General features: G+C 71.6%; 109 protein-coding genes, 3 tRNA genes and 1 pseudogene (1 of these 113 only partly in view). 65 read left to right on the forward strand and 48 right to left on the reverse strand.

The window, feature by feature from the left end; genetic code table 11:
* A protein-coding gene (locus ACIOHP_RS25125) for an ATP/GTP-binding protein (RefSeq protein ID WP_046257443.1) crosses the window boundary here: on the forward strand, positions 1-366 show its 3' portion. The gene continues 234 nt to the left of window position 1, outside the view; the window shows 366 of its 600 coding nt (coding positions 235-600); its start codon lies beyond the left edge, outside the window; it ends in the stop codon at positions 364-366.
* Positions 367-426: 60 nt separating this feature from the next.
* Positions 427-1,005, forward strand: a complete 579-nt coding sequence (locus tag ACIOHP_RS25130) for a GAF domain-containing protein (protein ID WP_307023539.1) — start codon at positions 427-429, stop codon at positions 1,003-1,005.
* A gap of 21 nt (positions 1,006-1,026) precedes the next feature.
* Here ACIOHP_RS25130 and ACIOHP_RS25135 read toward each other — a convergent pair whose 3' ends face one another.
* The gene (locus tag ACIOHP_RS25135) at positions 1,027-1,632 is read right to left on the reverse strand and encodes a GPP34 family phosphoprotein (RefSeq protein WP_401891027.1); all 606 of its coding nucleotides are present in this window, start codon (positions 1,630-1,632) and stop codon (positions 1,027-1,029) included.
* A 242-nt stretch (positions 1,633-1,874) separates the two neighbouring features.
* On the opposite strand from ACIOHP_RS25135, the gene tdh reads away from it, so the two are divergent.
* The 10 genes from tdh to ACIOHP_RS25185 all read left to right on the forward strand — a co-directional run bounded on the left by tdh (position 1,875) and on the right by ACIOHP_RS25185 (position 12,280).
* Positions 1,875-2,903: an L-threonine 3-dehydrogenase gene (gene tdh / locus ACIOHP_RS25140; RefSeq protein ID WP_401891029.1), complete on the forward strand. Its 1,029-nt coding sequence runs from the start codon at positions 1,875-1,877 to the stop codon at positions 2,901-2,903.
* Between the two features lie 149 nt (positions 2,904-3,052).
* Complete coding sequence (locus ACIOHP_RS25145) at positions 3,053-4,246, forward strand: glycine C-acetyltransferase (protein ID WP_361543149.1); 1,194 nt, start codon at positions 3,053-3,055, stop codon at positions 4,244-4,246.
* Positions 4,247-4,282: 36 nt separating this feature from the next.
* Complete coding sequence (locus tag ACIOHP_RS25150; RefSeq protein ID WP_361543146.1) at positions 4,283-5,185, forward strand: LysR family transcriptional regulator; 903 nt, start codon at positions 4,283-4,285, stop codon at positions 5,183-5,185.
* 36 nt (positions 5,186-5,221) lie between these two features.
* Positions 5,222-6,595 carry a B12-binding domain-containing radical SAM protein gene (locus ACIOHP_RS25155; protein ID WP_401891033.1) on the forward strand — a complete coding sequence of 458 codons (1,374 nt, stop codon included), beginning with the start codon at positions 5,222-5,224 and terminating at the stop codon, positions 6,593-6,595.
* A gap of 59 nt (positions 6,596-6,654) precedes the next feature.
* On the forward strand, positions 6,655-7,242 hold the full coding sequence (locus tag ACIOHP_RS25160; protein ID WP_361543140.1) for an XRE family transcriptional regulator: 588 nt from the start codon (positions 6,655-6,657) through the stop codon (positions 7,240-7,242).
* Positions 7,239-7,772 (forward strand): GNAT family N-acetyltransferase, encoded by a 534-nt coding sequence (locus ACIOHP_RS25165; protein WP_361543134.1) that lies wholly within the window; start codon positions 7,239-7,241, stop codon positions 7,770-7,772. The genes ACIOHP_RS25160 and ACIOHP_RS25165 overlap by 4 nt, the downstream gene beginning before the upstream one ends.
* Positions 7,773-7,802: 30 nt before the next feature.
* The gene (locus tag ACIOHP_RS25170; RefSeq protein ID WP_361543131.1) at positions 7,803-8,162 is read left to right on the forward strand and encodes an MmcQ/YjbR family DNA-binding protein; all 360 of its coding nucleotides are present in this window, start codon (positions 7,803-7,805) and stop codon (positions 8,160-8,162) included.
* Between the two features lie 82 nt (positions 8,163-8,244).
* Positions 8,245-9,537 (forward strand): MFS transporter, encoded by a 1,293-nt coding sequence (locus ACIOHP_RS25175; protein WP_401891036.1) that lies wholly within the window; start codon positions 8,245-8,247, stop codon positions 9,535-9,537.
* A gap of 81 nt (positions 9,538-9,618) precedes the next feature.
* Positions 9,619-9,692 (forward strand) — tRNA-Pro (locus ACIOHP_RS25180).
* A gap of 95 nt (positions 9,693-9,787) precedes the next feature.
* Positions 9,788-12,280 carry a DUF4132 domain-containing protein gene (locus ACIOHP_RS25185; protein WP_401891038.1) on the forward strand — a complete coding sequence of 831 codons (2,493 nt, stop codon included), beginning with the start codon at positions 9,788-9,790 and terminating at the stop codon, positions 12,278-12,280.
* Between the two features lie 6 nt (positions 12,281-12,286).
* On the opposite strand, the gene ACIOHP_RS25190 is transcribed toward ACIOHP_RS25185, so the two are convergent.
* The 7 genes from ACIOHP_RS25190 to ACIOHP_RS25220 all read right to left on the reverse strand — a co-directional run bounded on the left by ACIOHP_RS25190 (position 12,287) and on the right by ACIOHP_RS25220 (position 19,123).
* Positions 12,287-13,558 (reverse strand): LPXTG cell wall anchor domain-containing protein, encoded by a 1,272-nt coding sequence (locus ACIOHP_RS25190; RefSeq protein WP_401891040.1) that lies wholly within the window; start codon positions 13,556-13,558, stop codon positions 12,287-12,289.
* A 372-nt stretch (positions 13,559-13,930) separates the two neighbouring features.
* Complete coding sequence (locus ACIOHP_RS25195; RefSeq protein ID WP_361543119.1) at positions 13,931-14,467, reverse strand: NUDIX hydrolase family protein; 537 nt, start codon at positions 14,465-14,467, stop codon at positions 13,931-13,933.
* A 15-nt stretch (positions 14,468-14,482) separates the two neighbouring features.
* Positions 14,483-15,583, reverse strand: coding sequence for an amidohydrolase family protein (locus ACIOHP_RS25200; RefSeq protein WP_401891043.1), 1,101 nt, complete (start codon positions 15,581-15,583; stop codon positions 14,483-14,485).
* 1 nt (position 15,584) lies between these two features.
* A complete protein-coding gene (locus ACIOHP_RS25205; protein ID WP_401891045.1) occupies positions 15,585-16,997 on the reverse strand; it encodes a glutamine synthetase in 1,413 nt (470 codons plus the stop codon).
* A gap of 30 nt (positions 16,998-17,027) precedes the next feature.
* A complete protein-coding gene (locus ACIOHP_RS25210) occupies positions 17,028-17,885 on the reverse strand; it encodes an SAM-dependent methyltransferase (protein WP_401891048.1) in 858 nt (285 codons plus the stop codon).
* A gap of 66 nt (positions 17,886-17,951) precedes the next feature.
* The gene (locus tag ACIOHP_RS25215) at positions 17,952-18,731 is read right to left on the reverse strand and encodes a hypothetical protein (protein WP_401891050.1); all 780 of its coding nucleotides are present in this window, start codon (positions 18,729-18,731) and stop codon (positions 17,952-17,954) included.
* Between the two features lie 65 nt (positions 18,732-18,796).
* Positions 18,797-19,123, reverse strand: coding sequence for a hypothetical protein (locus ACIOHP_RS25220; RefSeq protein WP_401891053.1), 327 nt, complete (start codon positions 19,121-19,123; stop codon positions 18,797-18,799).
* Between the two features lie 141 nt (positions 19,124-19,264).
* Here ACIOHP_RS25220 and ACIOHP_RS25225 point away from each other — a divergent pair, with 141 nt between their 5' ends.
* Together ACIOHP_RS25225 and ACIOHP_RS25230 are read left to right on the forward strand one after the other, a co-directional pair.
* Positions 19,265-19,711, forward strand: a complete 447-nt coding sequence (locus tag ACIOHP_RS25225; protein WP_401891056.1) for a potassium channel family protein — start codon at positions 19,265-19,267, stop codon at positions 19,709-19,711.
* 100 nt (positions 19,712-19,811) lie between these two features.
* Positions 19,812-21,221: a cytochrome P450 gene (locus ACIOHP_RS25230; protein ID WP_401891058.1), complete on the forward strand. Its 1,410-nt coding sequence runs from the start codon at positions 19,812-19,814 to the stop codon at positions 21,219-21,221.
* On the opposite strand, the gene ACIOHP_RS25235 is transcribed toward ACIOHP_RS25230, so the two are convergent.
* The 4 genes from ACIOHP_RS25235 to ACIOHP_RS25250 all read right to left on the reverse strand — a co-directional run bounded on the left by ACIOHP_RS25235 (position 21,218) and on the right by ACIOHP_RS25250 (position 25,106).
* Positions 21,218-21,922: a response regulator gene (locus ACIOHP_RS25235; protein WP_401891061.1), complete on the reverse strand. Its 705-nt coding sequence runs from the start codon at positions 21,920-21,922 to the stop codon at positions 21,218-21,220. The genes ACIOHP_RS25230 and ACIOHP_RS25235 overlap by 4 nt on opposite strands.
* Positions 21,923-22,002: 80 nt before the next feature.
* The gene (locus tag ACIOHP_RS25240; protein WP_401891063.1) at positions 22,003-24,015 is read right to left on the reverse strand and encodes an FtsX-like permease family protein; all 2,013 of its coding nucleotides are present in this window, start codon (positions 24,013-24,015) and stop codon (positions 22,003-22,005) included.
* A gap of 16 nt (positions 24,016-24,031) precedes the next feature.
* On the reverse strand, positions 24,032-24,715 hold the full coding sequence (locus ACIOHP_RS25245) for an ABC transporter ATP-binding protein (RefSeq protein ID WP_401891066.1): 684 nt from the start codon (positions 24,713-24,715) through the stop codon (positions 24,032-24,034).
* Positions 24,716-24,734: 19 nt separating this feature from the next.
* Positions 24,735-25,106 carry a DUF4333 domain-containing protein gene (locus ACIOHP_RS25250; protein WP_401891069.1) on the reverse strand — a complete coding sequence of 124 codons (372 nt, stop codon included), beginning with the start codon at positions 25,104-25,106 and terminating at the stop codon, positions 24,735-24,737.
* A gap of 657 nt (positions 25,107-25,763) precedes the next feature.
* Between ACIOHP_RS25250 and ACIOHP_RS25255 the strand changes: the two genes are divergently transcribed.
* Genes ACIOHP_RS25255 through ACIOHP_RS25285 form a run of 7 tightly spaced genes read left to right on the forward strand, consistent with a single transcriptional unit; the run spans position 25,764 to position 32,648 of the window.
* Positions 25,764-26,396 carry an XRE family transcriptional regulator gene (locus ACIOHP_RS25255; RefSeq protein ID WP_361543083.1) on the forward strand — a complete coding sequence of 211 codons (633 nt, stop codon included), beginning with the start codon at positions 25,764-25,766 and terminating at the stop codon, positions 26,394-26,396.
* Between the two features lie 52 nt (positions 26,397-26,448).
* Complete coding sequence (locus ACIOHP_RS25260) at positions 26,449-27,783, forward strand: M24 family metallopeptidase (protein WP_401891072.1); 1,335 nt, start codon at positions 26,449-26,451, stop codon at positions 27,781-27,783.
* A complete protein-coding gene (locus tag ACIOHP_RS25265; protein WP_401891489.1) occupies positions 27,776-28,753 on the forward strand; it encodes a thiamine pyrophosphate-dependent dehydrogenase E1 component subunit alpha in 978 nt (325 codons plus the stop codon). The genes ACIOHP_RS25260 and ACIOHP_RS25265 overlap by 8 nt, the downstream gene beginning before the upstream one ends.
* Positions 28,741-29,721 (forward strand): alpha-ketoacid dehydrogenase subunit beta, encoded by a 981-nt coding sequence (locus tag ACIOHP_RS25270; RefSeq protein WP_401891075.1) that lies wholly within the window; start codon positions 28,741-28,743, stop codon positions 29,719-29,721. The genes ACIOHP_RS25265 and ACIOHP_RS25270 overlap by 13 nt, the downstream gene beginning before the upstream one ends.
* 22 nt (positions 29,722-29,743) lie before the next feature.
* Positions 29,744-31,087, forward strand: coding sequence for an amidohydrolase family protein (locus tag ACIOHP_RS25275; RefSeq protein ID WP_401891078.1), 1,344 nt, complete (start codon positions 29,744-29,746; stop codon positions 31,085-31,087).
* Entirely contained in the window at positions 31,084-31,959 is an 876-nt protein-coding gene (locus tag ACIOHP_RS25280) for a cupin domain-containing protein (RefSeq protein WP_401891081.1), read from the forward strand. Before ACIOHP_RS25275 ends, ACIOHP_RS25280 begins: the two co-directional genes overlap by 4 nt.
* A complete protein-coding gene (locus ACIOHP_RS25285) occupies positions 31,956-32,648 on the forward strand; it encodes an SDR family oxidoreductase (RefSeq protein WP_361543068.1) in 693 nt (230 codons plus the stop codon). Before ACIOHP_RS25280 ends, ACIOHP_RS25285 begins: the two co-directional genes overlap by 4 nt.
* Here the strand turns inward: ACIOHP_RS25285 and ACIOHP_RS25290 are convergent.
* The 4 genes from ACIOHP_RS25290 to ACIOHP_RS25305 form a co-directional block, all read right to left on the reverse strand.
* The gene (locus tag ACIOHP_RS25290; RefSeq protein WP_361543065.1) at positions 32,645-33,463 is read right to left on the reverse strand and encodes an SAM-dependent methyltransferase; all 819 of its coding nucleotides are present in this window, start codon (positions 33,461-33,463) and stop codon (positions 32,645-32,647) included. The two genes, ACIOHP_RS25285 and ACIOHP_RS25290, sit on opposite strands and share 4 nt — an antisense overlap.
* 121 nt (positions 33,464-33,584) lie before the next feature.
* The gene (locus ACIOHP_RS25295; RefSeq protein WP_401891085.1) at positions 33,585-33,917 is read right to left on the reverse strand and encodes a DUF3140 domain-containing protein; all 333 of its coding nucleotides are present in this window, start codon (positions 33,915-33,917) and stop codon (positions 33,585-33,587) included.
* Between the two features lie 31 nt (positions 33,918-33,948).
* Positions 33,949-34,428 carry a DNA starvation/stationary phase protection protein gene (locus ACIOHP_RS25300; RefSeq protein WP_361543792.1) on the reverse strand — a complete coding sequence of 160 codons (480 nt, stop codon included), beginning with the start codon at positions 34,426-34,428 and terminating at the stop codon, positions 33,949-33,951.
* Positions 34,429-34,562: 134 nt separating this feature from the next.
* Entirely contained in the window at positions 34,563-35,360 is a 798-nt protein-coding gene (locus ACIOHP_RS25305; protein ID WP_401891088.1) for a lysophospholipase, read from the reverse strand.
* 111 nt (positions 35,361-35,471) lie between these two features.
* On the opposite strand from ACIOHP_RS25305, the gene ACIOHP_RS25310 reads away from it, so the two are divergent.
* Positions 35,472-36,659 (forward strand): thiolase family protein, encoded by a 1,188-nt coding sequence (locus tag ACIOHP_RS25310; protein WP_401891091.1) that lies wholly within the window; start codon positions 35,472-35,474, stop codon positions 36,657-36,659.
* 70 nt (positions 36,660-36,729) lie between these two features.
* Positions 36,730-37,503 (forward strand): sulfite exporter TauE/SafE family protein, encoded by a 774-nt coding sequence (locus tag ACIOHP_RS25315; RefSeq protein ID WP_361543053.1) that lies wholly within the window; start codon positions 36,730-36,732, stop codon positions 37,501-37,503.
* Here ACIOHP_RS25315 and ACIOHP_RS25320 read toward each other — a convergent pair.
* Positions 37,489-38,520 carry an HAD-IIA family hydrolase gene (locus ACIOHP_RS25320; RefSeq protein WP_401891094.1) on the reverse strand — a complete coding sequence of 344 codons (1,032 nt, stop codon included), beginning with the start codon at positions 38,518-38,520 and terminating at the stop codon, positions 37,489-37,491. The genes ACIOHP_RS25315 and ACIOHP_RS25320 overlap by 15 nt on opposite strands.
* Here ACIOHP_RS25320 and ACIOHP_RS25325 point away from each other — a divergent pair.
* Complete coding sequence (locus tag ACIOHP_RS25325; RefSeq protein WP_361543047.1) at positions 38,441-39,187, forward strand: cobalt-precorrin-6A reductase; 747 nt, start codon at positions 38,441-38,443, stop codon at positions 39,185-39,187. The genes ACIOHP_RS25320 and ACIOHP_RS25325 overlap by 80 nt on opposite strands.
* Here the strand turns inward: ACIOHP_RS25325 and ACIOHP_RS25330 are convergent.
* The 4 genes from ACIOHP_RS25330 to ACIOHP_RS25345 form a co-directional block, all read right to left on the reverse strand.
* Positions 39,174-39,590, reverse strand: coding sequence for a hypothetical protein (locus ACIOHP_RS25330; RefSeq protein WP_361543044.1), 417 nt, complete (start codon positions 39,588-39,590; stop codon positions 39,174-39,176). The two genes, ACIOHP_RS25325 and ACIOHP_RS25330, sit on opposite strands and share 14 nt — an antisense overlap.
* Positions 39,591-39,634: 44 nt before the next feature.
* On the reverse strand, positions 39,635-41,707 hold the full coding sequence (locus tag ACIOHP_RS25335) for an MDR family MFS transporter (protein ID WP_401891098.1): 2,073 nt from the start codon (positions 41,705-41,707) through the stop codon (positions 39,635-39,637).
* A gap of 59 nt (positions 41,708-41,766) precedes the next feature.
* Positions 41,767-42,540 (reverse strand): precorrin-6A synthase (deacetylating), encoded by a 774-nt coding sequence (gene cobF / locus ACIOHP_RS25340; protein ID WP_401891101.1) that lies wholly within the window; start codon positions 42,538-42,540, stop codon positions 41,767-41,769.
* Between the two features lie 280 nt (positions 42,541-42,820).
* Positions 42,821-43,336, reverse strand: a complete 516-nt coding sequence (locus ACIOHP_RS25345; RefSeq protein ID WP_401891103.1) for a DUF309 domain-containing protein — start codon at positions 43,334-43,336, stop codon at positions 42,821-42,823.
* 102 nt (positions 43,337-43,438) lie between these two features.
* Here ACIOHP_RS25345 and ACIOHP_RS25350 point away from each other — a divergent pair.
* Positions 43,439-43,512 (forward strand) — tRNA-Pro (locus tag ACIOHP_RS25350).
* 47 nt (positions 43,513-43,559) lie between these two features.
* Here ACIOHP_RS25350 and ACIOHP_RS25355 read toward each other — a convergent pair.
* Complete coding sequence (locus tag ACIOHP_RS25355) at positions 43,560-44,237, reverse strand: TetR family transcriptional regulator (RefSeq protein ID WP_401891106.1); 678 nt, start codon at positions 44,235-44,237, stop codon at positions 43,560-43,562.
* Between the two features lie 58 nt (positions 44,238-44,295).
* Here ACIOHP_RS25355 and ACIOHP_RS25360 point away from each other — a divergent pair, with 58 nt between their 5' ends.
* The 5 genes from ACIOHP_RS25360 (at position 44,296) to ACIOHP_RS25380 (ending at position 48,645) form a co-directional block, all read left to right on the forward strand.
* Positions 44,296-44,979, forward strand: a complete 684-nt coding sequence (locus ACIOHP_RS25360; RefSeq protein WP_401891109.1) for a class II aldolase/adducin family protein — start codon at positions 44,296-44,298, stop codon at positions 44,977-44,979.
* A complete protein-coding gene (locus tag ACIOHP_RS25365; protein WP_401891112.1) occupies positions 44,979-45,908 on the forward strand; it encodes a carbohydrate kinase family protein in 930 nt (309 codons plus the stop codon). Before ACIOHP_RS25360 ends, ACIOHP_RS25365 begins: the two co-directional genes overlap by 1 nt.
* A gap of 150 nt (positions 45,909-46,058) precedes the next feature.
* Positions 46,059-46,727, forward strand: coding sequence for an NUDIX domain-containing protein (locus ACIOHP_RS25370; protein ID WP_361491342.1), 669 nt, complete (start codon positions 46,059-46,061; stop codon positions 46,725-46,727).
* Between the two features lie 85 nt (positions 46,728-46,812).
* Positions 46,813-47,796 carry an aldo/keto reductase gene (locus ACIOHP_RS25375; protein ID WP_401891116.1) on the forward strand — a complete coding sequence of 328 codons (984 nt, stop codon included), beginning with the start codon at positions 46,813-46,815 and terminating at the stop codon, positions 47,794-47,796.
* A gap of 45 nt (positions 47,797-47,841) precedes the next feature.
* Positions 47,842-48,645 (forward strand): DUF427 domain-containing protein, encoded by an 804-nt coding sequence (locus ACIOHP_RS25380; protein ID WP_401891119.1) that lies wholly within the window; start codon positions 47,842-47,844, stop codon positions 48,643-48,645.
* On the opposite strand, the gene ACIOHP_RS25385 is transcribed toward ACIOHP_RS25380, so the two are convergent.
* From ACIOHP_RS25385 to iolC, 6 genes are read right to left on the reverse strand one after another with little or no spacing between them, the layout of a single operon-like run.
* Positions 48,635-49,420 (reverse strand): GntR family transcriptional regulator, encoded by a 786-nt coding sequence (locus tag ACIOHP_RS25385; RefSeq protein ID WP_361491336.1) that lies wholly within the window; start codon positions 49,418-49,420, stop codon positions 48,635-48,637. The genes ACIOHP_RS25380 and ACIOHP_RS25385 overlap by 11 nt on opposite strands.
* A gap of 27 nt (positions 49,421-49,447) precedes the next feature.
* Positions 49,448-50,941: a CoA-acylating methylmalonate-semialdehyde dehydrogenase gene (locus tag ACIOHP_RS25390; protein ID WP_401891123.1), complete on the reverse strand. Its 1,494-nt coding sequence runs from the start codon at positions 50,939-50,941 to the stop codon at positions 49,448-49,450.
* Between the two features lie 27 nt (positions 50,942-50,968).
* Positions 50,969-52,846 carry a 3D-(3,5/4)-trihydroxycyclohexane-1,2-dione acylhydrolase (decyclizing) gene (gene iolD, locus ACIOHP_RS25395; protein WP_401891125.1) on the reverse strand — a complete coding sequence of 626 codons (1,878 nt, stop codon included), beginning with the start codon at positions 52,844-52,846 and terminating at the stop codon, positions 50,969-50,971.
* The gene (gene iolB / locus ACIOHP_RS25400) at positions 52,846-53,751 is read right to left on the reverse strand and encodes a 5-deoxy-glucuronate isomerase (RefSeq protein ID WP_401891128.1); all 906 of its coding nucleotides are present in this window, start codon (positions 53,749-53,751) and stop codon (positions 52,846-52,848) included. Before iolB ends, iolD begins: the two co-directional genes overlap by 1 nt.
* 31 nt (positions 53,752-53,782) lie before the next feature.
* Positions 53,783-54,658: a deoxyribose-phosphate aldolase gene (locus ACIOHP_RS25405; protein WP_361543008.1), complete on the reverse strand. Its 876-nt coding sequence runs from the start codon at positions 54,656-54,658 to the stop codon at positions 53,783-53,785.
* Positions 54,655-55,617, reverse strand: a complete 963-nt coding sequence (gene iolC, locus ACIOHP_RS25410; protein WP_401891131.1) for a 5-dehydro-2-deoxygluconokinase — start codon at positions 55,615-55,617, stop codon at positions 54,655-54,657. Before iolC ends, ACIOHP_RS25405 begins: the two co-directional genes overlap by 4 nt.
* Before the next feature lie 273 nt (positions 55,618-55,890).
* Here iolC and ACIOHP_RS25415 point away from each other — a divergent pair, with 273 nt between their 5' ends.
* The 5 genes from ACIOHP_RS25415 to ACIOHP_RS25435 are packed head-to-tail and all read left to right on the forward strand — an operon-like array spanning position 55,891 to position 60,841.
* Positions 55,891-56,907 (forward strand): sugar ABC transporter substrate-binding protein, encoded by a 1,017-nt coding sequence (locus tag ACIOHP_RS25415; protein WP_401891134.1) that lies wholly within the window; start codon positions 55,891-55,893, stop codon positions 56,905-56,907.
* Positions 56,907-57,983: an ABC transporter permease gene (locus tag ACIOHP_RS25420; RefSeq protein WP_401891137.1), complete on the forward strand. Its 1,077-nt coding sequence runs from the start codon at positions 56,907-56,909 to the stop codon at positions 57,981-57,983. Before ACIOHP_RS25415 ends, ACIOHP_RS25420 begins: the two co-directional genes overlap by 1 nt.
* Positions 57,984-57,988: 5 nt before the next feature.
* The gene (locus ACIOHP_RS25425) at positions 57,989-58,903 is read left to right on the forward strand and encodes an ATP-binding cassette domain-containing protein (RefSeq protein WP_401891140.1); all 915 of its coding nucleotides are present in this window, start codon (positions 57,989-57,991) and stop codon (positions 58,901-58,903) included.
* Complete coding sequence (locus tag ACIOHP_RS25430) at positions 58,900-59,799, forward strand: sugar phosphate isomerase/epimerase family protein (protein WP_401891146.1); 900 nt, start codon at positions 58,900-58,902, stop codon at positions 59,797-59,799. The genes ACIOHP_RS25425 and ACIOHP_RS25430 overlap by 4 nt, the downstream gene beginning before the upstream one ends.
* Before the next feature lie 25 nt (positions 59,800-59,824).
* Complete coding sequence (locus ACIOHP_RS25435; protein ID WP_401891149.1) at positions 59,825-60,841, forward strand: Gfo/Idh/MocA family protein; 1,017 nt, start codon at positions 59,825-59,827, stop codon at positions 60,839-60,841.
* Positions 60,842-60,866: 25 nt separating this feature from the next.
* On the opposite strand, the gene ACIOHP_RS25440 is transcribed toward ACIOHP_RS25435, so the two are convergent.
* Positions 60,867-61,319, reverse strand: a complete 453-nt coding sequence (locus tag ACIOHP_RS25440) for a GNAT family N-acetyltransferase (RefSeq protein ID WP_401891152.1) — start codon at positions 61,317-61,319, stop codon at positions 60,867-60,869.
* 74 nt (positions 61,320-61,393) lie between these two features.
* Here ACIOHP_RS25440 and ACIOHP_RS25445 point away from each other — a divergent pair, with 74 nt between their 5' ends.
* Positions 61,394-63,061 carry a hypothetical protein gene (locus ACIOHP_RS25445; protein WP_401891154.1) on the forward strand — a complete coding sequence of 556 codons (1,668 nt, stop codon included), beginning with the start codon at positions 61,394-61,396 and terminating at the stop codon, positions 63,059-63,061.
* Here ACIOHP_RS25445 and ACIOHP_RS25450 read toward each other — a convergent pair.
* The 4 genes from ACIOHP_RS25450 to ACIOHP_RS25465 are packed head-to-tail and all read right to left on the reverse strand — an operon-like array spanning position 63,010 to position 67,044.
* A complete protein-coding gene (locus ACIOHP_RS25450) occupies positions 63,010-64,032 on the reverse strand; it encodes a Gfo/Idh/MocA family protein (RefSeq protein ID WP_401891157.1) in 1,023 nt (340 codons plus the stop codon). The two genes, ACIOHP_RS25445 and ACIOHP_RS25450, sit on opposite strands and share 52 nt — an antisense overlap.
* Positions 64,029-65,033, reverse strand: a complete 1,005-nt coding sequence (locus tag ACIOHP_RS25455; RefSeq protein ID WP_401891159.1) for a Gfo/Idh/MocA family oxidoreductase — start codon at positions 65,031-65,033, stop codon at positions 64,029-64,031. Before ACIOHP_RS25455 ends, ACIOHP_RS25450 begins: the two co-directional genes overlap by 4 nt.
* A gap of 53 nt (positions 65,034-65,086) precedes the next feature.
* On the reverse strand, positions 65,087-65,863 hold the full coding sequence (locus ACIOHP_RS25460; protein WP_361491309.1) for an SDR family oxidoreductase: 777 nt from the start codon (positions 65,861-65,863) through the stop codon (positions 65,087-65,089).
* Between the two features lie 14 nt (positions 65,864-65,877).
* Complete coding sequence (locus ACIOHP_RS25465) at positions 65,878-67,044, reverse strand: phytanoyl-CoA dioxygenase family protein (protein WP_401891162.1); 1,167 nt, start codon at positions 67,042-67,044, stop codon at positions 65,878-65,880.
* 107 nt (positions 67,045-67,151) lie between these two features.
* Between ACIOHP_RS25465 and ACIOHP_RS25470 the strand changes: the two genes are divergently transcribed.
* Positions 67,152-68,183 carry a LacI family DNA-binding transcriptional regulator gene (locus ACIOHP_RS25470; RefSeq protein ID WP_361542976.1) on the forward strand — a complete coding sequence of 344 codons (1,032 nt, stop codon included), beginning with the start codon at positions 67,152-67,154 and terminating at the stop codon, positions 68,181-68,183.
* Here the strand turns inward: ACIOHP_RS25470 and ACIOHP_RS25475 are convergent.
* The gene (locus ACIOHP_RS25475) at positions 68,173-69,324 is read right to left on the reverse strand and encodes a Gfo/Idh/MocA family protein (protein ID WP_401891166.1); all 1,152 of its coding nucleotides are present in this window, start codon (positions 69,322-69,324) and stop codon (positions 68,173-68,175) included. The genes ACIOHP_RS25470 and ACIOHP_RS25475 overlap by 11 nt on opposite strands.
* Positions 69,325-69,434: 110 nt before the next feature.
* Here ACIOHP_RS25475 and ACIOHP_RS25480 point away from each other — a divergent pair, with 110 nt between their 5' ends.
* Positions 69,435-70,433, forward strand: coding sequence for a LacI family DNA-binding transcriptional regulator (locus tag ACIOHP_RS25480; RefSeq protein WP_401891169.1), 999 nt, complete (start codon positions 69,435-69,437; stop codon positions 70,431-70,433).
* On the opposite strand, the gene ACIOHP_RS25485 is transcribed toward ACIOHP_RS25480, so the two are convergent.
* A complete protein-coding gene (locus ACIOHP_RS25485) occupies positions 70,423-70,767 on the reverse strand; it encodes a cupin domain-containing protein (RefSeq protein WP_401891172.1) in 345 nt (114 codons plus the stop codon). The genes ACIOHP_RS25480 and ACIOHP_RS25485 overlap by 11 nt on opposite strands.
* A gap of 131 nt (positions 70,768-70,898) precedes the next feature.
* Between ACIOHP_RS25485 and ACIOHP_RS25490 the strand changes: the two genes are divergently transcribed.
* Genes ACIOHP_RS25490 through ACIOHP_RS25500 form a run of 3 tightly spaced genes read left to right on the forward strand, consistent with a single transcriptional unit; the run spans position 70,899 to position 73,365 of the window.
* On the forward strand, positions 70,899-71,414 hold the full coding sequence (locus ACIOHP_RS25490) for a hypothetical protein (RefSeq protein ID WP_401891175.1): 516 nt from the start codon (positions 70,899-70,901) through the stop codon (positions 71,412-71,414).
* A 47-nt stretch (positions 71,415-71,461) separates the two neighbouring features.
* Positions 71,462-72,310, forward strand: coding sequence for an intradiol ring-cleavage dioxygenase (locus ACIOHP_RS25495; protein ID WP_401891178.1), 849 nt, complete (start codon positions 71,462-71,464; stop codon positions 72,308-72,310).
* Positions 72,307-73,365 (forward strand): maleylacetate reductase, encoded by a 1,059-nt coding sequence (locus ACIOHP_RS25500; protein ID WP_401891180.1) that lies wholly within the window; start codon positions 72,307-72,309, stop codon positions 73,363-73,365. Before ACIOHP_RS25495 ends, ACIOHP_RS25500 begins: the two co-directional genes overlap by 4 nt.
* A 73-nt stretch (positions 73,366-73,438) precedes the next feature.
* On the opposite strand, the gene ACIOHP_RS25505 is transcribed toward ACIOHP_RS25500, so the two are convergent.
* Together ACIOHP_RS25505 and ACIOHP_RS25510 are read right to left on the reverse strand one after the other, a co-directional pair.
* A complete protein-coding gene (locus tag ACIOHP_RS25505) occupies positions 73,439-74,920 on the reverse strand; it encodes an MFS transporter (RefSeq protein ID WP_361542955.1) in 1,482 nt (493 codons plus the stop codon).
* A gap of 188 nt (positions 74,921-75,108) precedes the next feature.
* Complete coding sequence (locus tag ACIOHP_RS25510; RefSeq protein ID WP_401891183.1) at positions 75,109-76,149, reverse strand: zinc-binding dehydrogenase; 1,041 nt, start codon at positions 76,147-76,149, stop codon at positions 75,109-75,111.
* A 330-nt stretch (positions 76,150-76,479) separates the two neighbouring features.
* Here ACIOHP_RS25510 and ACIOHP_RS25515 point away from each other — a divergent pair, with 330 nt between their 5' ends.
* Entirely contained in the window at positions 76,480-76,971 is a 492-nt protein-coding gene (locus ACIOHP_RS25515; protein ID WP_401891186.1) for a MarR family winged helix-turn-helix transcriptional regulator, read from the forward strand.
* Between the two features lie 36 nt (positions 76,972-77,007).
* The gene (locus ACIOHP_RS25520; protein WP_401891189.1) at positions 77,008-77,715 is read left to right on the forward strand and encodes a response regulator transcription factor; all 708 of its coding nucleotides are present in this window, start codon (positions 77,008-77,010) and stop codon (positions 77,713-77,715) included.
* 611 nt (positions 77,716-78,326) lie between these two features.
* Here ACIOHP_RS25520 and ACIOHP_RS25525 read toward each other — a convergent pair.
* Positions 78,327-79,208: pseudogene (locus ACIOHP_RS25525) on the reverse strand (EamA family transporter); the annotation flags it as partial.
* Between the two features lie 69 nt (positions 79,209-79,277).
* Between ACIOHP_RS25525 and ACIOHP_RS25530 the strand changes: the two are divergent.
* From ACIOHP_RS25530 to ACIOHP_RS25560, 7 genes are all read left to right on the forward strand, one after another.
* The gene (locus ACIOHP_RS25530) at positions 79,278-80,132 is read left to right on the forward strand and encodes a LysR family transcriptional regulator (RefSeq protein ID WP_401891192.1); all 855 of its coding nucleotides are present in this window, start codon (positions 79,278-79,280) and stop codon (positions 80,130-80,132) included.
* A 107-nt stretch (positions 80,133-80,239) separates the two neighbouring features.
* Positions 80,240-80,890, forward strand: a complete 651-nt coding sequence (locus ACIOHP_RS25535; RefSeq protein WP_401891195.1) for a GntR family transcriptional regulator — start codon at positions 80,240-80,242, stop codon at positions 80,888-80,890.
* A 49-nt stretch (positions 80,891-80,939) separates the two neighbouring features.
* A complete protein-coding gene (locus ACIOHP_RS25540; protein ID WP_401891198.1) occupies positions 80,940-81,689 on the forward strand; it encodes a PIG-L deacetylase family protein in 750 nt (249 codons plus the stop codon).
* Positions 81,686-82,390: a 4-carboxy-4-hydroxy-2-oxoadipate aldolase/oxaloacetate decarboxylase gene (locus ACIOHP_RS25545; RefSeq protein WP_361542936.1), complete on the forward strand. Its 705-nt coding sequence runs from the start codon at positions 81,686-81,688 to the stop codon at positions 82,388-82,390. Before ACIOHP_RS25540 ends, ACIOHP_RS25545 begins: the two co-directional genes overlap by 4 nt.
* Positions 82,391-82,422: 32 nt before the next feature.
* Complete coding sequence (locus tag ACIOHP_RS25550; RefSeq protein ID WP_401891490.1) at positions 82,423-83,481, forward strand: 4-oxalomesaconate tautomerase; 1,059 nt, start codon at positions 82,423-82,425, stop codon at positions 83,479-83,481.
* On the forward strand, positions 83,478-84,428 hold the full coding sequence (locus tag ACIOHP_RS25555; protein ID WP_401891202.1) for a VOC family protein: 951 nt from the start codon (positions 83,478-83,480) through the stop codon (positions 84,426-84,428). The genes ACIOHP_RS25550 and ACIOHP_RS25555 overlap by 4 nt, the downstream gene beginning before the upstream one ends.
* Positions 84,429-84,543: 115 nt before the next feature.
* Positions 84,544-85,878, forward strand: a complete 1,335-nt coding sequence (locus tag ACIOHP_RS25560) for an MFS transporter (protein WP_401891205.1) — start codon at positions 84,544-84,546, stop codon at positions 85,876-85,878.
* A 64-nt stretch (positions 85,879-85,942) separates the two neighbouring features.
* Here the strand turns inward: ACIOHP_RS25560 and ACIOHP_RS25565 are convergent, their stop codons facing one another.
* From ACIOHP_RS25565 to ACIOHP_RS25575, 3 genes are read right to left on the reverse strand one after another with little or no spacing between them, the layout of a single operon-like run.
* Positions 85,943-86,686, reverse strand: coding sequence for an MBL fold metallo-hydrolase (locus ACIOHP_RS25565; protein ID WP_401891208.1), 744 nt, complete (start codon positions 86,684-86,686; stop codon positions 85,943-85,945).
* A 28-nt stretch (positions 86,687-86,714) separates the two neighbouring features.
* Positions 86,715-87,632 (reverse strand): alpha/beta hydrolase fold domain-containing protein, encoded by a 918-nt coding sequence (locus tag ACIOHP_RS25570; RefSeq protein WP_401891211.1) that lies wholly within the window; start codon positions 87,630-87,632, stop codon positions 86,715-86,717.
* A 34-nt stretch (positions 87,633-87,666) separates the two neighbouring features.
* Positions 87,667-88,245, reverse strand: coding sequence for a TetR/AcrR family transcriptional regulator (locus ACIOHP_RS25575; RefSeq protein WP_401891213.1), 579 nt, complete (start codon positions 88,243-88,245; stop codon positions 87,667-87,669).
* A 174-nt stretch (positions 88,246-88,419) separates the two neighbouring features.
* Here ACIOHP_RS25575 and ACIOHP_RS25580 point away from each other — a divergent pair, with 174 nt between their 5' ends.
* Positions 88,420-89,862, forward strand: coding sequence for an MFS transporter (locus tag ACIOHP_RS25580; protein WP_401891216.1), 1,443 nt, complete (start codon positions 88,420-88,422; stop codon positions 89,860-89,862).
* A 71-nt stretch (positions 89,863-89,933) separates the two neighbouring features.
* A tRNA-Pro gene (locus ACIOHP_RS25585) sits at positions 89,934-90,007 on the forward strand.
* A 53-nt stretch (positions 90,008-90,060) separates the two neighbouring features.
* Here ACIOHP_RS25585 and ACIOHP_RS25590 read toward each other — a convergent pair.
* The 4 genes from ACIOHP_RS25590 to ACIOHP_RS25605 all read right to left on the reverse strand — a co-directional run bounded on the left by ACIOHP_RS25590 (position 90,061) and on the right by ACIOHP_RS25605 (position 96,075).
* The gene (locus ACIOHP_RS25590) at positions 90,061-92,022 is read right to left on the reverse strand and encodes a right-handed parallel beta-helix repeat-containing protein (protein WP_401891218.1); all 1,962 of its coding nucleotides are present in this window, start codon (positions 92,020-92,022) and stop codon (positions 90,061-90,063) included.
* 134 nt (positions 92,023-92,156) lie between these two features.
* A complete protein-coding gene (locus ACIOHP_RS25595; protein ID WP_401891221.1) occupies positions 92,157-92,936 on the reverse strand; it encodes an NPP1 family protein in 780 nt (259 codons plus the stop codon).
* Between the two features lie 15 nt (positions 92,937-92,951).
* Complete coding sequence (locus tag ACIOHP_RS25600; RefSeq protein ID WP_361542910.1) at positions 92,952-94,076, reverse strand: glycoside hydrolase family 19 protein; 1,125 nt, start codon at positions 94,074-94,076, stop codon at positions 92,952-92,954.
* Between the two features lie 160 nt (positions 94,077-94,236).
* Complete coding sequence (locus tag ACIOHP_RS25605) at positions 94,237-96,075, reverse strand: glycoside hydrolase family 5 protein (protein ID WP_401891492.1); 1,839 nt, start codon at positions 96,073-96,075, stop codon at positions 94,237-94,239.
* Between the two features lie 266 nt (positions 96,076-96,341).
* Here ACIOHP_RS25605 and ACIOHP_RS25610 point away from each other — a divergent pair, with 266 nt between their 5' ends.
* Positions 96,342-97,205, forward strand: a complete 864-nt coding sequence (locus tag ACIOHP_RS25610) for an LLM class flavin-dependent oxidoreductase (protein WP_401891224.1) — start codon at positions 96,342-96,344, stop codon at positions 97,203-97,205.
* Between the two features lies 1 nt (position 97,206).
* On the opposite strand, the gene ACIOHP_RS25615 is transcribed toward ACIOHP_RS25610, so the two are convergent.
* Positions 97,207-97,494, reverse strand: a complete 288-nt coding sequence (locus ACIOHP_RS25615) for a DUF1905 domain-containing protein (RefSeq protein WP_361542901.1) — start codon at positions 97,492-97,494, stop codon at positions 97,207-97,209.
* Positions 97,495-97,498: 4 nt separating this feature from the next.
* Positions 97,499-98,302, reverse strand: coding sequence for a hypothetical protein (locus ACIOHP_RS25620; protein WP_401891227.1), 804 nt, complete (start codon positions 98,300-98,302; stop codon positions 97,499-97,501).
* A 181-nt stretch (positions 98,303-98,483) separates the two neighbouring features.
* Here ACIOHP_RS25620 and ACIOHP_RS25625 point away from each other — a divergent pair, with 181 nt between their 5' ends.
* The 12 genes from ACIOHP_RS25625 (at position 98,484) to ACIOHP_RS25680 (ending at position 109,156) form a co-directional block, all read left to right on the forward strand.
* On the forward strand, positions 98,484-98,606 hold the full coding sequence (locus ACIOHP_RS25625) for a putative leader peptide (RefSeq protein WP_323185116.1): 123 nt from the start codon (positions 98,484-98,486) through the stop codon (positions 98,604-98,606).
* A 116-nt stretch (positions 98,607-98,722) separates the two neighbouring features.
* Positions 98,723-99,589, forward strand: a complete 867-nt coding sequence (locus ACIOHP_RS25630; protein WP_401891231.1) for a glutathione S-transferase C-terminal domain-containing protein — start codon at positions 98,723-98,725, stop codon at positions 99,587-99,589.
* A 437-nt stretch (positions 99,590-100,026) separates the two neighbouring features.
* Entirely contained in the window at positions 100,027-101,010 is a 984-nt protein-coding gene (locus ACIOHP_RS25635; RefSeq protein WP_401891234.1) for an amino acid ABC transporter permease, read from the forward strand.
* Positions 101,007-101,792: an amino acid ABC transporter ATP-binding protein gene (locus ACIOHP_RS25640; protein ID WP_361542890.1), complete on the forward strand. Its 786-nt coding sequence runs from the start codon at positions 101,007-101,009 to the stop codon at positions 101,790-101,792. Before ACIOHP_RS25635 ends, ACIOHP_RS25640 begins: the two co-directional genes overlap by 4 nt.
* A 124-nt stretch (positions 101,793-101,916) precedes the next feature.
* Positions 101,917-102,939, forward strand: a complete 1,023-nt coding sequence (locus ACIOHP_RS25645; protein WP_401891236.1) for an ABC transporter substrate-binding protein — start codon at positions 101,917-101,919, stop codon at positions 102,937-102,939.
* A gap of 19 nt (positions 102,940-102,958) precedes the next feature.
* Positions 102,959-103,693: a GNAT family N-acetyltransferase gene (locus ACIOHP_RS25650; RefSeq protein WP_401891240.1), complete on the forward strand. Its 735-nt coding sequence runs from the start codon at positions 102,959-102,961 to the stop codon at positions 103,691-103,693.
* 41 nt (positions 103,694-103,734) lie between these two features.
* Positions 103,735-103,818 (forward strand): putative leader peptide, encoded by an 84-nt coding sequence (locus ACIOHP_RS25655; RefSeq protein ID WP_327722680.1) that lies wholly within the window; start codon positions 103,735-103,737, stop codon positions 103,816-103,818.
* Between the two features lie 33 nt (positions 103,819-103,851).
* Complete coding sequence (locus tag ACIOHP_RS25660) at positions 103,852-105,099, forward strand: LLM class flavin-dependent oxidoreductase (RefSeq protein WP_361542878.1); 1,248 nt, start codon at positions 103,852-103,854, stop codon at positions 105,097-105,099.
* 22 nt (positions 105,100-105,121) lie between these two features.
* Positions 105,122-106,498, forward strand: a complete 1,377-nt coding sequence (locus tag ACIOHP_RS25665; RefSeq protein ID WP_401891242.1) for an NtaA/DmoA family FMN-dependent monooxygenase — start codon at positions 105,122-105,124, stop codon at positions 106,496-106,498.
* Positions 106,495-107,568, forward strand: coding sequence for an LLM class flavin-dependent oxidoreductase (locus ACIOHP_RS25670; RefSeq protein WP_401891244.1), 1,074 nt, complete (start codon positions 106,495-106,497; stop codon positions 107,566-107,568). The genes ACIOHP_RS25665 and ACIOHP_RS25670 overlap by 4 nt, the downstream gene beginning before the upstream one ends.
* On the forward strand, positions 107,561-108,691 hold the full coding sequence (locus ACIOHP_RS25675) for an LLM class flavin-dependent oxidoreductase (RefSeq protein ID WP_401891247.1): 1,131 nt from the start codon (positions 107,561-107,563) through the stop codon (positions 108,689-108,691). The genes ACIOHP_RS25670 and ACIOHP_RS25675 overlap by 8 nt, the downstream gene beginning before the upstream one ends.
* A 9-nt stretch (positions 108,692-108,700) precedes the next feature.
* On the forward strand, positions 108,701-109,156 hold the full coding sequence (locus tag ACIOHP_RS25680) for a WYL domain-containing protein (protein WP_401891250.1): 456 nt from the start codon (positions 108,701-108,703) through the stop codon (positions 109,154-109,156).
* On the opposite strand, the gene ACIOHP_RS25685 is transcribed toward ACIOHP_RS25680, so the two are convergent.
* Complete coding sequence (locus ACIOHP_RS25685; RefSeq protein ID WP_401891252.1) at positions 109,150-109,398, reverse strand: hypothetical protein; 249 nt, start codon at positions 109,396-109,398, stop codon at positions 109,150-109,152. The two genes, ACIOHP_RS25680 and ACIOHP_RS25685, sit on opposite strands and share 7 nt — an antisense overlap.
* Positions 109,399-109,403 lie beyond the last annotated feature (5 nt).

Consider the following 109,403-nt stretch of genomic DNA (forward strand, 5'->3'; position numbering starts at 1 on the left):
CACGTCCTGTACCTGTTCGGCACGCCCGGGCAGGAGCGGTTCTGGTTCATGTGGGACGAACTCTCCGAGGGTGCGCTCGGCGCGGTCATCCTCGCCGACACCCGCAGGCTGGAGGACTGCTTCGCCGCCGTCGACTTCTTCGAACAACGCGGTCTCGGCTTCATCGTCGCGATCAACGAGTTCGACGGCTCCTACCGCTACGACCCCGAGGAGGTCCGCGCCGCCATCGACCTCGCCCCGGAGATCCCCATCGTCCGCTGCGACGCCCGGATCTCCAGCTCCGGCGTCCAGACCCTGCTGACCCTCGTACGGCACCTCATCGCCCACGCTCCGGCACCCGCGCCGAGCCACGGCGCCCACATGTGATCCCGCACCCGACGCCAGGGAGCCGCATATGACCCACAGCCACAGCGACGGAACCCGCCGATGAGCTACGACCCGGTGCGTCCCGCCGGTCGTCTGCTGCTCACCCCCGAGGACAAGGAGGCGCCCGCACGGGCCGCCCGACTGCACGGGCTGGGTCTGGGCGAGCGCCCGGAGCCGGCCCTGGACGCCTTCGCGGACCGGCTCGCCGAGCTGACCGGGGCGCCGTACGCGATGGTCAACTTCATCGACGAGAAACGGCAGTTCTTCGCCGGCCTGCACACCCCGGACGCCCGGCCGGTGGTGGTGCGGGCCGAGGAGACCAAACCGGAGCTCGGCCGTCATCTGGAGCGCGACCACGGCTTCTGTCCGCATGTGGTCGTCCGTCGCAAGGCCCTGGTCCTCGAGGACGTCTGCGACTACCCGCGGTTCGCCGGCAATCCGGTCGTCGACGAGTTCGGCATCCGCTCCTATCTGGGCGCACCCCTCATCGACAGAACCGGGATGGTCCTCGGCACGGTGTGTGTCGTCGACGTGGAGCCGCGGCCCTGGGGGAGGCCCGGCCTGGAGACCATCAAGTCGTCGGCGGCGCAACTCGTCACGAGACTGGAGCGGATGGAGGCGGACGGCCTCCCGCTCTGAAGCCCTTGCCGCGCCGCGGGCTCAGACCCCGCCCCGCCAGATGTTGTCGAACGCGGAGTTCTCTATCGCCCGCCGCTGCCGCACCGCCTCCAGCTCCATCACCGCGTCCCCGACGGCGGCCAGCACGCTCGTGACCACCTCGTCGGTGATCTCGAGGGTCTCGGCCGGCTCCTCCCGGATCCCGGCGGCGGCCACCAGGGCCGTGAAGGCCGGCTCGCCGGACGCGAGGCGGGTCTCGGCGCGGGTCCGCTCGGGAGAGTCGACCAGCGTCGTCCGTCCGCTCCGCGGCGGAATCACCCGTCCCCCCGGCCGGGCCGCCAGCCCTTCCCGCTCCATGGCGGAGAGGTACGTGGTGGACAGCCCGTCGCCCCGGCGCCAGATCCAGTCCTCGACCGACTCGTACGGCTCGTCCCGTATGAGCGTGGCGGCGGCCTCGTCCAGCAGCGGGTCGCCCGTGGCCTGGGGCGCACCGGGCACGATCCGGTCGTCGTCCACCTGGAGCGCACCGGCCTCGACGAGGTCCAGCAGCTCGGAGCCCGCGAGCGCGAGCGACACATCGCCCTGCTCCAGCGAAGCCTCGGGCGCCGCGTTCAGAGCGAGCAGAGCGAGATCACGTGCGGTGTTCATGTGCGGCTCCCGGTCGGTCCAGTGCGTCCTCGGGGATTCCAACGGGCATCCCCGGCCCGGTGTTCCCCACGGAAGGGTTCACCGGCGGCGGGCGTGAAGCGGAGCTGCGGCGCGGGTTAAGAAAACCTCGATGGACCTGGAGCGCTGCCGTACGGCAGATTGCTGGGCGATCCCACCCCTCTCCCCGGACGCGGGCTTCTTCGGTATGTCCGCGCACGGGGATCGCACCCACAGGAGCCGCGTTGAAGGCGCTGGTCAAGGAGAAGGCGGAGCCCGGGCTGTGGCTCGCGGACGTCCCGGAGCCCGCCGTCGGACCCGGCGACGTACTGATCAAGGTGCTGCGCACCGGCATCTGCGGCACCGATCTGCACATCCGGTCCTGGGACGGCTGGGCGCGCCAGGCGATCCGTACCCCGCTGGTGCTCGGGCACGAGTTCGTGGGCGAGGTCGTCGAGACCGGGCGCGACGTCGCCGACATCACGGTCGGCGACCGGGTCAGCGGTGAGGGCCACCTGGTGTGCGGGAAGTGCCGCAACTGTCTCGCCGGGCGCCGTCATCTGTGCCGGGCCACGGTCGGGCTCGGCGTCGGACGGGACGGCGCGTTCGCGGAGTACGTCGCCCTGCCCGCCGCCAACGTCTGGGTGCACCGCGTCCCCGTCGACCTCGACGTCGCCGCGATCTTCGACCCGTTCGGCAACGCCGTGCACACCGCGCTGTCCTTCCCGCTGGTCGGCGAGGACGTCATCATCACGGGCGCCGGTCCGATCGGGCTGATGGCCGCCGCGGTCGCCCGGCACGCGGGTGCCCGCCACGTCGTCGTCACCGACGTCAGCGAGGAGCGGCTGGAGCTGGCCCGCAAGATCGGCGTGAGCCTGGCGCTCAATGTGGCCCAGGGGCAGATCGCCGACGGGCAGCGGGAGTTGGGGCTGCGCGAGGGCTTCGACATCGGCCTGGAGATGTCCGGCCGGCCCGAGGCGTTGCGTGACATGATCGCCAACATGACGCACGGCGGCCGGATCGCCATGCTCGGCCTGCCGGCGCAGGAGTTCCCGGTCGACTGGGCACGGATCGTCACCTCGATGATCACCATCAAGGGCATCTACGGCCGTGAGATGTTCGAGACCTGGTACGCGATGTCGGTGCTCCTGGAGGGCGGTCTCGACCTCGCCCCCGTGATCACCGGCCGGTACGGCTACCGCGACTTCGAGGCGGCGTTCGCCGACGCGGCGAGCGGCCGCGGCGGCAAGGTCATCCTCGACTGGACCGCTTGATCCTTTGGCCCGGTTCGCCTCCGGGGCGCCTTCTGCCGATGTCGAGAACCCGACCGTGCTCAGCCCTTCGGGTGGCCGCGCGCTCGCCCTCTCGACATCGGCGCGCCCTTTCGGCTCACTCGCCCTTACGTCCCTCTTTGGAGCCCGAGATGTTCGACACCGTCCGTAACGACCTGCGCGCCACCCTCGACGAGATCCGCGCCGCCGGTCTGCACAAGCCCGAGCGCGTCATCGGCACCCCGCAGTCCAGGGCCGTCGCCGTCACCGCGGGCGGCCGCCCCGGCGAGGTCCTCAACTTCTGCGCCAACAACTACCTCGGTCTCGCCGACCACCCCGAGGTGGTCGCCGCCGCCCACGAGGCACTCGACCGCTGGGGCTACGGCATGGCGTCCGTGCGCTTCATCTGCGGGACGCAGGAGGTGCACAAGGAGCTGGAGGCCCGTCTCTCGGCGTTCCTCGGCCAGGAGGACACGATCCTCTACTCGTCCTGCTTCGACGCCAACGGCGGTGTCTTCGAGACGCTCCTGGGCCCCGAGGACGCGGTGATCTCCGACGCCCTCAACCACGCCTCGATCATCGACGGCATCCGCCTGTCCAAGGCCCGCCGCTTCCGCTACGCCAACCGCGACATGGCCGACCTGGAAGCCCAGTTGAAGGACGCGTCCGACGCGCGCCGCCGTCTGATCGTCACCGACGGCGTGTTCTCGATGGACGGCTACGTGGCGCCGCTGCGCGAGATCTGCGACCTCGCCGACCGCTACGACGCCATGGTCATGGTCGACGACTCCCACGCCGTCGGCTTCGTCGGCCCCGGCGGCCGCGGCACCCCCGAGCTGCACGGGGTGATGGACCGCGTGGACATCATCACCGGCACGCTGGGCAAGGCGCTCGGCGGGGCGTCCGGCGGCTATGTGGCGGCCCGTGCGGAGATCGTCGCCCTGCTGCGCCAGCGCTCCCGCCCGTACCTCTTCTCGAACACCCTCGCGCCGGTGATCGCCGCGGCCTCGCTGAAGGTGCTCGACCTCCTGGAGTCGGCGGACGACCTGCGGGTCCGGCTCGCCGAGAACACCGCGCTGTTCCGCCGCCGTATGACCGAGGAAGGCTTCGACATCCTGCCCGGCGACCACGCCATCGCACCCGTGATGATCGGGGACGCGGGCACGGCGGGACGCCTGGCGGAGCTGCTGCTGGAGCGCGGTGTGTACGTGATCGGCTTCTCGTACCCGGTCGTCCCCCAGGGCCAGGCGCGTATCCGCGTCCAGCTGTCGGCCGCCCACTCCACGGACGACGTCGACCGGGCCGTCGACGCCTTCGTCGCGGCGCGGGCGGAGCTGGAGGGCTGAGCCGGAGCGCACGGGGCATTTGAGACAATCGATCTCATGATCGAAGCGCGGCGGCTCCACATCCTGCGTGCGGTGGCCGACCACCGCACGGTGACGGCGGCTGCCGCCGCGCTGTACCTCACCCCCTCGGCGGTCTCCCAGCAGCTCACGGCGCTGGAGCAGGAGACCGGGCACCGCCTGGTCGAGCGCGGCGCGAAGGGCGTACGGCTCACCCCGGCCGGCGAGATCCTGCTCAGCCACGCCAACGCCGTCCTCGCCCAGCTGGAGCGGGCCGAGGCCGAGCTGGCGGCGTACGACACGGGGCAGGCCGGCACGGTCACCGTCGCGTCCTTCGCGACCGGCATCGCCCTGGTCGTCGCCCCCGCGGTGGCCCGTCTCGCCGACACCGCGCCCGGCATCCGCATCCGCGTCCAGGACGCCGAGGGTGACGCCAGTCTGCCGATGGTGCTGGACCGCCAGGTCGACGTCGCCGTGGCGGTGGAGTACCGAGGGGCGCCGCCCGCGGACGACCCCCGCCTGTCCCATGTCCCGCTGTACGCCGAGCCCTTCGACGCGGTCGTCCCCGTACGCCATCGGCTGGCCGACGTGCGCGAGGTGCCGCTGGCGGAGCTGGCCAAGGACCCGTGGATCGGCCCCTACCCGGGCAACCCCTGTCATGACGTGGTGGTCCTCGCCTGTGAGAACGCCGGGTTCCAGCCCCGCCTGGAGCACTCCTCGGACGACTTCCGGGCCGTCGTCGCCCTGGCCTCGGCCGACGCGGGCGTGGCGCTCGTCCCGCGGTCCGCGCTGATCGGCATGGATCTGACCGGCGTGGTCGTCCGGCCCGTCGACGGCGTCGCGCCCACCCGCCGGGTCTTCGCGGCCGTACGGCGCGGAGCGGAGGGGCACCCGCTGATCCGTCCGGTGCTCGAAGCGCTCGGCGAAGCCTCCCAGCCGTAGGGAACCGGCCACCGGCCGAAAGCAGTCTGGGCTGTCATGCGTGTGACGATGATCCTCCCGGCTCTGACCGAGGCGACCAGCCCGCTGTTCCGGCCCATCAAGTACTCGCTGTTCCCGCCCCTGGGCCTGGCGACCCTGGCCGGTTATCTGGACCCCGACGACGAGATCACCCTCCACGACGAGCACGTGGAGCGGATCGATCTCGAGGCCCTCGACACCCCCGACCTCCTGGTCGTCCAGCCGTACATCACCTCGGCGAGACGCAGCTACGAGATAGCCGACCACTTCCGTGCCCGGGGCGTCCATGTCGCCATGGGCGGTCTGCACGTCACCTCGCTTCCCGACGAGGCGGCGGCCCATGCCGACACGATCTTCACCGGCCCCGGTGAGGACACCTGGCCCCTGTTCCTGAAGGACTTCCGCGACGGAGTGCCCGCCCGCCGCTACGACTCGACCCAGCGCAGCCTGGCCGGACTGCCGCCCATCCGACGCGACCTGATTAAGCGTCACCTCTACCTGGTGCCCAACTCCCTCGTGGTGTCGCGGGGTTGCCCTCACCACTGCGACTTCTGCTACAAGGACGCCTTCTTCGAGGGCGGCAAGTCCTTCTACACCCAGACCGTCGACGACGCCCTCGCGGAGATCGACCGGCTGCCCGGCCGTCATCTCTACTTCCTCGACGACCATCTGCTGGGCAACCGGCGCTTCGCGGAGGCCCTGTTCGACGGCATGAAGGGCATGGGGCGGCTGTGGCAGGCGGCGGGCACGGTCAACTCCGTACTGAAGCCGGGCCTGTTGGAGAAGGCGGTGGAGGCGGGGCTGCGCAGCCTCTTCGTCGGCTTCGAGACCGTCAATGACGCCAACCTCGCCGAGCGCCGCAAGGACCAGAACATCGGCGCCGACTACGCGGCCGCGGTGCGGCGCCTGCACGACGCCGGGGTGATGGTCAACGCCAGTTTCGTGTTCGGGCTCGACCAGGACGGTCCGGACGTCTTCGACCGCACGGTCGCGTGGGCGGTCGAGCAGGGCATCGAGACGGCGACCTTCCACATCATGACGCCCTATCCGTCGACCGGACTGTGGAAGCAGATGGAGTCCGAGGACCGGATCGTGCACCGCGACTGGGACCTGTACGACACCCGGCATGTCGTCTACCGGCCCAAGGGGATGACGCCACGTCAGCTGGAGGACGGCTACTGGCGCGCGTACCGCGACTTCTACCGCTGGTCCAACATCTGGCGCGGCTCGGCGGCCCAGCCGGGCCGTCCCGAGCGGCTGCGGCACCTCGCCTACTCGGGCGGCTGGAAGAAGTTCGAGCCCGCGTGGGACCTGCTGATCCGCTCGCAGCGGGTGGTGCGGGCGATGCCGGCGCTGGAGCGGACACTGGCGGCGTTCGGCGGACGGGAGTGAGACGGGAGTGAGAGGAGTCACCAGGACTCGCGTCCCGTATCCGGGATAGCATCCCGGATATGAAACAGGATGTCGTCGTCGAGACGGGACCCGACCCCGTAGACGTCCGGCTCGGCGCCCGCCTCGCCGAGCTGCGGGCCGAACGCGGCTGGTCGCTCGGGGAGTTGGCGGAGCGCAGCGGAGTGAGCAGGTCGACCCTGTCGCGGGCCGAGCGGGCGGAGACCAGCCCCACCGCCGCGCTGCTGAACCGGCTGTGCGGGGTGTACGGGCGGACCATGTCCCAGCTGCTCAGCGAGGTCGAGGCCGAGCCCGCCCCCCTCATGCGGGCCGCCGAGCAGCCGGTGTGGGAGGACCGGGCCTCCGGCTTCCTGCGGCGGTCCGTGTCACCGCCGCACACCGGGCTGCGCGGCGAACTCGTCGAGGGGCGGCTCGCCGCGGGCGCCGACATCGCCTACGACCGGCCGCCCGTACCCGGCCTCGAGCAGCACATCTGGGTCCTGGAGGGAGCGCTCGAGGTGACCGCCCAGGACGTCGAGCACCACCTCGGCACCGGCGACTGCCTGCGACTGCGGGTGTGGGGGCCGACGCGGTTCCGGTGCGCGGGGCCCGAGCCGGTGCGCTACGCCCTGGCGGTGGTGCTGCCGTGAACGTGACACGCCTGGACGCGAGCGAGGTCCTGGACCGGCTGGACGCGCTGGCCGGCCTGATGGTCGACACCGTGGACGGGGGCGCCTCGATCGGCTTCCTCGGGCCCCTCGACCACGCCGAGGCCACCGCCTGGTGGAAGGGGCGGGCCGCCGGTGTCGCCGCCGGGTCGCTCGCGATCTGGGCGGCCCACGACGGCGAGCGGGTGGTCGGCACCGTCAGCCTGGTCTTCCCCGACAAGCCGAACAGCCGCCACCGCGCCGAGCTGGTGAAGCTGATGGTGCACCGGGACGCCCGGGGCCACGGCCTCGGCCGCAGACTCCTGACGACCGCCGAGGAGGCCGCCGCCGCGGCCGACGTGACCCTCCTCCACCTGGACACCGAGACCGACAGCCCGGCGGAGCACCTCTACACGACGGCCGGCTGGACCCGGGCCGGCGTGATCCCGGACTACGCGGCCGACCCGGCCGGGGTGCTGCGGCCCACCACCCTCTACTTCAAGCAACTGGGAGCAGCCACTCCCACCAGGTGATTGTCAGTGGGAGCGGCTACGGTGCCTGCCATGCCGGATGCCGAAGACGTACGCCGTATCGCCCTGTCCCTGCCGGACACCTCGGAGAAGATCGCCTGGAGCATGCCCACGTTCCGGGTCGCGGGCAAGATGTTCGCCACGCTGCCCGAGGAGGAGACCTCCCTCGCGGTGCGCTGTCCCAAGGAGGAGCGGAACGAACTGGTGCTGGCCGAGCCGGAGAAGTTCTGGATCGCCGAGCACGAGGCGCAGTTCGCCTGGGTGCGGGCCCGGCTCGCCGCGCTGGAGGACGAGGACGAACTGCGGGACATCCTGGCCGACTCCTGGCGCCAGGCCGCCCCGCCCCGACTCCTCGACGACCACCCCGAGTTGGGCAGACCGGCCGCGGACTGAAATTCCCTCGGACGCCGTCGGCCCCCGTGGCATGATCCGGAGCCGTGAGAGCCGGGGCGGACCTGCCGGGAGGGCGTGAGAGGTGACCGGGACGTCGTCGCACGCCGAGCGCGTCGCCAGTGACCAGGGGGGAAAGCCGGCGAGCCCCACCGTCTGGTCGCGGGACTTCGCCCTGTTCTTCGGCGCGCGGGCCGTCGCCGGACTCGGCGACACCATGCTGCCCGTCGCCCTCGCCGCAGGCCTGCTCCAGCACGGGTACGGGGCGGGCGCGGTCGGCCTCGCCATGGCCGCCACGGCGGCCGCCTTCGCCGGGTTCGTCGTCTTCGGCGGGGTCATCGCGGACCGCTTCGACACCCGCAGGCTGATGATCGGCGCCGACCTGGTGCGCGTGGGCACCCAGGCCCTGGCCGCCGCGCTCTTCTTCTCCGGGCACGTGGTGCTCTGGCAGATCTGCGCCATCGGATTCACCAACGGCGTGGCCGGTGCCCTGTTCCAGCCCGGCGTCGCGAGCACGGTGCGCCGCCTCGCCACCGACGTCCAGGGCGCGAACGGCGCGATACGCGTCGCCGAGGCCTGCGCCCAGCTCGCCGGCCCCGCCTTCGCCGGTGTGCTCGTCGGCTTCGCCTCGCCCGGCGGCGTCTTCGCGACCCACGCCACCACCTACGCCGTGAGCGCCCTGTGCCTCCTCCTGCTCCGCCTGCCCCCGCGCGCCCCCGACGACGGCCGGCCCCCGCACACGACCAGCACCTTCGGGGCCGATCTGGTCGAGGGCTGGCGGGAGTTCAGATCCCGCACCTGGCTCTGGGGCGTGATCGCCATCTGGGGCCTCTACATGATCGCCGTCTCGGGCCCGACCGTCCCGCTGGTCGCCACGGAGGTGGTCCAGGAGCACGGCCCCCGCGCCTACGGCCTGGTGAACTCCGCCCTCGGCGCGGGCACGGTGATCGGCGGACTGCTCGCGCTGCGACTGCGCCCCCGCCGGATGCTCCGCGCCGGGGCGATCGCCCTGGTCGGCTTCGGGGCCTTCCCGGCGAGCGTCGGCGCCGGCCTCGGGATACCGGCCATGGCGGCCGGTGCCGCGGTCGCCGGAGTGGGCATGGCGTTCTGGAGCGTGATGTGGTCGACCAGCGTCCAGACCCAGGTCCCGGCCGACGCCCTCAACCGCATCCACGCCTACGACGTGGCGGGCTCCCTCGCCCTGATGCCCGTCGGCCAGGCCCTCGCCGGCCCCTCCGCCGCGGTCCTCGGCGCCGACCACGTGCTCCTCGTCGCCGGTGCGACCAGCCTCGTCGTCTGCGCCGCCCTGCTCTCGGTCCCCGCGATACGTGACCTCGTGCGCGCCGACGCCCGCCCCAGGACCGGCGGCCCCGAATAAACGGGTGCGCGACCACCGACCCGAGTGCGGTATTGTTTCCCTGCACGTTCGGCCGGGGGAAAGCCCAGGTCAGACGGACACCGGGACGTGGCGCAGCTTGGTAGCGCACTTGACTGGGGGTCAAGGGGTCGCAGGTTCAAATCCTGTCGTCCCGACGGTGTGAAGGGTCTTCGCAGGCAAGTGCCTGTGAGGGCCCTTTCTCGTTGCATCGCTTGATCGCGTTGTCAGTGCTCCCTGCCATCATCCCGCCATGCTCTACGACACCTTGGTGGCCGAGGCCCGCAGGAACGACCCGTTCGACGACGTGCGGGCGGGCGCGCTCGCCCGTGCGCGGTGGCTCGTCGATCTTCTGGAACGGCAGCGAGCCGAGTTCGGAGCGGGTCTGCACGGTCCGTACACGCCCGATCAGCCCGGTACGCGGTACGCGGGGATACAAGCCGAGATCGACGCGGGCCTCGCCGCCTGCGGGGACGAGGAGGGCCGGGCCGCGGTCCTGAGCCTGCTGCTGGCCGCGACCTTCGGCGACACCCTGTGGGAGTACGACTCCGAGATCGGTTCCCTGGTCGGGCGGGTGCGCGGGTGGACGCCCGCCGAGGTCGCGGTGATGCTGCTGCGCTCCGCCGAGTACGACATGGGCTTCTGGTTCGCCAACGCGCTCGGGTCCGCCCTGACCGCCGCAGAGGGGCTGGACGACGAGGGCCTCCGTACGATCGCGCCGTGGCTGCGGTGGGCGCACACGGAGCTCCTGGACACGGAGATCGGATCGGGAGCCTCCTCCCTCGCCCGCCGGCTCCGCGCCCTGCTGGCGCTCGTGGACGGTGCGGAGATCCCCGACGGACTCCTCCCCGAGCAGGCGCCGTGGGCCGCTCCGCTCCGCGCTCGGGCGGTCGCCGCCCCCAGCGCCGAACTGGCCGGACTCATACGTCACTTGACCGACTTGACGGCGCCGCGTCCCACACAGCGCTGGCGCCGGACGTGTCTGGCGGCCGTCGAAGCGGCCTCGGCGCGGGACCTCGTCGCCGAGACATTGAGGGCACTGGCGAAGGGCGAGCCGCTGTGCAGCAGGGAGCACGGACGGCAGACCGCCTGGGAGTACGGCGACCACCACTACCACTACGTCGTCCACCAGAACGACGGCGACCTCGCGCGCGGCACGGTCTGGGCCGCCGCCCTGACAGACGGCCCGGCCGCGGTGCCGTACCTCGACGCCCTGGCGCTGCGCACCGGCGCCGCCCGGCCGACCGGCGTGGCCGAGGACCTCAAGCTCGCGGGCGCCGCGATCAACGCGCTGGCCGAGATCGACGATCCGGCTGCCCTGGAGTCCCTGTGGCGGCTCCGGTCCCGGATCAGGCACCGGGGTCTGCGCAAGCAGCTCGACACCGCACTCACGGCGGCGGCCGGGCGGCAGGGCATCACCCCGGAACAGCTCGTCGAGCGCAGCGTGCCCGACCACGGTCTGGCGGCGGACGGCTCGCTGGAACGCGAGGTGGGCGGCCACCGGGTCCGGGTGGAGATCGAGGACGCGACGACCGTACGGATCGGCTTCACCGCCCCCGACGGGCGGACGTCCCGCACGGCGCCCGCCGCACTGAAGAACGGGTTCCCGGAGGAGCTCAAGGAGCTGAAGGACCTGGTCAGGGAGGTGCGCGGCACGCTGGCGGGGGAGCGGGGCCGGATCGAGGCGCTGATGTCGGCGGCGCGGGAATGGCCGTACGCCGAATGGTGTCGCCAGTACCGCGACCACCCGGTCACCGGTGTGCTCGTGCGGGGCCTGATCTGGGAGTTCCAGGGCGCTGACGGGGAGTGGCGCGCCATGGCACCGGCCGCTCGGCCGGACGGGCGGCCTGAGCGGGTGCGGCTGTGGCACCCCATCCGGGCTTCGGTGGACGAGACCGGGGCGTGGCGGGAGTGGATCGTCGGCGAGCGGCTGCGGCAGCCGTTCAAGCAGGCCTTCCGGGAGCTCTATCTGCTCACTCCGGCCGAGGAGGAGACCGGCGTCTACTCCAACCGGTTCGCCGCCCATATCGTCCACTACCGGCAGCTTTACGCGCTGTTCAAGGAGCGCGGCTGGCAGAGCAACTTCCTGGGCCACTACGACGGCGGCCGGTACGGGGAGGCCCGGGCCGAGTTCGCCGACGGCCGGTGGCGGGTCTGCTTCCACCACGAACCCGCGGACGACGGGGGTCACGACATCGAGCGCGCCGCCACCGACCAGGTGCGCTTCGAACGAAGAGACGGCCGGCGCTGGCGCGAGACTCCGCTCGCCGACGTGGAGCCGCTGGTGTTCAGCGAGGCGATGCGCGACGTCGATCTGTTCGTGGGCGTCACCTCGATCGCGGCGGACCCCGAGTGGAGCGACCGGGGCGAGAGCCGTCACGCCGCCTACTGGCGGAGAGCCGGCTTCGGCGACCTGACGGCGAGCGCCGAGGTCCGCCGCGAGGCACTGGAACGGATCCTGCCGCGCCTGAAGATCGCCGACCGGTGCTCGATCGCCGGCCGTTGGCTGAGCGTGCGCGGCGATCTGCGGACGTACCGGATCCACCTAGGCTCGGCGAACATCCTGATGGAGCCGGACGACTCCTATCTGTGCATCGTCCCGGCGCGCCGCGGGACCGAGGGCAAGGTGTTCCTGCCGTTCGAGGACGACCGGCTGTCGCTGATCCTGAGCAAGGCGCAGCTTCTCGCCGCCGACACGAAGATCAGCGACGAGACGATCCTGCGGCAGATCAAGAGGGACGGCTGAGGACCGCTACGCGCGGGCCTTCCGACGCCGTACCACCAGCACGGCACCGGTTCCGACAGCGACGGCCGCGGCCGCCGCGCCCGCGAGGGGCAGCGTCGAGGAGGAGCCGGTGCTCGCCAGGTCGCCGTCGGGGGTGGAGGAGCCGCCCGTGGTGGAACCGCCGGTGGACGACGTGGAGCCGCCACCGTCGGTGGGGTCAGCGCTCGGGGTGGCCGTGGAGCCCCCGCCGCCCGTGGACCCGCCGCCGTTCGCGGTGCCGCCTCCGCCCGTCGAACCGCCGCCGCTGCCGGCGACGTCGAGGAGGATGGCGGCGGTGTCGTTCGCCGTGTTCTCGTCGAACGGCCTGGGCTCACCGGCCAGCTTCACCGAGCCCTCGGCTCCGGCCACCGCCTTGTCGATCCGCAGCTTGAAGGTGTAGGTCTCGCCGTCGCCCGAGTCGACCCAGGCCTGGCTGGTGCCGCACTCGTAGGTACGAGCCGCGATCTTGTCGCAGAATCCGTGGGCCTTGGTCACGGTCGTCCCGGCGGGCATCTTGACGACGACCTTGGTCGCCCCGGTACCCGACTCCCGACGCACCCACGCGGGTCCGGCGTTGGTGAACTTCACCTCGAAGGCCAGGGTTTCGCCGACCTTGCCCTTCAACTTCGCACCGGACACCTGGAAGTCGGCCGTGTTGACGGCGCTCACCGGCACATCGGCGGCGTCCCAGCCCTCGTGCTCTCCCGAGCCCGGGGCGGCCGGGGTGGCGTCGGGCCGCTCGACGAGTTTCACGGCGGGCCCGGTCCCGGGCACCGGCCCCTCGTCGACGCCCTCCGTGGGCGCGGGGTCGTCCACGGAGACGACGGCGCGCAGTTCATCGGTGTAGGCCTTGCCGAGGGCCTTGAACTGCATCGACTTCTCGGGCGCGTAGACGACCCCGGGCTCCACGGCCTGGTCGAACTCGCAGACCGCGTACGAGTAGCTGGGCGCCTCGTCGAAGGAACCGACCTCGTAGCGCGCGCAGTTGGCGGGCAGCTCGGTGTGGCTCAGCCCCTGGGTGAGGGAGTACGACAGCCATACCTTGTCGAGCGCCTCGGTGCCCGTGTTCGTGAAGGAGACCGGTACGTCGAAGGCACTGCCCGGCTTCAGCCCCGTCACGGGAGCGATCTCGCCCAGTACCAGTTCGGGCGTCGATTCGTCGGCGAGGGCGGGCGTGGCACCCAGCGCCAGCAGCGCGACGGCGCCGAGCGCACCGGTGGTCTGTCGGAGCGTACGAGAGCCGGGAACGGCCTGGAACATGCGGGTCCCTTTGCGTGAATCGACGGTGTCGGTCGGTCGAACTGCGGGGAACGCGAGTTCCCGGGAGTGAGACGTCAGCGCTCGCCGAATGGTTGTACTCCCCAGGGATCCGTGAGGTATCGGTTCGCCCGGGTGACACGATCGGTCACGCGTGGCGCGCGTCCGGCACTGTCGACCCGTCGGCATCCGCCACCGCTGGAGTACGCCATGCCCCGAGCGGAGGCCCGAGTCGCCACCGACCGCCCCCACCGCTACGCCGAACAGCTCGCCTCCCACCTGGGCCGCCGCAGCGAGACGAGCTGGTCGTCGAATGGCGGCGGGACACGGGCGAGCCGGGCACGACCCAGCGCAACGCCGAACAGGGCCGGCCGGTCAGACCGCGCAGCCCAGGTGTGCCAGCGCCTGCTTCAGCAGCACCCCGTGCCCGCCGGGCATCTCGCTCTGCACCGCCTCCGACACGGCGTCCTGGGGGCTGAACCAGACCAGGTCGAGAGCGTCCTGCCGGGGGCGGCAGTCGCCGGTCACCGGGACGACGTAGGCCAGCGACACCGCGTGCTGACGGGGGTCGTGGTACGGCGTGATGCCCTGTGTCGGGAAGTACTCGGCCACCGTGAAGGGCTGCGGGGCCGCCGGGATGCGGGGCAGCGCCACCGGACCGAGGTCCTTCTCCAGGTTCCGCATGAGGGCGTCGCGGACGCGCTCGTGGTGCAGAACACGGCCGGAGACCAGCGTCCGGCTGACCGTCCCGCCGGAGCCGATCCGCAGCAGCAGGCCGACGCTGGTGACTTCGCCGCAGTCGTCGACGCGCACGGGCACCGCCTCGACGTACAGGATCGGCATACGGGCGCGCGCCTGCTCGAGGTCGTCCGTAGTCAGCCAGCCGGGCGTGGTTTCGGTCATGTCAGACATTGCTTGATCATACTTTCAGGAGGAGCCGGAAAGGCGGTAGACCTGATGGGCATTGTGTGCTCCCGCCCACTCTGCGAGCCGCAGCGCGTCGGACAGGCTCAGCTCGTCGTCGTCCACCCGGTCCTGGAGCAGCTCGCCCAGGCCCTTGCGGAAGGACAGCGCGCCGAGCGCGTAGAACTCGGACAGACCGTACGCGTCGGAGCTGTACAGCAGTTTGCGGAACGGTGTGATCTCCAGCGCCTCCTCCAGTACCGCCCGTGCCCGTGCCGGGCCGACGTGGTGCAAGGTCAGGCCCACGTCGAGGTACACCTGCTCGAAGACCGCCGCCAGATAGCCGGCCTGCCGCTGATACGGCCAGCAGTGCAGCAGCAGTACCGGGATCGTACCGGCGGTCAGATGCAGCCAGTCCGTGAGGTGCGTGGGGTCGACCCGGTGCAGCCGGATGTCGTTGTCGCCGAACCCCGTGTGCAGCTGGAGCGGGAGGCCCAGGTCGACCGCCGTCCAGAGCAGGTTCCGGACGAGGACCGGGTCCTCCAGCCGGCCGCCCGCCGCGAGCCGGTACCGCGCCGCCCGCTCGACCTCCGCCGCCGACGGACGCGCCGGATCCAGGTCGAAGCCCGTCCGGTAGGCCGCCACGGACTTCACCGCCACCACGCCCGGCCGCCCCACCGCCTTCCGCGCGGCTGACAGGAAGGTCCGCGCGTATGCGTCGGGCTCCACGCCCCCGGCCGCCATCGCCTCCTCGACGCTCTCCAGCCGGACGACCTCGTGCACGTCGTCCGCGGCGAGCTCGGTCGGACCGAAACCGGTGTCCACGCAGTACGTGCCGGTGCCCGCGGCGGCCAGGAAGCGGCGGTTCACCTCCCGCCAGCCCAGCTCCGTCCGCCGCGCCAGGTACTCCCGCGGCGGGGCGTGCCGGTCCAGGTCCAGCAGTGGCGCGCAGTGGCGGCGTACGGCCACGCCCACCGGGGTGTCGAAGGGCGAACTGCCCGGCCAGCGGTCGCCCTCGGTCAGCAGCGACTCGAAGCCGGGCCGGTCCAGGTCGGCGGTCACGACACCGTGGCAGTGGTGGTCGACCAGGCTCACGGCGGCGAGCGCCTCGTGGACCGCGCCCATGTCAGTACTTCCAGCGGTACGCCGCCGCGACCTGCTCGTCGTCCAGCCCGGCCACGGCCGCGATCTCGCCTTCCCGTACGGCGATCACGGCGTCGGCGAGAACCGTGCCCAGGGCGCCGCGCAGCGTCTTGTCCCCGCGGAACTCCACCACCGCCTCCGCCAGCGACGCGGGCAGCCGGCGTACGCCGCGGGCCGTTGCGGCGCCGGCTTCGAGGCGGGCCGGGTCGCCGGTGATCTCCTCGGGGAGGGCCGCAGACGAGGTGATGCCGTCCAGGCCCGCTGCGATCACACTCCCCAGCGCCAGATACGGGTTGGCGGCCAGGTCGACCGGCTTGACCTCCAGATTGGCCGCCTGGTCGCGCAGGCCGAGGGTGCCCGTGACGACGCGCAGCGCCGCCTCGCGGGTCTCACGGCCCCAGGCAGTGAACACCCCTGCCCACTGGGAGGGTTTGAGACGCAGATAGCTGGCCGGGCTGGGAGCGGTGACGGCCGTGAGGGCGGGGAGGTGGGCCAGTACCCCGGCCGCGAAGGACTCCGCCTGTGCCGTCATGCCGTAGCGGCCGTCGCCGCCCGCGTGGAGGTTCGTGCCGTCGCGCCAGGCGGAGAGATGGAGATGGCCGCCGTTGCCGACGCCCTCAGCGTGGACCGCCGGGGCGAACGAGACCACGAACCCGTGGCGCGCGGCCACCGCCCGGATCGTCTGCCGCACCAGCACGCTCCGGTCGGCCGCCGCCACCGGGTCCAGGGCGCCCACCGAGACCTCGAACTGCCCGGCCGCGTACTCGGGATGGAGCTGTTCGACGTCGACGCCCTGTGCCGCGAACGCGGCCAGCAGGTCGGCGGTGCAGTCGCTGACCTCGACCTGGCGGATCGCGCCGTAGGCCGGTCCCGACAGGGCCGGGACGAAGTCCCCCTCGGCCGACGGGCCTTGGCCGATCGCCCACTCGACCTCGACGGCCGCCTTGAAGGTGATCCCGTGCCGCTGCTCCGCGTCCGCGACGAGCCGGCGCAGGAAGGTGCGGGTGCAGCCCGGGTGCCGCTCGCCCTCCTGGGTGACGCGATCGACCGGCGCCCAGGCCCAGCCGGGCTGCCCGGCCAGGACCACGAGCCGGTCCAGGTCGGGGTAGAGGCGCAGGTCGCCGTCCGGGGAGCCGAGGACGTCGGTGCTGACGATGGAGTCGTTCGCCAGGAAGGTGTCGAAGACCGGCGACATACCGACGCCCCAGGCGGCGGCCGAGGCCAGCTTGGCCGCCGGGACCGTCTTCACCCGGCCGACGCCCGCGGTGTCGACGTAGGACAGCACGACGCCGTGCACGCCCCTCTCGGCCAGTTCGTCGCTCAGGGCGGTGGCACGGTCGACGTCACCGGGACGTCCGCCGGGGACCGGGTCGGCGGGGTCGGAAAGGGGTGTCATACGTCCTCCACGACGGGCTGGGCCTGCGTGTCAGGGTTTCACGGCCACCGCGCCGAACTGCGGTACCACGCCCGGGGAGTCGGACTCGGCGCGCCACTGCGAGCACGACACCAGACCCGGCTCCAGGAAGTCCAGTCCGTCGAAGAACGCGGCGATGTCGGTGCCGCTGCGGGCGGTGATCGGCGGGGTGGCGTTCTCGTTCCAGAACTTCATGGCCGGGATCTGGCCCGCGCCGCCGAGGGCGTCGTCGAAGGTGGGGTGGGTGAGCACCAGGCAGCTGCCGGAGGGGACTTCGGCCAGCACCCTGCGGACGATGTCCCGCGCCTTGTCGTAGTCGAGCACGAAGTTGAGGATGCCCAGCATCATCACCGCGACGGGCTCGGTGAAGTCCAGGGTGTGCGCGGCGCGTTCGAGGATCGCCTCCGGCTCGTGGACGTCGGCGTCGATGTAGGCGGTGACGCCCTCGCCGGTGCTGGTGAGCAGGGTGCGGGCGTGCGCGAGGACGATGGGGTCGTTGTCGACGTAGACGATCCGCGCGTCGGGGGCGATGCGCTGGGCGATCTCGTGGGTGTTGTCCACCGTCGGCAGGCCGGTGCCGATGTCCAGGAACTGGCGTACCCCGCGCTCGGCGGCCAGGTGGCGCACGGCCCGGCCGAGGAAGTCGCGGTCGGCGCGGGCGATGGCCCGGATGATCGGGAACATCCCGGCGACATGCTCGCCGACCCGCTGGTCGACCTCGTAGTTGTCCTTGCCGCCGATCCAGTAGTTCCACACGCGCGCGTTGTGCGCGACACCGGTGTTCAGCCTCGACGGCAGGTCCGGGGTGTCACTCACGTCTCGTCCTCTCCTCGCTCCGACGACCGCGGCGCCGCAGACCGTCGCCGCCATTGTGCCGCCGGATGATCAAGCTGTCCCGGAATCGGCTCAAGTGGGCGGCGGGGAGGAGGGGTTGTCCTAGCTCAGGACGTCGTCGAGGCGCTTGGTGCCGGCGCTCACCGCGTCCTTGACGGTGTCGTCCTCGACGCCGTCCAGGCCACCGGCCGTCACCGTGATCGCGTCCGTGCCGACGCGTACGGCGGCGACGTCCAGGGTGAGGGTGGCCGGGTTGCCGCCGGACGTGCCCCGGACCGTCACCCGCAGACCCTCTCGTGCGTCGCCCTCCTCGGGCAGTGAGGTCTCGATGACCTGGACCGTGCGCTTGTCGCCCGCGGAGTCGACCGCGGTGAACTGGTCGCACTTGACCGGCAGGGACTTCAGCCAGGCCAGGGAGGCGTCGAGGCCCGGCTGCCGGTAGGCGCCCACCTGGTAGAGCAGCCGGGAGTCCTCCTCCTCGGAGCCGGTGAGCGCGGAGGCGCCGGACGGCTCGCCGAGCAACTCCTCGCTGTAGAGGCCGTCGAGGAGCTTCTGGCAGTCGGCGGCGTCCGCCTTGGCGGTGAGGAAGTCGGCCACGTCGACCTTGCCGACGAGCAGGCTGTCGCGCCAGGTCGCGGCGTCATCGACGCGCGTCCAGTCGTCCTCGAGGTCGGTCTCGGTGATGAGGGCCCGGCGGGCCCCGGCCTCGGTGAGATGAGCCGTGGCGGAGGCGCTCGGGGAGTCGGCGGCCAGCGGGGAGGCGCCGATGGCCGAGGCGCCGGCGTCCTTGTCGTCGTCCGAGCAGGCCGCACAGGTCAGCAGCACGGTCGCTGCCAGGGCCGGGGCGAGGACGCGGACGGGCCGGGACGGACGACGGGTCATCGCGGATGCCTCCTGGGGGCGTGGGAGTGCCCCCAGCACATCACCGGCCCGCGCGGCTCACCAGCTCAGTCGGACTGTTCGGGTGAACGGTGGGGGAGATGAAGGCGGTGCTTGTGGCGGGTACGGGGTTCGTGTTTTGCGCGCCGGGCGCGTTCGGCCTGCCCGGTCTCCAGGACGCGCACCCTGCGGCTGCCGCACGTGGGGCAGACCGCGTCGGCGAGGGGCGACCTGATGGCCTTGCCCGCCTCGTCGACGTACTCCTGGGTGGTCAGGCCCGAGGCGTCCAGCGGGTCGGTGAAGAACATGACCTGGAAGGTGGCCTCCCAGGTGTGGCCGCAGTCTCCGCAGGCGAACGCGAAGGTCTCCGGCACCGATCGGGGTTCCGGCGGCATGGGTCCTCCGTTGCGTGGGGTGCGTCGGCCCCAGCAGATGACGGCGGGCGGCACACGGCAACTCGAACGAGCCGCCCGGCATGCCCGCCCGCGCACCGCCGCCGACACTGACTCCAAGCGCCCGCACCCGAAGGAGTCGCCATGCTGCCCGGATTCCTGACCAGGGCCGTCGAGTTGCTGCTGGCCCGGGACGGGCGCTCGCTGCATCTGAAGGCGGCGGGCGGTGCCACGGCCGTTCTCGCGGTGGTGATGCTGCTCGGTTCGTGGGCGGTGGTGGCCGCCGAGGACGGGGCGCGGGGCGCCAATCTGACGTCGTACCCGAAGGCGCTGTGGTGGTCGATCGAGACGGCCACGACCGTCGGTTACGGCGACTTCTACCCGGTGACGCCGTGGGGCCGGGTCGTCGGCTCGGTGGTGATGGTCGTCGGCATCACCACGTACGGCATGGTCACCGCGGCCCTGGCCACCTGGTTCGTCGGCCGGGAGCAGAAGCGCCGCCACCGGCTGGGCCACGAGACGGTCCAGGCCCTGCACGAACGGTTCGACCGGCTGGAGCAGTTGGTGACCGGGAAGGGCGAACGACACTGATCGCTACCGGTCAGTACCCCGGCACTTGACGCCCGTCACCCCTCGGGTAGGGTCCCGTGCGGTCTGTCATGGCCGGGCGCCGAAGGGGGGCGACAGCACGATGGAGTTCCATGTGGTCGACGAGGAGGAGTCCACGTCGGACGGGGCACGGCTGGAGGACCTGGCTCCCGAACCCCTGCTGACCCGGGACTACGAGACGCGCCCCGCGCTCGTCTACGAGCGGCTGCGTGAGCGCCACGGTCCCGTCGCGCCGGTCGACCTGCTGGGCGTGCCCGCCTGGCTCGTGCTCGGCTACCGCGAGTCGCTCCAGGTGCTCCAGGACGACGCCGGCTGGCCGAAGGGCCTGGAGAACTGGCGGGCCCGCACCGAGGGCCGGGTGCCCGCCGACTGGCCGCTCGGCCCCTCCCTCGAGGTCAACCACGTGCTGATCCAGGGCGGTCCCGGCTACCCCCGGCTCCGCGGCGCCTGGGACACCGCCCTGCGGCCCTTCCAGGACCCGCGCCATCCGCAGGCCAAGCGGCTCAAGGCCGCCGTCACGGGCTACGCCGACGAGCTGATCGGTCTGCTCGCGCAGGGCGGCCGTACGGGGCACGCCGACCTGTCGGCGCAGTTCTCCCGCCCGCTGCCGCTGATGGCGGCGAGCCACCTCCTCGGTTTCCCCGGCTCGCAGGGCGACGACGCCCTGATGGACATGTGGCGGGTGCTGGACGCCGGCCCGGACGCCGAACCCGCCCTGGCGCGACTGCTGGTGACGCTCTCGGAGCTGGCCGCCGCGAAGCGGGAGAAGCCCGGCGACGACTTCCCCTCGCATCTGCTCGCCGCCCACCCGGACCTCACGGTCGACGAACTGGCCCGCGAACTGTTCATGCTGCTCGGCATGACTTCCGACCACGTCGGCATCCTCATCTCCAACACCGTCGTCGAGGTGATCTCCGGTGAGGGCGACGGCGGGGTGCGCCAGACGCTGTCCGCCGGCATGGTCCGGGAGACCATGAACCGGGTGGTCATGCGCAAGCCGCCGCTGGTCAACTTCGTGCCGAGGTTCGCGGCCGCGGACACCCCGCTTGGCGACTACACCATCCGCGCCGGCGACCCCGTGTGGGTCTCCTCCGCCGCCGCGCACGCCGACCCGCTGTTCGCCGGGCAGATGACACCGGGCTCCTCCAGCATCAGCAGCCGGGCGCATCTGGCGTGGGGCGCCGGGCCCCGTCAGTGCCCGGCCCGGGAGCTTGCGTCGACGATCGCGGCGGCCGGGGTGGGCCGCATCGTGGAACGGTTCGGTCATCTGGAGCTCGCCCTGCCGGTGGACCAACTGCCGTGGCGTTCCTCGCCGTTCATGCGGGGGCTGCGGTCCCTGCCGGTGCGCTACGAGCTGTCCGGCACCTTCGTGCCGGAGCCCGTCCCGGCCGAGGCGCCCGCCGACGGCGTAGCGGAGGCACAGGACCCGGCCGTCAAGCGGCGGTCGTCGCTGTGGCGGTATCTGACGGGGCTCATCCGGTCGGGAGACTAGGTACCGGGCGTGACCTGCCCGTGCTGCCAGGCCCACGCGGCGATCTCCACGCGGTTCCGTGCCCGCAGTTTCAGCTGCACGCTGGACAGGTGCGTCTTGACCGTGGACAGGGAGACGTACAGCTCGGCGGCGATCTCGGCGTTGGTGCGGCCGAGGGCGACCAGCCGGACCACGTCGAGTTCGCGGTCCGTGAGCGGCTCGGTCACGGGTGCGCGGCGGGTGGGGGCGGCCGACTGCGGGGCGTCCGTCACATGCTTCAGCAGGCGGACGGTGACCGAGGGGGAGACCAGCGAGTCGCCGGCCGCGGCGGCCCGGACCGCCTCCGCGAGGAGCGCGGGACCGGAGTCCTTGAGGAGGAAGCCGCAGGCGCCGCCGCGCAGCGCGCCGTACACGTACTCGTCGAGGTCGAAGGTGGTGACCACGACCACCCGCAGCGGATCGGCGACGTCCGGTCCGGCCAGCAGCCGGGTGGCCGCCAGACCGTCCAGCCTCGGCATCCGGATGTCCAGCAGACACACGTCCGGACGCAGTTCACGGGCCAGTGCCACGGCCTCCTCGCCGTCGGCGGCCTCGGCGACGACGGTCATGTCGGGCTGTGCGTTGAGGAAGAAGCGGAAGCCGCTGCGGACCATGTCCTGGTCGTCGGCGATGAGCACCCGGATGGGGCTGCCGGGGGCGCCGGCCGGGCTGGGGGCGGTCATGGCTCGATCATGCCTCACGGATGCGGGTGGCCGGTCGGCCCGCCGCTGTCGTGGCGGCGGGCCGTGCGCGGAGGGTCGGTTCAGTCCGCGGTCTGCGCCGGATCGGCCGTCACCCTCCGCAGCAGCGGACGGCTGGCACTGATCGCGGCGAACATCGCCAGCGCGCCCAGCACCGCGCAGGCGGCCAGTCGCAGGAGGCCGGTGGTGTCGATCGTGGTGCCGAACGCCTGGTTGAGCTTGCCGGCGCCGTACATGCCCATCGCGGTGGTGCCGCCCGCCAGGACCACCAGCGGGACGACCGTCTCGCGGACCCGGGCCCGGTCCAGCACCTCGAGCGGGGTGCCGGCCAGCCGGAGCAGGCCGTACACGCGCCGCCGGTCGAGGACGTTCGCGGCGGCGGTCAGACCCGCCGAGGAGCTCGCCACGACGAAGCTCAGGGCCAAGGTCGCGATGCTGACCTGGGCGATCCGTCCGGTGGCGACGCTGTCGCCCGCGCCGGCGTAGTCGCCGGAGTACGGCGGTGTGCCCGGGGCGAGCGGGGCGAGCGCGGTGACGGCGGTGTCGACACGTTCCGTGCCGCCGGAGACATGGGCGATGACACCCGGCGCACCGCCCAGCAGGGTGTCGAAGTCGTCCTCCCGCCCGACGGTGACGGTCGCGGTGACACCGGCCCGGCGCAGGAGAGTACGGGCCTCGGCGGCGGCATGCCGGGCGGTGCCGGCGTCGGTGGTGACCACGGCGACCTGGTCCCGGTACTGCCCGGTGTCGCCGCCCAGCACGCTGATGGAGAAGAACCCGGCCGCGAACCCCGCCAGCACCAGGCCGCTGACGGTTCGCCAGGCGCCCCGCGGGTCGTCGCTGAGCCGGCGCGCGGCCAGCAGGGTCGCCGGACGGCGGGCGAAGCGGCCCAGCACCCGGCCGAGCCGGTCCACGACCCACGGGCCGAACAGCCAGAACGCACCGTAGAACAGCAGCAGAAGGGTCAGGAGCTGCCGCTTGTTCAGCTGGCCGCCACCGCCGGAGGTCGCCCAGATGTAGCCGAGGGCGCCCACGAACAGCACGAGACGGATCATCCGGGTGCGCCTCGGATCCGCCTGCTGGGCCACGCCGAGCGGCGAGGCCGCCACCTGGCGCAGCATCGACACCGCGCTGACGGTGAGGAGGGCGGTGACGCCCAGCACGACGGTCGTGAACCAGCCGGTCCCGACCCAGAGTTGACTCGTGTACCAGCCGCCGATGCCGTACGGGATCCTCGCGAGGGCGGGCAGCAGGGCCGCGTAGGCGAGCGCGCCGGTGAGGGCGCCGGCCAGGCCGACGGCCGCCGCCTCCAGGGCGGTCATCGCGATGATCTGGCGTGGCGTCGCCCCGGCCAACCGCAGGGCGGCGAGCCGCTGTTCGCGGCGGGCCGCGCCGAGCCGCCCGGCCGCGGAGGCCAGCACGACCACGGGCATCCCCAGGAGCACGACGCCGAGCATGGCCGCCGCCTGGTCGGATTCGGTGAACAGGCTCCGCCGGGTGCCGGAGAACCCGGAGATCTCGGCGCGCGCGGCCTGTCCGATGTCGTACCAGGTGGCGCCGCCCTCGGCGGCCGAGGACACCGCGGCGGCGCCGGGCGCCCGTCCCACCACGGCGACCAGCTCGTCCGGCGAGGCGAGACCGGCGGAGCCGATCGTGCCGTAGGCCGCCGGCTTCGGCAAACGGTCGGCGAGCTGGTCCGCCGGCAGCCGGTGCAGCAGGCCGGCCAGGGCGGGGGAGACGTACACCTCGCCCTGCTTCGGGAAGCCGGGCAGACCGGGCGGTGCGGGGGTCCGGGCACGGTCGGGCAGCTGGGCCAGCGACACGACCGTGACGGGCTGGTGGCGGACGTACGTCGTGGCCAGCGCCTGGACGGCCGTGCCGTGTCCGACGGCGTCGGGCGTGCGCCAGGCCGTGCGGTCGGCGCGGACGGCGGAACCGGTCGTGGCGGCGATCATCACCAGCATCACGAACACTCCGACGGCGGCGGCACCGGCCGCGAGCAGTCGGCTCTGCAGGCCGCGGCGGCCGGAGGACCGGGCCAGATGCCAGGTCAGGGGCAGGACGGGGGAGCGCATCACATCTCCGAGAGGCTCAGGCGACCGTGAACTGGCTGTGGTTGCTGATCCGGCCGTCGCGGACCTGGAGCACGCGGTCGCAGTGGGCGGCGACGTCGGCGTCGTGGGTGACCATGACGAGGGCGGCGCCCTGCTCGCGGGTGACGGAGGTGAGCAGACGGATCACCTCGGTGCTGGTGGTCCGGTCGAGGGCGCCCGTCGGCTCGTCGGCGAAGACCACGTCCGGTTCGACGACCAGGGCGCGGGCGATGGCGACGCGCTGGGCCTGTCCGCCGGACAGCCGGCCGGGCCTGCGGTGCTCCAGGCCGTCGAGGCCGAGCGGGGCGAACCAGCGGCGGGCGCGTTCCACGGACTGCCTGCGGGGGGTGCCCTCCAGCATCAGCGGCAGGGCGACGTTCTCGTCGGCGGGCAGTTCCGGCAGCAGCTGGCCGGACTGGAAGACGAACCCGAACCGCTTGCGGCGCAGGGCGCTGAGCCGGTTCTCGCTCAGCGTGTCGATGCGGTCGCCGCGCAGCAGGACCTGCCCGCCGTCGGGGCGGACGATCCCGGCGAGCGTGTGCAGCAGGGTGGACTTGCCGGAGCCCGACGGGCCCATGACGGCGAGGGAGTCCCGCTCGCCGACCTCCACGTCGATGCCCGCGAGGGCGGTGGTGGAGCCGTACTTCTTCACGAGGCCGCGACCGGCCAGAACAGTGCTCATGAGGTGAGGTGGCCTTCTGTCAGCGCTCGAACTTCCAGGTGACGGACGAATGCGTGGCCTTGACCACGGAGACCGGGATCCTGACGGCCTTGCCGCCCGTGGTCCTGCCGGTGCAGGTGACGGCGGCCCCCGCCACGGCCTTCAGACCGGTCGGGCAGGTGACGCCGGTGACCTTCTCGCCGACCCAGGGCAGCGGGTGGTACTTGCTCTCGGTGCGGCCCGCGACGACCGTGCCCGACAGGGCCCTGTGGCCGTCGACGGTCACCGTGCTGATGTCGTCGAGCCCGGTGGTCGACTCCGTCCCGGAGAGCAGGTACGTGCCGATGCCGCCGACGGCGACGACCGCGGTCGCGCCTCCGACGGCGCCGACGAAGAACTTGCTGCGCTGCATCGTGAACTCCTGCGAGTGGAGGGGAGGAGGGGGCGTTTCGGAGGGCGTCGGAGTGGCGGCTCCGGGTGAGGCCGAAGTGGCTCCAGCCTCGCCCGCGGGCCCGGGGGCGCGCCTCGGCCATACGGCCACGACCGCGGTGGGCGGGGTCGGCCGTTCGGCCGATCCGACCGCCCGCGCCCACGCGACCGGCATGTCATCCGTTTCCGGCCCGGGGCGCTGAGGTCGACGGCCCCCGGGGTGTTGGCGTCGGTGTCCCGGGCCGAGGAGAGGGTGTCGTCGCTCGGGGGGCCGCGTAGGTGTCCTGGGCCGTGGGCCCGTGAACTGACCGCAGGGCCGAGACGCGGGTCGGGTGGGAGGTGCGGGCGGGGATTCCGGGGGAGTGAGCGGGTGGGGGCAGGGACCCGGGGCGGGTGCCTCTGCGGCGGAGAGTCCGGCGTGCCGGGGCCACGCCGGTCCTCGCCCGCTCTCGCGGTACCCGACAGGGCGAGGACCGCTCCGCTCGCACCGGGCACCGCGGCGCCGAGAAGTGCTCGTCGTCCGGCTCGCCCACCCGTTCGGTGCGAGGTGCCGTGCCGCGTCTGCCTGCGATGCTGGCCGCGCGAGGGCCCCCGGCTGTTCAATGGTGCTGCACATTCCCGCGAGGGAGAGGAGCCGCTCGTGTCCCCTGTCGCCGTGCCGCCCGTCGGTGCGCGCATTCGGCGGGCGCGCCTGGAGAGCGGGCTCAGCCTGCGGGCCCTCGCGCGCGAGGTCGGGGTCTCCCCGAGCCTGGTGTCGCAGATCGAGACCGGCAAGAGCCAGCCGTCGGTGAGCACGCTGTACGCGATCACGACGGCACTCGGCATCTCCGTCGAGTCGCTCTTCGAGGCGCGGGAGCCCGCCTCGGCGACGGCCGGAGCCGCCGCGCTGCACGCCATGGCCGCCTTCGCCGCCGACCCCGGCCGACGCATAGGCCCCCTGGTCACCCCGGGTGAGCGGGAGGTTCTGGAGCTGGACTCGGGCGTCGTGTGGGAGCGGCTGGGACACGTCCCCGGCACGGACGCCGACTTCCTGCTGGTGACCTACCGACCCGGCGGCTCCTCCGCCTCCTCGGGCGGCCTGATGCGGCACGCGGGTACCGAGTACGGCTATCTCACCTCCGGTGAACTCCTCCTCACCCTCGGTTTCGAGGAACGCGTCCTGCGCCCCGGCGACGCCGTGTGCTTCGAGTCGACGACCCCGCACCGCTACCGCAACGACGGCACCGAACCGGCCGTGGGGGTCTGGTTCGTCGCCGGCCGGGGTGTTCAGTAGCACTTGACACTTCCGGGACACGGTCGTTGACTCGAAGGTGGGGGTGGTCGCCATGGCGATCCGCACTTTCGGACCCAACGCCGTCGACTGGGAACAGCGCGTCGACCTGGACCGGCTCCGCAGACAACGGCTGGCCCGGCTGCACGAGACCCTGAACCGCTCCTCCCTCGGCGCGGTGCTCAGCTTCGACTTCGCCAACATCCGGTACATGACCGCCACGCACATCGGCACCTGGGCGATGGACAAGCTGATCCGCTTCGCCCTGCTGACGCGCGGTGGCGAACCGGTCGTCTGGGACTTCGGCTCGGCGGCCCGCCACCACCAGCTGTACAACCCCTGGCTGGACTACAGCGACGGCAAGGGCGGCCCGCCCACCGGCGCCCGCGCCGGTATCTCAACCCTCCGGGGCGCCTTCCACCCGGACGCCGGGATCGCCGAGGACGTCGCCGCGAAGATCGCCGCCGAGCTGCGCGAACACGGCCTGGCGGACGAGCCGTTGGGCATCGACGTCGCCGAGATGCCGGTCCTCGCCGCGCTGCGCGCCGAGGGCATCGACGTCGTCGACGGCCAGCAGGTCTTCCTGGAGGCCCGCCGCATCAAGACCGGCGACGAGATCTCCCTGCTCGCCCAGGCGTGCGCGATGGTGGACGCCGCGTACGAGGAGCTGTACGGCTATCTGCGGCCCGGCGTACGCGAGAACGAGTGCGTGGGGCTGGTCAGCAAGGTCCTGTACGACCTGGGCAGCGAGTACGTCGAGGGCGTCAACGCCATCTCCGGGGAACGCTGTTCACCCCACCCGCACGTCTACAGCGACCGTCTGATCCGTCCCGGCGACCCCGCCTTCTTCGACATCCTGCACAGCCACCTGGGCTACCGCACCTGCTACTACCGCACCTTCGCCGTGGGCAGCGCGTCCGGCGCGCAGCGTGACGCGTACGTGCGCTGCCGGGAGTACATGGACGAGGCGATCGCGCTGGTCCGCCCCGGCGCCACCACCGCCGACATCGTCCGGGTCTGGCCGCGCGCCGAGGAGTTCGGCTTCGCCGACGAGACCGCAGCCTTCGCGCTCCAGTACGGCCACGGGGTCGGGCTGTCCATCTGGGAGAAGCCCATCTTCAGCCGTCTGGTCTCCCTCGACCATCCCGAAGTCCTCGAAGAGGGCATGGTGTTCGCGCTGGAGACCTACTGGCCGGCCGCCGACGGCTGGTCCGCCGCCCGTATCGAGGAGGAGCTCGTCGTCACCGCCGACGGCTGCGAGGTCATCACCAAGTTCCCGGCCGAGGAACTGCTGGTGGCGGGCCGCAAGTACTGGACGGTCGGCGGCGAACTCAACACCCGGCGGGAGTCGCAGTCCCATCTCAACAGGGGTGGCTCCCATGGTGGATAGCGCCGAACTCCTCGCCCTGTACGAGCAGATGGTCCTCATCCGCCGTACCGAGAAGGCCGCCCACGACCTGTTCCTCCAGGGCCTCGTCAAGGGCACCACCCACCTCGCCGCCGGACACGAGGCGATCGCCGTCGGCGCGAGCGCCGCCCTGCGCGCCGACGACTACGTCTTCGCCACCTACCGCGGCCACCATCACGCCCTGGCACGGGGCGCCACCCCCGAGGAGTGCCTCGCCGAACTCATGAGCCGGGCCACGGGGTTGTGCGGAGCCAAGGGCGGCTCCATGCACCTGACCAAGGCGGCCACGGGCATGCTCGGCTCCTACGCCATCGTCGGCGCCCACCTCCCGATGGCGGCCGGCGCGGCCTGGTCGGCGCGGCTGCGGGGCACCGACCAGGTCGCGGTGGCCTTCTTCGGCGACGGCGCGACCAACATCGGAGCCTTCCACGAGGCGCTGAATCTGGCCGCCGTGTGGAAACTGCCCGTGCTGTTCGTCTGCGAGAACAACCTGTACATGGAGTACACGCCGATCGCCTCCGTCACCGCGGTCGCCCGGCCCGCCGCCGACCGGGCGCCCGCCTACGGCATCCCGGGCGAGACGGTCGACGGCAACGACGTCGTCGCCGTCCGGGACGCCGTCGCCGCCCTGGCGGGCCGGGCCCGGGCAGGAGACGGGCCCGCCCTGCTGGAGGCCGCGACCTACCGGCACTTCGGGCACAGCCGGTCCGACCCGGCGACCTACCGGCCGGCCGAGGAGGTCGAACGCTGGCTCAAGCACGACCCGTTGGACATCGCGCGGGGACGGCTGACCGAGCTGGGCGTGCCCGAGGAGACGCTCACCGCGGCCGACGAGCGCGCCCTGGACGTCGTACGGAAGGCGGTCGAGGCGGCGAAGAACGCGCCCGCGCCCGATCCGGAGCAGGCGCTGACCGACGTATGGGCCGACGGGGGTGCCGCATGGCGGACGTGATCACCTACCGGGAGGCGGTCGCCGAGGGCATCGCGCGGGAGATGCGCCGGGACGCGGCGGTCGTATGCCTCGGAGAGGACATCGGGGAGGCCGGCGGGGTGTTCAAGACGACCGCCGGGCTGTTCAAGGAGTTCGGGCCGGAGCGGGTGTGGGACACGCCCATCTCCGAACAGGCCATCGTGGGCGCGGCGATGGGCGCGGCCATGACCGGGATGCGGCCCGTCGCGGAGATCATGTTCTCGGACTTTTTGGCCTGTTGTTGGGACTACCTCGCCAACGAGATACCCAAGGTGCGTTACATGACGGGCGGTCAGGTCACCGTGCCCCTCGTCGTTCGCACCGCCAACGGCGGCGGGCTCGGTTTCGGCGCCCAGCACTCGCAGGCCACCGAGAACTGGGCGCTCACCGTCCCCGGCCTGAAGATCGCGGCACCGGCGACGCCCGCCGACGTGATCGGCATGATGGCGGCGGCGATCCGCAGCGACGACCCCGTGGTCTTCTTCGAGCACAAGGGGCTGCTGGCGTCGAAGGGCTCGCCCCCGCCGCCGGACCACGTGGTCGAGCTGGGGCGCGCCGCCGTCGTGCGCGAGGGTGCCGACGTGACCCTCGTCGCCCTCGCCGCGATGGTGCCGGTGGCACTGCGGGCGGCCGCCCGGCTCGCCGAGGAGGGTGTCGAGGCCGAGGTCGTCGATCTGCGCTGTCTGGTGCCGCTGGACATGAGCACGGTGCTCGCTTCGCTCGCCCGGACCTCGCGGCTCGTCACCGTCGAGGAGAACCCGTACCAGGGCGGCTGGGGCGCCACCGTCGTCTCGGTCGTCGCCGACGAGGGCTTCAGCCTGCTGGACGCGCCCGTGCGGAGGGTGGCGGGCGAGTGCGTCCCGTTGCCGTTCGCCGACGCGCTGGAGGAGCGGGTCATCCCCACCGTCGACAAGGTCGTGGCGACCGTCCGCGACCTCACCGCGTACTGAACACCCCGAAGGAGGAAGGGCGATGACCGTTCGGACACTCCTGCGCGCAGGTCACGTGATCTCGATGGACCCCGACATCGGGGACCTTCCCCGAGGGGACGTCCTCATCGAGGACGGGAGGATCGCGGCCGTACGCCCCGAGATCAGCGCCGACGCCGAAGTCCTCGACATGACGGGCCGGATCGTGATCCCCGGCTTCGTCGACACCCACCGCCACACCTGGGAGGCCTCGATCCGCGGGGTGGCGCCGGACGCCACGCTCGACGACTACTTCGTCGACATCCTCGACACCTTCGCGCCGCTCTACACCCCGGAGGACGTGTACGCGGCCAATCTGGCGGGCGCCCTGGAGTGCCTCAACGCCGGCATCACCACGCTCGTCGACTGGTCGCACATCAACAACACCCCCGAACACCCCGACGCCGCGATCCGGGCCCTCGCCGAGACCGGCATCCGCGCCCAGTACGCCTACGGCAGCGCCAACACCTCCCTCGCCGACTACTGGTTCGAGAGCAAGATCGCGATCCCGGGCGACGACGTACGACGGATCCGCGCCGAGTACTTCGCCTCCGACGACTCCCTGCTCACCATGGGCCTCGCCACCCGTGGCCCCGGCTTCTGTGTGAACGACGTCGTCACCGCGGAATGGGGTCTGGCCCGGGAACTGGGCATCCCGCTCACCGTCCATGTCGGCATGGGGCGGATGGCCGGCCGCTTCGGCATGGTCAAGCAACTCCACGACCTGGGGCTCCTCGGTCCGGACACCACCTACATCCACTGCTGCTACTTCAGCGAGGAGGAGTGGCGGATGGTCGCCGACAGCGGCGGTACGGTGTCCGTCGCGCCGCAGGTCGAGACGCAGATGGGGCACGGCTGGCCGCCGGTGATGAAGGCGATCGAGCACGGACTGCGGCCCTCCTTGAGCATCGACGTCGTCACCACCGTCCCCGGCGACATGTTCACCCAGATCCGCGCGGCCTTCGGCGCCGAACGCGCCCGCGTCAACGCGGAGTGCTGGCAGGCCGATGTCCCGGTGCCCGAAACGATGCTGACGGCCCGTCGGATGCTGGAGATCGCCACCCTCAACGGCGCGCATGTCGCCGGACTGGAGGCCCGCACCGGTTCTCTGACCCCCGGCAAGCGGGCCGACGTCGTCGCGATCGACGCCACCGCGCTGAACGTGGCGCCGGTGCACGACGCGGTGGCCGCGGTGACGCTGTCCGCCGATGTCTCCAACGTGGACACCGTGCTCGTCGACGGCGTGATCCGCAAGCGGGACGGGAAGCTGACCGCCGACGTGGCCCGTGCCCGGCGCCTCGTCGAGGAGTCCCGTGACCGGCTCCTGGCCGCGAAGGCCGCCCGGTGACCGCTCATCTGGTGCGCCGCGCCACCGACGTACCGCCGCCGGAGTTCGACGAACACGGCTATCGGCGGCGGGAGTCGGTCGGCGAGGACGACGGCAGCGTCCATACCGGCTTCGGCGTCTGCGAGTTGCTGCCGGACGGCGCGATCGGCCCCCACGTCCACTCGTACGAGGAGAGCTTCTGCGTGCTCGACGGGACCGTCGTCCTCGACGTGCCCGAAGGGTCGTACCTCCTCGAAGAGGGCGACTACGGGCTGCTGCCGACCGGTGTCCCGCACGCCTGGCGGGGCGCCGGGGACACCGCCGCACGCTGGGCGGACATGCTCGCGCCCGTGCCGCGCGCCCGCTACGGCCACGACACCCAGGCGGTGCCCGCGCTGCCCCGCCGCAACCCCGTCCGCCTCGATGTCCGTGACCCGCGCACCCGTTCCTTCGGGCACTTCGAGCCCGCGCAGATGGAACCGGGCAAACAGTCCCAGGACCTGCTCGCGGTGTCGGCGAGCATGCGCACCGCGCTGCTCGTCTACAGCGGCATCACGGTGAAGATGATGGTCGACGGCGATCTGGGCGCGGTCGCCTCGACGATGTTCATGGTGCAGTACGCCCCGGACGGCGTCGCGGGCACCCACGACCACCCCTTCGAGGAGACGTACCTGATCCTCGAAGGGGCCGTCGACGCCACCTTCGACGGCTCGGTGTACCGGCTGGGGCCCGGTGACGTGGCCTGGGCGGGCGCCGGTTGTGTGCACGGCTTCACCAACGCCGGGGCGGGGCCGGTGCGTTGGCTGGAGACACAGGCGCCGCAGCCGCCGGTCCGCCACTCGTACCGGTTCACACGGGACTGGCAGTACCTGAGGGAGGCGCTGGAGTCATGAGCAGTGTGCTCGTCGTCGGCGGTACGTCGGGGATCGGCCGCGAGTTCGCCCGCTTCCGTGCGGGGCGGGGGGACGAGGTGGTCCTCACCGGCAGGGACGCCCATCGCGCCGACACGGCGGCCAAGGAGATCGGTGCGCTGCGGGGCATCGCCCTCGACCTGTCGCGGCCACGGGAGATCGCGGCGGCGCTGGGCGACGTCGGGCCCGTCGACCATCTGGTCCTCGGCGGTGTCACCCGCGACGACAACCGGGTGAGCGCGTACGACATCGAGGCCGCCCTGAACCTGGTGACGTTGAAGCTCGTCGGCTACACCGAGGTCGTGCACGCGCTCCGGGAGCGGCTGCACGACGACAGTGCCATCGTCGTGTTCGGCGGTCAGGCCAAGGAGCGGCCCTACCCGGGCGCGACGACCGTGGCGACCGTCAACGCGGGCGTGCGCGGACTGGTGCACACCCTCGCCGTCGAACTCGCCCCCGTCCGCGTCAACGCCCTCCACCCCGGAGTCGTAGGGGACAGCCCGTACTGGCTGGCCAAACCGGGGGAGGTGCTCGCCGGACTGCGCACCAGGACACCCAGCGGACGGCTCGCCACGATGGCGGATGTGGTGGACGCCGTGGACTTCCTGCTGCGCAACCGGTCGGTCAACGCCGTCGAACTCGCCGTGGACGGAGGGTGGTTGCTGGGCTAGGACTTGATCCCGACGGCCCCGTACAACGACACCGGTCCCGCCGCGGGGTCCGGCGTCTCGTCCACCGCGAGTTCGGGACGCCAGTCCTTGACCGAGACGATCCCCGGCTCCAGAACGTCGAGTCCCTCGAAGAAGCGGCCGAACTCGTCCCGTGTGCGGGCCACCAGCGTCACCCCGCCCGCCGCGTAGGCCTCGATGCCCCGCCGTACGTTCTCCGGCTCGAAGTCGGCGGTCATCGCGGACAGCACCAGGGCGCTGCCCGGGGCCAGCGCGCCGACCAGCGTGTCCACCAGGTCGTACGCGCCGTCCTCGTCGGCGACGAAGTGCATGAGCGCGATGAGCGACAGAGCGACGGGCCGGTCGAAGTCGAGGATCCGGCCCGCCTGTTCGAGGATCGTCCGCGGCTCACGGACGTCGGCCTCGATGTACTCCGTCACACCCTCCTCGGTGCCGCGCAGCAGGGCGCCGGCGTGGGCGAGGACGATCGGGTCGTTGTCGACGTAGACGACCCGGGCGTCCGCGGCGACCTGCTGGGCGATCTGGTGGAGATTGGGCTCGGTGGGGATACCGGTGCCGATGTCCAGGAACTGCCGGATCCCCGCGCTCGCGGCCAGCCGGCGGGTGGCCCGGTTCATGAACCAGCGGTTGGCGCGAGCGGCCCGCGGGGCGTCGCCGCTGAGCGAGGCGATCTGACGGCCGAGGGCTTCGTCGACCGGGTAGTTGTCCTTGCCTCCGAGGTACCAGTCGTAGACGCGGGCCGGGTGCGGCTTGGTCGTGTCGATCCGCTGGACGGCGGCCGGCTCGGTCCCGGTCACGTGTGGCTCCTCTGCTCGCCGGTCAAGGTTGCGAGCAGTCTCGCACGATCATCCGGGCCGGGCGGAGTCGGTCCTCGGCCACCTGATTCAGGCCTGGTTCAGGTCAACTGCGGTGTCATTCCTATGGTTTGAGTGGATCGTGGCCCAGCGTCATCAGCAGGTGCCGACGCCGGGTGTCCTCGGCCGCCGGCTCGTTCTCCGCGTCCGCCTGTGCCGAGACGGTGTCCACCACCTCGTACATGACCTCGACGTCGTCATCGGTGAGATCCGTGCGCCGCTTCTGCAGGATCGCGAGGACGTGCTGCCCGGTGGGCGATCCGGCGTGCTCCGGCAGCGGCTCGGTGTCCTCGTCGGCGTCGCTGACCCGCAGCCAGGCCGCCAGTTCCTGCGAGGTCATGTTCACCACGCGGTGGAAGTCCGCCCACAGCGCGTCGAGTTCGAGGGCGTCGGTCATCGTGTGCCTCTTCCGTACGTGCGGGTGGCGGTCAGTCCCTCGGCCAGTTCTCCGCGTCGAACATCCAGCGCTGCTTCTCCAGTTCCGCCGTGATGCCGATCAGCAGATCCTGGGTGACCGGATCCGCCTTCTCCGTCGCGCCGATGCGCTCGCGCAGCCGGCCGATCGCCGCCTCCAGGGTCTCCATCATCAGAGCGACGACCTCGTTGTCCCGCTGCCAGCCCTCCTTGGCGCCGGGCAGGGTGTACGCGGTGGCGATCGTCTCCGGGCGGCCGTCGGGCGGCAGCCCGAGCGCCGCGGCGCGCTCCGCCACGGTGTCGGAGTAGGTGCGGGCCGTGTCCACCACCTCGTCCAGCTGCAGGTGGATGGAGCGGAAGCGCGGGCCGACGATGTTCCAGTGCGCCTGCTTTCCGACCAGCGACAGCCCGAGCAGATCCACGAGCGTGCTCTGCAGGGCGTCCCCGGCGATCCGTCGGGCGTCCTCGGGAAGGGTGCTCCTCACCACGGTCATACCGTGCTCCTCCTTCTGGGCGTGGTTCGTGCCGATACGGAGCGGTGCGGCGCGTCCCTGGTCAAGGGCGGTGTGCCGCGACCACTCCATGTCGGCGCGGGTGCCCAGCGCGAACCGGTGCAAACGCCGCGGGATCAGCTGTCGAGCACTCCGTCCAGGAAACGGGTGAGGTCGGCGAAGACTTCTGCCCTGTTCGTCTCGTTGAACACCTCGTGCCGGGCGCCGGGATAGATCCGCTCGGTCAGGACACCCCCGCTGAGCTGCTGGATGCCGACGCGGCTGCCGGCGAGCGGCACCAGCCGGTCGTCGTCGCCGTGCAGCCACAGCAGGGGGAGCCGGCCGATGTCACCGCCCTTGGTCACGGTCTCCAGCGTGCGCAGGAACGACTCGACCGTCGGCCGCTTCATCGGCCCGTGCCAGACCAGCGGATCGTCCACGTACGCCGCTCCCACCGCGGGATCGCGGGAGAGCGCGGCCGGGCTGATGGGCGTGTCCGGGATCTCGTCCAGGGCGATCAGCCGCCGGGGCAGCTCCCAGTCGCCGATCACCGGTCCGGACAGGATGAGCGCGGTGAGTTCGGTGCCGTGGCGCTGTGCGAAGCGGGCGGAGATCAGGCCGCCCATGGAGTGTCCGATCAGGACGATCGGCAGGCCCGGATGGGCGGCTCGGGCGAAGTCGGCCACGGTGTGCACATCGGTGACCACGTCCTCGAAGTCCTCGACGAGCACCCGCTCGCCCGCCGACTTCCCGTGGCCCCGGTGGTCGGGCCCGAAGACGGCCGCGCCGTGCCGGTGCAGGACGTCGGCGAGCTCCTCGTAGCGCCCGATGTGTTCGCCGTACCCGTGCACCACGAGCGCGAGCCGGCGCGGCCTCGGGTGCGGCCACTCGCGTACGACGAGTCCGTCGAGGGTGTGCTCGCGGGCCTCGGTCATGTCTCCTCCAGCTGCGTCGGTGAAGGTCCCCGGGGATCTTCCCAGGGTGCGGCGGGGCGGTCTACACTCCGAAACTAGCAGTGCTAATTAATTCGACCGGGGAGACCAGCCGTGCGTCCCGTCCACTTCGCGGCCGCCCGCCGCACCCCCATCGGCAAGCTGCGCGGAGCCCTGTCCCGCGTACGCCCCGACGACCTCGCCGCGGCCGTCATCCGCGGGCTCGTCGCCGATGTGCCCGCGCTCGACCCCGCCCGCATCGACGACGTCTACTGGGGCGCCGCCAACCAGGCCGGTGAGGACAACCGCAACGTCGCCCGCATGGCGGCGCTGCTCGCGGGCCTGCCCGAGACCGTGCCGGGCGCCACGGTGAACCGGCTGTGCGCCTCGGGGCTGGAAGCGGTGACGACGGCCGCCCGCACCATCGCCGCGGGCGAGGCCGACATCGTGCTGGCCGGCGGCTCCGAGTCGATGAGCCGCGCCCCCTTCGTCCTGCCCCGCCCCGACGAGGCCCTGCCGCACCGCATCGAGACGGTGGACACCCGGCTCGGCTGGCGGCTGGTCAACCCGGCGATGAAGGAACTGCACGGACTGCTGTCGATGGGTGAGACGGCGGAGGAGGTCGCGGACCGCTACGCCGTCTCCCGTGAGCGCCAGGACGAGTTCGCCCTGCGCAGCCATCAACTCGCCGCCGCAGCAAGCAAGAACGGCCACTTCGACGACGAGCTCCTGCCCGTGGAGCGGCCGGACGGCGTGGTCGTCGGCGCCGACGAGTGCATCCGTGAGGACACCTCGTACGAGAAGCTGTCCCGGCTGAAGCCGGTGTTCCGGCAGGGCGGGAGCGTCACGGCGGGCAACGCCTCACCCATGAACGACGGCGCGGCCGGCCTCCTCCTGGTCAGCGAGGAGACGCTGAACGACCTCGGCCTGGAGTCGCTCGGCCGCTATGTCGCCGGCGCCTCGGCCGGCGTCCACCCCGATGTGATGGGCATCGGCCCCGTCCCCGCCACACAGAAGGTGCTCGCCCGCGCCGGCTGGACCGTCGGCGACCTCCAGGAGGCCGAGTTCAACGAGGCCTTCGCCGCCCAGGCCCTCGCCTGCGTGGACCGCCTCGGCATCGATCCGGAGCTGGTCAACCCGAGCGGCGGCGCGATCGCGCTCGGCCATCCGCTGGGCTGCTCGGGGGCGCGCATCCTCACGACGCTGCTGCACCGCATGCGGCGGACGGGGGCGGCGCGGGGCCTCGCCACGATGTGCGTGGGGGCGGGGCAGGGGAGCGCGGTGCTGGTGCAGAGGCACTAGACACGGGAAGGGTCATCAGGCGAGACGCTCCTTACGGCACCCGTTAGATGCGCATAGCATCGGGTTCCGCATGAACACGATGACGCTCTGGCACATCACCGGCTGGGAGTTCGCCGCCCTGGCCTTCGCGGCCCTCCTCGTCGGCTTCTCGAAGACCGCCGTGAGCGGGGCCAACACGGTCAGCCTCGCCATTTTCGCCGCGGTCCTGCCCGCCCGCGCCTCGACCGGCGTCCTGCTGCCGATCCTGATCGCCGGGGACGTGCTCGCCGTCCTCACCTACCGGCGCCACGCCCACTGGCCGACGCTGTGGAAGCTGTTCCCGGCGGTCGCGGCGGGCGTGGTCGCCGGCACGCTCTTCCTGATGTGGGCCGACGACGAGATGGTCCGGACGTCGATCGGCGCCATCCTGCTGCTGATGGCCGCCGTGACGGTGTGGCGCCGCCGCACCGCCGACCAGGCCGACGAACCCGACTCGGTCGCCACGAGGACAGGGCGGATCAAAGCCCGTTCCTACGGCGTCCTGGGCGGCTTCACCACCATGGTCGCCAACGCCGGCGGCCCCGTGATGTCGATGTACCTGCTGTCGGCGGGCTTCCGGAAGCTCGGCTTCCTGGGCACCTCCGCCTTCTTCTTCCTGATCGTCAACACGTCCAAGGTGCCCTTCAGCGTGGGCCTCGGCCTGATCGACGGGCACTCGCTCCTGCTCGACGCCGCGCTCGTGGCGTTCGTCGTCCCCGGCGCGCTGCTCGGCAAGTGGGCCGTGAACAGGATCAACCAGCGGCTCTTCGAACAGCTCGTGATCGCGGCGACGATCGTCGGCGGCCTCCAGCTACTGCTCCGCTGACCACGACCGGAGCAGCGCGGGCAGCTCCGCGAACGAGTCGATCACATGGTCCGGGGTGCCGCTCGCGTCCCGATGCGTCTGCGGCAGGTACTTGCCCGTCCTGACCAGCACGCCCGTGACCCCGGCGGCCTGCGCCGCCAGTACGTCCGACTCCACGTCGTCGCCCACCATCACCGCCTCGTCCGCACCGGCCCCCAGCCGGGCCAGTGCCGAGGCGAAGAACGCGCGCGACGGCTTCCCCGTCACCACCGCGTCGGTACGGGCCGCCTTCTCCAGCCCCGCCAGGAACGCACCCGCGTCCAGCTGGAGTCCGTCGTCGGTACGCCAGTACAGATTCCGGTGCATCGCCACCAGCCGCGCGCCGCGCTGGAGATGCCCGAACGCCCGGTTCAGCGCCACGTAGTCGAACTCGGGCCCCGCACCCCCGACGATCACGACGTCCGGGACGGTCCCGGTGTCCCCGGCATCGATCACGTCCACGTCCCCGAGGTCCTCCCCGATGTCCCCGCTGTTCAGCAGCGCACAGCGGGCCCCCGGAAAGTGCTCGGCGATGTACGCGGCGGTGACGGCGGGCGCGGTCAGGATGTCCCGCGCCGTCACCGGGAACCCCGCCTTCGCCAGCGTCCCGGCGATCGACGCCCGTGTCCGGGAGGTCGTGTTGGTCACGAGCGCGACGGCGAGACCGGCCTCGCGGATCTCCCGCAACGCCTCGACCGCACCCGGCAACGGCTCCCACGAGACGGTCAGAACCCCGTCGATGTCGATCAGTACGGCGCGCACGGAGTCCATGGCAGGACGATAGCGATCCGCCCGGCCCGGCGGAGCGATCCGGACCCATGCCACACCACCCCCACACTTCAGGGCGCGGTGATCGTGGACAGATCGAACGCGTCCCCCCGTGCCCGCTCTCCCGCACGCCCTTCGTACGCTCTCCCTCATGGCCCCCCACGTCCTCATCCTCGGCGGCACCACCGAGGCGCGTGAACTCGCCGCCGCGCTCACCGCGCTGCCCGGCATCCGCGTCACCACCTCGCTCGCGGGGCGCGTGAAACGCCCCGGAGCGGTCACCGGGGACGTGCGGATCGGGGGCTTCGGTGGTGCGGACGGGCTCGCGGAGTGGCTGCGGGAGCAGCACGTGGACGCCCTCGTCGACGCCACGCATCCGTTCGCCGAGGCCATGACGGAGAACGCGGCCCGGGCCGCCGCCGCGACCGGCGTACCGGTGGTGGTGCTGCGCCGCCCGGGGTGGCGGCCCGGTCCCGAGGACCGCTGGTACCCGGTCGGTTCGCTGGCGGAGGCCGCCGGTCTGCTGCCGCTGCTGGGCCCCCGGGTGTTCCTCACCACCGGACGCCTGGGCCTCGCGGCCTTCGCGCACCTGACCGAGCTCCACTTCGTCGTACGCTCCGTGGAACTGCCCGAGCCGCCGATGCCGCCGCGCACCGAAGTCCTGCTGGCACGCGGCCCGTTCACCGTGGACGACGAGTCCGCGCTGCTGTCCACGCACTGCGTCGACGTCGTGGTCACGAAGGACAGCGGGGGAGCGGCGACCGCCGCCAAACTCACGGCCGCACGCCGACTGGCGTTGCCCGTCGTGGTCGTACGACGTCCCCCGCTGCCCGCGGACCTGGAGCCGGTGCCCGATGTCGCCGGGGCCCTGGAGCGGCTGGGCCTCAGCCGGAGATGACCGAGGCCCGCATGCGGTCGATGGCGCGCAGCACCTCGGTGCGGTTCTTGGCGCTCTTGATCCAGGCGGGGAGCCGGCCGATGTACGTCATCTTGCGCCCGTGCTCGTACCAGGGAGCCCGCTCCCGCAGGTCCGCCGCCACGAACCGCCTGAGCAGGTCGAGGTGTTCGAGGTTGTACGCCGACACCGTGCCATGACGGGTCTCGGTCCGCAGCCACAGCTTCGGCCAGGCGCACCGGTTCGTGGGCCGGCACAGACCGCAGGACCGGCAGACCACCCGCGGCTGCGGCGGTGCGCTCCGCTCGAAGTGCGCGATCCGGTCGCAGCGCGGGCAGCGGACCAGCATCGAGCCGCTGAAGTGGTGCGCGTCGAGGCCGGGATCGTGGAAGCGGAGGGGAGGCATGACGGGAGTATGACGAGTGCCCGGCCCGTCCCGCACCCGGATTCTCAGCGGGTGGAGGCGAGTTCCCCGGACCGCTCCGTCAGCCCGTTGCCCAGGTCCTCCACCAGCAGACGCTTGGAGATCGTGTCGACCGCGGCCAGCAGATCCGTGCCCGCCGGTCGGCCGATGTCCTGCTGCACCCGTTCCTCCAGCCACGTGGCCCAGGCCTTGCCGATGACCTGGGCCTCACGGGCGCCCGCGTCGGTGTGCGAGAAGAGGTTGCCGGCCCGGGTCAGATAGCCCTCGTCGATCATCCGGTCGAAGACCGGCAGCAGCACCTCGGGCGGCATGTGACGGCGGGCGGCCATCAGGCCCAGGCTGGCGTGGCCGGTCATCCGCGTGAACAGCTCCACCTGCATGACCGCCCAGGCACCGGCGATGTCCAGACGGGTGTCGGACGCCGCCACGATACGGCGCGCGTCCTCCACCCCCGTGGTGCCGATGATCTTCCCGACCGCCGCCTCCAGCACCCGCTGCGAGTCCGCCCCGGACGGCTGCCCGAAGCCCTCGCCCATGTCGGTCGAGCCCGCCCGCGCGCTGTCGCGCAGCTGGACCTGCTTGAGGAACAGGGCGACCACGAAGCCCAGCGCCGCCACCGGCACCGTCCACAGGAAGACGGTCTGGATGGTGTCGGCGTAGGCGTCGATGATCGGGGAGGCCACCGCCGGGGGCAGGTCGTGCACGCCCTCCGGGCTGGTCGCCGCCTTGGCGATGACCGCCGGGTCGAGACCGCTGCCGGTCTGCGCGGCCCGCGCGACCCCCTCCTCGAGGTTGGGCTCGAGCGAGTTGGCGTAGATGGTGCCGAAGACGGCCGTGCCGAACGAACTGCCCAGCGTACGGAAGAAGGTGACACCGGAGGTGGCGGTGCCCAGGTCGGTGTAGTCGACGGTGTTCTGCACGGCGATCGTCAGCACCTGCATGCACAGACCGATTCCGGTGCCGAGCACAAACATGTACAGCGACTCCAGCCAGGCCCCGGTGTCCGGCCCCATCAGGGACATCAGATACAGCCCGACCCCCATCACCAGGGAGCCGACGATCGGGAAGATCCGGTACTGCCCGGTCTTGCTGACCACGTTGCCGCTCGCGACGGACGCGATGAGCAGGCCGATGACCATCGGCAGCGTCCGCACCCCGGAGACCGTGGCCGAGTCACCGTCGACGTACTGGAGATAGCTCGGCAGATAGGTCATCGCGCCGAGCATGGCGAAGCCGACGATGAAGCTGAGGATCGAGCAGACGGTGAACACCGGATTCCTGAACAGCCGCATCGGCAGCATCGGTTCCGGCGCCCGGGTCTCCGCCCAGCAGAACAGGCCGAGGGCGACGGTGCCGCCGACGAACAGGCCGATGATGACGCCCGAACCCCAGGCGTACTCGTTGCCGCCCCAACTCGTCGCCAGGATCAGCGCGCTGGCGCCGGCCGCGACCAGTGCGATGCCGAGGTAGTCGATGATCGGCCGGGAGGCCGACTTCACCACCGGGATCGTGCGGGCCGCCGCGAAGACCACGACGATCGCGATCGGGACGTTGACGTAGAACGCCCAGCGCCAGGTCAGATGGTCGGTGAACAGGCCGCCGAGCAGTGGTCCGATGACGGTCGCGACACCGAAGACGGCACCGATGGCGCCCTGGTACTTGCCGCGCTCCCGCAGCGGGATGACGTCGGCGATGAGGGCCATCGACGTGACCATCAGACCGCCCGCGCCGATGCCCTGCATCGCCCGCCAGGTGATCAGCAGCGTCATGTTCCCGGCGAGACCGCACAGGAACGAACCCGTGATGAACACGATCGCCGAGACCTGGAAGACCACCTTGCGGCCGAACAGGTCGCCGAACTTGCCGACCAGGACCGTCGAGACGGTCTCCGCGAGCAGATAGGAGGTGACCACCCACGACATGTGCTCGGCGCCGCCCAGGTCCGACACGATCGTCGGCAGGGCCGTGCCGACGATCGTCTGGTCGAGGGCGGCCAGCAGCATGCCCAGCATGATCGTCACGAAGACGACGTTGCGACGACGCTTGTCCAGCACCGGCGGCTCTGCGGCGGGCGGCGCGACTTCCTCGGTGACGGTCACGAGGTCACGATCACACCGGCCGCCCAGGGACGCCTGCGGGGTGGGGCCGCTCGGGTGCCCTATCGCTTCCCGGGGTTGCGGCGCAGCAGATACGTGTCCATGATCCAGCCCTTGCGCTCCCGGGCCTCGGCCCGCAGCCGCTCGATCCGGGGCGCGGCCTCGGCGATCGGCCCCGAGGCGAGGATCTCGTCCGGGGTGCCGATGTAGGCGCCCCAGTAGATGTCGATGTCCTCGTCCGCGTAGCGCCGGAAGGTCTGGTGGGCGTCGAGCATCACGACCACGTCGTCCACGCCCTCGGGGAACCCCTCGGCGAGCCGCCGTCCGGTCGTGATCTGCACGGGCCGGGCGACCCGGTTCAGCCCGGTGCGATGCCGGGCGACGAGCGCGGAGACGCTGCTGATGCCGGGCACGACGTCGTAGTCGAAGCTGACGGCACCCCGTTCCAGGATCTCCTCCAGGATCCCGAGCGTGCTGTCGTACAGCGCGGGGTCGCCCCACACCAGGAACGCGCCGCTCTCGTCCTCGCCGAGCTCCTCGGTGATCAGCCGCTCGTAGATCTCGGCACGGGCGCTGCGCCAGTCGCCGACGGCGGGCGAGTACGCCGCGCCGCCCGCCTTGCGGTCCCGGTCCGGATCCCGCGCCTCGACGACGCGGTACGTCCCCTGCGGTATGTGCGTCTCCAGCATGTCCCGGCGCAGATCCGTCAGGTCGCTCTTCACCTCGCCCTTGTCCAGGACGAAGAACACGTCCGTGCTCCGCAGCGCCCTGACCGCCTGGAGGGTGAGCTGGTCGGGGTCGCCCGCGCCGATACCGATGACATGAATCTTTCGCACGCCCCGAGTCTGCCGTACGGCACTGACAGTGACGGCACCGCGTCCGGAGTGGGGCCGTGGCCGGGGTGGCGAGACCTCGGACGAGCCGCGGGTGCGGGTGGGGCGGAGTCCTGTGGCAGGGGCGCGGTGCGGGGCCCGGTGCTGAGGACGCACCCGAGGCTCGATGCCGTGGGGCTGTGGCTGTGCCTGCGTGGAGCGAGTCCTCCCGGCCCTGGGCCCGCCCGGGACCCGCACGCGCGCCCAGGACCGGAGGCGTTCAGGACAGTGGGCGCGTCCGGTGTCACTGCCGCAGGCGCGGCGCCCGGACCTCCGCGTCCACGGGCTCGCCGCCGCGCTCCACGTCCTCCGCCAGCTCCCTCGCCCACACCGCGAGCCCGGCCAGATCCATTCCGTACGGCTGCTTCGGCTTCGCACCGGACGCCCACTCCTCGATCGCCCCCGCCCCGCGCCGCAGCAGCCGCGCCCCGCCCGTGACGTTGCCCCGGGCCGCGTGCGTGAGGCCGACCGCGAGCTGGGCCAGGCCCCGCCACAGAGCCCGCTCCTCCTCGGGCCCTGACTTCCAGGCGTCCTCGAAGACCTCGTGCGCATGGAAGGGCTTGCCCGCGTCCAGCAGCTCCTGCGCCTCCGCGACGCTCCGCTCGGGGGTGCGTACCACCCCCTCCGGCTGCCGCTCCACCCCGTCCGCGCCGTACGGCAGGGGCCGCCCGAGCCCGTCCCGCGGCCGTGCGTTGCGCGCCCGCCCCTCGTCGTCCCGGTCCCTGGCGTCGGCCTGCTGTCCTGAGGATGTGCTGCCCATGTGCCGATTGTCCCGCGCGGCCCTGGCCGTCTTCGAGGCGGCCCGCCAGGTGGGGTAAAGTGCTCTTCGCGCGATCACGCGGTTCACCGCGCGAAAACGCACCGGGACGTGGCGCAGCTTGGTAGCGCACTTGACTGGGGGTCAAGGGGTCGCAGGTTCAAATCCTGTCGTCCCGACGGTGTTCACCGGCGGATCTGCCCGAGGCAGGTCCGCCGGTCGCGTTTCAGCGGTCGCGCTGCCGCGTCCGGCCCCGGTAACGCTCCGCCACATCCCCCAGATACCCCCGCAGCATGATCTTCGCCTCGTCCAGCAGCGCCGCGTCCCCCGCCCTGTCCCGCCGGAACGCCTCCTGGGCGAGAGCGTCGGCCGCGAGCATGGCCGCGTGACAGGTGCGGGCCAGCGCCTCGTCGTCCTCGGCGAGGTCGAGGGCGAGCAGGATACGGCGGATGCCGTCGGCCATACGGCGCTTGTGCTCACGGTCGGCGGCGCGAGTCTGCTCGGTCAGGCCGCTGCCGAACCACAGGGCCCGGAAGCCGTGTTCGGTGCGGTAGACGGAGGCGAACGCGTCGATGAGGATGCCGACCGGGTCGTCCCAGCGCTGCGCGGCGGCCGCGTCGACCAGGTCGTCCATCGCGGCCTCCAGCTTCGCGAAGTACCCGGCCGCGAGGGCCTCGATGATCGCGCCCCGGTCCGGCAGGTACTGGTACAGCGAGCCGACCGAGACCCTCGCCTCGGCCGCGATCCGGGTCGTGGTGAGCGCCTCGACGCCCTCCTCGACCAGCACGCGCTCGGCGGTCTCCAGGACCCGGGCGAGCCGGGCCTTGCTACGGGCCTGCTGGGGCGTGCGGCGCAGCGAGGCGACGCCCGCCGCCCAGTCGGTGTCCGCGATGGGATCGGCCACGCAACAACCTCCGAACGTGAACGTGACTTTGTTTCATGTTTAGGTTAGCGTCGCGCGCATGACCGACTCAAGCTCGGCGTGGAGCGGGGAGCGGGCCGCCGTTGCCGACGCCTGCCGTCGGCTGGGCGCCGAGGGACTCCTGATCGGCACGGCCGGGAACGTCAGCGTGCGCACGGACGACCGCGTCGCGATCACCGCCACCGGCGCGGTCCTCGCCGACCTCACCCCGGACCAGGTGACCGTCGTCGACCTCGACGGAAAGATCGTGTCGGGAAGCCTCGAGCCGACCTCGGAACTGGACCTGCACCTCGGTGTCTATCGCCGCTACGGCTCCGGCGCCGTCGTCCACACCCATGCGCCCATGGCGACCGCGCTCTCCCTCGTCCTCGACGAACTGCCCTGCATCCACTACCAGTTGCTCACTCTCGGCGGCACCGTACGCGTGGCACCGTACGCCACCTTCGGCACCCCGGAGCTCGCCGAGTCGGTGCTCACCGCCCTGGAGGGCCGCGGCGGAGCACTGATGGCCAACCACGGCGCGGTCACCCACGCCCCGACGCTCGACAAGGCGGTCGAGCACGCCCTGCTGCTGGAGTGGGCCTGTGGGGTGTACCAGAGCGCGGCCGCTCTCGGGCAGCCCCGCGTCCTCGACGAACAGCAGCAACTCGCGGTCATCGAGGCCGCCATCGCGCGCAACTACGGCACCACACAATCCGTACCACCTGTGCAGGAGGGACCCTGATGAAGGTCGTCACGATGGGCGTGCACGTACTGGACGTGCTGGTACGGCCGGTGGAGGCCATACCCGAGGGGCAGGGCGCCACCCTGGTGGATGACATCCGCATGACCGCCGCCGGTACGGCCGCCGGCACCGCGCTCACCCTCGCCAAGCTCGGCGCACGGGTGCGGACCGCTGGAGCGATCGGCACCGACCCGACGGGCGACCTGCTGGTGCGGCTGCTCGACAAGGCCGGTATCGACACCGGGCTGCTCGTCCGCCGTACCGACACCTCCACCTCCGCGAGCGTGCTGCCCATCCGGCCCAACGGCGACCGCCCCTCCCTCCACCTCCTCGGCGCCAACATCACCTACGGCCTCGACGACGTCCCCTGGGACGCGGTCGCCGAGGCGACCCATCTCCACCTGGGCGGACCGGAGCTGATCGGCGCCGATGTCGCCGCGCGCATCCTGGCGCACGCCAAGGAGCATGGCGTCGTCACCTCCGTGGACCTTCTCGCCCCCGGTGAGCTCGGCACCTTCGACCAGATCGAGCCGCTGCTCCCGTACGTCGACTACCTGCTGCCCAACGACGACCAGGTGCTCGGCTTCAGCGGCGAGGGCGACCTCGTCACCGGCGCGAAGAAGCTGGTCGCCGCCGGGGCCGGGCTCGTCGCCGTCACCCGCGGCGGTGACGGCGCGCTGCTGGTGACCGCCGAGGGCACCGAGGCCGTCCCCGCCTTCGAGATCGACGTCGTCGACACGACCGGATGCGGCGACGCCTTCTCCGCCGGCTTCCTGCGCGGCATCAGCCTCGACCGCACGCCGCGTGAGGCCGCCGTCCTGGGCAGTGCCGCGGCGGCGCTGGTGGCGCAGGGGCTCGGCAGCGACCACGGGGACTTCGACCTCGCCGAGGTCGACGAGTTCTCCATGACCGCCAAGGTGCGCACATGAGCTGAGGGCCCAGGAGCACCACGGAACGCGGGACGCCTCCGTGGTGCATCCCTCCCAAGGCCCGACCGGTGGTGCCCGCACCGACGCTCCCGGGGCTGATAGACAGGGAGACATGACCACCTTGATCTTCCGCCCGACCCGGAACGCCCGATGACCGCCGGCATCGACACCCCCGACGGCCGGGGCCGCACCGGACTCCACCGCACCGGCCTCGACCTCACCGGCAACCCCCGCGTCAAGGTCCGCGACGTGAAACTCCTGTCCAGCCACTGGTACGTCGAACGGACCACCACCTTCGACCTCCAACTCGCCGACGGCAGTTGGAGCACCCAGCAGCGCGAGACCCACGACCGCGGCAACGGCGCCACCATGCTGCTCTACGACGCCGAACGCGAAACCGTCCTGCTCACCCGGCAGTTCCGCTTCCCCGTCTACGTCAACGGCCACCCCGACGGCATGCTGATCGAGACGCCGGGCGGGCTGCTCGACGACGAGGACGAGCACCCGGAGATCGCGGTACGGCGTGAGGTGATCGAGGAGACCGGGCACACCATCGGCGAGGTCCGGCACGTCTTCGACGTCTACATGAGCCCCGGGTCCGTGACCGAACGGGTCAGCTTCTACGCCGCCGAGTACGGCCCCTCGACCCACACCCACGAGGGCGGCGGCCTGGACGAGGAGGGCGAGGACATCGAGATCCTCGAACTGCCCTTCCGCCGGGCCCTGGAGATGATCCGCGCGGGGGAGATCGCCGACGCGAAGACCATCATGCTGCTGCAATGGGCGGCTCTGGAGGGACCGTTCGCCGGCAAGGCGTGAATCCCCTTGCCTTGAAGTGCACTTCACGTTGCAGACTCCCGTTCGCGCACCCCGAATGCGGATGCGTGAACGGGAGGGGTTTCCCATGAAGTACCGCACCATCGGCACCGACCCGAAGACCCGCCGCGAGGTCAGTGTGCTCGCCCTCGGCGCGATGCTGTTCGGCTCGCGCACCGACGAGGAGACCGCCTTCGCCGTGCTCGACCGCTATGTCGAGGCCGGCGGGAACTTCATCGACACGTCCGACAACTACGCCTTCTGGATCGACGGCGGCCAGGGCGGCCAGAGCGAGGAGCTTCTCGGGCGCTGGCGGCGCAGCCGCGGCATCGGCGGCGAGATCGTGATCGCCACCAAGCTCGGCGCCCGCCCGCTCGCCCCCGGCACCAGCTATGTCGACAACGCGGAGGGCCTGTCCGCGAAGGTGATCCGCGAGGCCGCCGAGCGCAGCCGGGAACGGCTCGGCGTGGACACGCTGGATCTGCTCTACGCCCATATCGAGGACCACGCGGTGCCCCTGCGGGAGACCGTCGAGGGCTTCGCCGAACTGGTCGCCGAGGGCACGGTCGGCCTCCTCGGCGTCAGCAACCACGCCGTGTGGCGGGTCGAGCGCGCCCGGTCGATCGCCGCCGCGGCCGGACTGCCCGGCTACGAGGTGTTCCAGTACGCCCACAGCCACCTCCGGCCGCGCTACGACGTCCCCGACGACCTCTTCCCCGACGGCAGCCTCGGCCACGCGGGACCCGACCTCCTCGGCTATCTGCGCGAGGAGCCCGGTCTGACCCTGGTCGCCTACTCGCCCCTGCTCAAGGGCGCCTACACGCACCCGGACCGGCTGCCCGCCGACTTCGACCACCCGGGCACCCCGGCCCGCCTCCAGGTCCTGCGCGAGGTGGCCCGCGAGACCGGGGCGACCGTCAACCAGGTCGTCCTGGCCTGGCAGATCGGCGGCGCGCTGCCGATCGTCCCGCTGGCCGGAGTGTCCTCGGTGGCCCAACTGGAGGAGAACCTGGCCGCGATCGACCTGGAGCTGACCGAGGAGCAGCGGGCCCGGCTGGACGGGGCGCACTGACCACGGCCGCAGTAGGCTCCGAAGGACCCGAAGGGAGAGTGCGCCATGAGCCTGTTCCCCACCGAGCGGTCCGTCCGGACGACCCCCGAAGGCCTGCTCTGGGAGCCCGGTGAACGGTGGGTGCGCGGCTACAAACGCGACGTCGCCGTCGTCGACAGCCGTCACCCGGTCCTCGTCTGGGAGCCCGGCGTCCCCGTCCCGTGTTACGCGTTCCCCCGCGAGGAGGTCCGCACGGACCTCCTGCGCCCGGCGAAGAACCCGCGCACCGGCGCCCACACCGGATCGCAGGCCTTCTACGACCTCGAGGTCGACGGCGAGCTCGTGGAGAACGCGGCGTGGACCTTCCCGGCCGACGACCTCGCCGGGCACATCGCCTTCGAGTGGTTCCGGCACTGGGACAGCGGCCTGGACCACTGGTACGAGGAGGAGGAAGAGATCTTCGTCCACCCCCGTGACCCGCACAAACGGGTGGACGCCCTGCCCAGCAGCCGCCATGTCGTGGTCGAGATCGCCGGCACCGTCGTCGCCGACACCCGGCGACCGGTACTGCTCTTCGAGACCTCGCTGCCCACGCGGTACTACATCCCCCGCGAGGACGTCCGCCTCGACCTGTTCACCCCGACCGACCACCGCACCGGCTGCCCGTACAAGGGCACGGCCGAGTACTGGAGCCTGCGCGGCGAGGGCGACGTCCCCCGCAACATCCTGTGGAGCTACCCGGAGCCGCTGCTCGCGGTGGCCCCGGTCAAGGGGCTCCTCGCCTTCTACAACGAGGCCGTCGACATCACCGTGGACGGTGAGCGCGAGGAGCGGCCGGTCACGCCGTTCACCGCGAGCCTCACGCCCTGACCAGCAGCTGGAAGTCGAACGCGTACCGGGACGCACGGTAGATGTGCGTCCCGTACTCGACCGGCCGGCCGGTGTCGTCGTAGGCCGTGCGCTGCATCGTCAGCAGCGCGGCCCCGGCCTTCTCGTCCAGGCGTGCCGCCTCCTCGGCGGTGGCGCAGCGGGCCCCTATGGTCTGGCGGGCACTGTGCAGGGTGATGCCCGCCGAGCGCATCAACCGGTACAGGCCCGTCGACTCCAGCCGGGCGGAGTCGAGTTCGAGGAGGGTCGAGGGCAGGTAGTTGCACAGGACCGCGACCGGCTGGCCGTGCGTGGCGCGCAGCCGTTCCAGGACGACGACGTCGCTGCCCTCCGCGACACCGAGCGCGGCGGCCACGTCGGCGGAGGCCGGGGTGTGCTCGTTGCGCACCACCACCGTGGTCGGCCCCTGTCCGGCGGCCTCCAGGTCGTCGTAGAGGCTGCTCAGTTCCAGGCCGCGCTTGACCTGGCTGTGCACCACCTGCGTGCCCACCCCGCGGCGGCGGACCAGCAGTCCCTTGTCGACGAGGGACTGGATCGCCTGGCGGACCGTCGGCCGGGACAGGCCGAGGCGTACGGACAGGTCTATCTCGTTGCCCAGGAGGTTTCCCGGGGCGAGGGCCCCGTGCTCGATCGCCGCCTCCAGCTGCTGGGCGAGCTGGTAGTAGAGCGGCACCGGACTGGCCCGGTCCAGGGCGAAGTCCAGGGAATCGAGCGCGGGCGCGGTAGCGGCACGTGAGGAGCCGCCGGTCTTCGCCATGGAACGTCCCTCCCTTCTGAGGAAGCGTCAGGAGTGGCTGGGGAAGCCGAGGTTGATGCCCGCGTCGGCCGGGTCCGGCCACCGCGTGGTGATCACCTTGCCCTGGGTGTAGAAGGCGACGCCGTCGTTGCCGTAGACGTGCAGATCGCCGAAGAGGGAGTCCTTCCAGCCGCCGAAGGAGTGGTAGCCGACAGGGACCGGGATCGGGACATTCACGCCGACCATGCCCGCCTTGACCTCCAGCTGGAAGCGGCGGGCGGCGCCGCCGTCCCGGGTGAAGATCGCGGTGCCGTTGCCCCAACGGGAGTCGTTGATCAGCTTGATGGCCTCGTCGTACGACTCCGCACGGACCACCACCAGCACCGGGCCGAAGATCTCGTCCCGGTAGGCGTCCGCCGTCAGCGGCACCTTGTCCAGCAGCGAGACACCGAGGAAGAAGCCGTTCTCGTGGCCCTCGACGGAGTGTCCGGTGCCGTCGACGACGACCACCGCGCCCTGCTCGGCGGCCGACGTCACGTAGGACGCCACCTTGTCGCGGTGCTCGCGCGTGATCAGCGGGCCCATCTCGCTCGACGGGTCGTTGCCGGGGCCGATCCTCAGGTTCTCCGCGCGCTCGGCGATCTTGCCGACCAGTTCGTCACCCGTGTCGCCGACCGCCACGACCACCGACACGGCCATGCAGCGCTCGCCCGCCGATCCGTAGGCCGCGTTGATCGCCTGGTCGGCGGCGAAGTCCAGATCGGCGTCGGGCAGGACCAGCATGTGGTTCTTGGCGCCACCGAGCGCCTGCACCCGCTTGCCGTGCTCGACCGCCCTGAGCTGGATGTACTTGGCGATCGGTGTCGAGCCGACGAAGGAGACCGCCTCGATGTCGGGGTGCTCCAGGAGGCGGTCGACGGCCACCTTGTCGCCCTGCACGATGTTGAGGACACCGTCCGGCAGGCCCGCCTCGGAGGCGAGTTCGGCCAGCCGGAAGGAGGCCGAGGGGTCCTTCTCGCTGGGCTTGAGCACGAAGGTGTTCCCGCAGGCGATGGCGAGCGGGAACATCCACATCGGCACCATGGCCGGGAAGTTGAACGGGGTGATGCCCGCGACCACGCCCAGCGGCTGCCGGATCGAGGCGACGTCGACCCGGGTCGAGACCTGCGTCGACAGCTCGCCCTTCAGCTGCACGCTGATCCCGCAGGCCAGCTCCACGATCTCCATGCCGCGCGCCACCTCGCCGAGCGCGTCGCTGTGCACCTTGCCGTGCTCCGCGGTGATCAGCTCGGCGATCTCGTCGCGGTGGGCGTCAAGGAGCTCGCGGTACTTGAAGAGGACCGCCGTGCGCCTGGCCAGCGAGGAGGTGCCCCAGCTCTCGAACGCGGCCTTGGCGGAGGCCACGGCGGCGTCCACCTCGTCGACCGTCGCGAACGCGACCTGCTTCTCCTGTGCGCCGGTCGCCGGGTTGTAGACGGCGCCGTGGCGGCCGGAGAGGCCTTCGACGGGCTTGCCGTCGATCCAGTGGGTGAGGGTCTTCATGGTGCGGGGCCTTTCCTGAGCGGTGGTTCAGAGGTGGCGGCGGCGGTCGGCGACCTGGCGGTCGTACTCCCCGCGGGCTCGTACGGCCGCCTCGCGGGAGGCGGTCTCGGCGACCGGCACGTCCCACCAGGCCTCGGTCGGGGGAGCGGCCGGGTTGGCGGTGTCGGTCTCGACGTACACACAGGTCGGCCGGTCCGAGGCGCGGGCCGCGGTCAGTGCCTTCCGCAGTTCGCGCACCGTCTTGGCGCGCAGCACGTCCATGCCGAGGCTGGCCGCGTTGGCGGCGAGGTCGACGGGGAGCGGGGCGCCGGAGAAGGTGCCGTCGGCGGCGCGGTAGCGGTAGGCGGTGCCGAAGCGCTCGGCGCCGACCGTCTCGGAGAGGCCGCCGATGGAGGCGTAGCCGTGGTTCTGGATGAGGACCAGGTTGATCGGCAGGCCCTCCTGGACGGCCGTGACGATCTCGGTCGGCATCATCAGATAGGTGCCGTCGCCGACCAGCGCCCACACGGGTGTGCCGGGGCTCGCCTGCTGGACGCCGATCGCGGCCGGGATCTCGTAGCCCATGCAGGAGTAGCCGTACTCCAGGTGGTACTGGCGGGGGCCGCGGGCCCGCCAGAGCTTGTGCAGGTCGCCGGGGAGCGAGCCCGCCGCGTTGATCACCACGTCCTCGTCGCCGACGACCGCGTCGAGGGCGCCGAGGAGCTGGGTCTGGGTCGGGACGGCGTTCTCGTCGGCGGCGCCGAAAGCCGCGTCGACCACCTGCTCCCAGCGTTCCTTGCCGGAGCGGTACGCGGATTCGTAGGCCGGGTCCACCCGGTGGCCGGACAGCGCCTCCGTCAACGCCGTGAGCCCCGCCCGGGCGTCGCAGACCAGCGTCCGCGCCGCGAGTTTGTGGGCGTCGAAGCCGGTGATGTTGAGGTTGAGGAACCGGACGCCGGGGTCGAGGAAGAGCGTGCCCGAGGCGGTGGTGAAGTCCGTGTACCTCGTGCCCACTCCGATCACCAGGTCCGCGGTGCGGGCCAGGTCGTCGCTGACCGACGTCCCGGTGTGGCCGATGCCGCCGAGGTCGGCGGGGTGATCGTGGCGCAGCGAGCCCTTGCCGGCCTGGGTCGAGGCGACCGGGATGCCGGTGGCGTCCACGAGCGCCTTCAGCGCCTCCTCGGCCTTGCTGTGGTGGATGCCGCCGCCCGCGACGATCAGGGGGCGGGCGGCGGACCGTACGGCACGTACCGCCTCGGCCAGCTCGACGGGATCGGGAGCGGGACGGCGTACGCGCCACACGCGGTCGGCGAAGAACTCCTCCGGCCAGTCGTGGGCCTCCGCCTGCACGTCCTGGGGGAGGGCGAGGGTGACGGCGCCGGTCTCCGCGGGGTCGGCGAGGATCCGCATGGCGTTGAGGGCCGAGGGGATCAGGGCTTCCGGGCGGGTGACGCGGTCGAACCAGCGGGAGACCGGGCGCAGGGTGTCGTTGACCGAGACGTCCGCCTCCGTGGGGTGCTCCAGCTGCTGGAGGAGCGGGTCGGCGGTGCGGGTGGCGAAGTAGTCGCCGGGCAGCAGCAGGACCGGGATGCGGTTGATCGTCGCGAGGGCGGCGCCGGTGACGAGGTTGGTCGCGCCGGGGCCGATGGATGTCGTCACGGCCTGTGCGGAGAGCCGGTCGAGGTGGCGGGCGTGACCGACGGCCGCGTGCACCATGGACTGCTCGTTGCGGCCCTGGTGGAACGGCATCACGCCCTCACCGGCCTCCAGCAGCGCCTGACCGAGGCCCGCCACGTTGCCGTGGCCGAAGATGCCCCAGGTCCCGGCGATCAGCCGGTGCCGCACCCCGTCCCGCTCGGTGTACTGGACGGACAGGAACCGCACCAGGGCTTGGGCGACGGTCAGGCGGCGGGTGGGCGTGCTCATCAGGACTTCTCCGGTGCCGTGTAGAGGGGGAGGCGGGGGTCGGCCGGCTGGTCGGGCCAGGTGTCGCGGATGCCGGCGTGGTCCGGGTGGTCGCGGATCATCCAGACGCGCTCGGCCTCGGGGCCCGCCATGACGTTGAGGTAGTACATGTGGTGACCGGGCACGGCCATGGAGGGCCCGTGCCAGCCGTCCGGGATCAGCACGACGTCACCGCCGCGCACTTCGGCCAGGACGTCGGTGTTGCGGCCCCGGCCCGACGGTGAGACGCGTTGGTAGCCGCAGCCGCTCGGGCCGTCGAACTCGAAGTAGTAAATCTCCTCGAGCACCGACTCCTCACCTGGGCGGTGCTCGTCGTGCTTGTGCGGCGGGAAGGACGACCAGTTGCCGCCGGGCGTGAGCACCTCGACGGCGATCAGCTTGTCGCACTCGAATCCCTGTCCATCGGCGCCTCCGGCGCGGGAGGCCGCACCGAAGTTGTTGACCTGCCGGGAGCAGCTGCCCGTGCCGCGCAGCTCCACCGGTACGTCGGACGCCGGTCCGTAGCGGGCGGGCAGCCGCCTGGTGCAGCGCGCGCCGGTGAGGGCGAACCGTCCGCCGCCGGTCGTCGAGACCGTCGTACGGGAATCGCGGGGGACGTACGCGAAGTCGCTGACGCCCGTGAACACGCTCTCGCGGCCGTGGAGTGGGAACGTGTCACCGCCGAACTCGTCGGCCGTGGTCACCGTGCAACCGCCGGCCAGGGGCAGGACGATCCACTCGCTCTCGCCGGTGTCGAAGGTGTGGGTGGCGCCCGGCGGCAGCTCCAGGACGCGGAGAGCGGAGTGGCCCCAGCCGGCCGACTCGGGGGACACGTCGACCAGGTAGGGGCCGCCGAGGGCCTTTCCCGCGGGGAGGTGGTACGTCATCGGTGCCTCCGTGCCTTCCATTCCTCTCGTGTCACAGCAGTCCGACGGCCGTGTCGACCGCGCTCTCCACGCTGCCCTCGGCCGGGTAGAGCAGGGAGCGGCCCACGACCATGCCCTGGACCGTCGGCAGCCTGAGGGCCTTGCGCCAGCGCTCGTAGGCGGCCTCCTGGTCGTCCACCTCGCCGCCGAGCAGCACCGCGGGCAGGGTGGAGGCCTCCAGGACCTCCGCCATGTCGTCCGGGTCGTGGGTCACGGGCAGCTTCAGCCAGGTGTACGCGGAGGTGCCGCCGAGGCCCGAGGCGATGGCGATCGACCTGGTGACGGCCTCGGGGGAGAGGTCGTTGACGACCCTGCCGCCGAGCCGCCGGGAGAGGAACGGTTCCACGAACAGGGGGAGCCGGTGGGCCGCCATGTCGTCGATCGCGCGGGCCGTCGACTCCAGCGTGGTCAGCGAGCCCGGGTCGTCGTAGTCGATGCGCAGCAGCAGCTTGCCCGCGTCGAAGCGGAGCCGGGCGAGGTCCTGGGCGCGGTGGCCGGTGAAGCGGTCGTCCAGCTCGAAGGCGGCGCCCGCGAGGCCGCCGCGGTTCATCGAGCCCATGACGACCTTGTTCTCCAGCACGCCGAGCAGGAGCAGGTCCTCCAGGATGTCCGCGGTGGCCAGCACCCCGTCCACGCCAGGGCGTGACAGGGCGACACAGAGGCGTTCCAGCAGGTCGGCACGGTCGGCCATGGCGAGCGGGCGGTCGCCGACGCCGAGGGCGCCACGGGCCGGGTGGTCGGCGGCCACGATCATCAGCCGGCCGCTGTCGCCCAGCAGCGGGCGCCGCGCGCGGCGGGCGGCCGCCTCGGCGATCGCCTCCGGATGCCGGGCCCTGAGGGAGGCGAGGTCGCGGATGCCGGTGCTCACGACGGGACCCCGTCCAGCAGGCCCTCGACCTCGGCCGCCGTCGGCATCGCCGAGGAGCAGGCGAGACGGGAGGCGACGAGGGCGCCGGCCGCGTTGGCGTACCGCATGATCCGCTCCAGCTCCCAGCCGGACAGCAGACCGTGGCAGAGCGAGCCGCCGAACGCGTCACCGGCGCCGAGGCCGTTGACCACCTCGACCGGGACCGGCGGGACCTCGGCGGTCGTGCCGTCGCGGTGGACCGCGAGCACACCCTTGGGGCCCTGCTTGACGACGGCCAGCTCGACTCCGGCCGCCAGCAGGGCCTCCGCGCAGGCGCGGGGTTCGCGGAGGCCGGTGGCGATCTCGCACTCGTCGAGGTTGCCGACCGCGACGGTCGCGTGCCGCAGGGCCTCCGCGTAGTACGGGCGGGCCTCGTCGGGGTCCCGCCAGAACATGGGGCGCCAGTCGAGGTCGAAGACGGTGGTACCCGCCTTGGCGCGTGCCTTCAGCGCGGCGAGCGTGGCCGAGCGGCTGGGTTCCTCGCTCAGACCGGTGCCGGTGATCCAGAAGATCCGGGCCGCGCGGATCGCGAAGTAGTCCAGCTCATCCGTGTGGATCTCCAGGTCGGGAGCCTTGGGCCGGCGGTAGAAGTACAGCGGGAAGTCGTCCGGCGGGAAGATCTCGCAGAACGTCAGCGGCGTCGGGTACGCGGGCACCGATGTCACCCAGCGGTCGTCGACGCCGAACTCCTTGAGCGCGGTGTGGAGGTAGGTGCCGAAGGGGTCGTCGCCGGTGCGGGTGATCACGGCGGCGGAGCGGCCCAGCCGGGCGGCGGCGACCGAAACATTGGCCGCCGAACCGCCCAGAAACTTTCCGAACTTCTGCACATCGCCCAGTGGCACGCCGGTCTGGAGTGGGTAAAGATCAACTCCTATGCGGCCGATCGTGATCAAGTCGAAGGGCTGGGATGAATCGGCCATGTGTGACGCTCCTCGAGTCCCAGGGGGCCTGTCGCCTCCCAGATGTAGGACCCGGAGGGCAACCCTGTCAAGACTTTGTACTTACATTCGGACCTGATTGTGAAATGATGTCTTAACAAAGTATTGACAGCGGGCTCCGGAAGGGATGGAATCCCGTCCCAGTACAACCGCCGTATTTGCGGCACGCGACCCGGACATGCCAAGATCCCGGGCCTCGGAATCCCCCGGGACCTTTCTCCCTTTCCCCCGTAAGCACAGTGAGGTGCAGGAAAGATGGACCGCTCTTCTCACTCCCGTTCTCGTCGATTCGCCCCAGTTGTGGCGATCGCCGCGGCGGCTGCCCTGACCCTCGCCGGCTGCTCCAGCAGCTCCGGGGGCAAGAAGTCCGAGGAGAGCGCAGACGGCGCCTCAGCGGGCAAGGCCTCCACTCCGCGCATGACGATCGCACTGGTCACGCACCAGTCGCAGGGCGACACCTTCTGGGACATCGTCCGCAAGGGCGCCACGGCCGCGGCCGCCAAGGACAACGTCAAGCTGGTCTACTCGGCCGACCCGAGCGCGGCCAAGCAGGCCGGCCTCATCCAGAACGCCATCGACCAGAAGGTCGACGGCATCGCGGTCACCCTCGCCAAGCCGGACGCCCTCAAGGACGTCATAGGCAAGGCGAAGGCGGCGGGTATCCCCGTCGTCGGCCTCAACTCCGGTGTCAGCGAGTGGCAGAAGCTCGGCCTGATGGAGTTCTTCGGCCAGGACGAGACCGTCGCCGGTGAGGCGCTCGGCAAGCGGCTGAACGAGGCCGGCGCCAAGAGCGCCGTCTGTGTCGTCCAGGAGCAGGGCAACATCGGCCTGACCCAGCGCTGCGACGGCGTCGACAAGACCTTCGACGGCAAGCTCCAGACGCTCAACGTCAACGGCACCGACATGCCGTCCGTGACGTCGACGATCACCGCCAAGCTCAGCGACAAGTCCATCGACTACGTCGTCACCCTGGGCGCCCCCTTCGCGCTGGCCGCGGTGCAGTCCGTGTCGGACGCGGGCAGCAAGGCCAAGATCGCCACCTTCGACCTCAACAAGGACCTGACGGGCGCCATCAGCAAGGGCTCCATCGAGTTCGCGGTCGACCAGCAGCCCTACCTCCAGGGCTACCTGGCGATCGACTCGCTGTGGCTCTACAAGAACAACGGCAACTACATGGGCGGCGGCGAGCAGCCGGTGCTGACCGGACCCGCCTTCGTCGACAAGACCAACGTCGACAAGGTCGCCGAGTTCGCCTCGAAGGGCACCCGGTGATGGGTATGACCCAGCATGCCGAGCCGGCGGTGACCACACCGCCGGCCCCCGGCCCGAAGGAGACAGACGGCCGGACCGCTCAACGATCCCTGGCGCTGCGCCTGTTGGCGCGCCCCGACGTCGGCGTCTTCCTCGGCGCCGTGGCGGTGTGGGTGTTCTTCCTCATCGCCGCCCCGCCGGTGCGCGACGGCGGCTCGATGGCCAACATCCTGTACCAGTCCTCCACCATCGGGATCATGGCGCTGCCCGTGGCGCTGCTGATGATCGGCGGCGAGTTCGACCTCTCCTCCGGCGTCGCGGTCATCACCTCGGCGCTCACCGCGAGCATGCTCGCCTACCAGCTCACCATGAACGTGTGGGTGGGCGTCATCGCCGCGCTGATCGCGTCGCTCGCGATCGGCTTCCTCAACGGCTGGCTGGTGATGAAGACCGGTCTGCCCAGCTTCCTGATCACCCTGGGCACGTTCCTGATCCTCCAGGGCGTGAACCTCGCGGTCACCAAGCTGGTCACCGGCAACGTGGCCACCGACGACATCAGCGACATGGACGGCTTCGCCGGAGCGAAGAAGATCTTCGCCTCGTCCTTCGAGGTCGGCGGCGTCCAGATCAAGATCACCATCGTCTACTGGCTGGTCTTCGCCGCACTGGCGACCTGGGTGCTGCTGCGCACCAAGTACGGCAACTGGATCTTCGCCGTCGGCGGCAACAAGGACTCCGCGCGGGCCGTCGGTGTCCCGGTGACCTTCACGAAGATCTCCCTGTTCATGCTGGTCGGCTTCGGCGCCTGGTTCGTCGGCATGCACAACCTGTTCGCCTTCAACACCGTGCAGTCCGGCGAGGGCGTCGGCCAGGAGCTCATCTACATCTCCGCGGCCGTCATCGGCGGCTGTCTGCTGACCGGCGGCGCCGGCTCCGCGATCGGCCCGGTCTTCGGCGCGTTCATGTTCGGCATGGTGCAACAGGGCATCGTGTACGCCGGCTGGAACCCGGACTGGTTCAAGGCCTTCCTCGGCGTGATGCTGCTCGGCGCCGTAATGATCAATCTGTGGGTCAGCCGTACGGCGACCCGGAGGTGACCGCAATGACATCCAGCAACGAAACCGGCACCCACGGCGCCGTCCTCGCCGACGACGCCCCCGCCACCGACGGGGCGGTCGTCGAACTCCGCAACGCCGGCAAGTCCTACGGCAACATCCGCGCCCTGCACGGTGTCGACCTGAAGGTCTTCGCCAGCCAGGTCACCTGCGTCCTCGGTGACAACGGCGCCGGCAAGTCCACCCTCATCAAGATCATCTCCGGGCTGCACCAGCACACCGAGGGCGAGTTCCTCGTCGACGGCGCCCCGGTGCGCTTCTCCACCCCGCGCGAGGCCCTCGACAAGGGCATCGCCACCGTCTACCAGGACCTCGCCGTGGTCCCGCTGATGCCGGTGTGGCGCAACTTCTTCCTCGGCTCCGAGATCACCAAGGGCCCCTGGCCGATCCGCCGCCTCGACATCGAGACGATGAAGAAGACCGCCGACGAAGAACTGCGCAACATGGGCATCGTCCTGGACGACATGGACCAGCCCATCGGCACCCTCTCCGGCGGCCAGCGCCAGTGCGTGGCCATCGCCCGCGCCGTCTACTTCGGCGCCCGCGTCCTGATCCTGGACGAGCCGACCGCCGCCCTCGGCGTCAAGCAGTCCGGTGTCGTGCTGAAGTACATCGCCGCCGCCCGCGACCGCGGCCTCGGCGTCATCTTCATCACCCACAACCCCCACCACGCCTACATGGTCGGCGACCACTTCAGCGTGCTGCGCCTGGGCACGATGGAACTCAACGCCTCCCGCGACGAGGTCAGCCTCGAAGAGCTCACCAACCACATGGCCGGCGGTTCCGAACTCGCCGCCCTCAAGCACGAGTTGTCCCAGGTTCGCGGCGTCGACGTCGAGGAGCTCCCGGAGGAGCAGGACCTCAAGGCGCCGGTGGTGACGGCCAAGGAGGACGCGTCGTGACCGCCCTGGACCGCATCCGGGTCGGCTCCGCCCCCGACTCCTGGGGCGTCTGGTTCCCCGACGACCCCCGGCAGGTCCCCTGGGAACGCTTCCTGGACGAGGTCGCCGAAGCCGGCTACTCCTGGATCGAGTTGGGTCCCTACGGCTATCTGCCCACCGACCCGGCCCGGCTGACGGACGAGGTGGCCAGGCGGGACCTCAAGGTGTCGGCCGGCACGGTCTTCACCGGCCTGCACCGCGGCCCCTCCGTGTGGGAGTCGACCTGGGAGCACGTCAGCCAGGTCGCCGCCCTCACCCAGGCGATGGGCGCGCGGCACCTCGTCGTCATCCCGTCTTTCTGGCGCGACGACAAGACCGCCGAGATCCTCGAACCCCCGGAGCTGACCCACGAGCAGTGGGCCCACCTCACCAAGGGCATGGAGCGGCTCGGCCACGAGGTGAAGGAGGCGTACGGCCTCGACATCGTCGTGCACCCGCACGCCGACACCCACCTCGACACCGAGGACCACGTCGAGCACTTCCTCGACTCGACCGACTCCGAACTCGTCAACCTCTGCCTGGACACCGGTCACTACGCCTACTGCGGCGGCGACAGCGTCAAGCTGATCGAGACGTACGGCGAACGCATCGGCTACCTCCACCTCAAGCAGGTCGACCCGGCGATCCTCGCCGACGTCGTGGCGAACGAGGTGCCGTTCGGACCGGCCGTGCAGCGCGGCGTGATGTGCGAACCGCCCTCCGGCGTACCGGAGTTGGAGCCGGTGCTGGTGGCCGCGCAGAAGCTCGGTGTGGAGCTGTTCGCGATCGTCGAGCAGGACATGTACCCGTGCGAGCCGGACAAGCCGCTGCCGATCGCCGTACGCACCCGCAGGTTCCTGCGGTCCTGCGGAGCCTGATCCCGCGAAACCTGAGAGGACGGTCATGACCCAGCGTGCACCGCTGCGAGTCGCGGTCATCGGCACGGGGAAGATGGGCGCCGACCATGTGCGCCGTATCGAAGAGGTCGTCAGCGGCGCACGGGTGAGCGCCGTCGTGGACGTCGACGCCGAGCGGGCCAAGGCCGTCGCGGCCCGCGTCGACGGCTGCACCGCCTACACCGACGTGACGACGGCACTCGCGGCGGCCGACGTCGACGCGGTACTGATCGCCTCGTCGGGGCCGGCCCACGAGGCGGCCCTGCTCGCCGCCCTCGAACGCGATCTCCCGGTCCTGTGCGAGAAGCCGCTCACCCCGGACTCGGCGTCGGCGCTGCGGGTGCTGGAGGCCGAGCGCAAGCTGGGCCACCGCCGGGTCCAGGTCGGGTTCATGCGGCGCTACGACGCCGAGTACATGAAGCTCAAGTCCCTGCTGGAGACCGGTCAGCTGGGCCGTCCGCTGATGGTGCACAACCGGCACCGCAACGCGGCCAGCCCGCCCTTCTTCACCAGCGACATGCTCGTCAGCGACTCGGTCGCGCACGAGACGGACGTGACCCGCTGGCTCCTCGGCCAGGAGATCACCGCCGTGACCGTACTGCGGCCGAGGCCGTCCGCGAACGCGCCGGAGGACCTCCAGGACCCGCAGTTCGTGGTGTTCGAGACGGACGGCGGCGCCGTCGTCGACGTGGAGATCTTCGTCAACTGCGGCTTCGGCTACCAGGTCCAGGCGGAGGTGGTCTGCGAACGCGGCACCGCCCGCATCGGCGACGGCCACGCCATGGTCACCAACATGGCAGGCCGCTGGGGCGGCACCATCTCCCAGGACTTCATCGACCGCTTCGCCGAGGCCTACGACCGCGAGCTCCAGGTGTGGGTCGACGCGACACGGCGGGGCGAGGTGACGGGGCCGAGCACGTGGGACGGCTACGCGGCCGCCGCCGTGTGCGAGGCGGGCGTGCGCGCCCTGAACGAAGGCGGCCGTGTGGAGGTGGAGTTGGTGGAGCGGCCGCCCCTGTACTGATCCAATTCTCTGAGCGGGGAAGCGGTCACGGTGCTGCGGGGAGAGCTCGTGTGAAGACGACCATCGGCTGACCGGGGCCGTTGTACTCCTCCTCGACACGCGCCTCGAACCCCAGACTGCGATGGAAGGCGACCGAGCCCTCGTTGGCGACCGACGTGATCGCCTTCAGCCGGACGGCGCCCTGCTCGCGGGCGGCCTCGACGAACGCGGCGTACAGCTCGCGGCCGAGACCGGTGCCGCGGGTGTCGTCGCGGGTGGCGATCAGGTGGACGTACCCCGTGCCGTCGGGCGTGACGAAGCCGATGAGGTAGCCGCGGATGCCGTCGTCGTCGCGGGCGACCAGGCAGGTCGAGCCGAACTCCTGCACCAGGGCGAGGAGATGGAGCGAGCGCAGATCGCGGTCGCCCCAGTAGCGGGGGTGATCCGCCAGAACCCGCTGGATGTCGGTGACTTGGGCGGGGGTGATGTGCGCGGCCATGCGATCGATCATGGCAGGTGTGCAACCGGGATGCCCTCGTTGCTGTCCTTCGTGTGAGGGCGACGGAGGTGTGCATGAGGGTCCTGCTGCCGGTGGCGCGCGGGCTGGCCGGGCTGGCGCCCGGGGTGGGCGATCCGCTGCTCGGCGCCTTGCTGCTGCGCTGTCTCACCCCCGGCTGGGTACTGCTGCGGCCCAGTCCGCCCGCGCGTCTGCTCGCCTGGGCCAAGGAGGCGGTCGCCGTGGCGCGCCGCGCCCACCCGAGCCGCCCGGTGCAGCTGGCCCGGGCCCTGGCCCTGCACGCGCACGTGCTGGACGCGCTGGGACGGCACGAGGAGGCGTGCGCGGCGGTGGCCGCCGCCGACGCCGTACCGGGGGCCCGGCTGTCGCAGGCCCAGGCCGCGTACCTCCTGCACGTCCGGGCCCAGGCACTCCTGGGGAGCGGCAGAGCCGAGGAGGCGCTGGAGGCGGCCCGCCGCTGCGTCGACATGTACCGTCACGGCCCGGCTCCGGCCGGCCGGGACCGCCTCCTGGGCTCCCTGCCGGGCGCCCTGCGCACCTATGGGCTGGTGCTCGGGGCACTCGGGCACACGGAACAGTCCGTGCTCGTGTACGAGGAGTGCGCGGCGCTCCTGCGGTCCATGTCGTTGCGGGAGTCCAGCAGGGTGCTGCTCGTCATGGCGCGCGTGTTCGTGGAGCTCGTCGGCGGCCTGAAAGCCCTCGGGCGCCACGAGGAGGCGCTGGCACTCGGTCCCGAGGCGAGGGAGTCGCTGGGCGGCGGGATGGTTTTCGCGTACCCAGGGATCGTGCTGCCGCTGCGCGCACTACTTCTCGTGGACCTGGCCGACTGCCACGGAGCCAGGGGTGAGTGGGAGATGGCCCGCACGACGGCCGAGGAGGCGGTGACCGGGACGCGGAGCCCCGCGGGTGCGGCATGGCTGCCCGTCGCGCTGCGGTGTCTGGCCGACACGCTCGCCGAAGTCGACGCGCCCGACGAGGAGTCGAGCACCCTGCAGGAGCTGGCCGACCTGTACGCCGAGGCGTCGCCGGACACTGATCCGCTGCTCGCGAAGACCCTGGACGACCTGGCCCGCTGTCACCGGCGGGCGGGCCGTCACCGCGAAGCCGTCGCGGCCACGGAACGCGGCATCGCCGCCTACCGGCGCGCGGTGGCCCGCGAAGCGGCGCACGAGCCCGAACTGGCCCGCGTGCTGGCCAATCTGAGCCTCCGTCAGGACGGTGCGGGTGACCCGGAGTCGGCCGTGACGAGCGCCCGCGAGGCGCTCACCCTCACCCGGAGGCTGGCCGAGTCCGACTGGGAGACGTACCACCCGCTCACCGCCCGCCGCCTCCGTGTCCTCGGCCAGGCCCTCCGGAGCGCCGACGACCTCGCGGGAACCGTGTCCTGCTACGAGGAGGCGGAGACCGTCCTGGGGGAGCACCGGGACCGGCCGGGCGTCGCGGCCGAGCTCGCCACGATCCGTTCCGTACTCGCCGACGCCCTGGCCGCCGCGGCCGTCGGGACCGACCTCGACGAGAAGGTCACCGCCCTGCGCACCCTCCTCGCCCTCACCCGCCGGGCGGATGCCACGGACGTCCACGCCACCTGCGTCCGGGCCTTCGCCGAGGCCCGGACGGACCGCACCGCGCAGGCGTGGGAGAGGGCGACGGGAGAGTCGTACCCGACGTTCTTCTACCGTTGGACGACCGACCGCGGCCGCGGCTCGAACCCGGCCGCCCGGTAGCTCTCGTCGATCAGCGTCATCGTCGCCACCGCGTCATCCGCGTCGAGCGGCACCGCCGCCCCCTCGCGCACCCGCGCCGCGAACGCCTCCAGCTGGTACGTGTACGAGGACCGGGTGCCGAGCCGCTCGGTCCGCTCGCCCTCGGCCGTGCGGACCACGACCCGGTCGTCCAGGTGGGGCAGCACGAAGTTCGGCGCACTCACCTCGCCCCGGCTGCCGGTGATCCGGATGCTCATCTCCAGCTCGTCGTACGCCATGTGACAGCGCGCCGACCCGGTGGCCCCGCCCGGGAACTCCAACTCCGCGTCCAGCCACTCGTCGACGCCCGGCGCGCCCGCGCGCTCCCCGCCCCGCGCGGAGACGAGCCGTGGGGCGCCGCCCGCGAAGGGGGCGAGCATGCGCAGGGCGTGCAGGCTGTAGCAGCCCAGGTCCATCACGGCGCCGCCGGCCAGCGGCAGTGACCAGCGCGGGTCGGTGTCGGGGGGTGCGGGGATCGCGACCAAGGCCTCTGCCCGCTCCAGGTCGCCGATCTCGCCACTCGCGAGGATCTCGTGCAGACGGCGGGTGACCGGGTGGAACAGATAGTGGAACGCCTCCATGAAGACGGTCCCGGACTTCGCCGCCGCCTCCCGCACCTCGGCGGCCTCCTCGGCGTTGCTCGCCGACGGCTTCTCGCTCAGCACATGCTTGCCCGCCGCGAGGGCGGCGAGGTTCCACGGCCCGTGCAGACCGTTGGCGAGCGGGTTGTAGACGACGTCGACCTCGGGGTCGGCGAGCAGGTCGGCGTAGGAGTCCACGACCCGCTCCACGCCGTACTCGCCCGCGAACGCCTCGGCGCGGGCCCGGTCGCGGGCGGCCACCGCGACAAGGCGGTGGCCGGTGATCCGGGCCGGGTCGACGAGGGAGCGTTCGGTGATCCGTGCGGCTCCCAGCACTCCGATGCGCAGTGGTTCCCGGCCCGGCTCGCTCATGCCTGCCGTACCTCCTCGATGGTGACAGGACGGTGCTCGTGCAGGGACAGTGTGCACGCCTCAGCGATCCAGCCGGCCTCCAGGGCGTCCTCGACCGTGCACGGGGAGGTGCGGTGGCCCGCGACGACCTCGGTGAACGCGGTGAGTTCGGCGCGGTAGGCCTCGGTGAAGCGGTCCATGAAGAAGTCGTGCGGCGTCCCGGCCGGGAAGGTCACGCCCGGCTCGACCGAGCGCAGCGGCAGCCTGTCCTCCAGACCCACGGCGATGGAGTCCGTGAAGCCGTGGATCTCCATGCGGACGTCGTAACCCCGGGCGTTGTGACGGGAGTTGGAGATCACCGCGATGGTGCCGTCGTCGAGGGTGAGGAGCGCGCCGGTGGTGTCGGCGTCGCCTGCCGCCTTGATGTAGTCGGCACCCCGGTTGCCGCCGACGGCGTACACCTCGACTACCTCGCGGCCGGTCACCCAGCGGATGATGTCGAAGTCGTGCACCGAACAGTCGCGGAAGATGCCGCCCGACGCGGCGACGTACGCGGCCGGCGGGGGCGCCGGGTCCAGCGTGGTCGACCGTACGGTGTGCAGCTTGCCGAGTTCACCGGCCTGCACGGCGGCACGCGCGGCGACGAATCCGGCGTCGAAGCGGCGGTTGTAGCCGATCTGGATCGGCACGTCCCTGTCCTGGATCGCCTTGAGGACCTCGACGCCCTCGCTCATGTGTTTGGCGACGGGCTTCTCGCAGAAGACGGGGATGCCGGCCTCGACGCCGGCCAGGATCAGCGCGGGGTGGGCGTCGGTCGCGGCGGCGACGACGATGCCGTCCACGCCGGCGGCCAGCAGGGCCTCGGGCGAGTCCACGACCTCGCCGCCGAACTTCTCCGCGGCGGTCTTGGCGGCGTCCGCGAACGGGTCGGTGAGCACGAGCGACTCGACCACGTCGAGTCCGGAGAGGGTCTCGGCGTGGAAGGCGCCGATGCGGCCGAGGCCGAGGATTCCGATGCGCATGGGGGTTGCAGCTCCTTGAGGGTTCTTACGGGAAACGGGAGGCCAGGAGAGCCTCAGTCGAGTCCGCCGAGTACGTTCTGGTCCCAGTCGATCACCGAACCGGTGACCACGCCCGACCGGTCCGACAGCAGCAGGACCACGAAGTCGGCGATCTCGTCCGGCTGGCCGAGCTTGCCCATCGGCAGCTTCTCGGCGGCCTGCTCCAACCAGTCGTCACCGGCGCCGTGGAACGCCTTCTGCGTGGCGTCCTCGCCCTCGGTCGCGGTCCAGCCGATGTTGAGGCCGTTGATCCGCACCCGGTCCCAGCGGTGGGCGTGCGCCGCGTTGCGGGTCAGCCCGATGAGCCCGGCCTTGGCGGCGACGTAGGGCGCGAGGAACGGCTGCCCGCCGTGCGCCGAGGACGTGATGATGTTGACGATCGTGCCGGGGGCCTTGCGGCCGACCATGTCGGCGACCGCGGCCTGCATCGCGAAGAACGGCGCCTTGAGGTTGATCGCGATGTGCTGGTCGAACAGCTCCGGTGTGGTGTCGAGGAGCGTGCCCCGGGAGGTCAGGCCCGCCGAGTTCACCAGGCAGTCGATGCGGCCGTGCGCGGCGACCACCTCGGCCACGGACGCCTTGGCCTGCTCGGCGTCCGCGAGGTCGGCGCGCACGAACAGCGCCTTGCCGCCGGCCTCCGTCAGCTCGGCGACCAGCGCCTCGCCCGGCTCCGGCCGCCGCCCCGACACGGCGACCACCGCGCCCTCACGCACCGCGGCCCGTGCGATCGCGGCGCCCACGCCCTGGCTGCCGCCGTTGACGAGGACGACCTTGTCGTCGAGAAGTCCCATGAAGTCCGGTCCTTTCAGCTCTCGCGCCGCTCGGCGCTCGCCCGCAGCTCGTCCCGCAGAGTCCGCGGCGTCCATCGCTCACGCAGCGCCCGCCGTACCAGGTCCGCCTGCGTGGGCGGGGCCAGGCCGTCGACCGGCGGGTCGCTGTCGAGGTTGGTGGGGAAGGGGTAGCCCTCGGCGCTGGCGGCGATCACGTTCTCCAGCCACTCCTCGCCGGCGCCCTCCGACGCGCGCCGCAGCAGCACGGGGTAGACCGCGTTGGTCACCGTCTCCCGGTCCACGGTCTCCATCGCGCGTCCGAAGGCCGAGGACACCTGGAGCAGGTTGGCCATGCGGCGCACGTCCGTGGTGCGGTTGGTGCCGGCCGCGTGGAACAGCGCCGGGTTGAAGAAGACGGCGTCGCCCTGGGCGAGCGGGAGCTGGACGTGGCGCTTCTTGAAGTACTTCTGGAACTCCGGCCGCCGCCAGGCCAGATAGCCCGCCTCGTACGCCTGCGAGAACGGCAGGTACAGCGTCGGCCCCGACTCCACCGGCATGTCGCAGTGCGCGACGGCGCCCTGGAGGGTGAGCACGGGGGAGAGGCGGTGCACATGTGCCGGGTAGGCCGCGGCGACCTCGCCGGAGAGGAAGCCGAGGTGGTAGTCGCGGTGCACGGTCTGGGCGAGGCCGCCCGGGTTGACCACGTTGATCTGGGAGGTCACCTGGTAGCCGGGGCCGAGCCAGGCCTCGCAGACCAGTGCGAGGACGGGGTTGGCGTAGTAGTCGGCGAAGGTCGACGGGTCGTAGAGGGCCGCCTTCTCCAGCGCGTTCCACACCCGCTCGTTCGCGCCGGGCTTGGCGAAGTGGTCGCCGGCCGTGGTGCCCGCCGCGTCCTGCTCGCGGATCAGTGAGTCGAACACCTTGGTGGCGCGGTCGACGATCTCGTGATCGCGGAAGGCGCCCTTGAAGACCACCACTCCGGGCCCGTCGCAGAGAGCTCGGACGAGCTCCGCCTGGACGTCCCGGCGACGCCCGGCGCCGAGGAGGCGCTCGGCGTCGTACAGCAGGACGTTCCGCTCCACGCCGGCGGCGTGCGGATAGTCGGCGGGGTCGACGTTCCGCTCGACGAGCGCGCGGAAGGAGTCGAGGTCGCAGTCCTGTTCGGACAGCCAGGCACGGTGATGTACGGCGGTGAAGGACATCTGTGTCCTCTCGGTGACAGGGGCGACTCAGCGCTGCCATTCTTGTCAGTACAAAGCCGTCGAACAACCAGCAGGCGGCCATCAAAAACCCCTCAAGGAGCCGCTCCATGGGCCACCCCTTCCCGATCCGGGAGATCGCACGTCAGGCGGGCCTGAGCGAGGCGACCGTCGACCGGGTCCTGAACGGCAGGGGAGGGGTCCGGGAGAGCACGGTCCGTGAGGTCCGGCAGGCCATCGCCGACCTGGACCGGCAGCGCACCCAGGTCAGACTGGTCGGCCGCACCTTCATGATCGACATAGTGATGCAGGCGCCGGAGCGCTTCTCCACCGCCGTCCGGGCGGCCCTGGAGACGGAACTGCCCGCCCTGCACCCGGCGGTCGTGCGCTCCCGTTTCCACTTCCGTGAGACCGGCCCGGCCCAGGAACAGGTCAGAATCCTGGACCGGATAGCCCGCCGCGGCTCGCAGGGAGTGATCCTCAAGGCGCCGGACGTCCCCGAGGTCGCGGCCGCCGTCGGCCGCCTCGCCCAGGCCGGCATTCCCGTGGTCACCCTCGTCACCGACCTGCCCGCCACCCCGCGCCTCGGCTACGTCGGCATCGACAACCGCGCCGCGGGCGCGACCGCCGCCTATCTCATGGGCCAGTGGCTCGGCGACCGCCCCGGCAATGTCCTCACCAGCCTGAGCAGCGGCTTCTTCCGCAACGAGGAGGAGCGCGAGATGGGCTTCCGCAGCGCCATGCGCGCCCGCCATCCCGACCGCACCCTGGTCGAGATCGCCGAGGGCCAGGGCCTGGACGCCACCCAGTACGACCTCGTCCGGGCCGCCCTGGAACGCGACCCGGACATCCGCGCGGTCTATTCGATCGGCGGCGGCAACATCGCCACGCTGAAGGCCTTCGAGGACCTCGGCCGAAAGTGCGCGGTGTTCATCGCCCACGACCTCGACCACGACAACGACCGACTGCTGCGCGAGCACCGGCTCTCCGCCGTCCTCCACCACGACCTGCGCCAGGACATGCGCGAGGCCTGCCACCTGGTCATGCGCGAGCACGGCGCGCTGCCGCCCGCGGGACCGACGGTGCCGTCCGCGATACAGGTCGTGACGCCCTACAACATGCCGGCAGTGCTCACAGGCTGACCCACGCGCCGGTCTCCGCCGACCGCGCCATCGCATCGAGCACGACGGCGCTGTGCACGGCGTCCGCGAGCGTGGCCCCGTACGAGGTGCCCTCCGCGATCGACCGCAGGAAGCGATACGCCTCGACCACCTTGAGGTCGTCGTAGCCCATGGCGTTGGCGGCACCCGGCTGGAACGCCCCGAACTCGCCGTCGCCCGGCCCGACGTAGACCGTGCTGACGGGCTGGTCCTGGTAGCCGGTGCCGCGGCTCACGCCGAACTCGTTCATCCGGCGGAAGTCCCAGAACACCGCGCCCTTGGTGCCGTGCACCTCGAAGCCGTAGTTGTTCTGCTCGCCCACCGAGACCCGGCAGGCCTCCAGGACACCACGGGCGCCGGAGGCGAAGCGCAGCAGACAGTTGACGTAGTCCTCGTTCTCCACCGGTCCCAACTCCCCGCCGGAAGCCCGGGAATGACCCGCGGTGGCACCGGTCGGACGGGCCCGTTCCGGCACGAAGATCGCCGTGTCGGCAGTCAGCGACGCGATGTCCCCGAGCAGATACCGCGCCAGGTCCGCCCCGTGCGAGGCCAGGTCGCCCAGCACTCCGCTGCCGCCCCGCTCCTTCTCGTACCGCCAGGTCAGGGCGCCCTCGGGATGGGCCGCGTAGTCGCTGAAGAGCCGGATGCGGACGTGGGTGACCGTGCCGATGTCACCGGAGGCGATCAGCGCGCGGGCCGCCTCGACGGCGGGCGCGTTGCGGTAGTTGAAGCCGACCGCGCTGTGGACCCCCGCCTTTCCCGCCGCGTCCGCCACCGCGCGCGCGTCCTCGGCGCTCAGCCCCACCGGTTTCTCGATCCAGAGGTGCTTACCGGCCTCGGCCATCGCGACCCCGATCTCCCGGTGCAGGAAGTTCGGTGCGGTGACGCTGACAGCTTGCACGCGCGGATCGGCGGCCACGTCCCGCCAGTTCCGGGTCGTCGAGGCGAACCCGAACTGCGCGGCGGCCTCCTCGGCCCGCCCCGGCACCTCCTCGGCGACCATCACCAGCTCCGGACGCAGGCCCAGCCGCGGGTAGTGGTGCAGGACGCGGGAGTACGCCTGGGTGTGCACCCGGCCCATCCAGCCGAACCCGACGACGGCGACCCCGAGCGAATCCACCATGACAGCCCCTCTTTGGACCGGTCCACAATCTGTCCAGGCCACCCTGAGTCGCATTCCCCAAGGTGTCAACCCTTTGACAGGACAATGGCCCTCATGGAACGGTCCACACCATGAGACCACCGACGATCCGCGACGTCGCCGACCGGGCCGGCGTCTCCAAGTCCCTGGTCTCCCTCGTGCTGCGCGGCTCCGAGCAGGTGCGCCCCGAGAAGCGCGAGGCGGTGACGCGTGCCATGGAGGAGCTCGGCTACCGGCCCAACGCGGCCGCCCGCAGCCTCAGCGAGCAGCGCACCCGCACGGTCGGCGTGCTCCTCAACGATCTGCGCAACCCCTGGTTCGTCGACCTGCTCGACGGCCTCAACTCACTGCTGCACGACAACGGTCTGCACATGCTGATGGCCGACACCCGCCTCAACCGCCGCATCGGCCAGGACGTGACCGGCCCCTTCCTCGACCTGCGCGCCGACGGCCTGGTCGTCATCGGCACCCTGCCCGACTCGGCCGCGCTCGGGGCGATCGCCGAGCGCATCCCGGTCGTCGTCGCGGGTGCCCGGGAGCCGGTCCTGCCGGGCGTGGACATGGTCGCCAACGACGACGAACAGGGCGCCCGCCTGGTCACCGAGCACCTCATCGGCCTCGGCCACCGACGGATCGCGCACATCGCGGGATACGGCGCCGTCGGCGAGCTGCGCCGGCGCAGCTTCGAGGCGACGATGCGGGCCCACGGCCTGGCAGGGGTGGTGGAGGCCAGCGACATGACGGAGGAGGGCGGCTACCGCACCACCGTCCGCCTGCTGAGCCGCCCCGACCGGCCCACCGCCGTCTTCGCCGTCAACGACATCTCCTCGGTCGGCGCCCTGTCGGCGGCCGAGGAACTGGGCCTGCGCGTCCCGAGCGACCTGTCCGTCGTCGGCTACGACAACACCCGCATCGCGAGCCTGCGCCACGTCTGGCTCACCACCGTCGACAGCGCCAACCACGAGGTCGGCCGTCGCGCGGCCCGCTGTCTCCTGGACCGCTTCGAGGGCGGCGGGGGAGCGGGCCGGGTGCATCTGGCGGCGCCCACGCTGGAGATCCGGGGCACGACGGCGGCGCCGCCTACAGGTTGATGGCGTAGGCCTTTCGCAGCGTCTCGTGCACCGTCCACGTCGTACGGTCGCCCTCGCGCAGTACGGCCATGTCGCCGGGCCCGACCTTCAGCGTCGGCCCGCCCTCGACCTCGATCGTCGCCGACCCGCCGATCACCACGAACAGCTCGTCCGCCTCGGTGTCCGTGACCACGCCGGGCGTGATCTGCCAGATCCCACGGATCTGCTTGCCGTCCTCAGACTCCCAGATCACCTTCCCGGTCACCTCGGGCGTGCCGGAGACGATCTGCTCCGGGGCGAGGGGCTCGGCCTCGAGCTCGGCGTCGGGGATGTGGACAACGAAACTGTGGGTCATGGGACGACCCTAGCCTCGGCGAACCGATCGCGACCGTGGACAGGATGTGGGGTATCGGCCCAGGTGGCAGGACACTCCGTCGGGGCCGAACGGACTGGCGGGGTGCCCGTCCCCGGGTGATCGTGGAGGGCATGGCGGACCCCCGGGCTGCTGCCGCGTCCGAGCGGCACGCGCACGACACACGCGAGAGTCTCCTGTTCGGCGGCGTCTACGGAGCGGTCCTGGCCTGCTCGATGGTCGCCGCGCTCACCCAGTACGGCCACACCGACCGGGAGACCCGCCGTTACGACGCCGTCTGGCTCGTGGTCACGGCCCTGGCCTCCGCCCTCGCCCACGGCTACGCCCACTACATCGCGGAACGCACCCCGCACCGACGCGGCGACGCCCTGCGCACCCTCGTCAACGAGTGGCCCCTGGTCGCGGCGGTCCTGCCCACCGTCTTCATCCTGGCGGGCGCGGGCTGGGGCTGGTGGCCCGCGAAGGGAGTGGAGTACCCGGCGTTCACCCTGAACATCACCCTGCTGTTCACCCTGGGCGTCGTGACGGCCCGCTGGTCGCACCGCTCCTGGCCCTACGCCCTGCTGATCGGCCTCGTGGACGCGCTGCTCGGCGTGGGGGTCGTGGTGGCCAACGCGGTCATCAAGTGAGACCGCGCAGGGGTTCCGCCGGCCGGCGCACAGGGGAAGGAGCCCACATGAACGACGTCACCGACGAGGCGATCCGCAGCCTGCGCACCACCGCCGATCCGCGGCTGCGGCAACTGCTGACCGCCCTGATCCGCCACCTGCACGCCTTCGCGAGCGAGACCGGACTGACCCAGGAGGAATGGGAGGACGGGATCCGGTTCCTGACGGCGACCGGACAGGCGTGCACGGACACCCGGCAGGAGTTCATCCTCCTGTCGGATGTGCTCGGCCTGTCGATGCTGATGGAGACGATCAACGGCGGCCACGCCCCCGGCGCCACCGAGTCGACGGTCCTCGGCCCCTTCCACATGACCGAGTCACCGGCCCGCGGACTCGGTGCGAACATCGACCTGGTGGGCGGCGGCGAGCCGTGCGTGGTGAGCGGCCGGGTGCTCGCGACGGACGGGACCCCCCTGCCCGGCGCCCTGGTCGACGTCTGGCAGGCGAACGACCAGGGCTACTACGACGTCCAGCAGCCCGGGATCCAGCCGCCGGGCAACGGCCGCGGCCTGTTCACCACGGACGCCGAGGGCGGCTTCCGCTTCCGCACCTGCGTGCCCAGCTCGTACCCCATCCCCACGGACGGCCCGGTCGGCGACCTCCTGCGCGCCACCGGCCGTCACCCCTACCGCCCCGCGCACATCCACTTCATCGCCTCGGCCGCCGGACACGACCCCGTCACCACGCACATCTTCGTGGCCAGCGACCCTTACCTGACCTCCGACGCGGTGTTCGCCGTCAAACAGAGCCTCGTCCGCGACTTCACCCCGACCGACGACCCTTCCCTGGCCGAGGGGTTCGGCGTCCCGAACCCCTTCCGGCACGCGCGCGTGGACCTCGTACTGGAGCGCTCATGACGGAGTTCGTCCACGAGTCCCCGCCCATGAGGGTCGTCCTGCGCCCTGGCGCCGCCACGACGGCGACCCCTGACGAGACCCGGCGCCTCGGCCTGCGGCGGGTGTTGGTCGTCTCCGGCACACGCGGCGCGGACACGGCCCGGGCGGTCGCCGACTCCCTCGGCCAGGCCTGCGCGGGCCTGCACACCGGGGCCCGGATGCATGTCCCCGCGGAGGTCGCCGACCGGGCCGTCGAGGTGGCGCGGGCCGCGGGCGCCGACGGATGCGTCGCGGTCGGCGGCGGCTCGTCCATCGGCCTCGGCAAGGCGATCGCCCTGCGCACCGGCCTGCCGCTGATCGCCGTACCCACCACCTACTCCGGCTCCGAGGCGACCCCGGTGTGGGGCCTGACCGAACACGGCGCCAAACGCACCGGCCGCGACCCCTCCGTCCTGCCGCGCAGCATCGTCTACGACCCCGAACTGACCCTCGCCCTCCCCGTACCGCTCTCCGTGACCAGCGGCGTCAACGCCCTCGCGCACGGCGTCGAGGCGCTGTACGCCCCGGACGCCTCGCCCCTGATCGCGCTGATGGCCGAGGAGGGCGTACGGGCGATGGCCCGAGCCCTTCCCGACGTGGCCGGCGACCCGGCCTCCCTGGACGCCCGCGGCCGTGCCCTGTACGGCGCCTGGCTCTGCGGCTCCTGCCTCGGCGCCACCACGATGGGCCTGCACCACAAGCTGTGCCACGTCCTCGGCGGCACCTTCGGTCTGCCGCACTCGGAGACCCACACGGTGGTCCTCCCGTACGCCCTCGCCTACAACGCGCCCGCGGTCCCGGACGCGGTGGCCGCCGTGGCGAGAGCCCTGGACACGGACGCGGCCCCGACAGCCCTGTGGCAGCTGGCCGGTCGTCTCGGCGCTCCGCGGTCCCTCGCCGAACTCGGTCTGAAAGAAGCCGACTTGGCGGTGGCGGCCGAGCAGGTGGCGGGTCAGGCGTACGCCAACCCCAGGGAGGTCACGGTGGACGGGGCGCTGGCGGTGCTGAGGGCGGCCTACGAGGGCGGGCCGCCCTGACCGTCGTTGAAGCACACGGGTCCGCCCCCGGAGTACGGAACTCAGGCGGCGGACCCGTGGCTGTCGACGTGCCTCAGGCCTTGGCTCCCGTGACCTGCGCCGCCTCACCCGGGCTGTCCTGCGGCGTTGTTGCCGGGACAACGGCCCGCTTCGCCGGGATGAAGGTGGCGATCAGGAAGGCGAGGAGGGCCGCTCCGGCGCCGAGGGCCATGACGACCTTGAAGCCGTTCTCCGAGGGCAGTGCGTAGCCGCCGAAGTCGGTGGTCATCTGGGCCAGGATGACACCGGCGATGGCGCTGGCGAAGCTGGTGCCCAGGGAGCGCATCAGGGTGTTGAGGCTGTTGGCGGCACCGGTCTGGGTGGGGTCGACCGCGCCCATGATCAGGGCGGGCAGGGCGCCGTAGGTGAAGCCGATGCCGCCGCCGATGACGCAGGAGACCAGGACGAGGTGCCAGACCTCCGACATGAGCACGATGTTGAGGCCGTAGCCGGCGGCCACGATCAGGGCGCCGATCATCAGGGTGAGCTTGGGACCCTTGGCCTTGGTGATGGCGGCGGAGACGCCGGACATGACCATCATGACGAGGCCCTGGGGGGCGAGGACCAGGCCGACGGTGAGCATGGACTTGCCGAGGCCGTAGCCGGTGGCTTCGGGGAGCTGGAGCAGCTGCGGCAGGACCAGGGACATCGCGAACATCGAGAAGCCGAGTGCGACCGAGGCGAGGTTGGTGAAGAGCACCTGGGGCTTGGCGGTGGTGCGCAGGTCGACCAGGGGCCGGCTGCTGCGCAGCTCGTAGCGGCCCCAGGCGAGCAGGATCACGACCGAGGCGATGCCGAGGCCCAGGATGCCGGCGGACGTCCAGCCCCAGTCGCCGCCCTTGGAGACGGCCAGCAGCAGGGTCACCAGTCCGGCGGACAGGCCCAGCGAGCCGACCAGGTCGAAGCGGCCGCCGGCCCGCACGTCGGACTCGGGCACGATCAGCAGCACGAGCAGGAAGGAGACGGCGCCCAGGGCGGCGGAGGTCCAGAAGAGGATGTGCCAGTCGAAGTTGTCGGCGATGAAGGCGGCGGAGGGCAGGCCGAGGGCGCCGCCGACACCGAGCGAGGCGCTCATCATGGCGGTGGACCCGGCGAGCCGCTCGGCGGGCAGTACGTCGCGCATGATGCTGATGCCGAGCGGGATGACGCCGGCGGCCAGGCCCTGCAGGGCGCGTCCGGCGATCATCGGGATCACGGAGTCGGCCAGCGCGCAGACGACCGAGCCGGAGATCAGCAGGACGATGCTGACCAGGAGCATGCGGCGCTTGCCGTACATGTCGCCGAGGCGGCCGACCACGGGGGTGGCGACGGCGGCGGCGAGCAGGGTGGCGGTGACCGCCCAGGCGGTGTTCGACGCCGAGGCGTCAAGAAGCTTCGGCAGTTCGGGGACGATCGGGATGACGAGCGTCTGCATCAGCGCGACGACGATCCCGGCGAAGGCCAGCACCGCCACGACGGCGTTCGACCGCGACGGGGCGGCCCCCGCTGCGGCGGGTCGGGCAAGGGCGTCGGACATGGCAGGGCCTCCGTGAACCAGAAGGATTGCTTGAGTTACTCAACCATAAATGTATTGCTTGACTTAAGCAAGCGACTGTCGAGGGGGCATACGGGCGGTTCGGGGACGGGAGGGGGAGGCGCGGCGCCGGGTCACCGCGACGGCGCCGCGGTCGGCGACGGCCCGCCTCGGCGTTGCCGACGGAGCGCTCACGCCTCGTCGTCGAACGTGACGACGACCTTCTCCGCGGCCCCCGGCGTCAGCGCCAGCTCGAAGGCCCGCTCGACCTCGCCGAACGGCACCCGATGGCTGATCAGCCGGGCGAACCGCTCGTGGTGCTCGACGAGTTCGGGCGTGACCTCGAAGATCTCGGTCGGATAGCCCTGCGAGGCGATCAGCGTCAGCTCGCTGCGCAGCATGCCGCCGAGGTCGATGGCGTCGGACTTCTTCTGTACGGCGACCATGACCAGCTTGGCGTGCCACTTGGCGTTGTCGACGACGGCCTGGAAGACGGCGGGGGCGCCCGCGGCGTCGACGTAGATGTCGGTACCGGGACGGGGCTGTCCGAGGGCGTTGGCGGCCCGGCCGTGCAGTTCCGTCAGCCGTTCGGTGACGTTCTCCGTGGCCGAGTCGATGACGGCGTCGGCGCCGACCGCCAGAGCCGTCTCGAGGCGTTCGGGAATGATGTCGACGACCACGACGTGCTCCACGCCCCGCAGCTTCAGCCAGATGGCGGCGCCCAGTCCGATGGGCCCGGCGCCGAAGACGACGACCTTGTCGGCGGGCTTCGCCTCGGAGCGGTTGACGGCGTGCCGGGCGACCGCCATCGGCTCGTTCAGCGAGGCGACCTCGAAGGGCACCGTGTCGGGGAACACCGTGACGTTCTTGCCGGCCTCGACGCCCTCGATCAGCAGGTACTCGCTCATGGCGCCGTGCGCGCCGCCGCAGCCGATGATCCCGGAGGGTACGCCCTGCGGGTTCACCACGACCCGGTCGCCGACCTTGACGTCGGTGACCTCGGCGCCGGCCTCGATGATCTCGCCGGCGGGCTCGTGGCCCAGCGGGATCGCCCGCGTCGAGCCGTCGGCACCGGCCGGCATGCCGCCGAGATGGAGGAAGAACGTGTCGGTGCCGCAGATCCCGCACGCGCGGATCCTGACGAGCGCGTCCGCGGGGCCGGGGGTGGGGCGCTCGACGTCCCGCACGTCGACCTTGTTCTTGGCGGTGAGGACGGACTTCATCGTGGCCATGGAGAGTCTCGCTTTCCGGAGGTACTGCGAAGAGGTGTTACCGGACTCGGGCAAGTGGTCGTGGATGGCACCGGGGCCGGCGGCGGGCAGGGGGAGTGACCCGTCCGCCGGGCCCGGTGACCGCGCCGTACCCCGTCCCCACGGGTCGGGCGCAAGGGGCCGCATCCGCTCAATGCGGCCCCGGTCCGGGTGTGCGTGGTCGGGAGTGGACGAGCATTCCCGTCCCACGCGGACCGGTTTACTTGAGTTAGGCAAGCACGGTTGCGTTACTTAAGTCAAGCAATCAACTGCACATTGCTTAAGTTAGGCAAGTACCTCTAGGGTGGTGTCATGACCGCAGAAGCGCCGGCCCCGGCGACCCTGGCCGAGATAGAGCGAGTGCTCACCCGGGTCGCCTACCTGGCCGGGCGGAGTCGACGGCACGAGCGCCTCATGGCGATGGCGGGGGTACCGCTCGACCGCGCGGCCGTGGCGATTCTGCGGCACATCGCGGAGAGTGAGCCCCTGCGTCCCGGGGTGCTGGCGGTCCGGCTCTCCGTGGAGGCCTCCCATGTCACCCGCCAGCTGGGGCAGTTGGAGCGCGGCGGCTATGTGATCCGCGTCGCGGACCCGGAGGACCGGCGGGCCCAGCGCGTCCAGCTCACCGACAAGGGCCTGGCCGCGGTCGGCCGGGTCCGCGAGGTCGGCCGCCGCTATCTCGAACAGGCCCTGGGCGACTGGTCCGAGGATGACCTGCGACAGCTGGCCCGCCTCTTCCGCCGACTCGTCGACGACTTCGCCGACCATGCCGAGGACCCTGTCGGCCCACCGCTCTCCGCCTGACCGTACCGCCGTCCGGACCCCACGATTGGTCGTGCCATGTACGCGCATCTCCTGGAGAAACCGTCACCACCCCGAGGCGACGGACAGCACGTCCTGGTCGTCGTGGGAGATCCCGGCGACGCCGAACTGCTCACCACCACCCTGGAGTTGGCCGGATATCAGGTCGGCACCGCGGGCAGCGGTGCCGAGGGCATGGCACGGCTCACCCGGCAACGGTTCGACCTGGTGGTCCTGGACGCCGCCCTGCCCGACCTGCCGCACCTCGCCCGGGGCCGACGGATGGCCCCCGCGGACCGGCCCCCACTGCTCTTCCTGGCCTCCTGCGACTCCCTGCACCGGCTTCTGCCCGAACTCGGCCTGGGCGAGGAGGACTACGTCATCAAACCCGTACGCGTCCCCGAGGTACTGGCCCGGGCGCAGGTACTGCTGCGCCGCCGATGTCCCGGGCCGCGTCCCGGAATGCCCGGATACGGCGACCTGCTCCTGGACGACATCACGTGCCGCGCCCGCCGCGGGCCCCGGCCGCTCGACCTCACGCCCGCCGAGTACCGGCTGCTGCGCCATCTGCTCGCCAACGCGGGGCGCGTGCTGTCGAAGGAGCAGATCAGCCGGCATGTGTGGGGCGAGTTCCGGGGACACCAGGCGATCGAGAAGCTCGTCTCCCGGCTGCGGCACAAGGTGGACGAAGAGGGGCCCGCGCTGATCCATACGCGCCGGGGGTTCGGTTACTGGCTCGGTGGCTGAGCGCTCCGCTGGAGGCACGGGGGCAGACCTGCGCGCCGGTGGGACTGTTGGTCGGGCCCGCGCGTCGGAGCGGCACTGCGGCACAGCCCCGCGCGCCTGGTGGGGAGCGGTACCGCACCGGATCCCGCCGGGACCGCTCAGGGTGTGTCTTGCGGAGGTCGGTGGCGGTGCGTGGCTGTGTCGAGTGGGCGGGGGTGGCTATGAGGGGGTCGTGGGCGCTCGGCGGTGCGGATCGCTTCACTGTCGGCGGGGGGCCGGGTCGTCCTGTGGGAGGTGTCGATGCTCGGCGCGTTCGCGTGTCGCGGAGCGCTCAGGGTGTGTCTTGCGGAGGTCGGTGCCGGTGCGTGGCTGCGTCGAGTGGGCGGGGGTGGCTATGAGGGGGTCGTGGGTGCTCGGCGGTGCGGATCGCTTCACTGTCGGCGGGGGGCCGGGTCGTCCTGTGGGAGGTGTCGATGCTCGGCGCGTTCGCGTGTCGGGGAGCGCTCAGGGTGTGTCTTGCGGAGGTCGGTGGCGGTGCGTGGCTGCGTCGAGTGGGCGGGGCGGACGCGACGGGGCCGCGGGCGACCGGTGGCGCCGATCGCGGCACTGCCGAGGGGGCGCCGGGACGGCCTGCGGGAGGTGCCGATGCTCAGCGCGTTCGCCACGACGACGGCTGCGATGCCCGCCCACTCCGGCCGGCCCAGCCGCTGTCCGAGGACGACCCACCCGACCACGGCTGCCAGGACCGGGTTGACGCTCATGAACAGGCCGAACACCGGGGCCGGCACCCGGCGCAGTGTGAACAGGTCGGCGAGGCAGGGCACCGCCGAGGACAGCACACCGGCGGCCACCGCGCAGCCGACCGCCCACACCGTCGGCGGATGCCGCACGGCGACGACGATCCCGACTGGCAGGAACAACAGGGCGGACAGCGCCGCCGCGGCAGCCGAGCCCTGCGCTCCGGGGAAGCGTCGGCCGACGCTGCGATGGAGAAGGATGTACGCCGCCCAGCACCCGGCGGCCAGCAGACCGAGGCCCATGCCGACAGGGTCGGCGGAGGGCCGCGGGCGCATCAGTGTGACGACACCCGCCACCGCGAGCAGCGCACAGCACACGTCCACGCGCCGCCGGGTGGCGGTCAGGGCGATGGCCAGCGGGCCGAGGAACTCCAGGGTCACCGCGAGCCCCAGGCCGACGCGGTCGACGGCGGTGTAGAGGGAGAGGTTCATCGTCCCGAAGACCAGGGCCAGCAGCAGCACCGGCCACCACTGACTCCAGGTGAACGACCGGAACCGGGGCCGGCCGACGGCGAGGAGGACGCCCGCCGCGACGTACTGGCGGACCGCGACGACCCCGACGGGGCCGATGACGGGGAAGGCGAGCGAACCGACCGCGGCACCGACCTGGTTGGACAGGCCGCTGCCCACCATGGTGGCCACCCCGGCCGGGCTCGTCCGGGACGGCCCGGCGGTGGGCGGGGGAGTGGCCGCGGGGAGTGCGGGTGCCTCATGCATGGGGCCGAGGGTGCGCGCCCTCGACGCTTGCACAAAATGCATGACCCGGCCGATCTATACGCTGAAGTCATGGATGTGGACCTCCGGCAGTTGCGCTGTCTCGTCGCGATCGTCGACGAGGGCACCTTCACCGACGCCGCCCTGGCCCTCGGGGTCTCCCAGGCCGCCGTCTCCCGCACCCTCGCCTCCTTCGAACAGGCTCTGGGCGTACGGCTGTTGAGGCGCACCTCGCGCGAGGTGACCCCGACTCCGACCGGACTGCGGGTTCTCGCGCACGCCCGGCGGGTGCTCGCCGAGGTCGACGACCTGGTCCGGGACGCCAGCTCGGGCCACGCCCATCTGCGCATGGGCTACGCCTGGTCGGCGCTCGGCCGGCACACCCTCGCCTTCCAGCGCCGGTGGAGCCGGGAGCACCCGGCGACCGACCTGCACCTGGTGCGGGTCAACTCGGCCACGGCCGGTCTCGCGGAGGGCGCCTGTGACCTGGCTGTCGTGCGCCGCCCCGTGGACGAGCGGCGGTTCGGGTCGGTCATCGTCGGCCTGGAGCGGCGGTTGTGCGCGATGGCCGCCGACGATCCGCTGGCCCGGCGCCGGTCCGTGCGGCTGGCCGACCTCGCGGAGCGGGTCCTCCTCGTCGACCGGCGAACCGGTACCGCGACCGCCGACCTGTGGCCGCCGGACGTCCGCCCGGCCACCGAGGAGACGCAGGACGTCGACGACTGGCTGAACATCATCGCCACCGGTCGCTGTGTCGGCATGACGCCGGAATCGACGGCCAATCAGTACCCGCGGCCGGGTGTCGTCTACCGGCCGGTGCGCGACGGCGAGCCCATCGCCGTGCGGCTCGCGTGGTGGCGGGACGACCCGCATCCGGCCACGCAGGCGGTGAGGGAACTGCTCACGTCGCTGTATCGCGAGGGCTGAGCTGCGACCATGGACGACAAGCATGCGTGCAATACAGCGGACAAAATTGTTGACAATCTTGTCTGGCTAGATTTAGGTTCGACAGGCACTCACTCAGGGAGGGCACGATGCCGAAAGAAGCCCGTCCGAGCACCGGGGAGCAGGCCAAGCAGCATGCGCTCGCGCAGCTGCGGCAGGCGATCCTGCACGGCGAGATGGCACCGGCGCAGCGGCTGGTGGAGAACGAGCTCGCCGAGCAGTTCGGTGTGACGCGGGCCAGCATCCGCGCGGCACTCATCGACCTGGAGTCCCAGGGGCTCGTGGAGCGGATCCGCAACCGTGGTTCACGGGTGCGGGTCGTGACCGTGGACGAAGCGGTCGCCATCACCGAGTGCCGCATGGTCCTCGAAGGGCTGTGCGCGGCGAAGGCGTCGGTCGCGGCGAGCGATGAGCAGCTGATCGAACTCACCGACCTCGGTACGGCCATGTCCAAGGCCGTCGCCGACGGGGAGCCGGTCACCTACTCCGAGCTCAACCACGAACTGCACGTCCGTATCCGGGAGTTCTCCGGCCAGCAGACCGCGCAGGAACTGCTGGAGCGGCTCAACGCCCAACTGGTGCGTCACCGCTTCCAGTTGGCGCTGCGTCCGGGGCGTCCGCAGCAATCCCTGAACGAGCATCTGGCCATGATCGAGGCGATCAGGGCCAGGGACCCGCAGGCGGCCGAGACGGCCGTCCGCGCCCACCTCACCAGCGTGATCGAGGCGCTGCGCGACTGATCACGGTGGCGTGGGGCGGGCGCTCACCTGTCAGCAAGGAGACTTCAGCATGACCCAGGCCAATGCGCCCGCCGGCCCACGATCGACACTTGTCATCACCGCGCACGCCGGCGACTTCGTGTGGCGTGCGGGTGGCGCCATCGCCCTGGCGGCGTCCCGCGGGGAGAAGGTCACCATCGCCTGTCTGACCTTCGGTGAGCGCGGTGAGTCCGCCAAGGCGTGGCGCGAGGGCAGGAAGCTGGACGAGATCAAGGCGATACGCCGGGAGGAGGCGGAGCGGGCCGCAGCCACCCTCGGCGCCGAGGTCCGCTTCTTCGACGCCGGCGACTACCCGCTGCTGGTCACCCCCGAACTGACCGACCGGCTCGTCGAGGTCTACCGCGACACCCAGCCCGACGTCGTGCTCACCCACCCCGTCGAGGACCCGTACAACGGCGACCACCCGGCCGCCAACCGCATGGCCCTGGAGGCCCGCGTCCTCGCGCAGGCCATCGGCTACCCCGGCCCCGGCGAGATCATCGGCGCCCCGCCGGTCTTCTTCTTCGAGCCGCACCAGCCCGAGATGAGCGGCTTCAAGCCCGAGGTCCTCCTCGACATCACCGAGGTCTGGGACACCAAGCGCCAGGCCATGGAGTGCCTCGCGGCCCAGCGGCACCTGTGGGACTACTACACCGACCTCGCCGTCCGCCGGGGCGTCCAGCTCAAGCGCAACGCCGGCCCGAACCTGGGCCTGCCCCACCAGACCATGGCCGAGGCGTACATGCGTCCCTACCCGCAGATCGCGAAGGAGCTGGCGTGAGCGGCGTGATCGTCACCAACCCGCCGAAAGCGGAGCTGAAGGACGTCGACGCGCTGGCCGGCTACGGCGTGGCGACGGTGAGCGAGGCGATGGGCCGAACCGGCTTGCTGGGCCCGGAAGTCCGCCCGATCCAGCAGGGCGTACGAGTCGCAGGTACGGCCGTCACCGTCCTCAGTTGGCCCGGCGACAACCTCATGATCCACGCCGCCGTCGAGCAGTGCGGCGAGGGTGACATCCTGGTCGTCACCACCACCTCGCCGTGCACGGACGGCCTGTTCGGCGAGCTGTTCGCGACCGCCCTGAAGCAGCGCGGGGTGCGCGGCGTCGTCACCAACACCGGCATCCGCGACACCCAGGAACTGCGGGACATGGGCTTCGCCGCCTGGTCCCGCGCGGTCTCCTCGCAGGGCACGGTCAAGGCCACCGGCGGTTCGGTCAACGTGCCGATCGCCATCGACGGCCGGCTGATCCGCCCCGGCGACGTGATCCTCGCCGACGACGACGGCGTCGTGGTCGTCCCGCGTGAGCGCGCCCGGGAGACGGCTCTGAGGTCCGAGGCCCGGGAGGCCAAGGAGGCCGCCACCCGCGCCGCCTTCATCGACGGCCAACTCGGCCTGGACCGCTACGGATTGCGGGACACCCTCAAGCGCCTCGGCGTCGAGTACCGGTCGTACGAGGAGTACGCGGGGGAGACGCCGTGACCTCCGTACCCGAGGAGGTGCCCTGTCTGCTGATGCGGGGCGGCACCTCCAAGGGCGCCTATTTCCTCGCCGACGACCTCCCCGCCGAACCCGCCCTGCGCGACGACCTGTTGCTGCGCATCATGGGCAGTCCGGACGAGCGGCAGATCGACGGTCTGGGCGGCGCGCACCCGCTCACCAGCAAGGTGGCCGTCGTCTCGCCGTCCGCCGATCCACAGGCCGACGTCGACTATCTCTTCCTCCAGGTCGTCGTCGACCGGCCCGAGGTGAGCGATCGTCAGAACTGCGGGAACATCCTCGCCGGTGTCGGCCCCTTCGCCGTCGAGCGCGGACTGGTCCCGGCGGGGGAGGAGCGCACCCGCGTCCGGATCCGCATGGTCAACACCGGCGACCACGCCACGGCGACCTTCCCCACCCCCGGCGGCCGTGTCGACTACACCGGCGACGCCGAGATCTCCGGAGTGCCGGGAACGGCCGCTCCCGTGGTGATCGAGTTCCCGGCGGGAGCAGGCACGTTGCTGCCCACGGGAAGCGTCCGCGACGAGATCGACGGCGTCCAGGTGACCTGCGTGGACAACGGAATGCCGACCGTGCTGATCGCCGCCGGCTCGCTGAAGGTCACCGGGTACGAGTCGCCCAAGGACCTGGAGGAGGACCTGACGCTCGCCGACCGGCTGCGTCGGATCCGCCTGGAGGCGGGCCGGCTCATGGGCCTCGGCGACGTCTCGGACACCACCGTCCCCAAGCTCACCCTCCTCGCCCCGCCCAGGGAGGGCGGCGCGGTCACCACCCGCACCTTCATACCGGTGCGCTGCCACACCTCGATCGGTGTGCTCGGCGCGGCCAGCGTCGCCGCCGGGCTGCGGATCGACGGCAGTGTGGGGGCGGATCTCGCGGAGCTTCCGCCCGGCCGTGACCGGATGCGCATAGAACATCCCACCGGATTCCTCGACATCGAAAGCAGCCTCGGAGCCACCCCCGAAGGCCTCCCCACCGCCCGCCGCACGGCCGTGGTCCGCACGGCCCGCAAGATCTTCGACGGCACCGTCTTCCCCAGGGCCGCCGCACGACCCCAAGGAGGTCACCGATGACTCCGCCGCTCGGCGACATCGCGCACATCGGCCACGCCCAGCTGTTCACCCCGGACCTGGACGCCAGCGTCGGCTTCTTCACGGACTACCTGGGCCTCACGGTCAACGGACAGGACAGCGACACCGTCCGTCTGCGGACCTTCGACGACTACGAGCACCACAGCCTGGTCCTCACCGCCCGCGAACAGCCCGGCCTCGGCCGGCTCGCCCTGCGCACCTCCAGCGAGGAGGCCCTCCATCGCCGTGTCGAAGCGATCGAGGCGGCGGGAGGCACCGGCAAGTGGGTCGAGGACGAACCGGGTATCGGCCGCCTCTACGTCACGACCGACCCGGACGGTCATGAACACGCCCTGTACTGGGAGAGCGAGCACTACCGCGCCCCCGCGGAGCTCAGGCCCGCGCTGAAGAACCAGCCGCAGGCCAAACCCAACCGGGGCGTGGGCGTACGGCGCTTGGACCACATCAACTTCCTCGCCGCCGACGTGCTCGCCAACGCCGAGTTCCAGCAGAACCTCCTGGGCGCCCGGCCCACCGAGCAAATCCGGCTGGACAGCGGGAGGATCGCGGCGCGCTGGCTGACGTACACGAACAAGTCGTACGACGTCGTCTACACCTCGGACTGGACCGGCAGCACCGGACGGCTGCACCACATCGCCTTCGCGACGGACACCCGCGAGGACATCCTGCGCGCGGCCGATCTCGCCATCGACAGCGGTGTGTTCATCGAGACGGGCCCGCACAAGCACGCCATCCAGCAGACGTTCTTCCTCTACGTCTACGAGCCGGGCGGCAACCGCATCGAGCTGTGCAACCCGCTCACGCGGCTCGTCCTCGCGCCTGACTGGCCGCTGATCACCTGGACCGAGGAGGAGCGCAAGAAGGGGCAGGCCTGGGGTCTGCGGACCATTGAGTCGTTCCATACGCACGGGACGCCGCCGGTGGTCTGAGCTGGGCAAAGGGGCCGCTCGCCAATGATTGTCGATTAGATTGTTGACAAAAACGTTGACTCTTGGCGGGCGGCTCCTTAGCGTCTAGCGCACCAAGCACGAGAGGTAACCAACGATGTCTTCCTCCCCCTCCCCCGCTCTGTCCGCTCGCGGCAGCAGACTGGCCCTCCTGGTCGTCGGTCTGTGCTGGCTGGCCGTGCTCTTCGACGGCCTCGACATGTTCATCTACGGCTCGGTGCTGCCGCACCTGCTGGAGACGAAGACCTTCGGCCTCACCGCCGACCAGGCCGGCGACCTCGGCTCCTACGCCACCTTCGGGATGCTGATCGGCGCGCTCACCGCCGGCACCGTCGCCGACCGCGTCGGCCGCAAGAAGCTGATGATCGCCTGCGTGACCCTCTTCTCGCTGGCCTCCGGCGTCTGTGCCATGGCGGGCAGCGTCGAGGTCTTAGGCCTCGGCCGCACCCTTGCGGGCATCGGCCTCGGCGGCCTGCTGCCCACCGCGATCAGCATGGTCTCCGACTACGCCCCGCGCGGCCGCGGCGCCCTCGTCATCGGCCTGCTGATGACCGCCCACCACGCGGGCGGCATCCTCTCCGCCTACGTCGCCAAGTGGCTCATCGACCCCGTCGGCTGGCGCGCCGCCTTCTGGGTCTGTGTGCTCCCGATGCTCTTCGCGCCGGTGCTCGCCAGGTTCCTGCCCGAGTCGCTGAGCTTCCTCGTCGCCAAGGGCCGCACCGAGGAGGCCCGCGCGCTGGCCGAGCGGTACGACGTCGCACTGCCCGCCGCCAAGGGCGGCAAGCAGGCCGCGGCCGAGCGCTGGAACTCGCTGCTCAACCTGTTCCGCGGCGGCGAGTGGATCCAGACCCTGCTGTACTGGCTCGCTTCCTTCGGCGGGCTGCTCCTGGTCTACGGCGTCGCCACCTGGCTGCCCACCCTGATGCGCGGCGAGGGCTACGAGCTCGCCAACGCGCTGACCTTCGTCGTCGTCTTCAACCTCGGCGGCATCGTGGGCATGCTCGTCGCGGGCCGGGCCGCCGACCGCTTCGGTGCCCCGCGCATCTCGGCACTCTGGTTCGCGCTGACCGCCGCGGGCGTCTTCCTGCTCAGCGTCCACATGCCGATGGGCGTGACCATGGCGGTCGTTTTCCTCACCGGGGTCTTCCTCAACAGCGCCCAGACGATGATCTACGCGACGGTCTCGATCGCCTCCACCCCGGACAGCCGTGCCACCGCGGTCGGCTGGACCTCCGGCATGGGCCGCTTCGGCGCCGTCTTCGGCCCGTGGCTCGGCGGCCAGCTGCTCGCGGCGGGCAACGGGCAGTTCGGCTTCACCGCCTTCGCGATCGCCGGACTGTCGTCCATGGTCTTCATCGGCATCGCGGCACTGCGCGGCTCCCGGCCGGCCGCGCGGAGCGGCGCCGATCAGGAGCTGGTCGGCGCCCACTGACCGAGTCGGGGACAAGGACGGAAGCCGGTCACCGCATGTGCTGCGGGGACCGGCTTCCGGCAGGTCAGAGGTCCACGACGAGGTCCGGGGCGGCGATGCCGAGGGGGCCCGCGAAGGCTTCACCGGCCGCTTCCAGAGCCGCCCCCGTGGCGGTGCCCGGCCACAGGTGGGTGAGCAACAGCCTTGCCGCACCCGCCTGTCGGGCGTACCGGCCGGCCAGGCGCGCGGTCAGCAGATACGGGGCGTCGCCGGGCGACGGGACCCGGTGGACGTACGTCGCCTCGGACAGGAGGAGATCCGCACCCTCCGCGAGGCGCGGGACGTCCTCGCTCGGACCGGTGTCGCCGGTGTAGACGAGCACCGCCTGCGGAGTGCTGATCCGGAGGCCGGCGTTGGGCACGAAGTGCGGCAGGAGCCGGGTGCCGACGGTGAAGGGGCCGATCCTCAGCCGGTCGCCGGGACGGAACTCGTGGAGGCGGTACGCGGCGGCGAGCATGCTCGGCCTGTCGAGGGCGAGGACGGCGTCGAGTGCCCCGTGCGGGGCGTGCACCGGCAACGCGGGCGGCGGTTCGTCGCTCAACCCCCGTGCGCGGAGCAGGGGGTTGAGGTCGGCGCAGTGATCGGGGTGGCCGTGGCTGACCAGGACGGCGTCCACGGCGTCGACGGTGAGGTGCGCCAACAGGCGCGGCAGCGTCGCGTATCCGGGGTCGACCAGGAGGCGGAAGCCGTCGTACTCGACCACGTAGCCGCTGCATGCCTGCGTGGCGGTGGGCCAGGCGCCGCAGCCGCCGAGAACTGTCAATCGCATGGCCCGGCAGCTTAGTTCGGCTCGGTCGTCAGCCGACGGCTTCCCGCAGGTGCCGGGCGATGAGCGCGTACGACTCCCGCGCCTTCACCTCGTCCTTGCCGTCGTAGCCGTGGTCGGCGCCGGCCACGTCGTGGTGCCCGGCCAGCGCGCCCAGGGACCGCAGCCGGTCGGCGTAGCTCTGGGCCTCCGCCTTCAGGAGGTCGTACTCGGCCGTGACGATCAACGCCGGGGCGATGCCCTTCAGGTCGGCGGTGTCCGACGGGTGCGCGGGGGAGGCGAGCCGGTCGCGACGCAGCCCTACGTCCGGGATGTACGAGGTGTCGAAGACGTCGGCCATCCAGGGCCGCAGCATCGGCCGGGCGACGGCCGCCCTCTTGTGCCGGGCGCCGGTCGCCAGGTCGAGCGGCGGGTAGTGCAGGACCTGGAGGGCGATCTGGGGCCCGGCCTCCTCCAGCGCCTGCCGGGCCACGGCTGCCGCGAGCCCGCCGCCGGCGCTCTGCCCGCCCACCGTGAGCCGGCCGCCGTCCCAGCCCTGCTCGGTGCCGTGCTCGGCGACCCAGCGGACGACCTCGTAGGCCTGCCGGGGCGGCGTCGGGAACGGGTGCTGCGGGGCGACCACGTAGTCCACGTTGATCACGACCACGCCCGCCTCCGCGGCCAGGAACCGGCACAGCGGGTCGTCCAGCTCGGTCAGCGTCATGACGTATCCGCCGCCGTGGAAGTTGACGTGCACCGGGGGTGTCGCGCCCCCGGTGACGGCCGGCAGATAGACCGTGGCCCGGGCCGGGGCGACCGACGCCGGGATCGTCAACTCCCGTACCCTGCGCGGGAACTCGGGGAAGCGGGCGTACGACGAGGTGGCCAGACGCCGGCCGGCCAGCCGGGTCGTTCGCTGCATCGCCCTGGCCGCGAGGGCGGCGATCGGGGGTCGAGCCAAGAGGGGCATGCGGCCGAACTTACTTGAGTCAGGCAAGGAGAAGCTAGACCTTGGTGCGCACGCCGTCCAGGGCGATGGACATGACCCGCCTGCGCTGGGCGTCGTCGTCGAAGGACGTCGCGGTGATGCCCGCGACCATGCGCAGCAGATCGGTGAAGTCCATGTCGGTGCGCGCCTCGCCCGCCCGCTGGGCCCGCTCGAGCAGGGGAGTGCCGGCGCCGTACATCGACGTGCGGCAGGCGGTGAAGATCTCCGTCTCGTCGTTGAGGGCCTCGCGGACGGCGCGCTTGGTCACCATGTAGTCCGCGAACCGGTCGAGCCATGCGGTCAGGGCGTCCCAGGGCTCCTGGTCGGCCACCTCCTCGGCGACCCGCACCAGGGTGTTCACCTCGTCCGCGTACACGGTCTCGAAGAGATGGCGCCTGGTGGGGAAGTTCCGGTACAGCGTGCCGATGCCGACGCCCGCCCGCCGGGCGATGTCCTCCAGGGAGGCCTCCGCCCCGTGCTCCGCGAAGGCCTCGCGGGCGGCGGCCAGCAGGGCGTCGTAGTTGCGGGCGGCGTCCTTCCGGGTCGGCCGGCGGGCCGCGACGATCTCGCTGACGGGGGACGGCTGGGCGGTCACGGAAGCCTCCCGGGGCTGAAACGGAGGTCCACCTCCGTTCCGGGTTGAAGCGGAGGTGTGCCTCCGCTAGAGTGGAGGCGTGCCTCCACTTTACCAGTCGAGGTGCGTCCCTGCCCTTTCCGCGACCGCTTCCCACGAGGCTCCGGCCGCACTCTGTGTTCGGAGAGGCTCTCCATGCCCCGCAAGTCCACCCGCCTCACCTTCGCGGTCCTCGCGACCGGTGCCGGCGTCTTCGCCATGCTGCAGTCGCTGATCGCGCCGGCCCTGCCGACCGTCCAGCACGCGCTGCACACCTCGCAGTCCACCGCGACCTGGGTGATGACGGCGTATCTGCTGTCCGCCTCGGTCTTCACCCCGATCCTCGGCCGCGTCGGCGACCTGATCGGCAAGAAGCGCACCCTGGTCGGCGTCCTGCTCGTCGTTCTGGCGGGCTGTCTGCTCGCCGCCCTGGCGCCGAACATCGGCATGCTGATCGTCGCCCGGGTCGTCCAGGGCGTCGGCGGTGCCCTCTTCCCGCTGTCGTTCGGGATCATCCGCGACGAGTTCGCCCCGTCCGAGGTCCCCGGCAGCATCAGCAACCTGTCCGCCGTGATCGCCGCGGGCGGCGGCGTCGGCATCGTCGCGGCCGGACCCATCGTCTCCGCGCTCGACTACCGCTGGCTGTTCTGGATCCCTGTCGCGGTCGTCGCGGCAACTACTGTGATCGCCCTGCGCTACGTCCCCGAGTCACCCAACCGGGCCGAGGGCAAGGTCAGTTGGCTCGGCGCCGTCCTGCTGTCGGCGTGGCTGGTGGCCCTGCTGCTGCCGCTGAGCCAGGCGGGCACATGGGGCTGGGGGTCGGCCCGGGTACTCGGCCTGTTCGCCGTGGCCGTCGCCCTGTTCGTGCTGTGGCTGCTGGCCGAGGCCCGCTCGCGTTCCCCGCTGATCGACCTGCGTATCATGCGGCTGCCCGCGGTCTGGACGACCAACACCGTCGCGCTGCTCTTCGGCGCGGGCATGTACGCGCTCTGGTCCTTCCTCCCGGCCTTCGTGCAGACGCCGAGCTCGGCCGGGTACGGCTTCGGCGCGAGCGTCACGACCTCCGGACTGCTGATGCTGCCGATGCTGCTGGCGATGTTCTGCTCCGGCATCCTGAGCGGCCGGCTCGCACCCGTGGTCGGGGCGAAGGCGCTGCTCACCACCGGGGCCGCGCTCGGCGCGGTGGCCCTCGCATTCCTCGCCCTCTGGCACGCCGCGCAGTGGCAGATCGCCGTCGTCGCGGGAGTGTTCGGCCTCGGCATCGGACTGGCCTTCGCCTCGATGGCCAACCTGATCGTCGGCAGCGTGCCGCCCGAGCAGACCGGCGCCGCCACCGGTATGAACGCCAACATCCGCACCATCGGCGGCTCCATCGGCGCCGCGGTCACGAGCGTCCTGGTCACCGGCCGGCTCCAGCCCTCCGGTCTGCCGTACGGCTCCGGCTACACCCACGGCTTCACCCTGCTCGCGGTCCTGTGCCTCGCCGCCGCCCTGGCCGCCCTGCTGGTGCCGGTCCGCCGGACGGGCCGTGCGACCGGGACGGCGCGAGCCACGGGCGAACCGTCTGAAGCCGGCCGGCCGACGGCCGTACGCGGCTGACGTCCGCCGCCGTCACGTCCATGCGGTAGGGTTTACCTGCGTGTTCCCGCGGTTCGCCGGGGGAGTCGCACCGGGACGTGGCGCAGCTTGGTAGCGCACTTGACTGGGGGTCAAGGGGTCGCAGGTTCAAATCCTGTCGTCCCGACGGTGTGAAGGGCCTTCGCGGGCAGCAGCCTGCGAGGGCCCTTCGTCGTTCCGTCAGCGCGTGCCCAGCCGCTGCCGGTACTGCGGCAGCGGTCCGGCGTTCGCCAGCACGGCGGCGCAGCGGGCGTCGGCCGCGCACGCCTGTCCGGGCTCGCGCGGGGGCAGCAGGGTGTTTCCGGTGAACTCGAGGTCGTGCGGGTCTCCGCACCCCTCATCGGGGTGTGCCTCGTCGGCAGGCGGCCAGGCCCCGGGGAAGTCCCGCCGCTCCAGCCACGAGGGCACCGCGTCGTCCCAGAAGTTGCCGCGGTAGCGCACGTTGCGGACGGGGCGGTCGCCCCATTCCTCGCTGCATCCGCCGATGGCGGCGACATAGTCGTAGACCGCGTTGCCGTCCACGGTGGTCCAGTTGGTGCTGTCGTCCGTGTAGATCCCGACGTTCCACTCGCCGTGCTTGCTGCTCGTCACCGCGTTGCCGCTGATGACGGCGCCGTCGGCGAACGAGGTGCCCTGTTCGCCCCGCAGGTAGATGCCGCCGCCGTCGGCCAGGAGCCGGTTCGTCGCGAAGACGTGGTTGCCGAGGATGCGGTTGCCGCGCATGATGCCCCGCAGGTCGTCGGCGGGGCCGGACAGGATGCCGGTGTAGGGCACGTGGTCGACCTGGTTGTGCGCGATGGTGGTGTCCTGGGTCGCGGTGTCCCAGATCGCGGAGGCGGCGTGGTACTCCGCGCCGATGTGATGGATCCGGTTGTTGGTGATCCGGTTGCCGCGGTTGGTGCCCCTCTGGTCCGGCGGGACCACTCCCATCAGGATTCCACCGTCGGAGACGTCGTCGACGAGGTTTCCGTCGACGGTGTTGTACGAGCTGTTCCGCGACAACTCCAGTGCCTGGGCGCCGAGGCGGGTGAACCGGTTGCCCTCCAACGTGATCCGCTCGGCGGTGCGGAAGGCGACCGTACCGGGCACCGTCAGCAGCCGCGCGTCGTCGCCCGTTCCGGGCCGCAGATACATGCTCCACGCGGAGGGGAACCCGGCGGGCTCACTGGGCGCCAGCCAGGTGGCGTCCGCGAACGTCGGGCCCCGGAAGCCGACGTCGTGCAGGGGACGGCCCGGTCGGCCGGTGCCGGTGACCAGGTTCTCCAGGACCGGCGCGATCACGTCGGCGCGGCGCATGTCCTGACCGGGGCGCGGGAAGTAGAGCAGTTCGTGGTGACCGGGGCGGGAGCGGTCGAGGTACCAGCTACCGGGCTCGCGCCGGAAGCTGGGGGAGTTCTCGACGGCCGTCGGCGACGTGAGCAACTCCGGCCCTCCGTAAAGGGTTTGGGCCAGATCCCAGCACGGCTGGTCCATCCTGATGGATGTGCCGGAGACGCCGGCGACGCCGCAGCGGCCCTCGACATAGCCGCCGCGGTAGACGAACTCGATGTCTGCGGGGTTCTTCCAACTGCGCGGCACGGTGCTGGTGGTGATGTAGCCGCTCTTCGTCACCTTCAGTGTGCCGTCGAACCCGGCGCCCTCGCGGGAGAGCCGGGTGGCGCGGCGCCCGTCGACGTACAGCTGCCGGGTCTCCAGAGCTCCCACGTCCGCGCGCCAGAAACCGTGCGGCCCCGGGGCCGGTCGCCAGCCGGAGATCCGGCGGCCGCCGCTGAGGGTGACCCGCTCCTGCCGCGGGGTCCCGTAGCCGTACGCCTGGTAGATCACCCCGGAGTCACCCGCGGCCTCCGACAGGCGCAGCGGCTCCTTGAGGGTGTACGTCCCCCCGCGCAGGTTCACCACCAGGCCGGCCGTCCGCTCCGGTGCCCGGGCGCGTGCGGCCTGTTGTGCGCGTACCGGGGTGGCGAAGGGGCGGTCCAGGGTGCCGGGCCAGGAGTCCTTGCCCCACGGGGCGACGTACAACTGCGGTGCCGCTGCGGGCTGCTCGGCCGACGCCGTGATCGGCAGGACCGTCATCGCCACTGCCATCGCCAGCGCCACCGCGATCGGCGCGCCCGCTCTCGTCCGCTTGTGCGGGATCACCATGCTTCCCCCAGGGTGAGTTGTGTCTCCACCCTGGGGGAAGCGGGAGATGGCGGGCATCGGGCGATCGTCGACGGAAGAACCATCCTCGGATGGCGCGGGCGGCTACCAAAGTAGGCGGACCGCGGCCATGCCTGTCATGCGTACGGGTCGAACGCGATCCCTGACGGCTTCGAGGCGGCGAGGTGGTACGAGAAGTCGCCGTCGTCGATCTTGAGGGTCGCCGAGCCGAAGTCCGCGCCGATCAGCTTGTCGCGGTAGCCGGCCGGATAGCCGTTCCAGCCGACGAGCCGGGGGAAGAACCAGTTGCCGGTGGCGTTCTCCGCCGGTTCGTCGTTGCCGTTGGCGAAGCGGAAGCAGTGGGTCGAGATGCCGTCCTTGTGGTAGACGATCTTCGGGTGGGTGCCGTCGAAGCGGACCGCCGAGCGGGCGGCCACCTGGTAGCCGCTGTGCTGGGACACCGACACGTACTGGACCTGGTCGTTGCTGACCCACACCACGACGTGCTCCCAGTCGTGCCGGTGTCCGATGGCCGCCGGGCCGAGCGTCGCCTGGTCCTTCTCGAAGTAGCTGGCGTACATCACGGCACACCAGCCGTTGTTGCACTTCGCGCGTGAGTAGGTGTTGGCGTTGGCCAGCTGGGCGGGGTCGTGGCACTTGCCGTTGACGTCGCCCCCGAGCTTGAGGCCGGGGTTGAGGGTGCCGTCGGCGCCGATCGCCGCGGTGGCGTAGCAGCCGTCGCGGTCGTAGTCGTACGCGGGGGAGAAGGTCTGCTCCAGGCCGTCGGCGTTCTGGGGGAGCAGGGTCAGCACGTCCGCGTGGGCGGTCGCCGGGACCGCGACGACGAACGTCAGCGCGCCGAACGCGCCGATGAGCGCCTGGGCGAGGGGCCTCGACCGGAATTTCGACTTGGGCATCAGCGGGCCGCCTTGTCAGCAGTAGAGGTTGGCGCCCGGCGCGACGCCGAGGATCGAGGTGAACCGGTTGTAGGCGTCGACGCGGCTCTGCACCTGGGCCGGGTTCCTGCCGTCGCACTCCAGGGAGCCGTTGATGCTGCGGATCGTCTGCCCGAAGCCGGCCTGGTTGACCATGGCGTTGTGCGGGGTCATCGTGCCGGGCCCGGACTGGGTGTTCCAGTACCACAGGCCCGTCTTCCAGGCCACGGCCGAGTCGTTCTGCACCAGCCAGGGGTTGCCCAGGAGGTCGATGCCGAGGGCGTCGCCCGCGGCCTTGTAGTTGAAGTTCCAGCTGAGCTGGATCGGTCCGCGGCCGTAGTAGGCGGCCTGGCCCGCCGGGCAGCCGTACGGGCGGCTCCAGTCGCAGTAGGTCGGGTAGTTGGCGGTGTTCTGCTCGACGATGTGGACCAGTCCGCCGGTCTCGTGGTTGACGTTGGCCAGGAACGCGGCCGCCTCCTGCTTCCTCACCGTGTCACTGCCGGTGCCGGCGAAGCCGGGGTAGGCGCTGAGGGCCGCGGTGAGTCCGCCGTAGGTGTAGAAGGAATTCCTGTTCGGGAACATCTGGTTGAACTGGGCCTCGGAGACGACGAACCCGGACGGCGTGCTGCCGCCGCCGCTCGCGGGCGCGTTCCACTTCTGGTTCGCCCCGCCGGAGCAGGTCCAGATCTGCAGCCGGGTGCCGTTGGCGCTGCTGTTGTCCCGGACGTCCAGGCACTTGTTCGCGGCCGGATTGACGATGTCGCGCGCCGCGGTGACCACCCACTGCTGGTTGGCGCCGCCCGAGCAGCCCCACAGCTGGACCGCCGCGCCGTCGGCGGTGCCGCGGTCGACGACGTCCAGACACTTGCCGAGCGCGCGCAGGGTTCCGTCACCGGAGTTGGACCAGATCTGGGCACCTGTTCCGTTGCAGTCGTAGAGCTGTACGGCGGTGCCGTCGGCGCTGCTCGCGCCCGCGACGTCGACGCACTTGCCCGCGAGGCCGGTGATCGAGCCGGTGGCCGCCTGGGCGGGCGTCGCGGTGAACAGGGCGGCGAGGACGGCGAAGAGCGCGGCGAGGACCGTGAGCCGGGTACGGGACCGTAGGCGATCGGAGAGGGGCATGGCTGAGGACGCTCCTGGGGTGTGTCGGGGGGTGAGTGCGTCACACGTGGCGTTGCTGACGTGAAGCTAAAGGTATGGACCAGTCGCGTCAAGAGTTGAAGTAAGTATTGAAGTAGGCGAGTTGAGGCGTCCGGGTCCGCCATGGGCGCGGGCTGTCCGGTCAGCCGAGTCCGCGGCAGTAGAGCGCGTCCGGCGTGCGGGACGAGCCCACCCGGCCCGTGTACGCGATCCCGGCCGCGTACTCGTCGTCCGCGCACTGCCCCTTGTACCGGCCGTACGCGAAGTCGCCGCCCTGGGGACCCGTGCCCCTGTCGTCGCCCCGGTCGAACCAGACGGTACGACCACTCGTACCGAGCCTCCCGGGCGGGGCGGCCGCGCACAGGGCGGCGGAGACGGCGGAGCCGCGGACGCTGTACCCGGTCAGGAACTGCCCATCGGCGCACTGGAGTTTGGTGTACCCGGACGCCCAGTCCCGACCCGGCGCGACATACCGCTGGTCCGTGACCACCTCGTGTCCGCCGGCCGGATCCCACAAGGCCCCGGTGGACACGTCCGAGCACAGCCCCCGGTTGCCGGTGTGGCTGAGTCCGAGCAGCCGCTGCCCGTCGGGGCAGACGGCCTTGCGGGCGCCGGAGTCCCAGTCGGGCTGCGCCCGCATCCGCCGTGACGCGACGAAGTCACCGTGGTCGGGGCTGAGCATGGACCAGTCCGGTACGCGGGCCACCGTCCCGGTCCGGCCCTCGGCCTCGATGAGCCGGGTCCAGGCGGCGGCCCGCCAGTCGTCCCCGTCGTACACGCCCATACGGCGGCCCTCGGCATCCCAGTGCAACAGCGCCCAGCCGTTGCCCTTGCGGTTCTCGTGCCAACCGACGAGCGGCCAGTAGGCGAAGTCGGCGTCGGTGCGGATGAGTTGGTCCACGAAGTTCTCGAACCAGGCGCGTTGCCTCGTACCCGTCTCGTCGCGTCCTCCGACGCCGAACTCGCTGATCCAGACGGGGGCGGTGAAGTGCCGGTCCTGCTCCGCGGCCACGAAGAAGGCCTGGCGGTTCAGGGTGCCGATCAGTTCGGCGGGACTGAGGTCGCGGTAGCGGGGGTCGCTGGTCTCGCCCGTTCCGGTGGCGCCGCTGTGGTTCGGGCCGGTGTAGTCGTAGAAGTGGGCCGAGTACACGAGCTTGTCGGAGTCGACGAGGGTGTGCGACAGCCGGCGTACCGGCTCCAGGGTGGGGCGTTCATGGGCGAGTCCGTCGACGGGGATGCCGGTCCAGTTGATGCCCTCGACGATGATCAGGAGGTCCGCGTTTGCCTCCGTGAGGATGCGGTCGCCCACGCGCTGTGAGGCGGCGAACCAGTCGTGGTCGTCGCCGAGACCCCAGTTGGGGTCGTCCCAGACGTTGCGGCGGACCTCGTTGTAGAGATCGGCGCCGACGACCCGCTCGTTGTCCCGGTAGCGGCGGGCCATGAACAGCCAGTCGCTCTCCAAGGCCGCGGCGGTCCGACTCGCGTTCCAGCGTTCGTTGCCGTCGACGCCGCAGCACCAACGGGTCGTGTTGGTGTGGTTGTTGAGGATCACGGCGAGCCCGGACGCGGTGAGTCGGTCCACCACGGCGTCGTAGACCTGGAGCGGTGTTCTGCCGCGCAGGGCGGGGTTGGCGGCGACGGACTCGTCCGTGACCGGGCGGGTGTCGTGGATCATCTCGTTGGAGAAGGGCAGCCGGATGCTGTTGATCCCGATCTCACGGAAGCCGGCGATGATCTCGGCCATGGGCGCGCGGTCCAGGCCGAGTGGCATCCGGCCGGAGTTCTCCCCGGCGTGGTGGTTCGCGTCGTCCTCCGTGCTGCCCGACCCGTTCCACGTGCCGCTGGCGCCGTGCCAGTTGCCGGAGCGCAGCTTGAAGCGGTGTCCGTCGGCGTCCACGATCCAGCGGCCCCGGGTGCTCAGGGGAGCCGTCCAGCCCGGTGCGGCCGCGGCTGCCTCGGGGGCGGTCGTCAGTGATGTCATCAGGAGCGCGGTGGCCAGTGTGGCCCTGACGAGGAATCCGAGCATGGCCACCATCCCGAGGACCGCGTCGACACTGTGGTTGTCATGGCAGCGTCATCATGGAGGGTGGTCCGGCATTGGTCCAGTCCTGGTGCGCCGCGGGTTGCCGTGCCGGGGGCGGCCACCGGTGACTTCAAGCCGGTTGGCCTGTGCGCACCCGTCCCGCGATCGCGGCAGGCGAAGGCATGATGGCGTCGACCGTGCGTTCCCCATGAACGGAGGCACACATGGACATCGGAATCGGCCTGCCCAACACGGTGCCCGGCACCGGTCCCGAGGCCCTTCTCGACTGGGCCCGGCGGGCGGAAGAGGCCGGATTCAGCACTCTCGGCACCATCGGGCGGCTGGTGTACGGCGGTTACGAGGAACTGATCGCCCTCACCGCCGCGGCCGCGGTGACCAGCCGGATACGGCTCACCACCAGCGTGCTGCTGGCGCCGCTCTACACGAACTCCGCGCTGCTCGCGAAGCAGGCCGCCTCGCTGGAGCGGATATCGGGCGGCCGTTTCGTCCTCGGTGTGGGGCTGGGCGCCCGGGATGACGACTACGCGGCCGGCGGGGTGTCCACGCAGGGCAGAGGCCGGCGCCTGGACGAGCAGCTCGCCGAGATGAAGCGCGTCTGGGCCGGAGAGGAGTACGGGTTCGCCGGAGCGATCGGGCCCCGCCCCGGCCGCGAGGGCGGCCCCGAACTCATCCTGGGCGGCTCCACGGAGGCGAGCTTCAGGCGCGTCGCCGAGTTCGCCGACGGCTGGATCATGGGCGGCGGTTCGCCGGACATGTTCGCCGAGGCGGCGGCCGGCGTCGACGCCGCCTGGCACAAGGCGGGGCGCGTCGGTACGCCGCGCAAGCTGTCGCTGGCCTACTTCGGGCTGGGCCCCGACGCCCGCGCCCAGGCGGACGCCTACCTGCTGGACTACTACGGCTTCCTCGGCGATGTCGCCCAGCAGATCGCGGGCAGCGCCGCGGTGAGCGCGCAGATGGTCAAGTCCTACGTCGAGGCGTTCGCGGCCGGCGGCTGCGACGAACTCATCTTCGTCCCCACCGGATCGGGGCTCGACCAGATCGACCTGCTCGCCGAGGCGATCACCTGAGTCAGAGCAGGACGGTCAGCCGCACGGAGACGTCGTCGCCTGCCGCGATGCACTGCGGCTTGCGTACGGCGTTCTTGAGCGGCAGCAGATAGCAGCCGTCCTTGGGGAAGAGCGACGTCGTGAAGGCGGTCGCGCCGATGCGTGCCTCGACCGGGATCACCCCCCAGCCGTAGGTGGCCATCGCGGCCACCTCGCGGATGTCGGCGGACTCCTCGTCCGGAACGGGAAGGAAGTAGTAGGGCGCCGGACCGCGCCACTCGATGACACGGCCGGTGAAGGAGAGCTCCATGAGGTCATTGTCCGGCCTGGAGCTCCCGGTGCAGCCGTCGCGTCCAGGGGTGGTCCCCGCTGAAGACGCGCGTGAAGAGGGGCAACAGCTCGGCGAGTCGGGTCTCCCCGGCCGACGCGTCCCCGTGGCGCCGGGTCAGCCGGCCCACGTGGAAGGCGTTGAGAAGGGTGTGCGGGTGTTCGTGGCCGAGGGCGGCGGTGCGGTCCTCGAGAAGGGTGGTGAACAGGCGCAGTGATTCCCGGGGTTCGCCCTCGGCCTCGGTCCAGCCCGCGATGTTGTGGCGTACGGCGAGGGTGTGCGGATGGGCCGGGCCGTTGACCCGGTGCTCGTCGTCGAGGAGAGCGCGGCATGCGGCCAGGGCTCGGGCGCGGGCGCCGTGGGCTGCCGTCCAGTAGGCCGTGTTGTGGCGGGTCAGGAGGGTTTCCGAAGCCTCCGGGCCCAGGATCCGTTCCGTGTCGCGGTGGAGCTCGGTGTACTGGAGGGCGGCTTCCTGGGCGTCGCCCGTCTCTCCGGTCCAGCGGGCGAGATCGTCGCGCAGCAGGCGCAGGGCCCGGTGGTCGCGGTCGTCGAGTCGCTCCCGGTACACGTCCAGCAGCTCCTGGGTCTGCTGTCTGGCCTGCGGGGCCCGGCCGCACACGCCTGTCCAGTACGCGACACCGTGCCGTACGACGAGCGTGAACCAGGCGTCGTCCCCGAGCCGGGTACGGCAGTCCGCCTCCAGCCCGGTGAGCAACCGCAACGCGTCGGCGGCGTTGCCCGTGGCGCCGATCGTGGACGCGTTCAGATGGCGCTCGCGCAGCAATGCCATGGAGCCCGCCCCCGCCTGCTTCGTCGGCCGCGCTCCCAGAGTAGCCAGCGGCGCGCTTCCCCAGAAGGTGGCCGACCGCACGTCCCGGACCGCGGGTGACCGCCTCGTGGACGCCCTCTTGACGTCCTCGCGCGGCCGATCGACACTCCAGATGGGAATCCTAGTGAACAGGTAGGGAAACATGAGGCGCCTTGAGTCGGCAGTCGGCCGAGTGAGCCGTACCTCTCGGCCGTCGCCTCTTCTGACCTCCCGCCGCCACATCGACCTGCAGCGCGTCTGCAGTGCGATCCGCCGGCTCGGCTGAGCCCGGCCCGTCCCCGCGCCCCGCGCCCCGCCGCCGCGCACCGGCGCACCCCCCTGTCCTGGCCCGACGTCGCTTCCGCCGCGCGTACGTCCGCGCGCCCACACCCGGGGAGATCCATGTCCGTCACACCGCTCGCTCCCGCCTCGACCGCGCAGTCCACCGCCGCGTTCCGGGGCCGGATCGGCCGGGACGCGCGCAGCGGGCACTACGCCGTGCCGCGCCGCTACCGGCTGCATCTGTCGCCCGCCTGTCCGGACGGACTGCGCATCGCCGTCGTCCACAGCCTCCTCGGCCTCGACGACGCCTGCCCCGTGACGTTCCTCGACGCGATCCCCGACTGTCCCGACGGCGGCCACACAGCGCTGCGCCCGCTCTACGAGGCCAGCGCGCACCGGTACAAGGGCGCCGCCGTCGGTCCCGTGCTCAGTGACGACTGGTCGGGCCGCATCGTCAGCACCCATGCCCCGGACATCACACGTGACCTCGCCCGCTTCGGCGGCGACCGCCCGGCGCTGTACCCGTGCGGCGCGGAGTCGGAGACCGAGGCCGTGGAGCGGCTGTGCGCCCAGGGCATCGAGCGGGCCGCGCAGGAGGCCGGCACGGCGGGCACCGACCCGGACGCGCGTGCCGCGGCGCTCGACACGCTGCTGGAGACCCTGGCCTCGCTGGAGCGCTGGCTCATCGGACGGGAGTATCTGATCCGCGATCAGATCACGGCCGCGGACGTCGAGTTGTGGGTCACGCTGGTCCAGCTCGACACCGTGCACCGCCATCACCTGGACGCCTCCGCCGTGCAGCGGATCGCCGCCCACCCCGCACTGTGGGCGTACGCCCGCCGGCTGGCGGCCCACCCCGACTTCGGCGCGCACCTCGACCTCGACGGCATCGCCCGTCGCCACCATGCCCACTGCCGTGGCCTGGAGGCCGCGGGCTCGGCCGTGCAGATCCTGGACTGGGCGGCGCACACCGCGCGGACCCGCTAGCCGTTCCACCTGGTGGACCGGCGTTGACAGACGCTCGGACAACTGGCTTCACTTACGGCACTCTTGACGCAGAAGGGCCTTCGAGGCCCCTGAGAACGATGACGGTGACGGACATGTACGCAGCTCCCAGGACGGCCACGCGCCGTACCTCGAGCTGCGTACCGCCGTACGCGAACCTCCTTGTCGCCGATCGCTCCGTCGACCTCCTGCGCGTGAACAGCGCACTGTGTACCGCACCGGGCCGAGCCCGCTGTCGGGGCTGACGTCCCCCTCCGCAGCCCCCGCGTTCCCGACGAACACCGCCCGCGCGGTGTGCCGTTGTCCGCCCAGCCCCCGGTTCCCGTGCGTCCCCGTGTGCCACGACCTGCCGTAGAACGGCCGTCGTAGCCACGTCCCGTGCGCCCGTGTCCGGGGATCCGATCCCGCCGGAGCCCCTCATGAGTGAACCCCCAGGCGCCGCTGTCTCCGTCACGGAGCCGCCGCCGATCTCCGACAGCCCGTCAAGACAGCTGACCGCACAGCGAGTTCTGCCGCTGCGGCGGCCCGGACGCTGGATCGCCACCGCCGTCGTCCTGGTCCTCACGGCCCAGTTCGTGCACGGCCTGGTGTCCAACCCCTTCTATCAGTGGGACCGGTTCGGCTACTGGTTCCTGCGGCCGACGATCCTCGACGGACTGCTGGTCACCCTCGAAGTCACCGCCTACAGCGCGGTGCTGGGTCTCCTCGGCGGTATCGTCCTCGCGCTGGCCCGGCTCTCGAAGAGCCCCGTCCTGCGGGCGGTCAGCTGGATCTACATCTGGACGTTCCGCTCCATCCCGCTGATCGTCATCCTGCTCTTCCTCTACAACTTCAGCGCCCTGTACCAGACGCTCAGCGTGGGCGTCCCCTTCGGGCCGGCCTTCTTCACCTTCGACGAGTCCCGGCTCGCCACCGACATCGCCGTAGCCGTCGTCGGTCTGAGCCTGAACCAGGCGGCGTACGCCGCCGAGGCGGTCCGCGGCGGCATCCTCTCCGTCGACCAGGGCCAGCACGAGGCGGCCGCCGCACTCGGGCTGCCGAAGGGCTACCAGTTCCGCAAGGTCGTCTTCCCGCAGGCCCTGCGCTCCATCACGCCGAACTACGTCAACCAGCTCATCGACCTGGTCAAGGCCACCTCGCTGGTGTTCTACGTCTCCCTGCTCGACCTGTTCGGCGCCGCCCAGACGATGGGCGCCACCTACCCCGGCGACATCGTGCCGCTGCTGCTGGTCGTCACCGTCTGGTATCTCATCCTGACCACAGTCGTCTCCGTCATCCAGTTCTACGTCGAGCGGTACTTCGCCCGGGGCGCCACCCGCACCCTGCCGCCGACCCCGTTGCAGAAGCTGCGCACCGCCCTCACCGACCTGCGCGCCCGTATCCGCAGGGAGGCCGCCGTATGACCACCGCGACCGTCAAGGCCGTGCCCGCCGCCGTCGAGGTCCACGACGTGCACAAGTGGTACGGGACCCATCGCGTCCTGGACGGCGTCGACCTGAGCGTGCGGCCCGGCGAGGTCACCGTGATCCTCGGTCCGTCCGGCTCCGGCAAGTCCACCCTGCTCCGGGTCGTCAACCACCTGGAGAAGCCGGAGATCGGCCACGTCAGCATCAACGGCGAACTGATCGGCGTACGCCGGCACGGCGAGCGGCTCAAGGAGCTGAGCGAGCGTGCCATCCTCGCCCAGCGCAGCAGGATCGGGTTCGTCTTCCAGAACTTCAACCTCTTTCCGCACCTGACCGTGCTGGAGAACGTCGCCGCGGCCCCGGCGGCCACCGGACAGCTCGACCGGACCGCGGCCCGGCGACTCGCCGGCGAACTCCTGGACCGGGTCGGCCTCGCCGACAAGGCGGCCGCCTATCCGCGGCAGCTGTCCGGCGGACAGCAGCAGCGCGTGGCCATCGCCCGCGCCCTCGCCCTGCGGCCCGGCGTCATCCTCTTCGACGAGCCCACCTCCGCTCTCGACCCCGAACTCGTCGGCGAGGTCCTCGCCGTCATCAAGGACCTCGCGAAGAGCGGGACCACCCTGGTGATCGTCACCCACGAGATCGGCTTCGCCCGGGAGATCGCCGACCGGGTCGTCTTCATGGACGGCGGCCGGATCGTCGAACAGGGCCCGCCCGCCGAGGTCCTGGACAGGCCGCGGCACGAGCGGACCCGGGACTTCCTCAGCAAGGTGCTCTGACCCGCGAGGTGTTCGGACACGCCGTGTTCTGACACGCGAGTGCCGAGCACCGCCCACGACGTCCCCCCACGACTTTCCCCACGGCATCACCCTCACCACCCTCTCCCAGCCACAAAGGACAGCCATGCCTACCCAGTTCTCCCGACGCAGCCTGATACGGGGCATCACCGCGGCCACCGCCGCCGTCACCCTCGCCGCCGGGCTCGCCGCCTGCGGGGGCGAGAGTGACGCCGCGACCAAGACCTCCGACGCGGCCGGCACGGTGACCGTGGGCCGGCTCTCCAACGGCGCGGCCACCGAGACCGCGCTGAAGGTCGCCGAGGTGAAGTCCATCAGCTCCCTGCTGCCCGACGACATCAAGAAGAGCGGCAAGCTGGTCATCGGATCCGGCACCCTGCCCTCCGGCAGCCCGCCGCTCGGCTTCATCGGCAGCGACCAGAAGACGCTCACCGGCTCCGAGATCGACCTGGCCCGCCTGGTCTCCGCCGTCCTCGGACTCGAACCCCAGGTGCAGCGCTCGACGTGGGAGAACCTGTTCATCGGCCTCGACAGCGGCAAGGTCGACGTGGCCTTCTCCAACGTCACCGACACCGAGGAGCGCAAGCAGAAGTACGAGTTCGCCTCCTACCGCAAGGACGATCTCGCGTTCGAGGTGAAGAAGGACAACACCTGGAACTTCGACAACGACTACCAGAACCTCGCCGGCAAGACCGTCTCCGTCGGCAACGGCACCAACCAGGAGAAGCTCCTCCTGGAGTGGAAGGCGAAGCTGGAGAAGGAGGGCAAGAAGCTCACCGTCAAGTACTTCCAGGAGACCAACAGCCTCTATCTGGCGCTGAACAGCGGCAAGATCGACGCCTACTTCGGCCCCAGCCCGAACCTCTCGTACCACACGACGCAGACCGCGAACACGCCCCAGGCGACCCGGGTCGCGGGCCAGTTCTCGGGTGCCGGCGAGACCCTCCAGGGCCTGATCGCCGCGACCGCCAAGAAGGACAGCGGGCTCGCGAAGCCGCTGGCCGCCGCGATCAACCACCTGATCGAGAACGGTCAGTACGCGAAGTGGCTCAAGGCCTGGAACCTCTCGGGCGAGGCCGTCGCCAAGTCCGAGGTCAATCCGCCCGGGCTGCCGCTCACCAACTCCTGATCGTCCATCAGAACCCTGTGTGGGAAAGGCCGTCGTGGTCCACCAGATCGCCCTCGGAACCCGTCTCCTGGACAACCCCGTCTGGGGCGCCCTGGACGGACCGCACGCGTCCTTCGCCGAACGAGTCGGCCGGGCGGCGCGCTACCCGGCGGACGTGTACGCGTTCGCCGCGCTCGCCGACCCGGCGGACCCGGCCGCCTGGAGCGACCTGCACACCCTCCTCGGCCCGGCAACCACCGCACGGGTCAAGGGAGTCGAGACCGTCCCCGACGGATGGGACGTCGTCGGCGGCGGCCAGGGCGTCCAGCTCGTCGACACCCGGCTGCGCGCCGAACCCGCCCCGGAGGCGGTACGGCTCGGCCCCGACGACGTACCCGACATCCTGGACCTGGTCGCCCGCACCAGGCCAGGACCCTTCCTCGCCCGCACCGTCCACCTCGGCACCTACCTCGGCATCCGGCACCACGGCAGGCTCGTCGCCCTTGCCGGAGAACGGCTCCACCTGCCCGGCTGGACCGAGATCAGTGCCGTCTGCACCGACCCGGCCCACCGCGGCCGGGGACTGGGAACCCGCCTGGTGCGCGCGGTCGCGGCGGGCATCAGGGAGCGCGGCGAGACCCCGTTCCTGCACGCCGCCGCGAACAACGCCACCGCGATCCGGCTGTACGAGTCGATCGGCTTCACCCTGCGCCGCCGGACGACCATCCTCCAGATACGCACGCCAGGAACAGATGCCCGAGCGAGGGCGTTGTGACTCACGACGAGACACGCACCACCAGGGCGGGAGGCGGGGACGTGCGGCGCATCGACCGGCTCCTTCTGCACTCCCGGCCCTACATCGACCTCCAGCGTGTCGCCGGCGCCCTCTGTCGCCCCTGACCTCCTTCTCCGCCACCGTGCCCTGAGTGCCGCATGCCCGGGCCGGTGATCTCGTACGGATCTCCAGGAAGGCACCCACTCGTGTCCCCTTCTTCCTCCCTGCACCTCGCCGTGGCCCTCGACGGCACCGGCTGGCACCCGGCCTCCTGGCGTGAGCCGGTCGCCCGCCCCCGGGACGTGTTCACCGCCGCCTACTGGGCCGACCTGGTCGCCGAGGCCGAGCGCGGCCTGCTCGACTTCGTGACCTTCGAGGACGGCCTCGGCCTGCAGTCGTCGGTCTTCGGCGAGCTGGACGGCCGCACCGACCAGGTCCGCGGCCGCCTGGACGCCGTGCTCATCGCCTCCCGCGTCGCGCCCCTGACCCGGCACATCGGGCTGGTACCGACCGTGATCGCCACCCACACCGAGCCATTCCACATCTCCAAGGCGATCGCCACCCTGGACTACGTCAGCACCGGCCGGGCCGGGCTGCGCGTGCAGATCTCGCCCCGCCCGGACGAGGCCGACCACTTCGGTCGCCGCACCGTCCCGCCGCTGAGCCTGGCCGAACTCCAGAGCCCCGCCGGACAGGAACTCGTCAGCGACCTCTTCGACGAGGCCGCCGACCACGTCGAGGCCGTCCGCCGGCTCTGGGACAGCTGGGAGGACGACGCGGAGATCCGGGACGTCGCCACCGGCCGCTTCATCGACCGCGACAAGCTGCACTACATCGACTTCGAGGGCAGGCACTTCAGCGTCAAGGGCCCCTCCATCACCCCGCGCCCGCCGCAGGGCCAGCCCCTGGTCAGCGCCCTCGCGCACCAGACCGTCCCGTACCGGCTCGTGGCCCGCCAGGCCGACGTCGGCTACGTCACCCCGCACGACACCGACCAGGCCCGGGCCATCGTCACCGAGATCCGCGCCGAACAGGAGAAGGCCGGCCGCGCCGACCAACCCCTGCACATCTTCGGGGACCTGGTGGTCTTCCTCGACGACGACCCCGCGGCCGCCGCGGCACGCCGTGAGCGCCTCGACACCGCGGCAGGAGAGCCGTACGAGAGTGACGCCCGCATCTTCACCGGCACCCCCGCCCAACTCGCTGATCTCCTGCAGGAGTTGCAGTCCGCCGGTCTGACCGGCTTCCGGCTGCGCCCCGCCGTCCTCGGCCACGACCTCCCGGCCATCACCCGGGGACTGGTCCCCGAACTCCAGCGCCGCCAAGCCTTCCGCGGCGCCTACGAGGCCGACACCCTGCGCGGTCTGCTGGGCCTCGCCCGCCCCGCCAACCGCTACGCCGCCTGAGCCGGAAGGACCCCGCAGAGCCATGACCAAGCCGCTGAAGCAGATCCATCTGGCCGCCCACTTCCCGGGCGTCAACAACACCACCGTGTGGAGCGACCCCGAGGCCGGCAGCCACATCGAGTTCAGCTCCTTCGCCCACTTCGCGCAGACCGCCGAACGCGCCAAGTTCGACTTCCTGTTCCTCGCCGAGGGCCTCAGGCTGCGCGAACAGGGCGGGAAGATCTACGACCTGGACGTCGTCGGCCGCCCCGACACCTTCACCGTCCTCGCCGCGCTCGCCGCCGTCACCGACCGCCTCGGCCTGACCGGCACCATCAACTCCACCTTCAACGAGCCCTACGAGGTGGCCCGCCAGTTCGCCAGCCTCGACCACCTCTCCGGCGGACGCGCCGCCTGGAACGTGGTCACCTCCTGGGACGCCTTCACCGGCGAGAACTTCCGCCGCGGCGGCTTCCTCCCGCAGGAGGACCGCTACTCCCGCGCGAAGGAGTTCCTGGCCACCGCGAACGAGCTCTTCGACTCGTGGCAGGGCGACGAGATCCTCGCCGACCAGGCGTCGGGCCAGTTCCTGCGGGACGCCAAGGCCGGCTCCTTCGTCCACACCGGCCAACACTTCGACATCCACGGCCAGTTCAACGTCCCCCGCTCCCCGCAGGGACGCCCGGTCATCTTCCAGGCCGGCGACTCGGAAGAGGGCCGCGAGTTCGCCGCGTCGAGCGCCGACGCCATCTTCAGCCGGTACGCCACGCTGGACGGAGGCCAGGACTTCTACACGGACGTCAAGAGGCGCCTCGCCAAGTACGGCCGCCGCCACGACCAGTTGCTGATCCTGCCCGCCGCGAGTTTCGTCCTCGGCGACACCGACGAGGAGGCCGAGGAACTCGCCAAGGAGGTGCGCCGCCAGCAGGTCAGTGGAGCCACCGCCCTCAAGCACCTGGAGTTCGTCTGGAACCGGGACCTCTCCTCGTACGACCCGGAGGGCCCGCTCCCCGACATCGACCCGGATGTCAGCGGCGACCACATCGCCAAGGGCCGCGCCCAGGTCCGTATGTACCGCGACCCGCTGGCCACCGCCCGCGAATGGCGCGAGCTCGCCGCCGCCAACAACTGGTCCATCCGCGACCTCGTCATCGAGTCGGGCAACCGGCAGAACTTCGTCGGCTCCCCGGCGACGGTCGCGAAGACCATCAACGACTACGTCCAGGCCGACGCGAGCGACGGCTTCATCCTGGTCCCGCACATCACCCCGACCGGCCTCGACGTCTTCGCCGACAAGGTCGTCCCGCTCCTCCAGGAGCAGGGCGTCTTCCGCACCGAGTACGAGGGCACGACCCTGCGCGACCACCTCGGCCTCGCCCACCCGGACCAGACGCCGGGCGAGCAGCGGGTGGCCTCGTGAAGTTCCTCGCCATCACGCTGATCGTGCACCGGCCGGACCCGGTCACGGGCGTACGGAAGTCGACGCACGACCGGTTCCGCGAAGTGCTCGACAACGCCGTGCTGGCCGAGGAGCTGGGCTTCGACGGCTTCGGGGTGGGGGAGCGGCACGAGCGGCCGTTCATCTCCTCCTCACCGACCGTCGTCCTCAGCCACATCGCCGCCCTGACCCGGCGCATCAGGCTCTTCACGGCGGTCACGACCCTGAGCCTGCTCGACCCCGTGCGCGCCTACGAGGACTACGCCACCCTCGACCATCTCTCCGAGGGCCGCCTCGACCTCATCATCGGCAAGGGCAACGGCGCCGCCCAGCGTGAGCTGTTCCAGGTCACACCCGAGGACCAGTGGGACCGCAACGCCGAGAGCTACGAGGTCTTCCGGAAGATCTGGCGACAGGACAAGGTCACCGCCAAGACCCGCTTCCGGCCGGAGCTGACGGACGCCGAGGTGTGGCCGAGGCCGTACCAGCGGCCGATCCGGATCTGGCACGGCAGCGCCACCAGCAAGGAGTCGGTGGACCTCGCGGCACGGTACGGCGACCCGCTGTTCTCGGCGAACGTCACCCACCCCATAGAGCCGTACGCCGAGTTGATCCGCCACTACCGCGAACGCTGGGAGCACTACGGGCACGACCCGGCGCGGATCGCGGTCGGCGCCGGGACGGCCGGGCTCCTGGTGACGCCCACCTCCCAGGAGGCTCTGAAGATCTACCGGCCGATCTTCGAGTCGACCCTGGCGTTCCAGAAGCAGTTCGGTCTGCCGGTCGTCTTCGAGACCGTCGAGGACTTCGTCGAGCGCAGTTCCGCGCTGATCGGCAGCCCGCAGCAGGTCATCGACAAAGTGCGGCGCTATCACGAGCAGTTCGGCCACACGGTCCTCCATCTGCACGCCGATGCCAGCGGGTTGACGGACACTCAGCACCGGGACTCGCTGGAGCTGTTCCAGGCCCAGGTCGCCCCGGTGCTGCGGCGCGACATCCCGGACCCGCCGTTCCCCTGGGGACCCGTACGGGAGGAGCCCGTCCATGCCTGAGATCCCCCTCGGCGTCCTGGACCTGGTCCCCGTCTCGAGCGGCTCCACCGCCGCCGACGCCCTGCGCAACTCCATCGACCTCGCCCGGCAGGCCGAGCGGTTCGGGTACGCCCGCCACTGGTTCGCCGAGCACCACCTCAACCCGGGCGTGGCCGGCACGTCACCGGCGGTCGTCCTCGCCCTGACGGCCGCCGCGACCTCCACGATCCGGCTCGGCTCCGGCGCCGTCCAGCTCGGTCATCGCACCGCGCTGAACACGGTCGAGGAGTTCGGTCTGCTGGACGCCCTACACCCGGGCCGTTTCGACCTGGGCCTGGGCCGCTCGGGCGGCGGACCACCGGCGGAGAAACCGGCTGCCGAGGCCGCGGGCCGGGCCTCGAACGGCCTGCTCATCCCGCCCCGCTTCTCCTTCGCCCGCCTCCTCGGCTCACCCCGGATCGCCCTCCAGCGCAAGCTGCTCCTGCTGCCCGGAGCCGAGTCGCAGGACTACGCCGAGCAGATCGACGACATCCTCGCCCTGCTGGCCGGCACCTACCGCTCCCCGGAGGGCGTCGAGGCACACGTGGTGCCCGGCGAGGGAGCCGACGTCGAGCTGTGGATCCTGGGCAGCAGCGGTGGCACGAGCGCCGAGACGGCGGGGGCGCGGGGCCTGCGGTTCGCGGCGAACTACCACGTCAGCCCGGCCACCGTCCTGGAGGCCGTGGACGGCTACCGGTCCTTCTTCGAGCCCTCCGACGACCTCGACAAGCCGTACGTCAGCGTCTCGGCCGACGTCGTGGTCGCCGAGGACGACGAGAGCGCCCGGGAACTGGCCACCGGCTACGGCCCGTGGGTCCGCAGCATCCGCACCGCCGAGGGCGCCATCCCGTTCCCGACGCCGGACGAGGCCCGCGCCCACCCATGGACCGACGAGGACCAGGAGCTGGTGCAGGACCGCCTCGACACCCAGTTCGTGGGCTCCCCGGCCACGGTCGCCGACCGTCTCGAACAGCTCCAGGAGGCCACCGACGCCGACGAGTTGCTCATCACCACCATCACCCACGGCCACACCGACCGGGTGCGCTCCTACGAACTGCTCGCCGAGGAGTGGCGCAGGCGAGGCCACTTTGCCCAGTCGAGCTGATGCCCGGGCGTGCCCACGGACCTCCCGTGCCACGTCACCGCGCCGGTAACGGAAGATCTGCCGGGCGAAGACGACGACCCGCTCGTCCCCGACGGTGAAGTCGGCGTACCACCTGTGCGCCGGCGAGTTCGAGCCCATCGGGCGGCGCGCGTCGCCCACGCCGCCTCACTCCCGGAGACCTTCCCGCGCCCGGACGGCTTCGACCTGACGCAGTTCTGGACGCGCTGGACAGCCGAGTTCGAGGCGAGCCTGGACCGGCTCCGGGTGACGGTACGCCTGCCGAAGGCGGGTCTGGCCGCTCTTCCGGCAGTTCTGGGCGACGCAGAGGCGGCGGCCCGGGCCACTCAGGACGGGAACCTCCACTTCGACGACCCACAGGCCGCCTGCCGCCGACTGCTCGGCTTCGGCCCGGAGGCCAGGGAGTTGGTGGCGGACACGGCACGCCGCACAGCCGTCCGCTACTGAACCATCAGGGCAGCGGCACCCCAGCAGGCGGCGAGGAACACGGCGAGCGTCCCGGTCGCCACGGCGTTGCGCGCCTTGGCCGTCGCGGCATACGTCTCACCGGCCGCCCGCAGCCTGCGCCCGGCGCCGAGGAACACCCCACAGGACACCGCACACAGCGCCGCCGTGATCGGCAGCAGCCACAAGACGATCAGAAGGAATCCCCGCAACTCATCGCCCGTGTCACCGTCCGAAGCAAGCATGAGCG

It is taken from the genome of Streptomyces sp. NPDC087859 (assembly GCF_044742595.1).
GTDB classification, from domain to species: domain Bacteria; phylum Actinomycetota; class Actinomycetes; order Streptomycetales; family Streptomycetaceae; genus Streptomyces; species Streptomyces canus_F.

Excerpts from the sequence above, each read along its gene's own strand:
- ACIOHP_RS25635 (WP_401891234.1), top strand. The coding sequence starts at position 100,027 with ATGAGTGAACCCCCAGGCGCCGCTGTCTCCGTCACGGAGCCGCCGCCG.
- ACIOHP_RS25520 (WP_401891189.1), top strand. The coding sequence starts at position 77,008 with ATGTACGCGCATCTCCTGGAGAAACCGTCACCACCCCGAGGCGACGGA.
- ACIOHP_RS25375 (WP_401891116.1), top strand. The coding sequence starts at position 46,813 with ATGAAGTACCGCACCATCGGCACCGACCCGAAGACCCGCCGCGAGGTC.
- ACIOHP_RS25440 (WP_401891152.1), bottom strand. The coding sequence starts at position 61,319 with ATGGCCGCGCACATCACCCCCGCCCAAGTCACCGACATCCAGCGGGTT.
- ACIOHP_RS25135 (WP_401891027.1), bottom strand. The coding sequence starts at position 1,632 with ATGAACACCGCACGTGATCTCGCTCTGCTCGCTCTGAACGCGGCGCCC.
- ACIOHP_RS25130 (WP_307023539.1), top strand. The coding sequence starts at position 427 with ATGAGCTACGACCCGGTGCGTCCCGCCGGTCGTCTGCTGCTCACCCCC.
- ACIOHP_RS25275 (WP_401891078.1), top strand. The coding sequence starts at position 29,744 with ATGACCGTTCGGACACTCCTGCGCGCAGGTCACGTGATCTCGATGGAC.
- ACIOHP_RS25630 (WP_401891231.1), top strand. The coding sequence starts at position 98,723 with ATGTCCGTCACACCGCTCGCTCCCGCCTCGACCGCGCAGTCCACCGCC.
- ACIOHP_RS25370 (WP_361491342.1), top strand. The coding sequence starts at position 46,059 with ATGACCGCCGGCATCGACACCCCCGACGGCCGGGGCCGCACCGGACTC.
- ACIOHP_RS25445 (WP_401891154.1), top strand. The coding sequence starts at position 61,394 with ATGAGGGTCCTGCTGCCGGTGGCGCGCGGGCTGGCCGGGCTGGCGCCC.
- ACIOHP_RS25475 (WP_401891166.1), bottom strand. The coding sequence starts at position 69,324 with ATGGTGGATTCGCTCGGGGTCGCCGTCGTCGGGTTCGGCTGGATGGGC.
- ACIOHP_RS25565 (WP_401891208.1), bottom strand. The coding sequence starts at position 86,686 with ATGCGATTGACAGTTCTCGGCGGCTGCGGCGCCTGGCCCACCGCCACG.
- ACIOHP_RS25270 (WP_401891075.1), top strand. The coding sequence starts at position 28,741 with ATGGCGGACGTGATCACCTACCGGGAGGCGGTCGCCGAGGGCATCGCG.
- ACIOHP_RS25250 (WP_401891069.1), bottom strand. The coding sequence starts at position 25,106 with ATGCAGCGCAGCAAGTTCTTCGTCGGCGCCGTCGGAGGCGCGACCGCG.
- ACIOHP_RS25235 (WP_401891061.1), bottom strand. The coding sequence starts at position 21,922 with ATGACCGCCCCCAGCCCGGCCGGCGCCCCCGGCAGCCCCATCCGGGTG.
- ACIOHP_RS25260 (WP_401891072.1), top strand. The coding sequence starts at position 26,449 with ATGGCGATCCGCACTTTCGGACCCAACGCCGTCGACTGGGAACAGCGC.
- ACIOHP_RS25170 (WP_361543131.1), top strand. The coding sequence starts at position 7,803 with ATGCCGGATGCCGAAGACGTACGCCGTATCGCCCTGTCCCTGCCGGAC.
- ACIOHP_RS25605 (WP_401891492.1), bottom strand. The coding sequence starts at position 96,075 with ATGACATCACTGACGACCGCCCCCGAGGCAGCCGCGGCCGCACCGGGC.
- ACIOHP_RS25490 (WP_401891175.1), top strand. The coding sequence starts at position 70,899 with ATGGCGGACCCCCGGGCTGCTGCCGCGTCCGAGCGGCACGCGCACGAC.
- ACIOHP_RS25645 (WP_401891236.1), top strand. The coding sequence starts at position 101,917 with ATGCCTACCCAGTTCTCCCGACGCAGCCTGATACGGGGCATCACCGCG.
- ACIOHP_RS25200 (WP_401891043.1), bottom strand. The coding sequence starts at position 15,583 with ATGGGCGCGGTCCACGAGGCGCTCGCCGCCGTGAGCCTGGTCGACCAC.
- ACIOHP_RS25210 (WP_401891048.1), bottom strand. The coding sequence starts at position 17,885 with ATGGCGGCGACGGTCTGCGGCGCCGCGGTCGTCGGAGCGAGGAGAGGA.
- ACIOHP_RS25205 (WP_401891045.1), bottom strand. The coding sequence starts at position 16,997 with ATGACACCCCTTTCCGACCCCGCCGACCCGGTCCCCGGCGGACGTCCC.
- ACIOHP_RS25570 (WP_401891211.1), bottom strand. The coding sequence starts at position 87,632 with ATGCCCCTCTTGGCTCGACCCCCGATCGCCGCCCTCGCGGCCAGGGCG.
- ACIOHP_RS25230 (WP_401891058.1), top strand. The coding sequence starts at position 19,812 with ATGGAGTTCCATGTGGTCGACGAGGAGGAGTCCACGTCGGACGGGGCA.
- ACIOHP_RS25450 (WP_401891157.1), bottom strand. The coding sequence starts at position 64,032 with ATGAGCGAGCCGGGCCGGGAACCACTGCGCATCGGAGTGCTGGGAGCC.
- ACIOHP_RS25380 (WP_401891119.1), top strand. The coding sequence starts at position 47,842 with ATGAGCCTGTTCCCCACCGAGCGGTCCGTCCGGACGACCCCCGAAGGC.
- ACIOHP_RS25300 (WP_361543792.1), bottom strand. The coding sequence starts at position 34,428 with ATGACCGTGGTGAGGAGCACCCTTCCCGAGGACGCCCGACGGATCGCC.
- ACIOHP_RS25190 (WP_401891040.1), bottom strand. The coding sequence starts at position 13,558 with ATGTTCCAGGCCGTTCCCGGCTCTCGTACGCTCCGACAGACCACCGGT.
- ACIOHP_RS25625 (WP_323185116.1), top strand. The coding sequence starts at position 98,484 with ATGAGGCGCCTTGAGTCGGCAGTCGGCCGAGTGAGCCGTACCTCTCGG.
- ACIOHP_RS25615 (WP_361542901.1), bottom strand. The coding sequence starts at position 97,494 with ATGGAGCTCTCCTTCACCGGCCGTGTCATCGAGTGGCGCGGTCCGGCG.
- ACIOHP_RS25215 (WP_401891050.1), bottom strand. The coding sequence starts at position 18,731 with ATGACCCGTCGTCCGTCCCGGCCCGTCCGCGTCCTCGCCCCGGCCCTG.
- iolC (WP_401891131.1), bottom strand. The coding sequence starts at position 55,617 with ATGGCCGATTCATCCCAGCCCTTCGACTTGATCACGATCGGCCGCATA.
- ACIOHP_RS25620 (WP_401891227.1), bottom strand. The coding sequence starts at position 98,302 with ATGGCATTGCTGCGCGAGCGCCATCTGAACGCGTCCACGATCGGCGCC.
- ACIOHP_RS25365 (WP_401891112.1), top strand. The coding sequence starts at position 44,979 with ATGAAGGTCGTCACGATGGGCGTGCACGTACTGGACGTGCTGGTACGG.
- ACIOHP_RS25455 (WP_401891159.1), bottom strand. The coding sequence starts at position 65,033 with ATGCGCATCGGAATCCTCGGCCTCGGCCGCATCGGCGCCTTCCACGCC.
- ACIOHP_RS25285 (WP_361543068.1), top strand. The coding sequence starts at position 31,956 with ATGAGCAGTGTGCTCGTCGTCGGCGGTACGTCGGGGATCGGCCGCGAG.
- ACIOHP_RS25415 (WP_401891134.1), top strand. The coding sequence starts at position 55,891 with ATGGACCGCTCTTCTCACTCCCGTTCTCGTCGATTCGCCCCAGTTGTG.
- iolD (WP_401891125.1), bottom strand. The coding sequence starts at position 52,846 with ATGAGCACGCCCACCCGCCGCCTGACCGTCGCCCAAGCCCTGGTGCGG.
- ACIOHP_RS25385 (WP_361491336.1), bottom strand. The coding sequence starts at position 49,420 with ATGGCGAAGACCGGCGGCTCCTCACGTGCCGCTACCGCGCCCGCGCTC.
- ACIOHP_RS25540 (WP_401891198.1), top strand. The coding sequence starts at position 80,940 with ATGACCCAGGCCAATGCGCCCGCCGGCCCACGATCGACACTTGTCATC.
- ACIOHP_RS25665 (WP_401891242.1), top strand. The coding sequence starts at position 105,122 with ATGACCAAGCCGCTGAAGCAGATCCATCTGGCCGCCCACTTCCCGGGC.
- ACIOHP_RS25245 (WP_401891066.1), bottom strand. The coding sequence starts at position 24,715 with ATGAGCACTGTTCTGGCCGGTCGCGGCCTCGTGAAGAAGTACGGCTCC.
- ACIOHP_RS25305 (WP_401891088.1), bottom strand. The coding sequence starts at position 35,360 with ATGACCGAGGCCCGCGAGCACACCCTCGACGGACTCGTCGTACGCGAG.
- ACIOHP_RS25685 (WP_401891252.1), bottom strand. The coding sequence starts at position 109,398 with ATGCTTGCTTCGGACGGTGACACGGGCGATGAGTTGCGGGGATTCCTT.
- ACIOHP_RS25675 (WP_401891247.1), top strand. The coding sequence starts at position 107,561 with ATGCCTGAGATCCCCCTCGGCGTCCTGGACCTGGTCCCCGTCTCGAGC.
- ACIOHP_RS25160 (WP_361543140.1), top strand. The coding sequence starts at position 6,655 with ATGAAACAGGATGTCGTCGTCGAGACGGGACCCGACCCCGTAGACGTC.
- ACIOHP_RS25155 (WP_401891033.1), top strand. The coding sequence starts at position 5,222 with ATGCGTGTGACGATGATCCTCCCGGCTCTGACCGAGGCGACCAGCCCG.
- ACIOHP_RS25185 (WP_401891038.1), top strand. The coding sequence starts at position 9,788 with ATGCTCTACGACACCTTGGTGGCCGAGGCCCGCAGGAACGACCCGTTC.
- ACIOHP_RS25145 (WP_361543149.1), top strand. The coding sequence starts at position 3,053 with ATGTTCGACACCGTCCGTAACGACCTGCGCGCCACCCTCGACGAGATC.
- ACIOHP_RS25390 (WP_401891123.1), bottom strand. The coding sequence starts at position 50,941 with ATGAAGACCCTCACCCACTGGATCGACGGCAAGCCCGTCGAAGGCCTC.
- ACIOHP_RS25465 (WP_401891162.1), bottom strand. The coding sequence starts at position 67,044 with ATGTCCTTCACCGCCGTACATCACCGTGCCTGGCTGTCCGAACAGGAC.
- ACIOHP_RS25315 (WP_361543053.1), top strand. The coding sequence starts at position 36,730 with ATGAACACGATGACGCTCTGGCACATCACCGGCTGGGAGTTCGCCGCC.
- ACIOHP_RS25590 (WP_401891218.1), bottom strand. The coding sequence starts at position 92,022 with ATGGTGATCCCGCACAAGCGGACGAGAGCGGGCGCGCCGATCGCGGTG.
- ACIOHP_RS25220 (WP_401891053.1), bottom strand. The coding sequence starts at position 19,123 with ATGCCGCCGGAACCCCGATCGGTGCCGGAGACCTTCGCGTTCGCCTGC.
- ACIOHP_RS25555 (WP_401891202.1), top strand. The coding sequence starts at position 83,478 with ATGACTCCGCCGCTCGGCGACATCGCGCACATCGGCCACGCCCAGCTG.
- ACIOHP_RS25500 (WP_401891180.1), top strand. The coding sequence starts at position 72,307 with ATGACGGAGTTCGTCCACGAGTCCCCGCCCATGAGGGTCGTCCTGCGC.
- ACIOHP_RS25470 (WP_361542976.1), top strand. The coding sequence starts at position 67,152 with ATGGGCCACCCCTTCCCGATCCGGGAGATCGCACGTCAGGCGGGCCTG.
- ACIOHP_RS25325 (WP_361543047.1), top strand. The coding sequence starts at position 38,441 with ATGGCCCCCCACGTCCTCATCCTCGGCGGCACCACCGAGGCGCGTGAA.
- ACIOHP_RS25640 (WP_361542890.1), top strand. The coding sequence starts at position 101,007 with ATGACCACCGCGACCGTCAAGGCCGTGCCCGCCGCCGTCGAGGTCCAC.
- ACIOHP_RS25510 (WP_401891183.1), bottom strand. The coding sequence starts at position 76,149 with ATGGCCACGATGAAGTCCGTCCTCACCGCCAAGAACAAGGTCGACGTG.
- ACIOHP_RS25425 (WP_401891140.1), top strand. The coding sequence starts at position 57,989 with ATGACATCCAGCAACGAAACCGGCACCCACGGCGCCGTCCTCGCCGAC.
- ACIOHP_RS25495 (WP_401891178.1), top strand. The coding sequence starts at position 71,462 with ATGAACGACGTCACCGACGAGGCGATCCGCAGCCTGCGCACCACCGCC.
- ACIOHP_RS25505 (WP_361542955.1), bottom strand. The coding sequence starts at position 74,920 with ATGTCCGACGCCCTTGCCCGACCCGCCGCAGCGGGGGCCGCCCCGTCG.
- ACIOHP_RS25150 (WP_361543146.1), top strand. The coding sequence starts at position 4,283 with ATGATCGAAGCGCGGCGGCTCCACATCCTGCGTGCGGTGGCCGACCAC.
- ACIOHP_RS25595 (WP_401891221.1), bottom strand. The coding sequence starts at position 92,936 with ATGCCCAAGTCGAAATTCCGGTCGAGGCCCCTCGCCCAGGCGCTCATC.
- ACIOHP_RS25515 (WP_401891186.1), top strand. The coding sequence starts at position 76,480 with ATGACCGCAGAAGCGCCGGCCCCGGCGACCCTGGCCGAGATAGAGCGA.
- ACIOHP_RS25320 (WP_401891094.1), bottom strand. The coding sequence starts at position 38,520 with ATGCCGGGCAGCGCGGTGAGCGCGGCGGCGAGTTCACGCGCCTCGGTG.
- ACIOHP_RS25600 (WP_361542910.1), bottom strand. The coding sequence starts at position 94,076 with ATGCCCCTCTCCGATCGCCTACGGTCCCGTACCCGGCTCACGGTCCTC.
- ACIOHP_RS25485 (WP_401891172.1), bottom strand. The coding sequence starts at position 70,767 with ATGACCCACAGTTTCGTTGTCCACATCCCCGACGCCGAGCTCGAGGCC.
- ACIOHP_RS25530 (WP_401891192.1), top strand. The coding sequence starts at position 79,278 with ATGGATGTGGACCTCCGGCAGTTGCGCTGTCTCGTCGCGATCGTCGAC.
- ACIOHP_RS25660 (WP_361542878.1), top strand. The coding sequence starts at position 103,852 with ATGCCCGGGCCGGTGATCTCGTACGGATCTCCAGGAAGGCACCCACTC.
- ACIOHP_RS25535 (WP_401891195.1), top strand. The coding sequence starts at position 80,240 with ATGCCGAAAGAAGCCCGTCCGAGCACCGGGGAGCAGGCCAAGCAGCAT.
- iolB (WP_401891128.1), bottom strand. The coding sequence starts at position 53,751 with ATGACGTACCACCTCCCCGCGGGAAAGGCCCTCGGCGGCCCCTACCTG.
- ACIOHP_RS25195 (WP_361543119.1), bottom strand. The coding sequence starts at position 14,467 with ATGTCTGACATGACCGAAACCACGCCCGGCTGGCTGACTACGGACGAC.
- ACIOHP_RS25295 (WP_401891085.1), bottom strand. The coding sequence starts at position 33,917 with ATGACCGACGCCCTCGAACTCGACGCGCTGTGGGCGGACTTCCACCGC.
- ACIOHP_RS25435 (WP_401891149.1), top strand. The coding sequence starts at position 59,825 with ATGACCCAGCGTGCACCGCTGCGAGTCGCGGTCATCGGCACGGGGAAG.
- ACIOHP_RS25560 (WP_401891205.1), top strand. The coding sequence starts at position 84,544 with ATGTCTTCCTCCCCCTCCCCCGCTCTGTCCGCTCGCGGCAGCAGACTG.
- ACIOHP_RS25360 (WP_401891109.1), top strand. The coding sequence starts at position 44,296 with ATGACCGACTCAAGCTCGGCGTGGAGCGGGGAGCGGGCCGCCGTTGCC.
- ACIOHP_RS25345 (WP_401891103.1), bottom strand. The coding sequence starts at position 43,336 with ATGGGCAGCACATCCTCAGGACAGCAGGCCGACGCCAGGGACCGGGAC.
- ACIOHP_RS25225 (WP_401891056.1), top strand. The coding sequence starts at position 19,265 with ATGCTGCCCGGATTCCTGACCAGGGCCGTCGAGTTGCTGCTGGCCCGG.
- ACIOHP_RS25420 (WP_401891137.1), top strand. The coding sequence starts at position 56,907 with ATGGGTATGACCCAGCATGCCGAGCCGGCGGTGACCACACCGCCGGCC.
- ACIOHP_RS25550 (WP_401891490.1), top strand. The coding sequence starts at position 82,423 with ATGCGGGGCGGCACCTCCAAGGGCGCCTATTTCCTCGCCGACGACCTC.
- ACIOHP_RS25610 (WP_401891224.1), top strand. The coding sequence starts at position 96,342 with ATGGACATCGGAATCGGCCTGCCCAACACGGTGCCCGGCACCGGTCCC.
- ACIOHP_RS25480 (WP_401891169.1), top strand. The coding sequence starts at position 69,435 with ATGAGACCACCGACGATCCGCGACGTCGCCGACCGGGCCGGCGTCTCC.
- ACIOHP_RS25330 (WP_361543044.1), bottom strand. The coding sequence starts at position 39,590 with ATGCCTCCCCTCCGCTTCCACGATCCCGGCCTCGACGCGCACCACTTC.
- ACIOHP_RS25240 (WP_401891063.1), bottom strand. The coding sequence starts at position 24,015 with ATGCGCTCCCCCGTCCTGCCCCTGACCTGGCATCTGGCCCGGTCCTCC.
- ACIOHP_RS25460 (WP_361491309.1), bottom strand. The coding sequence starts at position 65,863 with ATGGGACTTCTCGACGACAAGGTCGTCCTCGTCAACGGCGGCAGCCAG.
- ACIOHP_RS25580 (WP_401891216.1), top strand. The coding sequence starts at position 88,420 with ATGCCCCGCAAGTCCACCCGCCTCACCTTCGCGGTCCTCGCGACCGGT.